The organism is Serratia fonticola (genome assembly GCF_001006005.1).
Lineage (GTDB): Bacteria > Pseudomonadota > Gammaproteobacteria > Enterobacterales > Enterobacteriaceae > Chania > Chania fonticola.
In genome coordinates this window covers 862,900-978,242 of the sequence record NZ_CP011254.1, presented here as the reverse complement: position 1 = coordinate 978,242, position 115,343 = coordinate 862,900, and the positions used below count along the sequence as shown (strand labels likewise).

The following is a 115,343-nucleotide window of genomic DNA, read 5'->3' as shown; positions in this document are numbered from 1 at the left end:
GCTACAGTGCTCACCGTCTACGATCGGTTTGAGGGTGAGCAACGCGGCGATAAACTGGCCCTGGCTTTCAAAGGTGACTTCCACATGCTGTAACGGCTGGCGTTGGCTGATGGCGCGGTTAAGCAAGGCCGGTAACGTCAGCAACTGTGCCAGCGGCTTGCCCTGGCTCTGCTGTTCGTGCAGCTTCAGCATAGCGGCGGCGCGCGGGTTGATATATTGCAGATAGCCCCGGTGATCCCAAGCCAAGACGCCGTCGTCTACGCTGTCCAGTAGCCCGTTGAGCTGATTGAGATGGCGGTTGGATTCGGCCAGCAGGCCGTCGGCGTTCAGGGCATTGCCGATCTCCCGGGCGATCGCCAGGATCAATGAGAGATCGCCCGCATTGCAATCGGCCAGTTGGCAACCCAAAGCCAACATACCGCGCTGGCGGCCGCTATTGTCATGCACCGGTGCGGCACAGAATGACCAGCCATGCAGCGCCTGGCGCACGTGTTCATCGCTATGGATCTGTACCGGATGGCCCTCGGATGCGGCCAGGGAAGGGGCATTGGTGCCGATATCGCCTTCCGCCCAATAAGCACCAGGCGCAAAACCCAGTTCGAGCAGCTGTTCGCCGGTCGTCTTGTCGCCGCATTGCCACAGCGTACAGCCACTTTCGTCGAGGATCAGCAACACGCAGTGGCGCTGTTCCATATATTCCCAGGCATCTTCCAACGCCGCCTGGCCGAGCGTAATGAAATCATCCTTACGCCGACAGATCGAGTCGAAGGTGGTGCCCAGGGCACGGTGTGGGGCTTTCCACACGGCGGGTTGCATCAGGTGGCTGCAGCGTAGCCAGGAGGCATAAATGGCCGGGGAGGGGCGCAGCTGTGGCGGTAACGCGCCTTCGGTGATCAACCGTTGCCAGAGTGAAGCGTTGTCCATCAGATCCCGTTCAGCAGGTAAACCCAAATAGGGAGCGAATCATAACATTAACCCATTTACAGAGGCTGTGAGGCGATGGGCAGAAGCGGGATTATTGGATAAAAAAACGGGGCGCGGCAAATGCCGGGCCCCGTTATTCGGTAGCTCAAAGCTGCTGGTTACGGTCTGGTGGTGCTGGAACCGTCAACATAGGCATCTTGCGCCGCTGTTGGTGGTGCTACCACGTCTGGCGCGGTGGAGATTGGCTTGCCTAGTGCTCCGTTCAGCATCATCAGATCGTTTTCGTTCAGCGTGCCGAGCGCCGATTTGATGTTCAACTGGTTGATCAGGTAAGAATAACGCGCATTGGAAAGCTGTTGCTTGGCGTTATACAGCGTGGTCGTCGCATCTAACACGTCAACGATGGTACGGGTACCCACTTCGTAACCGGCTTCGGTCGCATCCAGAGAACTCTGGGCAGAAACCACCGCTTGTTTATAAGCGCTGATGCTGCTGATAGACGCAGAAACGTTGTTGAAGGAGGAACGCACGGTTTGCACCACGCTGCGGTGGGCGCTTTCCAACTGCTCGCTGGCACCGACGAAGTTGTACTGCGCCTGTTCTACACGCGAGTTGGTTACGCCGCCGTTGTACAGTGGCACGCTAACGCTGATGCCGACCTGGTTCTGGCCATTAATCGAGTCGTTGCCACTAGTCCCGGTGTTAGCTCTGGAACCGCTGTATTTGGAATTGGTGATCCCGGTAGAAGCATTTAAATCAACCGTTGGCATATAGCCGGTTTGCGCCGATTTGATCTGCTCACGGGCCAGATCCTGGCTCAGGCGGGCAGACAGCAGGCTCAGGTTGCGGCTTTCCGCTTCCTTCAACAGGCTGTTGACGGCATCCGGGCGCTTGGTGCTGAACTTGTTGGTATCCAGCGAGGCCAGTTCCGGGTAGAAGGTGCCAGTGATTTGGCGTAACGATTCTACCGCGTTATCCAGGTTGTTACGGGCAGTCACTTCGTTGGCCAGCACGGTATCGTAGTTGGCACGGGCGTTCTGCACGTCGGTAATGGCAACCAAGCCTACGTTAAAACGTTGGGTGGTCTGATCCAAGGTACGGTAAACCGCTTGTTTATTCGCCTGGGTGTAGGACAGGGCATCGATCGCCTGTAGTACGTTGAAATAGGCGGTAGCCGTATCCAGGATCAATTTCTGGGATGAAGTCTGGAAAGTGACATCGGTAATACCGGCGGCCTTTTCCTGCAGCGTCAGCGCGCGCCATTTGGACATATCAAAGATAGTCTGGGTCAGCGCCAGCGAGCCTTGGGTGGTGTTGCTGTCAAGCCCATTGGCATCGCGGAAGCCGTTGTTATAGGTATAACCGGCAGATAAGCCAAGCTGCGGCAGCAACGGGCTGCGTGCTTCGTTGATTTTTTCAAACGCCGCATCACGGTCAGCAGCGGTTTTACGCAGATCTGGGTTACTTTCCCTGGCCTGTTTGTAAACCTGCAACAGGTTCTCTGCCTGGCTCATGGTGCTGAAGCCTGCGAGGCTCAGACCAATAAGAAGGGGGAGCAGTTTCTTCATTTGCATTCCTTGTTGTGCAGCAATATTGCTATGTTAGCGCTGACGATAGACGAATAGTTGCCAATTCTAGCAGAGTCTGCCGAGCGCTGAGGGTGGCTTAATGTGCCATCTCACAGAACTTTTACCTTGGTGTACGCTACGTTTACTGACACTGGGCTATTTGCATCGGCGCTACCTGATATCATGGTTCACAATCTAACACAAAGCGGGTGAAGATAATCCCGCCGTTTCTGTCATCAAATCCCTTTATTTTGCCGGCATAATCACACAGGAGAATTCGTAGATGAACCGCTCGCAACCTTCACCCGTTACTTTCGACAAAAATGATGTAGAAATTATTGCACGAGAGACGCTATACCGTGGTTTTTTTTCACTCGACTTATATCGCTTTCGCCATCGTCTGTTCAACGGTGAGATGAGCGGTGAGGTCACTCGCGAAGTTTTTGAGCGCGGCCATGCGGCGGTGTTGCTACCCTATGATCCCATCAGGGACGAAGTGGTGCTGGTTGAACAACTGCGGATCCCGGCCATTGATAGTTCAGCTTCTCCTTGGCTGCTGGAAATGGTTGCGGGTATGATCGAAACGGGAGAAAGCGTTGAAGACGTATGCCGCCGCGAAGCATTGGAAGAGGCTGGCGTGGTGGTGGGGCGCTGCAAGCCAGTGCTGAGCTATCTGGCCAGCCCTGGTGGCACCAGCGAACGCCTGTCTATTATGGTCGGCGAGGTTGACGCCCTGACGGCCGAAGGGATCCACGGATTGCCCGAAGAGCATGAAGATATCCGTGTCCACGTGGTCAGCCGCGAACAGGCTTACCGCTGGGTTGAAGAAGGCGCGATTGATAATGCCGCATCAGTGATTGCATTGCAGTGGCTGGCGTTGCACCATGAATCGCTTAAAGCAGAATGGGCCAACTAAATGCAAAAGCGCTATACCCCTGACTTCCCCGAAATGATGAGATTGTGTGAAACCAACTTCGCGCAATTGCGGCGTTTGATGCCGCGTAACGACGAAGTCGATGAAACCGTCACTTATCAGGTGAATGGCGCCCACTATCGTCTGACTATTGTTGAATCTACCCGTTACACCACGCTGGTGCAGATTGAGCAGACTGCGCCTGCGGTCAGCTACTGGAGCCTGCCTGCGATGACGGTGAGGCTGTACCACGACGCGATGGTTGCGGAAGTGTGTTCAAGTCAGCAGATCTATCGGTTTAAAGCGCGTTATGATTATCCGAACAAAAAGTTGCATCAACGCGACGAAAAGCATCAAATTAACCAGTTTCTTGCTGATTGGTTGCGCTACTGTTTAGCGCATGGAGCAATGGCGGTTCCGGCTTGTTAGGCAGAATGAGATAACAAAGGACACCATTTGGAAAGCCTGTTTAGACTGCCCGTGGCGAGTGGGGCCAAGGTCAGGATCCTACAAATAACTGATACCCACCTGTTTGCTGGCAAGCATGAGACCTTGCTTGGCATAAATACCTATGCCAGCTATCACGCGGTGCTGGATGCGGTGATCGCGCAGCAGCGTGAGTGCGACCTGATCGTGGCAACCGGCGATCTGGCGCAGGACCATTCCCAGGCGGCATACCGGCACTTTGCCGATGGCATCACCCGTTTGCCCGCGCCCTGTGTCTGGCTGCCGGGGAACCACGATTTTCAGCCTGCGATGGTAGATGCACTGGCCGCTGCCGGTATCTCGCCTTCCAAGCAGGTGCTGCTGGGGGACAACTGGCAGGTGCTATTGCTGGATAGCCAGGTGTTTGGCGTACCGCACGGCGAGCTGAGCGAATACCAGCTGGAGTGGATGGAGCGTTGCCTGGAGGCTTACCCAGAGCGTTATACGCTGCTATTACTGCATCACCATCCGTTGCCTTCCGGCTGCACCTGGCTTGATCAACACAGTTTGCGTAACCCGCATACGCTGGCGGCCATGCTGTGGCGCTATCCGAAAGTGAATACCCTGCTGTGCGGGCATATCCACCAGGAATTGGATCTGGGCTGGCACGGGCGTCGGCTGTTGGCCACGCCGTCCACCTGCGTGCAATTCAAGCCACACTGCACCAATTTTACGATCGACGACGTTTCCCCAGGTTGGCGCTATCTCGACCTGTTGCCGGATGGCCGGGTGGAAACCCAGGTATTCCGGCTGGAAAACGATGACTTCCGCCCCGACATGGATTCGGACGGCTACTGATGCCTTCAACCTTACTTTACCTGCACGGTTTCAACAGCTCGCCGCTTTCGGCCAAGGCCACGGCTTTCAAAGCCTGGCTGGCGGAACATCATCCCCATATCGACATGCTGGTACCGCAGTTGCCGCCTTACCCGGCGGAGGCGGCAGAAATGCTGGAAGATCTGGTGATGGCGCGGGCAGGCCAGACGATGGGCGTGGTAGGCTCTTCGTTGGGCGGCTATTATGCCACCTGGTTATCGCAGTGTTTTGCGTTGCCAGCGGTAGTGGTAAACCCTGCGGTGAAGCCGTATGAGCTGCTGATCGACTATCTGGGGCGCAACGAGAACCCCTACACCGGGCAGCAATATGTGTTAGAGTCACGCCACGTTTATGATCTGAAAGTGATGCAGGTCGATCCCTTGGAGTCGCCGGATTTAATCTGGTTGCTACAGCAAACGGGCGATGAAATTCTCGATTACGGTCAGGCAGTGGCTTATTACACCGCCTGCCGGCAAACGGTGGAGTCGGGCGGAAACCACGCTTTCGTCGGTTTCGAGCACTACTTCCCCCAGATTGTGGATTTTTTAGGGCTATGACGCCGCAGCAACTTCAGCTATCACAGATATACTGAACAGGCAGCGGGCGATTTCGGCACCTTCCCTCAACCACGAAAAAATAATCAACGATGACTCAATCCAGCTATAACGCTGATGCCATTGAAGTACTCAGCGGTCTAGAACCAGTGCGCCGTCGTCCCGGTATGTATACCGACACGACGCGTCCGAACCACCTCGGCCAAGAGGTGATAGATAACAGCGTCGATGAAGCGTTGGCGGGCCATGCCAAGCGTATCGACGTGATCCTGCACGCCGATCAGTCACTGGAAGTGATCGACGACGGCCGCGGCATGCCGGTGGATATCCACCCTGAAGAAGGCGTACCGGCGGTTGAGTTGATCATGTGTCGTCTGCACGCGGGCGGTAAATTCTCCAACAAGAACTACCAGTTCTCTGGCGGCCTGCACGGCGTGGGGATTTCGGTGGTTAACGCCCTGTCCAAACGGGTGGAAGTCAACGTCAAGCGCGACGGTAACGTCTATAGCATTGCTTTTGAGAACGGCGACAAGGTGCAGGATTTGGCGGTGACCGGTAGCTGCGGCAAGCGCAACACCGGTACCAGCATTCACTTCTGGCCTGACGAGCAGTTCTTCGACAGCCCGCGCTTCTCGGTTTCCCGCCTGTCGCACCTGCTGAAAGCCAAAGCGGTGCTGTGCCCCGGCGTTGAAATCTACTTTATCGACAAGCTGAACAATACCGAGCAGCGCTGGTGCTACCAGGACGGCCTGACCGACTACCTGATGGAAGCGGTGAACGGCCTGATCACCCTGCCGGAAAAGGCGTTTGTCGGCAATTTTGCCGGTGATACCGAAGCGGTGGACTGGGCGTTGCTGTGGCTGCCGGAGGGCGGGGAACTGCTGACGGAGAGCTACGTCAACCTGATCCCCACCATGCAGGGCGGGACGCACGTCAACGGCCTGCGCCAAGGGCTGCTGGATGCGATGCGCGAGTTCTGTGAATTCCGCAATATCCTGCCGCGCGGCGTGAAGCTGTCTGCGGAAGATATCTGGGACCGCTGTGCCTACGTGCTGTCGGTGAAAATGCAGGATCCGCAATTCGCGGGCCAGACCAAAGAGCGGCTCTCTTCCCGTCAGTGCGCGGCGTTTGTTTCCGGCGTGGTGAAAGATGCCTTCAGCCTGTGGCTGAATCAGAACGTCCAGGCGGCCGAGCAACTGGCCGAACTGGCAATCTCCAGCGCTCAACGTCGCCTGCGTGCGGCGAAGAAGGTGGTGCGTAAGAAGCTGACCAGCGGGCCTGCGTTACCGGGCAAGCTGGCGGACTGCACCTCGCAGGATCTGAGCATGACCGAACTGTTCCTGGTGGAAGGGGACTCGGCGGGCGGCTCGGCCAAGCAGGCGCGCGATCGCGAATATCAGGCGATCATGCCGCTGAAGGGCAAGATCCTCAACACCTGGGAAGTGTCCTCAGACGAAGTGTTGGCCTCGCAGGAAGTGCATGATATCTCCGTGGCGATCGGCATCGATCCCGACAGCGAAGATCTCAGCCAACTGCGCTACGGCAAAATCTGTATCCTGGCGGATGCGGACTCCGACGGCCTGCACATCGCCACGCTGCTGTGTGCGCTGTTTGTCCGCCACTTCCGTTCGCTGGTAAAGGGTGGCCATGTGCACGTTGCGATGCCACCGCTATACCGTATCGACCTGGGCAAAGAAGTTTATTACGCCCTCGACGAGGAAGAGAAAGCCGGCGTGCTGGAGCAGTTGAAGCGTAAGAAGGGCAAGCCGAACGTACAGCGCTTTAAAGGGCTGGGTGAGATGAACCCGCTGCAACTGCGTGAAACGACGCTCGATCCCAACACTCGCCGTCTGGTGCAGTTGACCATCGATGACGAGAATACCGATCAGACCATGGCCATTATGGACATGCTGTTGGCGAAGAAGCGTTCGGAAGACCGCCGCAACTGGCTGCAAGACAAGGGCGACACCGCCGAGCTTTCAGTCTGATGCCTGTGGGGCCGCAACCGCGGCCCCAAGTTTTTACACTGTGCCATCCCTGGCGCACTGCGTGCTGCGCCCGATAACCCAGGGCGGAATGCATGAAAATCACCCTCGAAGAACTCTTGGCTTATACCTCCGTGGTCGACAGCGGTTCAATCACTGCCGCCGCCGAGCAGCTTGGCCAAACCACCTCTGGCATCAGCCGGGCGCTGAGCCGTCTGGAAAAAAAACTCGATACCACTTTATTGCGCCGCACCACACGTCGTCTGGAATTGACCGAAGAGGGGCAGAGCTTTCTGGCCCATGCGCGGGAAATTATCAACTCGGTGGAACATGCTGAGGAGCAGATGGCGCTACGTCGTCTGAACCCCGCAGGCAGGCTACGGGTCAACGCTGCCGCGCCCTTTATGGAACATGTGATCGTGCCGCTGGTTGCCGGTTTCCGCCAACGTTTCCCACAGATTGAGCTGGAGCTGAACACCGATAACCTGATTATCGATCTGCTGGAGAAACGCACCGATATCGCCATTCGTATTGGCGCATTGCGAGACTCCACTATTCACGCTCGCCTGCTGGGGGCGAGCCGGTTACGCATCCTTGCCAGCCCAGATTATATTGCCCGCTTTGGAGCACCGCCGAGTGTCGAAGAGCTAAACCACCATAGCCTGCTGGGCTTTACGCAGCCCGAGTCGCTCAACCTGTGGCCGTTGCGCCATCGACAGGCGGAGCGCTTTGCCATTACCCCAACGCTATCGGCCTCAAGCGGCGAAACGCTGCGGCAACTGGCGCTACGCGGGGAAGGGATAGCCCAATTGGCCGATTTTATGACGCGGGAAGATCAGCGGGAAGGGCGTCTGGTTCAGCTGCTGGCGGCCGAAACGTTGGATGTCCGCCAGCCGATTAACGCGGTGTATTATCGCAATGCCCAGTTGGCCGCGCGGATCACCTGTTTTCTGGACTATGTCAGCGCGCATATCACCGATGCACAGAGCCTGTAGAGCGGAGATGTCTGTTGCCCTCACCCCAGCCCTCTCCCACAGGGAGAGGGGGCTAGTACAGCGTCGTCTTCAGGGGCAGAAGTAGGGTTGAAGCAGAGGAAGTGTGCTGTAATCAAGTTGTGGCACGGACTATCCCCTTGTATGTTTAAGGTACTTTAATTACCCGCCCAAAGGCGGGTAGACTTTAACCGAGTTGTACCTGACGCTACAGCCCGATTCCCCTCAGGGACCACAAGCCCGTGGGAGAGCTTATGGCGTGGCGTCAGTTTTCCTGTTAACCCGAACAGCTGCCAGGGCGGCATCAGCCAGCCCGTATCTTACAAGGCCGGGAGACTTGAAATGACTGAACATGCAACCGTCGGTATCGACATTGCCAAAGACACTTTTGACGTATACATCGACCCAACTCGTCAGCTTCTGCATCTGGATAACACACCGGAGGGCCATCAGCAGCTGCTGAGTTCGCTCTCTGCCATCACCGTCAAGCTTGTCGTGATGGAGGCGACAGGTCGATATCACTCATTACTGGCCGCTACGCTTGAGTTGGCTGGGTTGCCTGTAGCCGTGGTCAATCCACGCCAGGTGAAGAACTTCGCTCGTGCGCTAGGGACCCTGTACAAAACCGACCCGAATGATGCGCGTATCATCTGCGAGTTTGGCCGGAGAATGGAGCCCGAAGCCCGCCCCACACCGGACGAACAGACGCAGCGTCTAGCCGGGATGGTGACCCGCCGTCGCCAACTGGTCGATAACAGGACCATGGAGATAAACCGCTATAAAAGCTGCGATGACGTGGTGGTCTCAGCGGGCATCAAGCGGCATATCGACTGGCTGACCGCTGAAATCCGGGATGCAGATGACGATATCGACAAGCAAATAAAAGTGATGCCTCTGTGGCGGGAAAAGGCGACGTTGTTGGAGGAAGTCAAAGGTATCGGGCCGACAACGATGGCGGTGCTTCTTGCGATGTTGCCGGAGCTGGGGAGGCTGAATCGGCACAAAATAAGCGCGTTGGTTGGCGTGTGTCCCTATGCCCATGACAGTGGAAAAATGAAAGGGAAGCGAAGTATCTGGGGAGGGCGAAGCGCGGTGCGTTCAGCGCTATACATGGCGACCTTGTCAGCGGTGCGGTACAACCCGACAATCAGGGAGTTCTACGAGCGCCTGACAGGGCGTGGAAAACCGTTCAAGGTGGCGGTGACCGCCTGCGTGAGAAAGCTGCTAACCATCCTGAATGCGATGCTAAGGGATAATAAAAACTGGGTGACAAATTAATCATCACCCGTTGACTTTAAACACAGCTGCTCTCCCTGTGGGAGAGGGTTAGGGTGAGGGGTTATCCAGCACATAAATGGTCGTGTCCAGCACGCTGTCCTTGATGGTTTCACGGTGCTTGAGCATGTGATCCATCTGCAGGTGCTGTTCCAGATGCGCCTGGCTCTGCCACTTCTCCAACATAAAGATCGAATCCGGCGAACGCTTCTGCCAAGGTGCCTGGGTATCGGCATCGATCATCGGCTGATAGCCGCCACAGCCTTCTTCTGCCAACACCGCTGGCAACAGCTTTTCAATCGCTTTTAAGACGCTTTCACGATGACCCGGTCTGGTTCTGATTTCTGCAATTACGGTGATCATTACGGCCTCACTGGTTAACGGTATGATTTATAAAACCCATCACAGTTAAGCAAACACTTCGCCCAGATGTGCGCGCAAACGTGCGATATCGTTGGCGATATCCGGCTGTTTGATGACGTCATTGCAGATGAAGGTCGGCAGTGCTTCCATCCCCAGGAACTGGTTGGCCTTGTGGAAGTGCAGATAAACGCCGTCTACGCCCACACCGTGGAAGAACTGGTCGGGATCGGTAAAGGCTTCCAACGGGGCATTCCAGGTCAGGCTCAGCATGTAGGTCTTGCCTTGGATCAGCCCGCCGGAACCGTATTTTTTGCTGGCATCGGAACGGGTGCGACCATCGCTGGCATACAGGCTGCCGTGGCCAGCGGTGAACACTTCGTCGAGGTATTTTTTCAGGATCCAGGGCTCGCCCATCCACCAGCCTGGCATCTGGTAAATCACCGTATCGGCCCACAGGTACTTCTGCACTTCGGCTTCGATATCATAGCCGTCATCGACTACGGTGACCTGTACATCGTGCTTGGCATCGCGCAGGAAACTTTCGGCTACGTCGCTCAGGGTCTGGTTCAGCTCACCGTTGGAGTGGCCGAATTGCTTCTTGGCGTTAATAATCAGGATATTACTCATGGATGCTGGGTTCCTGTCAGAATGTAGAATGTGATGGCCGTAAGGCATATCGTTGAAACGGAGTGTAATCCTTCCTGAAGCAGGGAAAAATGCGATCTAGCGCACAACAGTGTTGACTGTGAGTCAAGAAAGGCGGCCACTGATGGCAGAATTTCGCATAAACTGGGGCGATCGCCAGCATCAATGACCAATCCACGCAGCATCTGTGACAGCCACCCCGCAGATGGGTTACTATCGCGGGCAGAATCGACCCTTTGTCGTCTGAGGATATCTGAGTAATGAGCGAACTGACTCATGACGGTGTTGAGCGTCTACCGCTGCACACATTCACTGAAAACGCCTATCTGAACTATTCCATGTACGTCATCATGGATCGGGCGCTGCCGTATATCGGCGATGGTTTAAAGCCGGTACAGCGCCGCATTATCTATGCCATGTCGGAGCTGGGGCTGAGCAACAACGCCAAATTCAAAAAATCCGCCCGTACCGTCGGTGACGTGTTGGGTAAGTATCATCCGCATGGTGATAGCGCCTGTTATGAAGCTATGGTGCTGATGGCGCAACCCTTCTCTTACCGCTACCCGCTGGTAGATGGCCAAGGGAACTGGGGGGCACCGGATGACCCTAAATCTTTCGCCGCGATGCGTTATACAGAATCGCGCCTGTCGAAATATGCCGAAGTGCTGCTGGGCGAGTTGGGCCAGGGCACCACGGACTGGGTGCCCAACTTCGACGGCACCATGCAAGAACCGAAGATGCTGCCTGCACGCCTGCCGAACATCCTGCTCAACGGGACAACCGGTATCGCGGTAGGGATGGCAACGGATATTCCACCGCATAACGTGCGTGAAATTGCCGCCGCGGCGGTAGCCCTGATCGACAAACCAGGCTCATCGCTCGACGATTTGCTGGAGTTTGTGCAGGGGCCGGACTTCCCGACTGAAGCGGAAATTATTACCCCGCGCGAAGAGATCCGCAAAATTTACCAGAATGGCCGTGGCTCGGTACGCATGCGTGCCATCTGGAAGAAAGAAGACGGTAGCGCGGTGATCACCGCCTTACCGCACCAGGTTTCCGGTGCCAAAGTGCTGGAGCAAATCGCCAGCCAGATGCGCGCCAAAAAGCTGCCGATGGTGGAAGACCTGCGCGATGAATCCGACCACGAAAACCCGACCCGTCTGGTGATTGTGCCGCGTTCGAACCGTATCGATCTGGATCAGGTGATGAACCACCTGTTTGCCACCACCGATCTGGAGCGCAGCTACCGCATCAACATGAACATGATCGGTCTGGACAACCGCCCGCAGGTCAAAGGGCTGGTGGAGATCCTTTCCGAATGGCTGGTCTTCCGCCGTGATACGGTGCGCCGCCGCTTGAATTACCGCCTGGAAAAAGTGCTCAAACGGCTGCACATCCTGGAAGGTTTGCTGGTTGCGTTCCTCAATATCGACGAAGTGATCCACATCATTCGCAGCGAAGATGAGCCGAAGCCGGTGTTGATGCAGCGGTTTGGCATCTCTGATACGCAGGCCGAAGCGATCCTCGAGCTGAAGCTGCGCCATTTGGCCAAGCTGGAAGAAGTGAAGATCCGCGGCGAGCAGGATGAGCTGGCAAAAGAGCGCGATCATCTGCAGGCGCTGCTGGCTTCCGAGCGCAAGCTGAACAACCTGATCAAGAAAGAAATCCAGGCCGATGCGCAGGCTTATGGCGACGATCGTCGTTCGCCGTTGACCGAACGTGAAGAAGCCAAAGCCATGAGCGAGCACGATTTTGTGCCTTCAGAGCCGGTGACGATTGTGCTGTCGCAAATGGGCTGGGTGCGTAGCGCCAAGGGCCACGATATCGATCCGAGCGGCCTGAGTTACAAGGCTGGGGATAGCTTCCTTGCCGCCGCACGCGGCAAGACTAACCAGCCGGTGGTGTTCATCGACTCGACTGGCCGCAGCTATGCGCTTGATCCGCTGACGTTGCCTTCGGCACGTGGCCAGGGTGAACCGTTAACCGGTAAGCTGACGCCACCGCCAGGTGCCACCATCGAGCAGGTGCTGATGGCTGCGGACGATCAGAAGCTGCTGATGGCCTCCGATGCTGGCTACGGCTTCGTGTGTACCTTCAACGATCTGGTCGCACGCAACCGCGCCGGTAAGGTGATGATCACCCTGCCGGACAACGCCAAGGCACTGCCGCCGATGGAAATCCACGGCAGCGACGATATGCTGCTGTCAATCAGCACCGCTGGCCGTATGTTGATGTTCCCGGTCGCCGATCTGCCACAGCTGTCGAAGGGCAAGGGCAACAAGATTATCTCGATACCGTCGGCGCAGGCCGCCAGCGGGGAAGATAAACTGGCCTGGCTGTTCGTATTGCCGCCGCAGACCTCGATCACCCTGCACGTGGGCAAGCGCAAGCTGAAACTGCGCCCGGAAGATCTGCAGAAATTCCGCGCCGAGCGTGGCCGTAAAGGCACGTTGTTGCCACGTGGCCTGCAGCGTATCGATCGGGTTGAGGTGGATATGCCAGAGCGCGAATCGTTGGGTGACAGTGAAGAGTAAAGCGGTGATATACCCTGCATGGGTGCAATAAATTGCGCCCATGCGATCTCGGGTATTCCTACTAGGGGCGCTGCACGCTGCGCCCGCTTAGCTGCATGCTTCGCTCGTTCAGGCTTTTTTATCCTGATGTTTTTTAAGTTAGTTAATTTTTCCGGCTATAAATTTATTGTGCCGATCGCTGGCTGGCGGGAAAATAGAGAACTTAGAAGCGCCGCGCGTTCTTCCGCCTGCGCTCCTCATACAAAAAGAAATCTTCCCTGCCGCTCAGCGGCCGGGTTGGCAGTGTGCTAATGAGGTTGTTATGTTATTGATATTACGTGCGATCATTGTCACGGTCTATTGCCTGTTGGTGAGTTTTTTCGGTTCGCTTTACTGCTTGTTCAGCCCGCGTAACCCCCGCCATGTAGCGACCTTTGGCCATCTGTTTGGTCGCCTGTCGACAGTGTTCGGCATCAAGGTTGAACTCCGTAAGCCTGCTAGCGCGGACAATAACGGCAAATGTATTTACATTGCCAACCATCAGAACAACTACGACATGGTGACGGTTTCTAATGCGGTACAGCCACGCACCGTGACCGTGGGCAAAAAAAGCCTGGTGTGGATCCCGTTTTTCGGCCAGCTTTACTGGTTGACCGGTAACCTGCTGATCGACCGGGATAACCGCGCTAAAGCCCATGGCACCATTGCTCAGGTGGTGGATGCCTTCAAGAAACAGGACATCTCGATCTGGATGTTCCCGGAAGGAACCCGCAGCCGTGGCCGTGGTTTACTGCCGTTTAAAACCGGTGCATTCCACGCGGCGATCGCGGCTGGTGTGCCGATTGTACCGATCTGTGTTTCTTCTACCGACAAGATCAAGCTGAACCGTTGGAACAACGGCCATGTGATTGTGGAGATGCTGGAACCTGTCGATACCAGTCATTACAGTAAAGAACAGGTGCGTGAGCTGGCGGCCCATTGCCGCGAGCTGATGAAGGCGAAGATTGACCAGTTGGATGCGGAAGTTGCCCAATTAGACGCCGCCAAAAAATAACAGTATATACCCGTCGTCTTTCAAGCTGCAGCGTTGTTATCTGCACTTGCTCACCCCAGTCACTTACCCAAAAGTAAGCTCCTGGGGATGAGCAAGCTTGTCGCCTAGCTGCAGCTTGAAATTCATAGGGTATAGGGTTAGATATTTTCATACGGCCTCATGCCGTTTATGCCCCGCTTTAGCGGGGCTTTGCACAAGGTTCAGCTTTGTTTTCATGGAGAAGATATGTCACTCAGTCGACGTCAGTTTATTCAAGCATCGGGCTTGGCGCTATGCGCGGGAACGGTGCCGCTGAGGGCTGAAGCGAGCGGGATGCCAACTCCGTTACCGATCCCGCCACTGCTGGAATCCCGCCGTGGCCAGCCGCTGTTTTTAACCCTACAACGTGCCCATTGGGCCTTTATGGACAACCGTAAAGCGTCCGTCTGGGGGGTTAACGGCATGTATCTGGGGCCGACGGTGCGGGTCTACAACGGTGACGACGTCAAACTGATCTACAGCAACCGCCTGCCCGAGCCGGTATCGATGACCATCAGCGGGTTGCAGGTGCCAGGTACCCTGATGGGCGGGGCACCGCGCATGATGTCGCCCAACGTTGACTGGTCGCCGGTGATCCCTATTCGTCAGGCGGCGGCCATCTGCTGGTATCACGCCAACACGCCGAACCGCATGGCACCGCACGTCTACAACGGCCTGGCTGGCCTATGGCTGGTCGAGGATGAAGTCAGTAAAAACCTGCCGTTGCCGAACCATTACGGCGTCGATGATTTCCCGCTGATTATTCAGGACAAGCGCCTGGATAACTTCGGTACGCCGGAATACGATCCTCCGGCGCAGGGGGGCTTTATTGGCGATACGCTGTTGGTCAACGGCGTGCAGAACCCGTTTATCGAAGTCTCACGTGGCTGGGTTCGCCTGCGCCTGCTGAACGCCTCAAACTCACGGCGCTATTCGTTGCAACTGAGTGATGGGCGGCCGATCAACGTGATCGCCAGCGATCAAGGGTTCCTGCCTGCACCGGTCGCGGTACAGCAACTTTCTCTGGCTCCAGGTGAGCGCCGCGAAGTGCTGATCGACATGTCGCAGGGGGCTGAAGTGACCCTAACCGCCGGTGAAGCGGCAGGGATCATGGATCGTTTGCGCGGTCTGTTTGAACCTTCCAGCATGCTGGTTTCCACCCAGGTACTGACGTTGAAACCGACGGGCCTGTTGCCGTTGGTCACCGACAATCTGCCGATGCGCCTGCTGGCGGATCAACTGCTGGATGGTAACGTCAGCCGCTCGCGTGAATTCCGTCTGGGAGACAAGATGGCCGGCATCAACGGGGCCATCTGGGATATGAACCGCATCGACGTACAAACGATGCAGGGCACCTGGGAGCGTTGGACCATTCATGCCGATACGCCGCAGGCGTTCCACATTCAGGGCGTGCAGTTCCTGGTGAAACGCGTCAATGGCGCACAGCCGATGGCGGAAGATCGCGGCTGGAAGGATACCGTCTGGGTCGACGGCGACGTGGAGCTGCTGGTGTACTTCAACCAGGTTTCCTCGGAGCACTTCCCGTTCCTGTTCTACAGCCAGACGCTGGAAATGGCCGATCGCGGTTCGACCGGCCAGTTTGTGGTTCAGGCTTCCGCTTAAACAGCCCCGGGCGTTCGCAGCATTTTCAGGAACGCCTTCACCACCGGTGTGGCACTTTCGGCGTGGTAGATCGCATACAGATCCGCCGAAGGGGCCGCCTGCAACGGGCAGAAACGCACGCCGGGCCACGGTATGCGCCCATAGCTGTCCGGCAGTAGCGTGATGCCAAAGCCTTCCGCCACCAGCGCCATCAAGGTCTGCGGTTCATTGACCTGATGGACGATATCTGGCGCAAAGCCATGCTGCAGACACAGGTTGTGCAGATACAGCCCCAGGCTGGCCTCGTTGGGCGGCAGCACGATAAATTTGTCATGCTCCAGAGCTTGTAGTGGGATTTCTTCCCCCGTAGCCAGTGGATGCCCCGTCGGCAGCACCACCGAGATCTTCTCCCGCGCTAATAATTGACAGGCCAGCCCCGGCAGCGCCTGTTGTTTTGCCTCACGCCAGACCCCGATATCGATATGTCGCTTCTGCAATGAGACGATCTGCTGGCTGGGAGTTTGTTCATTCAACGTCCAGGTGACCTTCTCTTCCTGCCCGGTAAAGCGTTTCAGTGCCGGGATCAAACCGCCCCAGACCGACGTGCCTACCATGCCAATCACCATATGGCCGGCCTCGCCACGGCCCAGTTGCTGCACCTGATTGAGCGCATTGCCCGCCTGATCCAGCAATGTTTCGACGTTATGGAACAGAGTGCGGCCAGCCTGCGTCAGCGCCATGGAGCGGGTGGTGCGTTTGAATAGCTCCACCCCCAGCTGGCTTTCCAGCTCTTTGATATGTTTGCTGAGCGGCGGTTGGGACATGTTCAGCCGCTGTGCGGCCTGGGTAAAGTTCATCTCCTCTGCCACCACGCGGAAATAGTGCAGCAGGCGAAAGTTGATCCGGCTAGGGTCGGGTAGTGGCTTTTTCATGTTTGTTCGGGCCTCCCGATGCAGGGTATTTATAGGTAAACAGAATAAATCAGCGGGCAACAATGTATTGGTCGCCACCCGCTGTCGCTCTCTACTATGGGGATTAACCCCCTACAGAAGAGAATACTATGTTTAATCAAGACGATGCTTTTTCTTGTGCCGAAGTGCTGCGGACCAGACTACCAGGCTTTCAACCTCGTGCAGCACTGATTCTGGGATCGGGGCTGGGGGCGCTGGCAGACGTAATGACCGACGCCGTAACCATCGACTATACCGAATTACCAGGTTTCCCGGTGAGCGGCGTAGTGGGCCACGCAGGGCAATTGGTGGCGGGCTGGCTGGAAGGCGTGCCGGTGCTGTGCATGAAAGGGCGCGGGCATTTCTATGAGGGCCGTGGCATGCAGGTGATGACCACTGCCGTGCGCACCTTCAAACTGCTGGGCTGTGAATTCCTGTTGGCGACCAATGCCGCTGGTTCACTGCGTAAATCGGTAGCTCCGGGTAGCCTGGTGGCGCTGACCGACCACATCAACTTTATGCCGGAATCCCCGCTGGTGGGGGCTAACGACGAGCGTTTTGGTCCACGCTTCTTCAGCCTGGCTAACGCCTATGATCGTGACTTGCGTGCGCAACTGGCGGCGGTAGCGGCCAAGGCCGGTATCCCACTGGCAGAAGGGGTATTTGCCGCCTACACCGGCCCGAACTTTGAAACCCCGGCCGAGATCCGCATGATGCAGACGCTGGGCTGTGACGTGGTGGGGATGTCGATCGTGCCCGAAGTGCTTTCGGCCCGGCACTGCGGCCTGAAAGTGCTGGTGGTCTCGGCGATGACCAACTATGCCGAAGGGTTATCCGATACGCCGCTTTCCCATGAGCAGACGCTGAGCTGCGCTGCGCTGGCGGCAGACGACTTTATGCGCCTGATCCGAGAGTTCTTCAAAACGCTGTAATTCTTATTTCCATCCGACTACCCCGCGGCAAGCCCTACCTTGCCGCGTAAATCACAACAATAGGTGATGGTAATGGCAATAAAAACACGATTGAAGGTGATGATCTTTCTCCAGTTCTTTATCTGGGGCGCCTGGTTGGTAACGTTGGGATCCTACATGATCAACACCTTGCACTTCAGCGGGGCGCAGGTAGGCATGGTGTACAGTTCGAAAGGGATCGCCGCGCTGATCATGCCAAGCCTGGCAGGGATCATTGCCGATCGCTGGATCAAGGCCAACCGTCTGTATGGCCTGTGTCATCTGCTGGGGGCGGTGGCGTTGTACTACGCCGCACAGGTCGATCAGCCGATGGTGATGTTCTGGGTCATGCTGTTCAACGCGATGGTCTATATGCCCACCATGGCGCTGTCCAACGCCATTTCTTACTTCTGTCTGGAAAAGCACGGTTTTGATACGGTCAAGGATTTCCCGCCGGTGCGGGTTTATGGCACCGTGGGCTTTATTCTGGCGATGTGGCTAATTAGCTTTAGCCGCATTGAATTGAGCAATATGCAGCTGTATCTGGCTTCCGCGGTATCGCTGCTATTGGCAGTCTACTCCCTGACGTTGCCAAATTGCCCGACCAACAAGGTGAAACGCTCGCAAAGCTGGGTCAGCATGTTGGGGTTGGATGCGTTCGTGCTGTTCAAGCAAAAGCGCATGGCGGTGTTCTTCCTGTTTGCCATGTTGCTGGGGGCGGCGCTGCAAATCACCAATACCTTCGGCAACCCGTTCCTGCACGATTTCTCTCTTAACCCGCTGTATCAGGACAGCCTCAGCGTACGCTATCCTTCGGTGCTGCTCTCCCTGTCGCAAATCTCTGAGGTGTTTTTCATCCTCACCATCCCGTTCTTCCTGCGTAGATACGGCATCAAGCAGGTGATGCTGATCAGCATGGCGGCCTGGACGCTGCGTTTCCTGTTCCTGGCCTACGGAACGCCTGCCGGGTTCGGCTTCCTGCTGCTTCTGCTTTCAATGATCGTTTACGGCTGTGCGTTTGATTTCTTCAATATTTCTGGCGCCATCTTTGTGGAAAAGGAAACCGACCACCGCATCCGTGCCAGCGCTCAGGGGCTGTTTATGACCATGGTTAACGGTGCAGGGGCTTACGTTGGAGCCATCGCCAGCGGCGAGGTTGTGGACTTCTTCACCCATAACGGGGTGAAAGATTGGCAGAGTATCTGGCTGGTGTTTGCCGCCTATACGCTGGTGCTGGGGGTGATTTTTGCCCTGTCTTTCAACTACCAACATCGGCCGGAAGAGATGAACGGCGATCTGCAGAAGGCGCATTAAAGGCAGATTGATGAAAAAGATAAACGGGCGCAGCATGCTGCGCCCGCTTACACCATCAGCTAAACGGAAACACTATTGTGGTGCTCCTACAGGGTGAGTCTTCAGGCAGGAAAACGCTGTTGCAGCTGTTGCCAGTCTGGTGCTCCGGCGGCACCACGGCTGGCTACCACGCAGGCGGCCACGCGGTTGGCAAGATCGACGGCTTGTACCAGCGGCAGGCCAGCGGAAAGCCCGGCTAGCACACCCGCGCAGTGGGCATCTCCCGCGCCGATGGTATCGACGACGTCAACCGGGTAAACGGGCACATGCTGCGGTTCATTGCGGCCATCACAGACCCAGGCACCGTCACGATCCAACCGGCAGATCAGAGTAATGTTATGCGCTGTGGCATAACGTTGTGCGGCGCTGACTGCGTCGCCTTCCCCACACAAGATCGCGACTTCGTCACGATTGAGGGTCAGCAAGGTGTGGCTGTCGCTAAGCATGGCGAAAAACTCTTCACCCAGTTGACCGACGCGCGGGCCGGGATCCAGCAGCCGCCACTGATCGAACGGCAGGCGGGTAAGCCAGTCTCGCAGTGCTTCACCGGGTTCCCCCACCAGTTCATAGCCGTTGGCATACACCACCGTTTCCGGCGTTAGCGGCAGGGTGGTGAGTTGCGCCTTATTCCAATGGGCTTCACAACCGGTCACGGTAACAAAAGTACGTTCACCGTTGGGCTCCACCAACGCCAGACACCAACCGTTGTCCAACTGGCCATGGCGTAACAGCACCGGCAGATCCAGCTCCTGCATGGCGGCTTCGATGGCTGTTCCCCAGTCTCCGTTGCCGACCGGCATACCGTTAATCACGGGGACATCCAGGCGGCGTAGCGCCCGTGCTACGTTGAAGGCGCAACCGCCAATCTGTCGCTCTTGTGGCTGCGCTTCGATATCTTCACCGCTGGCTGGCAGCTTTGGTAGCGTGAGAACTACGTCACCTACGGCACCGCCTACCACCAGAATGGGTTTTACTGCGACAAATTCACTCATTGATGTCCTTTGTTACTTGCCAGATAGAGGCCATAGGCAATCAGGCTGACCAGGAAGGAAACGAACAGCCCCAGGCTGGAATCAGCGAACAGGCCTTTAGCCAATGGGCCATCGATAAAGCCGGTTTTGGTCACCAGCAGCCCACACAAGGCGCCGAGGAACCAGCAGAATAACGGCACCTTACGCACGCCGCGGTTCTGGCCGTTCAGGCCGTACAGGGCATTACCGTCGTAACCATGATGACGGCGCACTTTAGCATAATCGAGAATGAAAATGGCTTCCCAGGCGGCAAGGAAGACCCCGCAGAACACCAGGAACGAGATGAATGGCCCCATAAAGTCGCCAGAGATAAACAGCACATAGATGGCGATGCCAAGGATCACTACGGCGTCAATGGAGACGGCCAGCGACTGTTTCACCTTCACGCCAAGCGTTAGCAGGTTAAGGCTGGCGGAGTAGAGGCTGAGCACGGCAATAGTGACGATACCGGCGGTTGCGGCTAACAGGTAAGGGATGGCCATCCACTTTGGCAGCACCGAGCCGATTAACGCAATCGGGTTGGCGGCGCTGGCCAGATCCGGCAGCTGTACCGAAAGCAGAATGCCGGTGAACATCAGCAGGATCAGGGGCAGGCAGGCACCGCCCACCACGGCGGCAAAGATGCTTTTATCTGAAGATTCTGGGCTTTGATAACGGCTGTAATCGGCCCCGGCGATGGCCCAACTGATGCCGGTACCGGCGGCGATCACCGAAACGGCGGGCAGGAACCCGGTCAACCAACTGCCGGAAGGCAGTGACAGCACTTTGCCCCATTCGGTGGTGAAGACGATATACAGCACCACAATCAGCGTCATGGTGCCGAATATCCGGCTGAACCAGCTCTGCATCCAGACTACCGTGTTCTGGCCCAGCAGGCTGACTACGATGGTCAAGCCACCAAACAGCAACAGGCTGATAGCGGTTAGGGAGTGGCTTTCACCCAAGCCTATGGCCTGGAACAGCGCCGCCAGAGTGAGCGTGCCGGTAATGACGTTCACCGCTTCCCAGCCCATCAGGTTGATCCAACTGAAGGTGGTGGGGGCGATGTTGCCCTTCAGGCCAAAAATCACCCGCGATAAGGTCAAAGTAGAGGTACGGCCACGTTTCCCGGCGAAGCTGGTGTAACCGACCAAAGCAAAGCTGGCTACACCGACCAATGCGGCCAGGATTGACTGGATAAAGGACAGGCCGAACGCGACAATAATTGCCCCGTACACCACGCCGAGAATGCCGATGTTGGCGGCAGACCATATCCAGAACAGCTCGAGCGGTTTACCGGTCTGCTCCGCATCCGGTACGCGATCGATCCCGGTACTTTCTACTTTCCATGTCTCACTGCGGTTGATTTCACTCATGGTGCGATTTATTCCTGTTTTCGCAGCCTGAGGAGAGCGGCCGCGTAGGGCTCAAAATCTATTTTATTGGCGCTATTGATCGTGGCGATCCACTCCGTCGGGAAAGCAGCCACGCCGCGTAAGGCTCCGCAGATTGCCGTTGCCATGGCGCCAATGGTATCGGTATCTCCACCCAGATTGGCGGCCAGGATCGCACAACGTTGCGGATCGGTGTCTGCCAGTTCAACCAGTGCCAACGCCATCGGGATTGACTCGATAGTGTCCATCCCGGCACCGACGGTGTGGTAAAGCTCCGCCAATGCTTCACTATCCTGCCGATGGCTCAGGCTAGCGGTGAACTCCAGCGCCCAAACCAGACGGCGGCTGAGCGAAGGGCTGAAGGTGGTGATGTGTTGCTGTTGCACCTGCTCAACACGTGCGGGCAGTTCTTGCTTGATGGTGGCCCAATCAGCGCCTTCGATAGCCCGGCTAACGGCCCAGGCAATGGCAAAAGCGCCGGCCACGGCGATATCCGACTTGTGGGTCGGGCTGCAAGACTGCCGTACTGCTTCAATAAATGCTGGCAAATCGCCACTTGGCAGCAGGCAACCTAACGGAGCTACACGCATGGCGGCTCCATTGGTCACGCCGTTAGCGGCGATCTCTGCCACCGGCGTACCGGCGCGAAACGCCAACAGCGCGGCTTTGGAGCTGGGGCCGAGGATATTTTTCTCAAAGGCTCCGATCCGTTCTGCCCACAGCATGATGTGGTGAGCAATACGTTCCGGCTCGACCCGGCCCTCGGCGGCCAACAGCGCATCCATCAAGGCCACTGCCTGCTGGGTGTCATCCGTGTATTCTCCGGCGATAAAGCCGTTGGCTGCGATATTTTCTGCCGGGCCAGGCAGGAAGTGGGTGATCCAACCAAAATAATCACTAACCTGTTGTAATGGCCACAGTTCTGACGGCATCCCCATCGCATCGCCCACGGCTTGCCCATAGAGCGCCCCGAGTATGGCGTGGTGAGGATTTTTTATATTTTTCATTTTTATGGGTGTTCCCTGGTGTTGGTGCATACCGATGTAAAACATCAGTACGGCTAATGTTAACCGCAAAATGGATCCAATTGAAGTCCAATGTGTGAAAAATGTGATTCCAATCTAAGTCCAATGCAAACGCGTATGATGTCATTACCCTGAATGTGACAAATATGGTAAAAACGAGGCGGTTGAGGAATGCGAACAAATCAGAGGTGGGTCCGATGAATGATTTTATTGCCTGGCTGCGTCAGCAGTTTTCACAGGCAGCGGCGGCACCACGTTACATCCAACTGGCGAATACCTTGGAAATTGCCATCAAGCAGCGTGTGCTGGGCGTTGGCGATTTTTTACCGCCGGAACGAGTGTTGGCTGAGGCATTGGATTTGTCGCGCGTTACGGTCAGTAAGGCGATGAAATTGCTGGAAGAACAAGCGCTGGTCTCACGCCAACAGGGTATTGGTACTCGAGTGGCCATGCACATCGGCTATTCCCTCAATCAGGATAACGGCTTTACCGCGCAGGTTTTGCGCAGTGGCAGCAGCGTCAGTAACCAATGGCTGTTGCGTTCCTGCATAAAGGCACCCAGCGAGGTAGCCAAGGCGCTGGAGTTGGCAAGCGGCAGTATCGTGGTCAAGCTACGCCGTCTGCGGTTGATGGATGGCAATCCGGTATCGTTGGAAACCACCTATATCCCGACCCGTTTTTTGCCCAATCCCGAAGAGCTGGAACACTCGCTGTATGCCCTATGGAAGTCGCGAGGTATTGTGCCAGAGGGCAGGCATTTTTTATTGAAGGCGGTTGCCAGCAGTGACGAAAACGCCAGCTTGCTCAATGTACAAAGCGGCACACCGCTGTTACGCATTGTCCAGACCAGCCGCAACGCCCAGGGCGAAGTGCTGGAGTTCAGCGAAACGCTGTGCCGCAGTGATGTGTACGAGTTCGAGGTCAAAAGCTGAGTAATCTGAGAAATAACCATGCTCTTTTGGCGGTGAGTGCGTATAATCGCCGCCCGGCGATAAATTAACCTGCACAAGAGCACCCGAATGAGCACTACCAGCCTGATCCAACCCGAACGTGAATTGTTCTCCTACGAGCCTTATTGGGCCGAATGTTTTGGCCCCGCGCCGTTTTTACCGATGTCGCGTGAGGAGATGGACCAATTAGGCTGGGATAGCTGCGATGTGATTGTGATCAGCGGGGACGCTTACGTCGATCACCCAAGCTTTGGCATGGCGATTGTGGGCCGCATGCTGGAGGCTCAGGGCTTCCGCGTGGGGATCATTGCCCAGCCGGACTGGAGCAACAAAGAAGACTTTATGCGTTTGGGCAAACCGAACCTGTTCTTCGGCGTGACCGCCGGCAATATGGATTCGATGATCAACCGCTATACCGCCGATCGTAAGCTGCGTCATGACGATGCCTACACCGCCGGTAACGTGGGTGGCAAACGCCCGGATCGCGCCACCCTGGTCTATAGCCAACGCTGTAGAGAAGCCTATAAAGATGTGCCCGTCATCCTGGGCGGTATCGAAGCCAGCCTGCGCCGCATTGCCCATTATGATTACTGGTCGGATACCGTGCGCCGCTCGGTGCTGGTGGATTCCAAGGCCGATATGCTGATCTACGGCAACGGCGAACGCCCGCTGGTGGAGTTGGCGCATCGCCTGGCGGCGGGTGAAAAAATTCAGGATATCCACGATATCCGTAACACCGCAGTGATGCGTAAAGGGGCCATGCCGGGCTGGAGCGGGGTGGATTCCACTCGCCTGGACAAGCCGGGCCGCATCGAGCCAATCCCTAATCCTTACGGTGAAGATTTGCCCTGTGCCGACGGCAGCACGCCAGAGCCAGAAGCCAAGCCCGTCACCGTGCGTGCCGCCAAGCCCAAGCCGTGGGAAAAAACCTACGTGCTGCTGCCTTCCTTCGAGAAAGTGAAGGCGGACAAGGTGCTGTATGCCCACACTTCACGCATCTTGCACCATGAAACCAACCCTGGCTGCGCCCGCGCCTTGATGCAAAAACATGGCGACCGCTACGTGTGGATCAACCCACCGGCGATCCCACTCACCACGCCGGAAATGGACAGCGTGTTTGCCCTGCCCTACCAGCGTGTGCCGCACCCATCCTATGGCGAAGATCGCATCCCGGCCTACGATATGATCCGCTTCTCGGTGAATATTATGCGCGGCTGCTACGGCGGCTGTTCATTCTGTTCGATCACCGAGCATGAAGGGCGCATCATCCAGAGCCGTTCGGAAGACTCGATCGTGCGTGAAATCGAAGAGATCCGTGACAAGGTGCCAGGTTTTACCGGGGTGATCTCCGATCTGGGTGGGCCAACAGCCAACATGTATATGCTGCGCTGCACCAACCCGCGTGCCGAGCAAACCTGCCGCCGTGCCTCCTGCGTGTATCCGGAAATCTGTACCTATATGGATACCAACCATGAGCCGACCATCAAGCTCTACCGCCGCGCCCGTGAGCTGGAAGGGATCAAGAAGATCCTGATCGCCTCCGGGGTGCGTTACGATCTGGCGGTTGAAGATCCGCGTTATATCAAGGAACTGGCGACCCATCACGTGGGTGGCTATCTGAAGATCGCGCCAGAGCATACCGAAACCGGGCCATTATCCAAGATGATGAAGCCGGGGATGGGCAGCTACGATCGCTTCAAGCAGTTGTTCGATCAGTATTCCAAGCAGGCAGGTAAAGAGCAGTACCTGATCCCTTATTTCATCTCCTCGCATCCGGGCACCCGCGATGAAGACATGGTGAATCTGGCCCTGTGGCTGAAGAAAAACCGTTTCCGTCTCGATCAGGTACAGAACTTCTACCCGTCGCCAATGGCGAACTCCACCACCATGTATTACAGCGGCAAGAACCCGTTGGGTAAGGTGGGGTATAAGAGCGAAGATGTGTTTATTCCGAAGGGCGATCGCCAGCGCCGCCTGCATAAGGCATTGTTGCGCTATCACGATCCGCTTAACTGGCCGCTGATCCGTACGGCGTTGGAAGAGATGGGGATGAAGCACCTGATTGGTGGCCGTCGCGAATGCCTGGTGCCAGCACCGAGCATCGACGAACAGCGCGAGGCCAAGCGCCTACAGCGGCATACCCGCCCGGCGTTGACCAAGCACACGGACATTACCCGCCAGCGCACACCGTCCAACAAGCCACCGCGCAAGCCTATCCGTAACGGTAAGGCCTGATAGAGCAGGGAGCCCAAGTGGCTCCCTTTCTTTTATCCCCTAGAGGGGATATTCCATAAATTATCCCTTGGCGAGGATATTATTTTGTTATCCCTTTCAGGGATGACGCTATGGAGCTAGCTATTGCCAGGCTACAAACTGTTATACGCGGCCTCGACCTTCAGCATATAACGCGGTGCCTGCGGTGAGGGATGGTACTGGCGCACATGCCAGTGAAAGGCCTCGGGTGACAGGTTGTTGATCATTCTGATGGCTTTTTTGCGATCGCTGGAGAAGGTACGTAGCAAGGCTCCTGCGCCGTTGGCATAGGCCACTTCAGTGGCATAGCGGCGAGTCACCGGATCGTCAATCCACTTCAGTTGCTGCTGTTGCAGTGCGCCGATATAGGCCGCCCCCAGATCGATATTGGTTTCTGGATCCAACAGATCGTCATCATCCGGGCAGCCGCGTTTGCCTTTAAAGCGGTAAGCATCACAACCGGCGGTATTCGCCTTGAGCTGCATCAGACCGATCGCATTGGAAGGGCTGACAGCTTTAGGGTTAAAGCCAGACTCTACCTGAATAATAGCGGCGATCAGTTTTTCATCGACATCATACTCGTCGGCCGCGTCTTCGATTTCATCGTCATAGGCATGAGGATCGTGGCTGGTGCGCTGGTGCTTACTGGAACAGCCTGCCAATACCAACAGCATTAACAACATGGCCAGGCGCGGCAAAGATGAGAAAGAGAGGGTCATGAAACTCCAAGCTACTGTGAACGGATTGCTGCGCCATATCATAGCGCCAGCGCCCGATAAGATCTTGGGTTAAAAGCCAATTAACGCGAGAAGCTACCAACAATAAAGCAACGGGGCCGACAGTGCGGCCCCGCCAAGCTTACAGTGAATCTGGATCCGGCCCCAGGCGGTTGCCGATATCCAGTTGGGTGATGTCGCCCAGTTCGTCCTTATCCAGTTTGAAATCAAACACCTCAAAGTTTTCGCGAATGCGCGCGGGCGTAACCGATTTCGGGATCACGATCAGGCCGCTGTCCAGATGCCAGCGCACGACGATCTGTGCTGGCGTCTTGTTGTACTTCTCCGCCAGCTTCTTGATCAGAGGCTGATCGAAGACGCCTTCACCCCCTTGCGCCAATGGGCTCCAGGATTCGGTGGCGATGTGATGAGTCGCGTTCCAGGCGCGCAACTGGCGCTGTTGCAACAGCGGGTGCAATTCGATCTGGTTGATCACCGGTGCGACGCTGGTTTCATCCAGCAGGCGCTGCAGATGTGGCGTGTGGAAGTTACAGACGCCGATGCTTTTCACCAGCCCTTGCTCACGCAGTTTAATCAAGCCGCGCCAGGCTTCGACATACTGATCCTGTGCCGGTTTCGGCCAGTGGATCAGGTAGAGATCGACGTAATCCAGCTTCAGCTTTTTCAGGCTGGTTTCCAGCGCCGCCTGCGGATCGCCCTGATCGTCGTTCCACAGCTTGGTGGTGATAAACAGCTCTTCACGTGGGATCGCGGTGGCTTGCAGCGCGGCACCCACCCCTTCCTCGTTTTTGTAAATCGCGGCGGTATCGATGGAGCGATAGCCGACTTCCAGCGCTTTGGTGACGGCCAGCGTGGTTTCTTCAATGCTGGCTTGCCATACGCCGAGTCCCAACTGCGGCATCAGATTACCATCGTGGAGTTTGATGATGGGTTGCATGCGCTATCTCCTTATGACTGCTTTCAGGCCAAGGCCTGCTTACATGAATTTTAGTTCGCCACCTCAGCGCTTGCCGAGTTTGCGACCTCAAGCGTGCATATCCAGTACGATACGGTAACGGGCCTTGCCCGCCTCCAGATGCGCGATGGCATCGTTGACCTTGCTCAGAGGGAAATGCTCCACCTGTGGCTCTATGCCGTGCCGGGCGCAGAACGCCAGCATATCGGCCAGGCGTGAAGGGGCACCGGTAGGTGAAGCGGAAAGCTCGGCCTGTTTGCTGATAAACGAGAACACCTGAACCGGCACCGGGTCTGGGATCGCGCCAACGAAGTGCAGGCGGCCTTTCGGGGCCAAGGTGCCGATAAAGGCGTCCCAATCTAAAGAGGCGCTGGCGGTGACCAGAATAAAGTCGAGCTGATTGGCGATGGCCTGCAACGCTGCGCTGTCATTGCTGGCTACCACGCGGTGTGCACCTAGCGAAAGCGCTTCGTCACGTTTGCTGTTGGACGAGGTGAAGGCGGTGACTTCACAGCCCCAGGCATGCATAAAGCGGATCGCCATGTGGCCCAGGCCGCCGATACCGACCACGCCAATGCGCTGTGTCGGGCGGACATCGTATTGCAATAGTGGGTTGAACACCGTGATCCCGCCGCAGAACAGCGGCCCAGCGCTGGTCACGTCAACGCCTTCCGGCAGTGGGATTGCCCAGGCCCAGTGGCTGCGGATGCGATCGGCAAAACCGCCGTGGCGACCAATAATGGTAGGTTGTACCTCGTTGCACAGATGCTGATCGCCGGACATACAGGGGTGGCAGTGCATACAGCTGCCGCGATTCCAACCAACGCCCACCACCTGGCCAATCTTCAGCCCTTTGTTCTGCGCATGGGCGCCCAGCTTGGTGACTTTGCCCACCACCTCATGGCCGGGCACGAACGGGTAGTGGGTCATGCCCCATTCATTATTGAGCATGGAGAGATCGGAGTGGCAGACGCCACAGTAATCGATAGCAACTTCAATTTCATCGTCGCCTAATGCACCTGCGTCGAAGGTAAAAGGTTCAAGCGGCTGTCCCTTGCCGGGCGCGGCCCAGGCACGAATGCTATTGTCAGATGCGGAGCTGGATTGGTTCGCCATAAAATTCTCCCATGAGTTAACGAGACGATGTTATGCGATGCGATCGAAAGCGCGGATAAGGCGCACAACCGTGCCCGATGATCGGTCGGGCACGGTAAGTAGAAACTAAAGCCTAGCAGGAAACTGTGATGTTGCGATGAAATCGTGCGCTAGCAATTAACGTGCCGCTTGATAAATGCGTTGGCTGACTTCCAGCGTAATATCCTGATGTTCGCCCAATGCAGTCATCCCGTGCTGGTGCAATTTGTCGATCAGCGCAGGGATGGAGCTACCGTCGAGTTGATAATCAGACAGATGGGTTGGCACGCCCATTTGTTCAAAGAAGGCACGGGTGGCGGCAATCGCGCCGTCGATACGGCTTTCTTCGGAACCCTCACGCAGACCCCAGACGCGATCGGCGTACTGCAGCAGTTTTTCGCGTTTCTGGGCTTTTTTCTCTACCAGCAAGGCAGGTAGGACGACGGCCAGGGTTTGCGCATGATCCAGGCCGTGCATGGCGGTCAGCTCATGGCCGAGCATATGCGTTGCCCAGTCCTGCGGCACACCGGCACCGATCAGGCCGTTCAGCGCCATGGTGGCACTCCACATCACGTTGGCACGTACCGCATAGTTTTCCGGTTCGGCCAGCGCACGTGGGCCATCCTCCAGCAGCGTTAACAGCAGGCCTTCGGCAAAGCGATCCTGCACCTTGGCATCGACCGGGTAAGTCAGGTATTGCTCAATGGTGTGGACAAAGGCATCCACTACGCCGTTGGCGATTTGGCGCGGTGGCAGTGAATAGGTCACCACCGGATCGAGCACGGCGAACAGAGGCTGCACCAGCGGAGAGAAGAAGTGTTGTTTGTCGCCGCTGCTTTTACGGGTGATCACCGCGCCGCTGTTGGACTCGGAGCCGGTCGCTGGCAAGGTCAGCACACAGCCCATCGGTATCGCGCTGACGATCTCGCTGCCCACGGTTTTCAGGATATGCCAAGGATCGCGATCGGCCAGGTAGTCGGCCGCTGCCGCGATAAATTTGGTGCCATCAACTACTGAGCCGCCGCCGACCGCCAGCAGGAAGTCGATCTTTTCTGCCCGCACGACTTCCACCGCTTTCATCAGCGTTTCATAGGTCGGGTTAGGCTCGATACCGGAGAACTCCTGCACGTTGCGGCCAGCCAGCGCGGCATAGACCTGATCCAGCACGCCGTTGTTCTTCACGCTGCCACCGCCGTAGGTGATCAGGATGCGGGCGTCTGCCGGGATTTGTTTGCCTAATTCGGCAATCTGGTCTTTACCGAACAGGATTTTGGTTGGGGTGTGGAGGATGAAATTTTGCATTATCGTATTCTCTTTTGTATACCCGTCGTCTTTCAAGCTGCAGCGTTGTTACCTGCACTTAGCTATTCGGCCCATCCGTGGACCTCACCCCTTCGGGGCCGCTGTGTACAGCGTTCAAATCTGTTCCCGACAGATTTGTCACCCCAGTCACTTACTAAAAGTAAGCTCCTGGGGCTGAGATAGCTTGTCGCCTAGCTGCAGCTTGAAATCCATAGGGTATGGCTATAAAGGAAGCGCCAACGGCGCAAAATAACTGGAGTCTATTGTCGGTAACCTGGCCCGATCGCACAATGCACATTCCTGCCGGTGTCTTGCCTATTTCTACACTACACTGTAGAAAAGGCATCTTTATGGTTATTATCCGTGTCGAATTATTCAGGCGACTAGAGGGGCTTGCTGATGGACAACGTTGAACTACGTAGCCGTATGGCGCGCCAGGCGATGCGCTTTGCCGCTGCCAAAGGCTATAGCCCAACGCCCGTACCTATGGTGAAGGTGCTGTATTCCGACGAGTATTACCCGCGTCAGCCGGTGATGTATGAGCCAGGCATTGTCATCATCTTTCAGGGCCACAAGGTGGGCTACTGTGGCAGCAAGGTGTTTCAGTACGATCCGCGCAACTACCTGTTGATGACGGTATCGCTGCCGTTTGAGTGTGAAACCTTTGCCAGCCCGGAACAGCCGCTGGTGGGGCTGGCGGTCAATATCGACACCCAGATGCTACAGGATCTGCTGATCGATATCGGTGATGACGATTATCTGATGCAACCCAGGGGGGAAAGTTGCGGCGTTAACCTCTCAGTGCTTAGCGATGAAATGCTGTGCGCCACCGAACGCCTGTTGGACGTGATGGAGAAACCGCTGGATGCTCGGGTGCTGGGGCCACAGATCGTGCGTGAGCTGCTTTATTACGTGCTGCGTGGCAGTTGCGGTGCTTCGTTGCAGGAACTGGTTAACCGGCATACCCATTTCAGCCAGATCGCCAAGGCGTTACGGCGGATTGAGAATCAGTATGCCGAGAACCTCAACGTCGAGCAGTTGGCGTACGAAGTGAACATGAGCGTGTCGGCGTTTCACCATAACTTCAAGGCGGTGACCAACACCTCGCCGCTGCAGTATGTGAAGTCGTATCGCCTGCACAAGGCGCGTTTGCTGATGGTGCATGACGGCCTGAAGGCCAGCACGGCGGCGATCCGCGTGGGCTACGAGAGCGCTTCGCAGTTCAGCCGCGAGTTTAAGCGACTGTTTGGCATTACGCCGAGCGATGAAATCGCCCGGCTGCGGGACAACAGCGCCATCATGCAGGGTTAGCGCGTCAGTACGATTTTGCCGAACGGACCGCGATCGAGGTGATCGAGCGCCGCGGGTAGCTGATCGAAACGGTAACGCTGGTCGATGACAGGTTTGATGCCGTTGGCGTCGACGGCGCGTACCAGATCTTCCAATGCGCGGCGATGGCCGACAGCAATCCCCTGGATCTGTGGCGACTTCAGCAACAACAGGCCTGCGGGGATGGCGATCTCCGCGCCTTCCAACATGCCGATCACGGAAATACGCCCGTGGATCGCCACTGCGCGCAGGGAGTTAATCAGATTGCTGCCACCCACGGTTTCGACAATATGATCGATACCGCGATCCTGCGTCAGTTGATAGATCGACTCCACCCAATCCCCTTGCAGGCGGTGAATGCCGTGATCGGCCCCTAACGCCTTGGCTCGTAGTAGCTTCTCTTCGCTGCCGGAAGTGATAAAGACCTCTGCTCCGTGGGCTTTGGCAATTTGTAGCGCGAACAAGGCAACGCCACCGGTGCCTTGCACCAATACCGATTCCCCGGCACGCAAATGGCCGCGTTCTACCAAGGCGAACCAGGCCGTCAGTCCGGCGCAGGGTAGGGTACTGGCTTGGGCATCGTCCAAACTGTTAGGTGACGCGCTCAGCCAGGTTTCATCGACCACTACGTATTCCGCCAGCATTCCCTGATAAGTACCGCCTGCCGTACGATAAGGCGGGGTGCGGGCATCACCGTCAGGTTTTCCGTCGATCCAGTCTGGGCTAAAGGTAGAGATCACCCGATCGCCAGGGCGAAAACGCGTGCTGCCGCTTCCCACCGCGTCTACCACCCCAGCCATATCCGAGGCAGGGGTAAACGGCAGCGGCAGATCCAACGGCATGGTGCCTTCTATCACCATCTTATCGCGGTAGTTCAGCGCCACGGCGTTCACTTTCACCCGTACCTGATGTGGGCCGGGTTCTGGAATGGCGCTCTCGGTTAATTGCAGATGCTCACGCCCTACGGCGTTCATCGTCCAACGTTGCATGGTATCGGCCATGTGGTGCTCCTGATGGGTTGAAGATATTCACAGATAATAACGTTGATTTAAAATCACCAGTGGCGATAATTTTTCCCATGATTGTTTCCTGAAAGGCTACAAAAAATGAACGACCGATTAAGCGGCATCTCGGTATTGGTCAGCGTGGTGGAGGCGGGCAGCTTTGCGCTGGCGGCCAACAGGCTGCATCTTTCCCGTTCGGCGGTGGGTAAAACTATCGCCCGGCTGGAACAACGGCTGGGCGTGCGGTTGTTTCACCGCACCACCCGCAGCCTGAATCTGACTGACGACGGCGCGCTGTTCTATGAGCGTTGTTTACGGGCGTTGGAGGAGATCCGCGTTGCAGAGAACCTGCTGGAAAGCGGTAAGCGGCAGGTCAGTGGCCGGTTGCGGGTCTCGATGCCGGTGCTGATTGGCCGCCTGTGTATCGCGCCGGTGCTTACCTTGTTGGCGCGTGAGCATCCAGGATTGGAACTCGATCTGTCATTCAGCGATCGGGTGGTGGATGTGGCTGAGGAGGGATTCGATCTAGCGGTGCGTAACGGCCCATTGCCGGACAGCGCCGGGCTGGTGGCTAGAAGGCTAGGGGATAACCGCATGACCCTATGTGCCTCGCCGGATTATCTGGCTCGCTGTGGTATGCCGAGGAGCGTTGAGGAACTGCCCCAGCACGATGCTATCGCTTATCGCTACGCCGCAATGATACGTAGCTGGTTGATCCCGCAGGCAGACGGAACAATGCGAGAAGTGATGCCTAAACCCCGTTTGTTGATGGACGATCTGCAGGCGATTGCTGACGCGGCGGTGGCCGGGTTTGGCATTGCCTGGCTGCCATGCTGGCTAATCCGTGATGCCTTGCTGGAAGGCCGATTGCAGCAGGTGTTGGGAGAAATCCCGGGGAAAGACTTTGAAGTGCATGCCGTCTGGCCGCTGACGCCGCATTTACCCTTGAAAGTGCGGCTGGCGGTGGATGCGCTGGTCAGCCACCTGCCCGCGAGGATGGCGCTATAGCCGCGCCTTTCGGCTCAGCAAGAAGAACGCGGCGCCAGCTGAGATAATAGTAAAGAGCGTGAGTATCAACATTAGGGTACTAAAACCCTTCTGGTATACGGCAAGTACCAGCGCAGGGTCTAGGTTTTGAGAGAGGCTCATATCCCCCATGACCAAACGTTGGACCAATTCGCCATTATCACTCTGCGGTTGCAGGCGAAGGAGGTTGCTGTTGACCAGAGTAGTGAGCATGGCAATGGAGATTGCAAGTGCGATACCTTCTCCAGCGACACGAGTGGTGTTAAAAATTCCAGCCGCCATGCCCGCTTGTTCTTTAGGTACCACGCTTACCGCTAGTCCATCCATCAGCCCCCAGGGAAAACCTGTTCCGATACCGATGATTAGCATGGCCAAGATCAACTGCCGGTGATCGCCGATGGGCACTTGGCTGAGCATGTACAGCCCTGTGGCTGCCAGCAGAAAACCGACGCCAGAGAGGGTTCCAGCAGTGATCCAACGGGTTAACCAAGCGGCCAGTAACGGCACCACCAGCATCGGCGCCGAAAGTGCCAGCATGACCAGGCCGCTTTGTATGGGGGAAATACCTTCAACGCCGGTCAGCCTGAATGGCAGCAGCACTATCAGAACGATGTAGCAATAGCAGGTTCCTAAAGGAAGTATCTGGACACCGATGAAACGTGGATGCCTGAGCAGGCTGAGTTCGAGCATCGGCTCCTTTGAGCGTAGCTCAATAACCACGAACGCTATCAGGCAAGTCAGCGCGCTGATAAGTATGCCCACGATCAACGATGAACCCCACCCAGCTTGTGGGGCGAGGATGATCCCGGTAGTGAAAAGCACGAGCATCGCTGAAAAACTCGCCAAACCGGGAAGATCCAGCTTTTGAGACTGCGGATTCTTGCTTTCGTGCATCTGTGAAACGGCGGCGATCAGCGCTGTTGCGGCGAGTATTGCGGTGGTAATGAAGATCGAGCGCCAGCCGAACTGTTCAATCAGCGCACCAGCAATCATTGGGCCAAATGCCAGGCCGAGGCCGAAGGTCGCTCCCAGCAGGCTAAAGGCTCGGGTTCTGTCATGCCCTTCGAACTCTTGCGCCAGAGCGGCCGAACCGCTAGCGAGTGCTGCTGCGGCGGCTATCCCCTGAATTGCCCGCAATATATCCAGCCAGACAATGCTGGTGGCACTGGCCAGAAGTAAGCTGACGATGACGAATAGCATAAGACCCAAGGTGAATAAGCGTTTACGGCCGTAAATGTCCGAAAGCGTTCCGGCGGCCATGAGTAGGCTACCGAAACTCAACATGAACGCGTTGGTTACCCAGGCTTGGGCAGGTGGGCCGGCGTTGAAAACCTTGCTGATGGTTGGGGTGGCGACGGCACCCCCGGTGAAGCTCAGCGGTAATACCAGAGCGGCTAGGCAAATCGCGCCTAGAACGTAGTAACGGCCTTTGGAATTGTTACCCATTGCGTAATCCCTCATTTTTGTAGCAATCTGGGAAACTAAATCTATAGAGGTCGCAATGTTGAATAAATGGGTTAAAACTCCACTTATAATGAACAAAAAGGTCTTAATCCTATGGAGAGTCTCACCAGCATCCTCTCGTTCGTGAAAACCGCAGAATCGTTGAGCTTTGTCTCTGCCGCACGTGCCATAGGCATTTCCGCAACGGCGGTAGGAAAGAATGTTGCGAGGCTTGAAGGGTCTCTGAACGTTCGCCTGTTTCAGCGTAGTACCCGCAAGGTTAGTCTCACTGTTGAAGGGGAAATGTTCTACCAACGATGCCGGAAAATCCTTGATGACTTGCAGGACGCTGAGGCCATGCTGTCGCATTCAGTTCAAGCGCCCCGAGGTCGTTTGCGGGTCAGTTTGCCCACCATCGGGTACCGCTTTCTGTTACCAATGATGCCTGACTTTCGCAAAGCCTACCCAGAAGTTGAGTTAGAGTTGGATTTCAACGATCAACTCGTTGATCTTATCGATGATGGGTTTGATGTGGTGATACGAAGCGGTGATCTTGTGGATTCGCGGCTGATGTCGCGTAGGCTTGGGCCTTTCCGTTTTGTTCTTTGTGCCGCCCCTGGTTATCTGAAACGTAAAGGACGACCTGAGAAGTTGCTCGATCTGGAGTTGCATGATTGCCTTCGTTACCGTTTTGTCACGAGAGGTAAAATCATGGACTGGACATTAACGGCAGATCCGGAAATAACCCAGTTGCGCCTAAACTCATCCCTGACGTTGAATAACATGGAGGCAATGCTGATGGCAACCATTGACGGGCATGGCATTGCTTACATGCCTGATTTTTTAGTCAAGGAGGCGTTGGCCGTGGGCGATCTTGAAACGTTGTTAGATACTTACACCAAGGATCAGGGGGGCTTTTGGGCGCTCTGGCCCTCCAGTCGGCATCTATCACCAAAGATTCGAGTATTTGTGGATTTTATCTGCGACCAACTTTTTAAACAGGGATAAGAGGCATCACGATATGGGTTACTGTGGCGGTGGGTAAAACCGCCACCTGACTCAGGATGCGCGTTTTTTACGCCAAACGACCAGCATCACGCCCAGCAGTCCAACGACCAACAGCACCATCGGCAGGATCATCAGCCCGGCCATCACCTGATCTTCGTGGCGTTTCACCAGCGGGATTTGGCTAAAGGCATAGCCCAGCGTGACTACCGAGCCTACCCACAGCAAGCCGCTGAGCCAGTTAAAGATTTGAAAACGGGCGCTATTGAGGCCCGAGATACCGGCCATGGTAGGCAACAGGGTGCGTACAAATGCCAGGAAACGGCCAATCAGTAAAGCGACCAGGCCGTGGCGGTTAAACAGCATGTGCGCGCGCTGGTGGTATTGCGCCGGTAGCTGTAGCAACCAGCCTTTCACCACCGAGGTATGGCCAAGCCATCGCCCTTGCAGATAGCTGAGCCAACAGCCAAGGCTGGCGGCGACCGTCAGAATAATCAGCGTGGGGATAAAGTTCATCACGCCTTTGGCGATCAAGGCACCGGCCAACAGCAGTAAGCTATCTCCGGGCAGGAAGGAAGCGGGCAACAAACCGTTTTCCAAAAACAAGGTGGTAAAAAGGACGGCATAAACCACCCAAATCACGCTGGGATCGGCAAGTGCAGTAAAGTCTTGCGTCCACAGTGCGTGAACAATCTCTCTTAATACATCCATTCTTTATCCTGGGGTGCCTGGGCTGACTTTCTATAGGCTACCGTGCTGTTATAGCCGTGCTCACCGGTAAAAATAGGCCACACACGGTGGTGAGGCCCTAGAGCACTATATAGTGTACCGCTATTAGCTTAAGCGGACATTAAACAGAGCATAGAAAATGTGGCAAAGGCCGTAAAACTCGGAAAAAGTACAGGTGACCGTGGGTATGGCCAAGTAAAAACGCGGTAAAACCTCGCGCCTTACTGTGTGATTTTATTCTAGCCACTCTTCATCAACCGGGCCTTACGTAGGGGCGCTGCATGCTGCGCCCGCAGACGTTTTCCCGCAGTGATGGCGTGAGATATTCACTCCGTTTGTGGCCAGTTGGGGTATAAATCAGCAGTTTGAGTGATGATTTTGTTAGCGTTATGGGTAGGCAATGTTATGCCAAACGACGCGCAAACCCTGACAGTGACTGGGGTTGTATCATTTTTTGCTCCTCGATGCGTAATTCTTCAAATAATAATGATAACTACTATCAATCCCTGATTGGTTTGATATGATCGCACGCTGAATTCTTCCTTAAATGTTGAAATGGGTGGAGGCACAGCGTGAAAACGGCTGGCAAAATGACAAATCAAAGTGCTCAGGGCGCAGGCCGTGGGCAATGGGGCGCATTGGGGCGCAGTGTGATCGCCTCACTGGTATTGGTGGTGGGGTTGGCGGGCAACGCTCAGGCGGCACCGGCCACTGCACCAGCAGTCGCTGAAAGCGTTGCCGCGGCAACGACACCGGCCACACCAACAGCGGTAACCCCAGTGGCGGGTACTCCGGAAAATATCACTCCGGTTAATCCTGAACCGACCATCCAACCGCCAGAAACGCGTGGTATGGACCTTTCCGTCTGGGGCATGTATCAGCACGCCGATATCGTGGTGAAAATCGTGATGATTGGCCTGGTGCTGGCGTCTATCGTCACCTGGACCATTCTGTTTGCCAAAGGCAGTGAGCTGTTTCGTTCCAAGCGCCGTCTGCGCCGTGAGCAGTTGGCGCTGGCTGACGTGCGTTCGCTGGACGATGCCTCCGAATTGGCGCAAAGCTTCTCGCAAGAGAGCATCAGTGCGGTGCTGCTGCAAGACGCGCAGAACGAACTGGAGCTGTCGGCGGCCTCTAACGACAACTACGGCATTAAAGAGCGTACCGGTTTCCGTCTGGAACGCCGCGTAGCGGCCTATGGGCGTCAACTGGGGCGCGGCAATGGCTTCCTGGCTACCATTGGCGCCATTTCACCGTTTGTCGGCCTGTTCGGCACCGTATGGGGCATCATGAACAGCTTTATCGGCATTGCCCATTCGCAAACCACTAACCTGGCGGTCGTTGCCCCGGGGATTGCGGAAGCCTTGCTGGCCACCGCGCTCGGTTTGGTTGCGGCCATCCCGGCGGTAGTGATCTACAACATCTTTGCTCGTGTCATCGGCGGCCACCGTGCTCAGGTGGGCGATGTGGCGGCACAGGTGCTGCTGCTGTTGGGCCGCGATCTGGATCTGGCGGCCTCGGCCGATGCCAAACGTTCGCAGCATGCGCACCAACTGCGGGTGGGGTGAGTTATGGCGATGCGCTTAAATGAAGATCTGGACGACAGCGGCGAACTGCATGAAATCAACGTGACGCCGTTTATCGACGTCATGCTGGTGCTGTTGATCATCTTTATGGTGGCTGCGCCGCTGGCAACGGTAGATATTCGTGTTGATCTGCCCGCTTCTTCCGCTAAACCGCAGCCGCGTCCGGAAAAACCGGTGTTCCTGTCGGTGAAGGCAGACAAGCAGCTGTATGTCGGTGATGAACCGGTGACGGCGGAACAGCTGACGTCGGTGCTGGATCAACGCACGCAGTCTAATAAAGAAACCACCATCTTCTTCCAGGCGGACAAGACCGTAGATTATGAAACGCTGATGAGCGTGATGGATACGCTACGCAAATCCGGCTACCTGAAAGTGGGGCTGGTGGGAATGGAAGGCGTGGCCAAGTAATCTGATACCCAGCCATTTCCTCTTCTTCGGGTTGCCTGACTCGAAGAAGAGGGTGTTACTACCTAGTTACCACCCGCGAAGTTTGCCCCCCCCCGAATACCAACGATACTTCTGACAACCTCAGCTGACTTAACCTATTGGTTATCATGTCGCGTCCCTATGGTCGAACCAATCTGGCTTACATAGTGCGGTCTTACAACTATAACCTTCTGTATTTAAATAATAATTACTGATACCCCCTATTGATCACACTTTTCCCAGGAATATGGAGAAATTGTGAATTTACGCTTTCCTGCGTTTAAATAGAAATGGTTATCATTACAATTCTCAATTACAAAAATAGTTACAAATATTATTATCTACTTTAAATAAAAGGGATTATTTCGATGTTTATACCGAAAAAAAACAGACTGCGACCTGGTGTGATCCTGCTGGCGGGGCTTTTCAGTAGCGGTGGGATGGCGGCAGAGGAGGTGCCAACAGAGGACAGCGAGACCATGGTGGTGCGTGCCACCGCGGCGGAGGAACTGAAACAACAGCCCGGGGTTTCGATTATCACCGCCGAGGATATACGCAAAACGCCACCGGTTAACGACCTCTCCGACATCATCCGCAGAATGCCCGGCGTAAACCTCACCGGCAACAGCGCCAGCGGTAGCCGAGGTAATAATCGGCAGATTGATATACGAGGAATGGGGCCGGAAAACACCTTGATCCTGATCGACGGTGTCCCGGCAACCTCACGTGATTCAGTGCGTTATAGCTGGCGTGGCGAAAGGGATACCCGTGGCGATACCAACTGGGTGCCCGCAGAAATGGTTGAACGTATTGAGGTGTTACGTGGCCCGGCTGCAGCCCGCTATGGCTCGGGGGCAGCAGGCGGGGTAGTTAATATCATTACCAAACGCCCAACCAAAGATTGGCATGGCACGCTTTCGCTGTTTACCAACCAGCCCGAAAACAGCAAGGAAGGGGCGACCAACCGCGCCAACTTCAGTTTAAGCGGCCCGCTGGTCAGTGATGTGCTGACCATGCGCCTGTTCGGTAACCTCAATAAAACCGATGCCGATGCCTATGACATCAACACCCAGCAGAATGGTTCCTATGCCGCAGGGCGTGAAGGCGTCAGAAACAAAGATATCAATGCGTCACTCTCCTGGAAAATAGACCCGCAGCAGATCCTCGACTTTGACTATGCCTACAGCCGCCAAGGCAATATCTACGCGGGCGATACGCAGTACAGCAATGGCAATCTCAGCCCTGGCGGTCTGGTGGCTTCGCTGTACGGCCAGGAAACTAACCGCCTGTATCGCCAGAGTTACGGCATTACCCATAATGGCATCTGGGATTGGGGCCAATCCCGGCTGAATTTTAACTATGAGAAAACCAACAATACCCGTCTGGCGGAGGGCACAACTGGCCGCATTGAGGGGATGATCAACGACGATACTTACAACACCAGCCGGTTGGAGAATTATCGCACCGGCGGTGAGCTGAATATCCCGCTGGATCTGCTGTTTGAGCAGAACGTCACGCTGGGTGCCGAGTGGAACCGTGAAAAGCTTAACGATCCGGCATCCATGCAGATGACCGACTCCAGTGGCATCATCATCGGCGGCGTCTCTGGCGATCCCTCCGAGCGCAGCGCTAAAAATAGCGCCGACATCAGTTCACTGTATTTTGAGGATAACATCGAGCCGCTGCCGGGAACCTTTGTGATCCCTGGGCTGCGCTTCGACTATCACAATAAATATGGCGCTAACTGGAGCCCAAGCCTGAACCTTTCGCAGGAGCTTGGCGAGTATTTCAAACTGAAGGCGGGTATTGCCCGAGCCTTTAAAGCGCCAAACCTGTACCAGTCCAGCGAAGGTTATCTGTTATCCACCCGTGGTAACGGGTGCCCGAAGGACATAGTTTCAGGTAGCTGCTATCTGCTGGGGAATAACGATCTGGATCCGGAAACCAGCGTTAACAAAGAGATCGGCCTGGAATTTACCTGGGCGGGTTACGATGCGGGTATTACCTATTTCCGCAACGACTATAAAAACAAGATCGTGGCGGGCACCGAGATTGTTGGCTATGCCTCTAACGGTTACAACATCTTGCGTTGGGAAAACGGCGGTAAAGCGCTGGTCGAAGGGTTGGAGGGCAACCTGGTGGTGCCGTTGGTTGAGGATATGCTCACCTGGCGCACTAACGCGACCTATATGATCACCTCTGAAAACAAGGATACCGGTAATCCTCTGTCGGTGATCCCCAAGTACACGGTGAATACCCTGCTGGATTATCAGGTCACCGATAAGCTCTCCACCAACCTGAATTGGACGATGTATGGTCGGCAAAAGCCGCGCGAATATGCGGAGATCCGTAACGAAGCCGGCACGCTTGCCACTCAGGAAGTCGGGGCTTATTCGGTGGTGGGCATTGGCGTCAATTACGATCTGATGAAGGATCTGAGCCTGAAAACCGGCGTCACCAACCTGTTCGACAAACAGATCTACCGTGAAAACGAAGGGGCTTCGACCTACAACGAACCGGGCCGGGCCTATTACGCGGGCCTGACCCTGTCGTTCTAATCGCGGCTGGTATTACGTATCCCCTCTGGCGAGGGGATATCATTAGCCGCGAGCATGTGCCGCAGCGCGGGTGATTTGCTCATCGGAAGGGCGCACACCGGTGTACAACACAAACTGCTCCAAAGCCTGTAAAGCGATCACTTCGGCACCGGTCACCACCTGCAAACCTTGTTCACGGGCATAGCGGATCAGCGGGGTTTCTGCCGGTAAGGCCACCACGTCGAAGGCGATTTTCGCCGCCTTAATAGTGGCCGGTTCAAAGGCCAACTGCTCGGCTTCGCTACCGCCCGCCATGCCGATCGGCGTGACGTTAATCACCATCTCAACCTGCAAATCGCCTACTTCTGACTGCCACTGATAACCATATTGCGCCGCCAGTGCCTGGCCCGCCTGTGGGTTGCGAGCAATGATATGGCCGTTCTTGAACCCGGCATCGCGCAGGGCTGCGGTGACCGCCTTAGCCATACCGCCGCTGCCACGCAGAGCAAACGAGGTGGCCGGGGGGATCTGGTATTTCGCCAGCAGTTTGGCGATGGCGATATAGTCGGTGTTATAGGCCCGCAGGAAGCCGTCGTCGTTGACGATGGTATTGACTGACTCAATAGCCGTGGCCGACGCATCCAGCTCATCAAGGAACGGAATACAGCTCTCCTTGAACGGCATGGAAACCGCACAGCCGCGAATACCCAAAGCGCGCACGCCGCCGACCGCTGCCTGAATGTCTTTGGTGGTGAACGCCTTATAGATGAAGTTCAGATCCAGTTCCTGATACAGATAGTTGTGGAAACGGGTGCCGAAATTGCCTGGCCGACCGGCCAGCGACATACACAGCTGCGTATCTTTGTTGATTTCACGACTCATGACGTGCCCTTAGCTCATTGGGAGAAATGTCCCCACTGGCGGACAAGCACCCGGTGGGGATAATCAGTTTACCTTACGCCAAAAGTCGCGTTATCAAGTACAAAATATTGCCCCCCTTCATCCCATTTTCGGGTAGACCCCAGGTCCGATAGGCAGCCCCAGCATGTACCACACCACCAGCAGCAGAGTCCAGACGGCGAAGAACACCAGCGGATAGGGCATGATCAGCACGTAGTAGGTGCCGAGTTTGGCGTCTTTCAGGTAGCGTTGCAGAAAGCCAAGGAATAGCGGCAGGAATGGCGACATCGGTGCCAGCGGCAGCACGGATGAGTCTGCGATGCGGAAAATCATCTGGGCGAAGGCCGGGTGAAAGCCCAACAGCATAAACATCGGCACGAAGATCGGGGCCAGGATCGACCAGATGGCGGAACCGCTGGCAATAAACATGCACAGGAAGGCGGACAGGAACATCAGGCCGAGGAACGCCGGTGCACCGCTCATTCCGGCCGCCTCCAGCAGATCCGTCAGGCCGATGGCCATGAACTTGCCCATGTTGCTCCAGTTGAAGAACGCCACAAACTGCGACAGCGGGAACACCATGACGATAAAGCCCGCCATGTTCTTCATCGGCTCGACCAGCTGGTTGGGAATATCGTCCGGGCGGCGGATGCTCTTGGTGACGACGCCGTAAGTGATGGCGACGGTGAAGAAGAACAGGATGATGATCGGCACTATGCCTTTAATAAAGGGCGAGGGGATCACCGAACCGGTTTGCGGATCGCGCAGTGGGGCACCCTCTGGCACTACCAGTGCGGCCATCACGGCGATAAACACCAGTGCGGAGATCCCGCTCATTATCAGGCCACGGTTTTGTAATGGAGTTAGTTTCTCGAGCTTGTCTTCGGCGGTGCCTTGCCATTTTGGTAGCCGGGGCTCGATAAATTTATCTGTTAACAACGCGCCAGTGATGGTTAGTACGATCACCGAGGTGGCCATAAAGTACCAGTTATCGATCACGCTGACGTGGATTGCGCCGTCAACCGCTTTCGCCGCTTCGGTACTGATGCCGGAAAGCAGCACATCGGTGGTGACAATCAGCAGGTTGGCGGTAAAACCCGAGCCGACACCGGCGATCGCCGCCAGTAGCCCGGCAATGGGGTTACGCCCGACGGCCAGGAAGATCAACGCCCCCAGCGGCGGCATCACTACCAGCGCGGCATCGGAAGAGATATGGCTGAAGAAAGCGATAAACAGCACCATATAGCTGGCGTAGCCGGCGCTGACGTGTGAGGCCATTTTGTACATCAGCGCCTGTAACAGGCCGACCTTTTCCGCCAGACCGGCACCGATCACCAGCGCCAGGATCGCCCCCAATGGTGCAAATCCGCTGAAGTTGTGAATGATATTGGGGAGGATCCATTGTATTCCCTCCACGCTCAGCAGATTTTTTACCTGGATCATTTCCCCGGTGGCCGGGTTTTTCACCACCAGGCCCAACCAGGAAATGAGCGCGGTGGCGAGCATTAACACCACGATCAAATAAACGAATAACAGGAAGGGATTGGGGATTTTATTACCGATACGTTCTACCCAGTAAAAAATACGCCCGGGGCTTTTATTGGCGGATGATGCTATCTCACTCATGATATTACCCTCTTGTCCGTCATCAGATTTTTATAGTTTTATGGGTCGCTATGGAGTCCTGGCTCGGAACGGGAGCCAGAACGGTCGGGATTTACTTCAATGGGGAAGGTTTCACCCCCGCAGGGATGGGGCATTGATATGGCTGTTCGGCGCGTTGCTGGCGGAATTCCTCGCGGCAGGCGTTCAGCAAGGCGTTATCGCTCAGTAAGGCGACGGCGCTAGCGGCCATCACTTTACCGGCCAGGCACATGCCCTTATGGGCTATTGAGGTGCGGCCCTGGGCGACCAACTGCCAGGTATGCAACGGCGTCCCCAGAGCAAAGCAGGGGCTGAAGCACTGGGCCGTTGGCGTGACCCAACTGACGTCGCCGACGTCGGTAGAGCCGTACAGGATTTCTTGTGACTCCACGTAGGGAGCGACTTCGTCCATCAACACCTTATCGCCCAACTGCCGTACCCATTCCTGCCCAGCCACTCCACCAGTACGTGAAATGTTCAGCTTGGCATTACGCAGGTCGTCTTTACTGAGCGTTTGGCGGATCTCCGTGGCAAAACGCCGCTCTTCGTCGCTGTAATCCGGCAAGCCGAAATCGCACACGTACTGATACATCGCCTGTTCCAGGCGGCGATTGGGGACGTAGTTGGAGCAGGCTTTTTCAAAGTGCACCGTCATCTGAGTATCAGTCATCAGCGCTGCGCCTTTGGCCACGTTGACCAGGCGCTGGTAAATATCCTGCACCTGATCGAGCTGCGGAGCGCGCACCAGGTACAACACTTCGGCATCGGCCTGCACCACGTTGGGGGAACTGCCGCCGGTATTGGTGACCGCATAATGCAGCCGGGCTTCCTGCACGATATGTTCACGCAGAAAGTTGGCTCCGGTGTTCATCAGCGTCACGGCATCCAGCGCGCTGCGGCCGAGATGCGGCGAGTTGGCCGCGTGGGCGGCGACGCCCTTGAAGCGGAACGCGGCCTGAATATTGGCCAGGCTGCTGGTATTGAACATGCCGCTGAAGCCTTCCGGGTGCCAGGTGAGGGCGGCATCCACATCGGCGAACAGCCCTTCACGCACCATAAAGGTTTTACCAGAGCCGCCTTCTTCCCCTGGGCAGCCGTAAAAGCGTATCGTGCCGGTTAACTGTTGCTGTTCCATCCAGGCTTTAACCGCAAAGGCCCCGGCCAGTGCGGCGGTGCCGAGCAGGTTATGCCCACAGCCGTGACCATTGCCGTTTTCCACCAGCGGAGACGGGGTGGCACAGCCCGCATGCTGGCTCAGACCGGCCAATGCATCGTATTCACCCAATAAGGCGATCACCGGATGGCCGCTACCGAAGCTGGCGATAAACGCCGTTTCAATGCCGCCAACGCCGCGTTCAACCGTAAAACCCTCTTGTTCCAAGGCGTTTGCCAGTAGCTCGGCTGAGTGGATTTCGGTAAAGCGGGTTTCCGGGTGATCCCAGATCTCATCGCTTAAGGCACTGAAATGGGCCTGATGACTATCGATGTAATGGTGGATAAAAGAGACCAGTTCCGGCTGTTTCATGCTTTGCTCCCAAAAGTCGGTAGGTTCAGCGCCAGGGTAGCCAGCGTTTTTACCGCCACCGTCAGTACCTGCTCGTCAAAATCAAATTTCTCGTTGTGATGCCCGGCGCCGAGTTCGCAGCCGAAGATCACATAAGAAGCTTGGCCGCCGTGAGATTTCACCCGTTCCATCATGTAGGTGGCATCCTCAGAGCCTGCCGCCTGCTCGCGGCGATCCACCACTGAACCAAGCTCGCTGATGCTGAGTGCCTGGCGATGGATGTAATCCACCCAAGGTTGCGTCGGCTGGCTGCTTTGCGCCGCGCCCATCAGGGTGATGTCGTATTCCACCCCCTGCATGGTGGCGGCTCCTTGGATGACGTTGAGCGCTTGTTGATAGACAAACTCGTTGATCTCATTGGTGGCGCCGCGTGTCTCTACCTTCATAAAGGCGCTGTCTGCGATGACGTTACGGCCGGTGCCTGCCTGCAACACGCCAACGTTGATACGGGAGCTGCCTTCACTGTGGCGGGGGATAGCATATAGCCCAACGCTGGCCTGAGCTGCCGCCAGCAGGGCATTGCGGCCATCCTCCGGTTTGGCACCGGCATGGGAAGCCACGCCACGGAAAGTGACGTCCAGCTTGGTGGTAGCCATAAAGCTGTCGCTGCCGCACACCAGTTCCCCGGCCGGTACGCCGGTGCCGATATGCACGGCGGTAAAGAAATCGACGTCATCGACCACGCCGGCTTCCACCATCGATTTGGCTCCACGGGTGCCTTCCTCGGCCGGTTGGAAGATCAGCTTGATGCGGCCATGCAGCTGTGGCTCCAGGCTCTTGAACACGCGCGCCAACCCTAGGCCGATTGTGGTATGCCCATCGTGCCCGCAGGCGTGCATCATGCCGCTATTGCAGGAGGCGAAGCCTTCACGGAATGGCAGATGGTCGGGATGTAGCAGTTCATTGAGATCGAGCGCGTCCATATCGACGCGAAAGGCGATGGTGGGGCCAGGGCGGCCGGTATCCAGCGTGGCGACAATGCCGGTAAAACCGCCGGAAAAGAAGGGCAGCCATTTCGCCAGGGCACCTTGTTCGATGGCGCGTTGTTCTTGCGCCGCCAGGATTTGTGCAGAGGGTAGCCCCATGCGGGCTTCGGCGTTGATTACCTCGCGGCCGAGCTGCAACTGATAACCTAATCGATCCAACTCTTCCGCTACCAGCGAAGCGGTACGAAATTCAAGCCAGCCGGATTCGGCATAGTGGTGGAAGTCACGGCGCCAGGCTTGCAGTTGCGGGTACAGTTCGGTCACCAACGTTGAAAGCGGAGTGTTCATAGCAATTTTCCATTAGTTATCACGCCTTGAATAAAATTCAGGCAGCAGTGAAGGTCAGGCAATTAAATTAAAATTGAATATTTACGTAATTAGTTACTAAAAAGCCGTGAATGGCGCTTATTGAGCGCGATACTGCGTTTAAATAAGCGAAATGATGATTGGGTTATTTATTATGTTTTTTTCGAATGTACACAATGGTATCGGGTTAAATAAGATGCCAATATCTTGCTACTGATAAACAACGGTTATCGCCAATCGCCTATGCCAGCCTCGATAAAATTGCACCAGTTACGCGCCTTTGTGGAAGTCAGCCGCCAGGGCAGTATCCGCGCCGCCAGCCGTACCTGTAACCTTTCCCAGCCTGCGTTGACCAAGTCAATTCAAGAACTGGAGGAGGTGCTCGGCGCCAAGCTGTTTGTCCGCCGCAGCAAAGGGGTGGTCTTAACCGACTGCGGTGATAACTTTTTTCAGCATGCCAGCCTGATCCTCGAGGAACTGCGGGTGGCGCAGGAGGATATTCAGCAGCGGTTGGGGCTAGCGGGCGGCTCGGTCAATATCGGTGTCGGTGGCAGCGTTGCCCGCACTGTAATGCCGAAAGTGATTACCCAGTTTCACCGCGAATATCCCAATGTGAAGGTGCGCATCGTGGAGGGACAACTGGTCTCGATGATCCCGGAGTTACGCCAGGGGGAGCTGGATTTTACCATTAATACCTACTACCCCAGCAGCATGGACAATGAGTTGAGCTTTGAGCGGCTGATGGAAAGAGAATACAAGGTGGTGGTACGCAAAGGACACCCTTGTGAGAACGCCCGCACGCTCAAGGAGCTGCAACATTGCGATTGGACTATGCCAACCCCCAATGGCAGCTACTACCGTCTGCTACATGAACTGTTTGGTGATATGGGGATGGCACCGGCGATCAGCGTCACCTGCGAAACCTTTATGGCCTGCACCAGCCTGGTGGCGCAGAGTGACTTTGTCAGCATTCTGTCGGTTGATGTGATTTCCGATCCTATCCTTGGCCGCCATCTGGTCGCGTTGGAATTGGACGAAGCATTACCACAAGCTACCTTCTACCTGATCCAACGCAAGGATACGACGCTCACGCCGATGGGCGCCTACCTGGCCCGCCTGTTCAGGCAGCATTGCCGGTAGCAGTCTATCCGTGGTGCCGTTAGCTGCGAATACAGACGATCAGGGGATTAGTAAACCCTTTGATAATAATGGCGTTTTTTTCTAACCCCTTGATCTTTGAGTAAAACCCGATGCCCGGAGTTTGCGGTAACACTCTGTTCTGCCAAAGGTCTTCTGGCGTATTATCCACGGGGTGGCTTTCTGTACGGGTAAAGACGACTTCGTTCACGTTTTCCAGCTCCGACGGGTTGATGGTAAAGTAGACCGTCCTTCTCAGGATATAGTTATTGCCCTTATTCTTGATTGAGCCGGAAAATTTCATGATCCCATCATGGGTCGACCTAAATATGACGTCAACATGGGTGTTGACTTCAACTTTATCAGTTTCATAGAGTTTGAGTTGCGCGAACAACTGAGCATTACAATGAAACGGTTTACGGGACTGCACCTGATAAATATAAAAAAGGGTTGCACATAAAATAATAATCAACAGCAGGGCTACGACGATCTTTTTCATGTTATTACTCTATTGTTTTGTAATTTAAACAATTTTTATAGCTGGTGGCATCAATTTTACTGCAGGCAGCGAGCAGCCGCACTCTGAGGCGGTCGTTATTAGGGTGTGCCTCTGCATAAAAAACATCCAGCTCCTCCCGTGAACAGTCTATGCCTTCCGCTGCTATCTCCTTGACGATTTTAGCCGCCAAATCATTATTTGGCTTGTCGTCGTTTAAGTTATAGATACTGCATTTTTCATGCGTCACCACGAAGTTCACGCTCTCTTTTTGGTTGTGTCTCAGCATTGTCGTGCCGGTTACCGTGGTCAGTAACAGTAAAAGAGCAAGTATGTAGATCATCATCTTGTGTTTTTTTAACGATAAATAGATAGATTGATGTTCTCCTTGCTCGGTCATTGTCGGCGGTAGGGTTTCTGATGAGGTGTGAGACTCTTCAGTGACAGGAACCCTGGAGACCGGTGCTTCTTCTGTGATCCCCTGCTCCGATTTTTGTATCGGATGGATTTCCGCATCCATTCTAAAACCGACGCGGGGAACGGTGGAAATTATATCCTTACTCACGCCGAGATTAGTGAAGGCTTTGCGTAGCTCACTAATATGGTTATTCAGGCTGGCATTAGACGGTGAAAAGCCATAGTCCGCCCAGACATTTTTTAGCAGGTCATCGCGAGCAAGGTTAACTCTATTGTTGTTGATCAACTCACTGAGTAACCGGGTTGCTGGCTTTGATAATTCAACAGATTGCTGAATGTCGTTTTTAACCGTCAATACTCTATTGTCAGGATCAAAGATAATATTAAGGTTTATTATATATTTCATGGCGATAACCGAGCATCCTTGGTGTTAGTGTTGAACTGCGTCCAGTGATAAGAATAGTCTTAATGGCTTGACTGTGCGTAGGAATTTAGTTGTAACCCGCTACCGTAGTCAACCCTGATTTGAACTATTTTTTCAGCAATAATAACTAGTTGAATTCAAGACAGTATTACCTACTCGCTTATCGGTTTTTTTTTACCCAAATCAACATTAAATATATTAAAAGCGATAATTTTTAGTCATTAATTCTAATTTTTGTCTATTAAGTAGGTTATTTTGCTTGTTCATTATCTAGCCATTAAGATTTATCGCAACGCCAAACCAACTGGCGAAAGCGTTTAAAGAGTGTGCGTCACGGTGAAATCGGTAACGAGCCAAATGCCAAGAACAAAGTGACTGTGCCCTTCAATGGGAACGTCGCTGCCGTCGCAGACCCTTGGATATTGGAGGCTAGTCTCGTCATTGAGCATGCTAGCGCTCCTATTAAGCTGATTGAGCCAACCACCATCCAAAAGCTGCAAAAGGCATAAGACCCTGAGCTTCAGTGCCTATCTGCAGGGTGATGGTGCGTTTGCCACTGTTACCAAAGGTAAAACTCAAAGCGGTTGCGGGCTTCACTTTAGCTGGCCAGTCATCGGCTACGTCATTATAGGCATAACCTATATTGGGTATTCGCATCCCATGTTTGGGGGCGATAGCGTCAAGGATGATTTGCCCTATAAATGAAACCCATATTATCGCCGTGTTTTTTGCCGATTTATAAGGAACTAAAATGACACCACATATTGTTATCACTATTCAGGATAGCAACCGTTATTTTGCTCTGGGCATTCAACATATTTTGCAGGACTATTTTCTGGCTAAAGGCTGTACATGGAGTTTTGTGCCGGTTGCGCCTGGAATAGCGATCGACCTGATGATTTGTGTCAACCCCTTTGGCTGGTCGTCACGGTTCAATTCTCGCCGGGAAAATTCGCAGAACCGGCGGCTTGGGACGATTATCATAAATGATACGGCTGCTGCGAATAAAATACGTCAGCATGAACTGGCGCTATTAGGTCGCAAGGAACGGCCTGATGCCGTGGTGCGTCTGGTTGAGGAGATGTTTGAGCAGGCAAGTCAGTCGTCTTTGACAGACGATACGGTAAGTGTGTGTCGGCATTTGCATCTGACCCCGCGTGAGCGTGACGTTCTGCAAGGGATCTCACAGGAATTAAGACCTGACGAGATCGCGAGCAAACTTTCGCTTAACGTCAAGACAGTCAGCACCCATAAACTTACGGCGATGCGCAAGCTGGGCTTCAAGCGTAATGGCGAGTTATATTACTGGCTGCTGCAAGGTGGCCTGTGGTTGGGAAATAGCACGCGATAAACCAAATACAGCTGCCAGCGGCGCAAGCGCTGGGAGATCAAAGCCTTTTGTTGAGCCCTGTGGCCGTTTAGGTGAGGATTGGGCTCGCATAATTCCTAATTATGCCGGTTGGTTTTTGCCGTATTGTTTTTTCTCAATGCTTACGACACTATCTCAGGCAAAATTCACTCGGGATGAGAGTGAGCACTGGAGATAAGTAAGGATATCGATGAAAAAACTCATAGTAGCCGCGGTGGTCTCAACCCTCGCTGGTACCAGCCAGTTCTCACTGGCCTCTTCCGATGAAACTGGCTGCCGCTGGAGCGACTATTGCGCAATGGGCGGTGTGCCTTACCTGGCCGCTGATAATGATACCCGCGTCAATCTACTGATGCTGGCAGCGGGGATGCGTAATTTACCCGTGGCGTTGTCGTCATTGCCGCAGGATATCAGCCGCAGTAGAGGCTACCAGTTTGGCGTATTCCCTGGTGAAGCAGCGCCTGTAACCGATCAGACCACCACACCAGGCCAGACAGCCGTGCCGCAGGAAGACCCACTCGATGCGCTAGCATTAAGCCTGGGCATTAAACCTTCGGGGTTAACCGGCTTTTCAGCCGAATATGAAGGCCGCTGGATCTCTAATAATCCGCTGTCACTCAGCCAATTTTTCCAGACCCTGTTGGACGACCAGCAGTTAGATCAGGCCGAACGCGATTTACTGGCGTTGCGCCGGGCCAAAATTTACCGGGGTGAAGCGCAGCCGGAGCAATTTTTACCGCTGATGGCCAACTATGCCGCAGGGTCTCATGCGGCGGCGTTCAGAGATTACCTCACCAGTGCGGAACAGTTTTATCAGGGGCAATTTGCCGATGCGGATACCGGGTTCCAACGGTTAAAAGAGTCGGATCAACCATGGGTGGCTGAAACGGCCGCTTATATGCTGTTCCGCGTGGCCCTGAACCAGATCACTGAAAATGCCACGGATCAGTACGGTATGTTCGATCCGCAGCGGGCTAATAAAGACGCAGGCGCTCAGGCATTGCAACGTGCGCAGGACTATCTGGCCGCTTACCCCAAAGGTGAATATGTGGCTTCCGTGCAGGGATTACAGCGCCGGGTGAATTGGTATCTGTCCGACTGGCCACGATTGGCACAGCTGTATGAAAGCGAGATAACCTCTGCCACCGATATCAATACGCTTGGCGCGATGATTGATGAAGGGGACCAAATTCTGCTGAGCCGCAACATTCCTTATGACAGCGCAGAACAGCCTTTCGTCAGCAGTGCCGATGCCCCGTTGTTGACCTTTACCCAAACCATGAAGTGGCTGCGTAAATACAATCTCGATAACCAGTCGATGCCGAAAGTGAGCGATGAGATGCTGCAGGGGTACAAACCGATGTTTGCTGCCGCCAATCAGTTGCCGCTCTGGGAATATATGCATAATGCCTGGCTGTTCTATCAGCAAAAGGATTATGCCGCGGTCACCAAGGCGATCCAGCCTGCGGCACAGCTGGCAGCGAACGATCTCATCGCGTTCAGCCAACAGATCCTCTACGGCGATGCTCTGGTGATGCAGGAAAATTGGCAGGGTGCCGAAGCCCATTGGCGTCATCTGCTTGGCATGAAGCTTGCCCCTTATCAGCAACAGTATCTGCAGCAGATGTTGACCACCGCCCTGGTGCAGGAAAATAAAACTGCCGCTATTTTTGCCCCTGACAGCCCAATCAATAGCCTGCGTTATCGCTCCGTGGTGCTCAAAAGCCTGGCCAACAAAGCGTTGCTGCAACAGCAAGCCGCTGGCGCACCCAATGACGAAGAAAAGACCATCGCTCTGCATACGCTGCTGTTTAAGGATTTGATGGTAGGCGACTACCAGGGGTTTATTGACGACAGCCAACTGAAAAAAAATATCAAGCAGACGCCTGACCCACAGGTATTTGGCGATGTCGCACTCAGCGTTTTCGATTGGGATGGCAGTCGGACCGAGCCTGGCTATTTCTGTGCTTCTTTAGACGCTAACGTTGCCGTATTGGCGAAGAACAAGACCGATGCGCACGCCATGAACTGTGTGGCAGAGTTCTTGCGTACCACCTTTGCCGATATCAGCACCGAAGCGGAAATGGGGGGTAATGAACAGCTGGATGACCTGGCTGGGGCCGAACTGGGTAAAGATAAAGCGCACGGCAGATTGAAATATTATCAGCAAGTGATCGCCGATCCCAGGGCCGAACCTGAAGATAAAACTTATGCGCTGTACCGGGCGGTGATGTGCTTCTCACCTTCCGGCTACAACAGCTGCGATCGGCAGGAGATCTCGCAAAAAACTCGCCAACGTTGGTTTAACCTGTTGAAGAGCCAGTATAAAGGTAACCAATGGGAACAAAAGCTCAAATACTATTGGTGATGCGGTTATTGCTGCTGCTGTGGTTGCCGGTCTTTGCAACCGCCGCAGCGGCGGATAATGCAGCTGGCCGGTATGTAAATGCGCATAATTACCGCGCATTCTGGCTTTGGTCCGGCGTTTGGCCGCAGCCTGCGTTGCAGCAGGCCGATCTGCTCTATCTCCATCAGGGTGAAATCGTGAACGGCCGCCAGGGTGCTCGTTTTCTGAAGTTAGGGCTGCCGTTGAGCAAGCTTCAGGCGCCCGCCGTCTGGATCACCGTACGTGTTGCAACTCTGGACATGTCTGACGAGGTATTGGCTTCGGCGGTGCGTCTGCCTGCCCGTTGGGCAGCGGCAGGCAATCGGGTGGTAGGGCTACAGATCGACTTTGACGCGGCAACCTATCAACTGGATAAGTACGCGGAGTTTCTCGACAAGCTGCGCGGTCGATTACCCAAAGAATATGCTTTGGGCGTGACCGGCCTGCTCGATTGGGCAAAGACCGGTAACGTCAGCCAGTTAAATGCGTTGCCAATCGATGAGTTGGTGATCCAAACCTATCAGGGGCGGCGCACGGTCACGGAGTATGAACGCTATCTCCCCGCGCTGCTTAAGCTACAAATCCCCTTCAAAATCGGTCTGGTGCAGCAGGGCGACTGGAACTCCGAGTGGCAACGGCGGCTGGCCACATCGCCTTATTATCGCGGTGAGGTGGTTTTTTTGTTGAATACCACTAGGAAAACATCCTTAGGAGATAACAATGGTTAACTTTACGTTCAGTCAGGCCAAAACCCAGTTTAAACAAATGATGGCTACAGCCCAGCGTGAACCAATTTGTATCACTCAAAACGGTCAACCCTCCGTAGTGGTCATGCCTGTTGAGGACTATAATGCGTTTGCAGAGTTTAAGTTACAAAACCTGCGCGCCAAGCTTGAGCACTCTATAAATCAAGCCAAGCTAGGAAAGTTACATGAGGGAGAGTGGGTATTTGACGAACTGATAAACGATATATGATGGGTTAGTAGCCTACTCCAACCGACCATTATATGTAGGGGCGCTGCATGCTGCGCCCGACCAAACCCCGTTCCAGCCTTTAACTCCACCACTAAACACTGACTAAACAGCCGGGGATTTTACCCGTGTTTAGTAATGCCATGGCGCTGGGCTTGATAGCTTTCACAAAAGCATCACGCAACCACGGCGCGGCCGGTAAAGTCGCTTGATTGAGTCATATCTCCGCTATAAATTGATCTGCATCGTTTCACTAAAACGATACAGATTATGTCAAAGGTTCTATTTAACGTATTGATTGTGCGGTGATTTAACGGATTGTCGTCCATAACGTCACCGATTAACGTCAGCACCGGAGGGGGGAGCGAAAACATGGCCAATATTCGTGATGTCGCGCATCTCGCCGGTGTTTCCGTGAGCAGCGTTTCCAACGTGTTAAATGGGCGCAGCAATCAAATGCGCCCGGAAACCCGGCTGCGTATCGAACAGGTGATGCGCGAATTGAACTATCAGCCCAACAGAGTGGCGCAGCAGTTGAAAACCGGGCATGCCCGGATGATCGGTCTGCTGGTTCCCTCGATCGTCAACCCCAGCTTTTCTGCCCTGGCTCGCGAGGTTGACCTGGCGGCTAAAGAACACCGCTACCGGGTGCTGTTGGGCAACACCTATCGGCAAGAAGATGAAGAGCGCACCTTTATCGAAGATATGTTCGCCCATGGGGTGCGCGGCATTATCGTTGCGGCGAGTGATATCCGTAAGACCCATTTTGCACAGGCTGCCGAAATGGGAATGATGATCGTCAACTACGATAACCGGATGGCGGGGAGCTTCACCGCTGATGTCCGGTTATTCGACAGCGTCTCAATGGACAACGTAGAGGCCGGTCGGCTGGCGGCTCAACACCTGATCGAGCGCGGTTGTCGCAATATCGTCTTTGCCACCGAGTCCAGTCTGACCATGAGCCGCAGCCATAAGATTGAAGGGTTTCTCACCGTGGTGCGTAATCATCGCCTGCCCGCTCAGCAGCGGGTGATAGAAGGCAAAGCCAGCGGAGAGTATGGCGATACCGAGATGGCCGAACTAGGCTTTACCCTCGCCGCTCAGGTACTTGCTCTTTCTCCGCGCCCGGATGGCGTGGTGGCTATCAACGATGCTCTGGGTATCGGCCTGTTGGCGGGGCTGCGGGAAGCTGGAGTGGCGGTGCCTGGTGAGATATCGGTGGTGGGCATCGACAATATTCCGCTCTCGGGGCTGGTGTGGCCCGCACTGACCTCCGTCATGCCACCGCTTGCCGAGATGGCCCAGGTGATGGTGGAGCGCTTATTGCAACGCGTGGGGGATCCTACATTAATCCCTGAAGAGTTTATTTTCCCGCCGACGTTAGTCAGCCGCCAGTCGGTAATAACTATTACGCCATAACTCGAATAGCGTAACGAGAACGATTAAATAGCATTATTTATTATCAGGTAAATATACCTGTATCCATCAGGCATGCCTGTAGCAGATTATTATTCCGATTAACAACGTTGGAAGTATTCTATTATGCAAAAAAGAACGCCTCAGGAAATTGAACGCAGTGCCATTAGGAAAATGACGCTGAATATTGTCCCGTTAATGATCTTATTATACTTTCTGGCTTTTTTGGATCGTAATAATATGGCCTATGCGGCAATTGCTCTGGAAGATAGCCTGGGGTTAACCGCCTCGGCCTTTGGCTTTGCCTCTGGGATATTCTTTATCGGCTATTTTATGTTTGAAATCCCCAGTAATGCGGGAACCATCAAGTTTGGGCCGCGTATCTGGTTTGCCAGGATCCTTATCACCTGGGGAATATTTGCCGTGTTGATGGGTTTTGTCCGCACGCCGATGGAGTTGTATATCTGTAGATTTATGCTGGGAGTCTGTGAGGCGGGTTTTTTCCCCTCGGTTGTCTATTACTTCACGGTGTTTTTCCCGGAGAAGTACCGCACCAAAATCCTCGGCATGTTTATCATCGTACAGCCGTTGTCGAACGCTATCGGTTCACCGATTTCTGGGCTGATCCTTAACATCGAACATGGCTGGTTTGGCCTGGAGCCCTGGCAGTGGCTGTTTATCCTCGAAGGCATTCCACCGGTGATTATTGGCCTGTTTATCCCTTTTATTATCAAGAACTCACCGAAAGATGTGGGCTATCTCGATGTGGAAGAGAAAGCCTGGCTGATGGACAACGCCACGCGTAGCAAATCGGGTTCCAAGGTCAAGCTGTCTGATTTTATGCAGGGCATAAAAAATAAAAAGTATCTGTTATACGCCATGTTGAATTTTGGCATGGTGTGCGGGATCTACGGTTTCGGGATGTGGCTGCCTTCCATTATCACAGCTATCTCTGGTGATGATATTTTCCACGTAAGCCTGATTGCTTTTATTCCCTATGGCTTGGCCGCTCTGCTGGTTTATCCGTGGAGCCTATGGGCCAGTAAAAGCAAAAAAATCGGCGTGTTTGCCGGTATCAGCATGATTGTCGCCGCCTTTGGCCTGATAGGTGCCGTGGTGTTTTTTAACTACAACGTATTTATTGCGTTGATGTTCCTGAGCGTTGCTGCGATAGGTATCTATACCTCGGTTCCTTCATTCCTTTCCATGCCCGCCAATATTTCTACCGGGGCGGCGGCAGCGGCCGGACTGGCGGTGGTGAGCTGTATCGGTAATATCGGGGGCTTTGTCGCGCCTTATGTGGTCGGGTTATTAAAGGACGTTACTAACAGTAATACTTCGGGGCTGATTTTCCTGTCACTGTGTTTATTGGTTACCGGATTGATCTGCATTTTTTACTGCGCCAAACAGCGTGAAGGCGTTATTCGCTCATAACTGGTGTTATCTACAAATAATCGAGAGGCAATAAAATGGGAAATCTAACGGGTAAGAAAGTGTTTATCACCGGAGCCGAGCAGGGGATTGGCAAAGCTACCGCAGAACAGTTGATTAACGCCGGGTGTGACATCTACATCCACTATTTCAGCGGCGAAGAGGGGCCAAAGGAACTGGCTGAGCTAGCCCATTCACGCGGTCAACGCGCCGCCTATGGTTATGCTGATTTAACCGATACCGCAGATACTCAGCGATGTGTCGCTGCCGCCGCCGAGTTTTTGGGGGGGATAGACATACTGATCAATAACGTGGGCGGCATTATCGCCCGTAAATGGCTCGGTGAGATCGACCGCCAATTCTGGCAGACGGTGATTGATGTCAATATGACGACCATGCTGAACGTCACGCAAAGCGCGCTACCTTACTTAAAAAGCGCCAAGGACGGAGCCAGCGTCGTCAATCTGGCCTCACTGGCTGGCCGTGCCGGCGGGCATTCTGGTTCACTGGTTTACTCCATGGCCAAAGGGGCGGTATTAACCTGGACTCGTTCCCTGGCTGCGGAACTGGGTGAATATGGCATCAGGGTCAACGCCGTAGCGCCGGGGCTTATTCTTGGCACTCGCTTCCATAACCTGCATACCAGCAAAGAATCTGCCGATGAAACCATCCACGGCATCCCCCTTGGCCGCGCGGGGAGCCCGGAAGACGTTGCTCGGGTGATTAAATTCCTCGCCTCGGAATATGACGGCTTCGTCTCTGGTGCCACCATCGACATTAACGGCGGTATTTACCGTATGTGATCCTACCCAACCCCAAAAAGGAGAGGGAGCTGGTACGAAGCTGTGGCCAGGTATGGGAAGCAATCTGTAACACCCACAACCGGGCTCAAACGTAGGGGCGCTGCATGCTGCGCCCACTTGCCTTCACTACGGGAAAACTATGATCAAAGCCGATATTATTCATCCGCAACTGTTGGGCGCCCTGGCGCTGTGCGGGCATAAAACCCAGATCCTCATCGCCGATGGTAACTATTCGTTCGTCACCAACTCGTCGAAAGAGGCCACCATTGTCTATCTGAACCTGGCCCCAGGAATGATCGCCAGCAGCGTGATATTAGATAAAGTGCTCAAGCACATTAACGTGGAACACGCCTCAATGATGGCCTGGCCGCAGGACTTCACCAACACCATCGCTACCGAATATCAGCAACTGCTGCCTGACGGTTGCCCCATCAATTACCTTAACCGCGAGGCTTTCTATCATGCGGCAAAATCACAGGAGACATTACTGGTGATCGCCAGCGGTGAGATGCGGCGCTTTGCCAACCTGCTGCTGACCGTGGCACCGGTTTCGCTGGCTGATTGAATGCGGGTTATCTTTGCGGGAGGGGGCCTCTGTTGGCTACTGACAGAAACTGTCAACAGTGCAGGTTACTCTTGGTTTTTGCGGGTAGGAAAATCCTGAAAATTGCCCCCATAACTGACAAGGACACTCCGATGATACGTGCTATTACTCTCCTGACTGAAAACTTTTCCGATTGGGAAACCGCTCTGATCAACTCGACGGGGCGTGGGTACTACGGTTTTGACTGCCGTTTTGCTACTCCTGGCGCAGCCCAGGTCACCTCTTCAGGTGGCATGCTGGTTTCCCCTCATCTGGCAATAGAAGCCATTCAGCCTGATGAAGTCGATCTGCTGATTGTCTGCGGGGGCACTATCTGGCAAACCGCACAGGCACCGGATATCACCGCCTTGGTTGCCGCGGCTTATCAAAGTAACGCTATCGTCGCGGGGATTTGCGATGGTACTCGCGCTTTAGCGCAGGCGGGCGTGCTTGATGCGGTCCGCCATACTTCTAATTCGGCAGAAAACCTGTTGAGCCTGAACTATGGTGGTGCGCAATACTATCAGGATGTGCCTTATGCCATCGCCGATCGGCGCGTTATCACGGCACCGGGTACCGCGCCGGTCAGCTTTATGGCCGCCATCCTGAGCACGTTGGGTCTGGGGGATGAAAACCTCAATGCCTACCTTACGATGCATGCTGCGGAGCACCGCAAGCCAGGCTAAACCACGATTATAATTTGCCTCCGAGGGCCACCTCACGTGGAGACCGGCTCCCTCTGGCCGAGGGGGTCTGCCTGCTTGTGCGTGGACAAGGCAGCGTAAGGGCGGTCTTTTCTCTGCCGTCCCACTAATTGTGCCGGAGAGATGAGGTTGGTTTCTGCCAGCAACGTTGGTGGCTGCGGCAAGCGCGGTTGACTGATTGACGACCGTTCGTTCAGATAGTTTCCTCCCCCCTGCAGCAGCCACTGATACAGCTCCTGATTGCATCTGAAATTGAGCTTGCGCATGGCGTTCTGCTTATGGGCATTGGCGGTTTTATTGCTGATTTGCAAATAGTTGCCGGTATCCTGCCCATTCATTCCCATGTGTATACAGCGCAACACCTCCTCTTCCCGCGACGTCAACGGAGACATACATGTGCAATCGTGGCTTGATGCTATTAGCGATGCGAAGGGCGAAAACAGCACACTATCCAACCGCTCGTATAATGAGGATAACGGCTGGTGGCGGTACAGCGCCCTGGTATGGCATTGTTCGCAATGCACCCTTGGCTTGAGCTGGTTTTTGTTGCGCCCCTGCTCAGTGATAAAGAACACCATCGGGTGATTTTTCCGTTGATGCAAGCGGTAATGCCATGGGTAGCTAGTGACCAGATCGCCCAGGAAAATGATGTCGATATCGCTGCCAACCTGTGTTTCCTCAAGCAGACGGATGTCCTGCTGACGGGCCTGAAAATAGGCTTGCAGCCCCAAGCCCAGACCATAGGTAAAATAACGGTCAGCATCGATTATCATGATGGACAGAGGTTGTTTCATGGCATGAGTTCCTTTCAACCTGCGTGTCTGCCTTACGTGGAACACCGTGGCAGACACGGGATAGATAAATGTCAGTAGAAAAAAATCAAACACAAGTCAGAAGGGGGAAGGCGTATTTAGCCTTCCGCCGCAACGGGCTGCGCTTCCCTTTTTTCATGATGTTTAGGTGATGGCGATGGCTCAGCAATATACCAGCGTAAACTGTTATTGAGAGCGCCAGAGGTAACATAAGCTTTTTTGTTTTCAACTAATCGCAGCAGATAGTAACGAGCAAGGTATATTGTCGTCTCGGAGTATTCTGCGATTTCCCTTGTCTTGGGCCATTGAACTTGCGGGGGAACGCCTGTGTGATGAATGTCGCGCTTGCAAAGGGTTTGTAGAGCAATAAAAACATTATTTAGCTGCTTTTCCCTTTCTTTATTGGTGCGATAAGACATGTCACTACCTCCTTTTAATGCGTCTTGATGGGTGCTATTCGAAATGGAATAATCCTATGCTGCTGGCTTTTGTTGCTAACTTTTCTAGGTGATCACAGGGGAATACTGTCAGAATCATAACCCCCATTTCTTCCTTATGAGGCGTCAGTTTACCATTCTAAGCTATCATGGACTATTGTTTCGTGAAAACCAAATTTACGATCAATGAGTTCGCAAATATCGCGTTTCGCAGCATAAAATACTAAGTAATTCGTTTTTGCGACCGTAGTCGTCGCAATAAGAATATTCTTGCATATAAATAAGGTTTTTATGGCGAAATTGCTCTGTTTGGAAAACAACACTTTCAAAAATTATAGGTATTTGCAATAATTTTTTGGCGACAGGAGATGAGGTTGTCCGATGGAAGGGTCTGAGAATTATCTTATCATAAATACCCGGGTCAATGAAAAAATTGGTGTGTGGCTGCTTTATGGTTGAAATTCTATCTATTCAGGGCTGTCGTATAAAGTTGTATTTTAATAATTCGCTTTATTCATCGGATGAAGCGCCGGAAGAGTCTTGTCTTTTCTGGTGAGCTGCCCCTTCGCAAATAAAGGGGAAGGAAAGGGATGCCTTCTTTTATACCAAATGAAAGGATGCTGCCGGGTATATCAATGACCGTCAAATAAAACAGCGTTGTTCTGATAGGCACCGTTTTAATTGTGTCGGGCTAGGTATGTCTGGATTTCTCGTTAAATTAACGTTTTAAGGATAAAGAAAACATGAAACTGACTAACATTGCGCTGGCTACGGTTCTGTCTCTGGGTATGGTCTCTCTGGCAAATGCTGATGCGGGTTCGGGCAAGGTAAATTTCGAAGGTAAAATCATTGATGCACCTTGCTCTATCGCTCCAGAAAGCCTTGATCAGACCAAGAGCTTTGGCCAGGTGGCGAATGTGGCTCTGGTGAACGGCGGTAAATCCAGCGTTCTGAACTTTGATATCAAACTGCAAGGTTGCGATATCTCTAGCAAGAACAAGGTACAGGTCACCTTCGCTGGTCCAAATGGCGGCGCAACTGGCACCACCAACACCCTGCTGGCCATCACTGGCGTGGCAAAAGGTGCAAGCATCGCGATGTTTGATGGTTCTAACCAACCGATCACCCTGGGTACTGCGACTACCGTCCAGAACCTGATCGCTGGTAACAACACTCTGAGCTTCTCTGCCTATCTGCAAGGGCATGCCGGTACCACGTTGGCGGATATCGAGGAAGGTGACTTCACCTCGACCACTAACTTTACCCTGGCTTACAACTAATAGTCGGTGTGACTGCATGCGGTTTCCGCATGCAGTTTTTGCTGTTCTTGTGGATTACGGGAGCCAGGGATGTCGGTGAATAGTTTTACGGCTACCTCGTTGTTTTTACTGGTGGGTGCGATGACTGCACTGCCGGTTTGGGGGGGCAGCCAGCTCAGCATGAACGGGGCGATAGTCGCCACCGCCTGTGATATTGACACCACCAGCCGAGACCAGACCGTTGATATGGGCACGCTGCCCTTTGATCGGATTGTTAATGACAGTCAGGCGTTGTCGCGGCCATTCAGTATCCGGCTGGTGAACTGCACGCTTAAGCACAGCAACAATAACATTCTGGGCAAGCAGCACTTTCGCGTCACGTTTGACGGCCGCAATGAGGATGGGCACTTCGGTGTTGAGGGGGAGGCACGCGGCGTAGCGCTGGTGCTGACCGATGCGTTGGGGAATGAGGCCGTTCCAGGTAAGGAGTTGCCGCCGCAGACGCCGGTGTTGCAGGGCAAAGAAATGCTGCTGAATTACAGCGCACGCATGGTCGCCAACAACCAGCCGTTGCAGACGGGCACCTATAGCGCACAGGTGCGCTACCAACTGGAATATCACTGAGCTGCAGGCTGACATGATAACGGATAGTCAGCACGCCTAGACAGATTGACTTCCCCGGCAGGGTATTCCCTTTAATAACAACCATAACGCCCGGGAAAGTTTTAACGCATAAAGGTCAATGGATGATGAGCACCCCACTTGTAGGAGTACAGGTTCCGCGCACCCGCTTGTTGCCGCTGTTGATTGCGCTGGCACTGGTGAATGGCCAGGTTTCTGCCGCAAAACCCATCGAATTCAATACCGACGTGCTCGATGTTCAGGAGCGCGGCAATATCGATTTGGGACGTTTTTCCCGCAGTGGTTACGTGATGCCGGGTGAATACAGCCTGCTGATTAACGTCAACCAGCAAGAACTGCCTGAACAGACGATCCCATTTTATCCCACGGACAACGATCCAAACGTGACCGAAGCCTGTTTGTCTGCCGCTCTGGTGGAACAAATGGGGCTGAAAGAGGAATTTACCCGAGATCTGGCCTGGTGGCACAACGGGCAATGCCTGGTGATCGGTAGCCTCGAGGGGATGACGGCGCGCCCCGAGCTGGGCAGCAACACCCTCTATCTCAGCGTTCCGCAGGCTTACCTGGAATACAGCTCTCCCGATTGGGATCCTCCTGCACGCTGGGATAACGGTATTCCCGGGCTGCTGCTGGATTACAACCTCAATGCTCAGAGCCAACGTCAGGATCAAAACGACGGTGTCGAGAAAGGCTATAACCTGAGCGGCAACGGGGTGGTGGGCGCCAATGCGGGAAGCTGGCGGCTGCGTGCCAGTTGGCAGACACAGATTGATCATCAAACCGGCTCAGGGCAGTCCAGCCAGCGCAACTTTGAGTGGACACAGTATACCGCCTACCGGGCGATCGCGCGGCTCCGTGCCAAATTGACTGTGGGTGAAGACTTCCTCAACTCCGACATTTTCGACAGCTTCCGCTACACCGGGCTAAGCCTGGTAAGCGACGACGCAATGCTGCCACCGAACCTACGTGGTTATGCGCCAGAGGTGAGTGGCGTGGCACGTACCAACGCCCGTGTGGTGGTCAGCCAGCAGGGGCGAGTGTTGTATGAATCCCTGGTGCCCGCTGGCCCGTTCCGTATTCAGGATCTGAGCAACGCGGTATCGGGGCTGATGGACGTGCGGATCGAAGAGCAGGACGGCAGCGTCCAGGCGTTCACTATCAGTACGGCGAGCATTCCTTACCTGACCCGCCCGGGAATGGTGCGCTACAAGCTGGCGAGTGGGCGGCCAACAGACTGGCGGCACCGTACGCAAGGGCCGCTATTCGGTAGCGGTGAATTCTCTTGGGGCGTCAGCAATGGTTGGTCACTGTTCGGCGGTGGCGTGGTGGCCGGTGACGAGTACAACGCGTTGGCGGTGGGGATTGGCCGTGACCTGATGGCGTTTGGCGCACTGTCGTTTGACGTGACGCAGTCGCGGGCCAATTTGCCTCAGGGGGACACCCTGAGCGGTGGCTCTTATCGCCTGCGCTATTCGAAGAACTTTGACCAGATTGGTGGTCAGGTGACCTTTGCCGGTTACCGCTTCTCTGAACGCAGCTTTATGACCATGGGGGAATTCCTGGAGGTACGTAACCTCGGAACCCGCAGCCAGAGCAGCAAAGAGATGTACACGGTGTCCTACAGCCAGCAATTCCGCGAGATAGGGCTGACGGCCAACCTGAACTATGACCACCAGACCTATTGGGATCGGGACGCCAACGATCGCTACAGCCTGTCGCTGATGCGCTACATGGATATTGGCCGCTTCAAGAACCTCAGCCTGTCGATGACCGGCTACCGCAATCAGTACAACGGGCAGAATGACGACGGGGTGTTCCTGTCACTGTCGCTGCCGTGGGGCAACAGCGGTTCGGTGAGCTACAGCGGTACGCTGGATCGTAATGACAATACCCACCGGGTCAGCTACTCAGACCGGGTCGGCGATCGCGGCAGCTATCAGGTGAGCAGCGGCTGGAACCGCAAAGGGCCATTGGCCAGTGGTTTCTATAGCCACGAGGCGGATTGGGCAAAGATTAACGCTACAGCCAGTGCTCAATCCGGGAGCTACAGCACGGTGGGGTTGGCATTGCAGGGTGGGGTAACGGCGACTGCGGAAGGTGCAGCAATGCACCGGGTCTCTATCCCGGGAGGCACCCGTTTGCTGGTCGACACCGATGGTGTAGCCAATATCCCGATCCGTAACTACGGTGCCCCAGTGCGCACCAACCGCTACGGCAAAGCCGTGGTGGCTGACATGAACAGCTATTACCGCAACCGGGTGAATATCGATCTGGATAAGTTGCCGGATAACGCCGAAGCGATGAAGTCGGTGGTGCAGGCCACGCTGACGGAAGGCGCGATAGGTTATCGCCGGTTTGACGTGATAGCGGGTGAGAAGGCCATGGCGGTGATCCGTCTGGCAGACGGCACGATGCCGCCGTTCGGGGCGACGGTGCAGAACCTGAAAAAACGCGATGTGGGGATCGTCAGCGACGCCGGCAGCGTGTACCTGAGTGGTATTGAGCGCGGTGAAACGATGACGGTTCACTGGGATGAACAGGCGCAGTGTGAACTGACATTACCGGCGGTATTGCCAGCGAACGGCATGGCTGAACTCTTGCTGCCTTGCCGGGCGATAACCGCGAAAAAAGACACCACAGACCTGGCTGCAATACAGAAAAAGGCTGAGACAATACAATGAGATACGAAATGACGAAAACCAATACGGGGATGGCGCTGGTCGCCGCAACCTTACTGTGCGCGCTGACCACGCAGGCCCAGGCGGCGATCGCGCTGGATCGTACCCGGATCATCTTTCCTGGCGGCGATAAGTCGGTCAGCCTGAGCGTCAACAATGACAACCCGCAATTGCCGTATCTGGCGCAGGGCTGGATAGAGGATACCAAAGGCAACAAGGTGACCAGTCCGTTAACGGTACTGCCGCCGGTACAGCGTATCGAACCGGGTGCCAAGAGCCAGGTGAAGGTACAGGCGTTACCGGTGTTGAGCCAACTGCCACAGGATCGGGAAACGTTGTTCTACTTCAACCTGCGTGAAATCCCGCCGAAGAGTGACAAGGCTAACACCTTGCAACTGGCGTTGCAGACGCGCATCAAACTGTTCTATCGGCCAAAAGCGTTGGTGAAAACGGTCACCGAGATGGCGACGCCGTGGCAAGACCAACTGACGTTGACCAAGCAGGGCGATAAGTATGTGGTGAACAACCCGACACCGTACTACGTGACGCTGGTGGATGCGGGCAGCAGAAAGGGCGTCAGCGCAACGGGTTTTGAACCGCTGATGCTGGAGCCGAAAAGCAGTGCTCCTTTAGGTATCAGCGCGTCGGTATTAGGGGGATCGCCAGTGCTGACCTACGTCAACGATTATGGCGGCCGCCCAGTGCTGACGTTCCGTTGCGGCGGATCGGACTGCCAGGTGGAACCGGCGAAGAAAAGTTAATTGAAACCGGTCGTGCCAGGTTACAGGGAGAGGGCGCGGGGTCAGGTCTGCAAGGAGAGAACGTATGCAACAATATTATCCTGTTCCTGGTAAGCATCGCCGGGGGAGCATGAGATCGAGGGCCTCAGGCTGTTGTCTTGCCGGGGCGCTATTCGGTGTCTTGCTGACCAGCGTTCCGGTCAGCGCGATGCCGGTGAATATCAGGGGAACCGTTATACTGCCACCGCCCTGTACGATTAATAATAATCAAACTATTCGGGTGGACTTTGGCGATGAGGTGATGACTACCCGGATTGATGGCGTCAACTATAAGCAGACCATTGCCTATAGCCTGAATTGTGACATCCAGAAATCCAACGATCTGAAAATGAGCATTCAGGGCGGCACGGCGGGCTTTGGGACCGGATATTTGAGCACCAATAAAAGCGATTTGGGTATCGCTTTGTACTATGGGACACAACGGTTAAATATCAATACCTGGTTTAACTACACCTATCCCAATCAGCCGGTGCTGTATGCGGTGCCGGTGAAGCGTAGCGGGGCCACCTTGACGGGGGGCGAGTTTACCGCCTCCGCCACGTTATTAATTGATTACCAGTAAGGGAGCATAAGACATGCGAATTCTACTGTTATCCCTACTGGCTGCGGGTATAAGTGGCCTTGTCTCTACTGCATTTGCCGCAGGGGGCGATATGGAGTTTCGAGGAACGCTGCTCGAGCCACCGCCTTGTAGCATTAACAGCGGTAATAATATCACCGTTGATTTTGGCCTTAAGGTCGGTGTCAAAAAAGTGGATGGCGTTAACTATATGCAGGACATTAATTATGATCTGGTTTGTGAGCCAAATACCCATAGCTGGGCGTTGAAATTGAAGCTTACAGGTAACCCTATCTCTTTTGATAACGCCGCGGTGCAAACCAATATTAACGGGCTGGGGATTAAAATTCTGCGTGACGGTCAACCCTTTGTTCTTGGAAGTGAAATAACCATCACGCCCACCAGTAAACCCCATCTTAAAGCCGTGCCAGTACAGCAGGTGGGCATAGTTTTAACGGAAGGCGCGTTTGAAGCAACGGCAACGCTGCAGGCTGATTATCAATAACAGGGAGAAACCATCATGCGATTTTCGGCACTGTTAATATCCCTGACTATAGGGCTTGGCAGTTTATCCAACGTATCCCAGGCGGTTGATAATGTACGCTTTAGAGGCGCTCTGGTGGCTGACCCTTGCACATTGCGAGTCACGGATGAAAATATCAATATCGATTTTGGCTCGATCGTTGAGAAATATCTTTATCTCAACACCCGTACGCTAGGGGTGCCATTGGTATTACACCTCGATGATTGCGACCTTAGCCTGGGAAATATGGTGAAGTTGACCTTTTCCGGCACGGAAAATAGCAGGTTGAACGGTTTACTGGCGATATCTGGGGCGAGCCAAACCAGCGGTATTGGCATCGGTATTGAAACGCAACAGGGAAATAAGGTCGCGATCAATACCGGCAGTTATAACCAAGGGCTGATCTCGGGCAATAATACCATCAGCCTGCGGACCTATGTGCAGGGTGAACCCGATGCGATTAGCCAAAAAACCATTAACCCTGGCGACTTTACCGCCAGCGCGACGTTTTTATTGGAATACGAGTAGCCCGTAATACGGCTTACCCTGAAATCGACGGCGTGACTAATGAGTCCGCGGTAGATAAGGGATGATCACAGGGGCAGTTATGAAAGCCATTAAAGCGATACTTTTGGCTGTCACGTTGCTGACAGCGTATAGCGCCAATAGCGCGATTTACTCTTATATTACCCGCAGTGAGGGGACACCTGAGAACGCCAGATATTGGTGGACTATTGAATACTGGGACACCGTTGATGCGACACCAAATCCGTGTTACGGGTGGGGGCAATGTACGGTATTTATTGGCCACCGGCACAGTGATGGGGGAGAAGCAGGCCCTGGTGTTTCTGATGGTATGGAATATCTGGATGGCATCCAGACTTTGCGCACGGTAGGCGATGTGGGCGCGGCTTTTCAGCGTAAGTATTCGCTACCGCGCAGTGGAACCCAGGATCACGTTGGCCCAGCAGTGACGCAGGAATGCGTTGGGATGTACTTTAAAACGACCACCGGGACCACAGATGCAGGTGGCAGCAGAATGATGCCCAGTAGCTTATGCGGGATCGTACCACCGCCGGTGGGTAAATGTGAATTTACCGAAACCAGCATTGAACTGACCCATGGTCAGGTTCAACTTAGGGATATTGAAGGGCATCAGGCGCGGCAGACAGGTTATATCCGTTGCACGCAAACAATGGACGTTATGGTTTACCTTGCAGGGTCGGCTGGTAACGGGATGGTTAACCTGAGAAGCGACGGTAGCCTGCAAACCCGCTTGACCATTGGTGGGGTGAGTGGCTCTACCGGGGTCAGGATCCATGCTTTAGCAGCGACCAAGATGCCGCTGGAGTTTATGTCTACGCTGACTAAAGTGGGGACCGTTGAAGCCGGTGATTTCTTTGGTTCGGCTACCGCAATACTGACTATGCCTTAGTTACTGATATCGGGCGCAGCCTGCGGCTGAGGTTGCTTTAACCGCATGCTGCGCCCGTTTAATCCAATCATCAGGTTTTTCGCACCGTAAACTCCAGCGCCACGCCAATGAGCGTCATGTTTTTTACCGACTGAGCCTCGGTGACCGGGATGAGGCTTCCCTGAAACTTAACCTTCTTCAGCGGTCCATTGATCACCAATTTGGCCCGCAGGTTGGGTAGAGACTGGGGGCAAATGGGGTAAATGACCCGCCCTTTGATAGCAACCGGGATCTTCCGCAGGTCAATTCGTTGCAAAACGCCAATCGAAGCATACAGCACCGCCACCGGCGTTATGGATACCAGCGGCCGCGGTGTCACGCTGATAAAATCCAGTAATAGCTCTGGTTTGAGGTAATGCAGGCCGTCATGAGGTACGGTGACGCCGGTGATCTCTGGCATCGCGAGAGTATTAGGCGAAGAGGATAAGTCTGTCATCGGATCAGCCTTTGTCTGGAGTTGCCGCATGAGCGTTAGTTTGCTCTCACTGAACATCCCCTCTACCAAACCTCCTTTTTTGTCTCTCAAGCAAGGGCGGATGCCAGATAATTTGAAAAACGGGATTCAGCTCACTCTTATTCCCCTCTAAAGGGGCTTCCGCCTAAACTCAAATGCTTGGTTGGGGTCTGCATCGTGCTGGCATCAATGGTGCCAATAGATGACGCTATTAATAATCTCTCTGAATAAATAAATTGATATTTAATCATGGAGTCTTATATTTAACTAGGATGTATCTTGTTTTATATTAAGTAATAACTTAGATGTTAGGAATTCAAGACAATAAATGTAGGATTATTTGCATATTTAAGGGAAGATTCCATTTGAACTATCAGGTAAATTAATCAATAATAGTTGTCATTCAAAATTTCAATCAGTTTTATTATCACTCATGTCAATTTAAACGTATTTGTCCACTACAGGTTCGGCACACGATTAGGGGCGGCGGCTTTGCTATCCTGCCTGCGCCATTGTACCTTGATAAAAGCCATTCATTAATTAGGGATAAATGGTTTTATTTATAACTTAAGCGTTATGAAAGGGATGGTAGTTATAAGTGATATCAATAATAAGCTCTCTGCACATATTGGCCTTGGTGGGGGGTATTATGGATTCACGTGATGGTTTAATTCGATGGCGGCTTTGCGGCTGGGAATTGGCAGGAATAGACGAAATAGCTAGGGAAAAATATCCATATGTTAAAAGGACGAACAAAACGTAGGCTGCTAGGAGGAGGCGCTTTAGTGGCGATTGCCATGCTGGCCTATTGGCATTTCAGCCAGCCGCTACCTGCGGAGTTTAAAACGGTTAAGGTTACCCAGCGTGACTTTCAACAGAACGTTTTGGCGACCGGCCAACTGGATGCGGTACGTAAGGTTGATGTGGGAGCTCAGGTCAGCGGACAGCTAGAGAGCCTGAAGGTCGAGATTGGCGATAAGGTGCAAAAAGGCCAACTGCTCGGCGTGATCGATCCCCAACAGGCACGAAACAGCATTCGCGAAGGCGAGGCCACGCTACAGCAGCTGCAAGCCCAGCTGCAACAGGCGCAGGCGGAGCAGCAACTGGCAGAGGTCACCTTGCAGCGTAACCGCGAGCTGGCCAAGGTGCAGGCGTTATCGCGCCAGGATCTGGATAAATTAACCACCGATCTGGCGGTGAAAAAGGCGCAGGTGGCAAACACCCGGGCGCAGATCGCCAAAAATCAGGCCAGCCTGGATACCGCCAAGATCAATCTGGCCTATACCCGTATCGAAGCGCCGATGGACGGTGATGTGGTGCAGATCACCACCTTTCAGGGCCAAACGGTGATCGCCGCACAGCAGGCACCCAACATTCTGACGTTGGCAGACATGAGTACCATGCTGGTGAAGGCTCAGGTTTCCGAGGCGGACGTGATCCACCTCAAGCCGGGGTTGAAAGCCTGGTTTACCGTGCTGGGCGATCCGAACACACGCTTTGAGGGCGTGCTGAAAGACATCCAACCCACCCCAGAGAAGGTCAATAACGCCATCTTTTATTACGCGCGTTTCGAAGTGCCCAATCCGCAGGGATTGCTGCGCCTGCAAATGACCGCGCAGGTGCATATTCAGCTGGCTGGCGCCAGCGATGCGCTGGTTATTCCGCTGGTAGCGTTAGGGGAGCAGATCGCCGATAACCGTTACCACGTTGCGGTGCTGCAACATGGCCAGAAACAGCTGCGGGAGGTGACGATCGGCATGCGTAACAACCTGGATGTGCAAATTGTCAGTGGATTGACAGCCGGTGAAGAGGTGATTGTCAGCCGCGGCGGCGTGGAGGACAGCTGATGGCCGCACTGTTGGAACTGAGTAATATCCGGCGTAGTTATCAATCCGGCGATCAAACCCTGGAGGTATTGAAAAGCGTCAGCCTGCGGATAGATGCCGGTGAGATGGTGGCGATTATCGGGGCTTCCGGCTCCGGTAAATCGACGCTGATGAACATTCTCGGCTGTCTGGACAAACCCAACAGCGGCATTTACCGCGTGGCCGGGCAGGACGTGGCCACGCTCAATGGCGATGCATTGGCTCAGCTGCGGCGCGAACATTTCGGCTTTATCTTCCAGCGTTATCATTTGCTGCCACATTTGAGTGCGGCGCATAACGTGGAGGTGCCTGCCGTTTACGCTGGGATGAATAACTCGGCCCGGCATGCCAGGGCGGCGGCCTTGCTGCAACGCCTGGGGTTAGGGGAACGTATCGCCTATCGGCCAAGCCAGCTGTCCGGTGGGCAGCAGCAGCGTGTCAGCATTGCGCGGGCATTGATGAACGGTGGCCAGGTGATCCTGGCGGATGAACCAACCGGTGCGCTCGATAGCCACTCAGGTAAAGAGGTGATGACGATCCTCAAGCAGCTGTGCGAGCAGGGACACACCGTGATCATCGTTACCCACGATCCGGCGGTAGCGCAGCAGGCCGAGCGGATTATCGAAATCCACGATGGCGAAATCATTGGCGACTCTCGGCCACAGGCGCAGGGCAAGCCACAGGCCAAATCGTTGGAACTGGCCACGCCAGCCCCGTCCTGGCAGCAGATGGCCGACCGTTTCCGGGAGGCGCTGTCGATGGCCTGGTGGGCGATGGCGGCCAACAAGATGCGCACCTTATTGACCATGCTGGGGATCGTCATCGGCATTGCCTCGGTGATCTCGATCCTGGTGATAGGGGATGCAGTCCAACAGCAGGTGTTGGCCGAGATCAAATCCATCGGCACCAACACCGTGGACGTCTATCCCGGTAAGGATTTTGGTGACGATGACCCAACCCTCCGCCAGGCGTTGAAATATGACGATCTGAGCGCATTGGATGCACAACCTTATATCAGCGCGCTTTCTCCCATGACTCGCAGCAGCATGCGTCTGCGCTTTGGCAATATCGATGTGGCGGCTAATGTGGCGGGCGTCAGCGAGCAGTTTTTCCGGGTGTACGGCATGGAGTTTTCCCAGGGAACGGCTATTGATGTCAGGCAGGTAGAGTCCCAGACGCAGACGGTGGTGATCGATACCAACACCCAGCGCCGTCTGTTCCCGCAACAAAAAAACGTGCTGGGTGAGGTGATCCTGATTGGCAATATGCCTGCGACCGTGGTGGGGGTGGCGAAGGAAAAGCAAACCATGTTTGGCAGCAGCAAGATGCTCAGCGTCTGGGTGCCTTATACCACGATGGCCAATCGCCTGATGGGCAACGACTACTTCGATTCGATCACCGTGCGTATCCGCGATGGCTATAACAGCCAAGAGGCAGAACAGCAACTGACGCGGCTGTTGACGCTGCGCCACGGCAAGAAAGACTTCTTTACCTACAACATGGATAGCCTGGTGCAAACGGCGGAGAAAACCACCCGTACGCTGCAACTGTTCCTGATCCTGGTGGCGGTGATTTCGTTGGTGGTGGGGGGTATTGGGGTGATGAATATTATGCTGGTATCGGTAACAGAAAGAACGCGAGAAATCGGCATCCGCATGGCCGTAGGCGCTCGTTCCGGCGACGTTCTGCAACAGTTCCTGATAGAGGCGGTGCTGGTCTGCCTGGTGGGAGGGATTTTAGGGATCGTGCTGTCGTTCACCATCGGCTTACTGGTGCAGTTGGCAATGCCGGGCTGGCAGATCAACTTCCCGCCGGTGGCTCTGCTGAGTGCGTTCCTGTGTTCTACCGGTATTGGTGTCGTGTTTGGTTATCTGCCTGCGCGCAGCGCTGCGAGGTTGGATCCGATTGACGCATTGGCACGGGAATAATCAGCCAAACCCTAATTTCACCCTGATCCGCGAGTACTGCTGAACCCTCGGCACAATAACGTTCAGGTGATACCTATTGCTGTGAGTCGATGCTCACGGTGTTGGCCGTGCTATGGCTCAAGCCAGCCCAAATATTTATAAATAAAATATCTCAAGGAGTAAAATAATTATGGCGAATAATATGGAAAGAATAACGCTCACCCCCTACCAGACAATTTTTTATTATGAGTGGCTACAGGACCCCGATCGCAGTGATTACAATATTGTGATCGACAATACTATTGTTGGCGAAATAGACAAAAAAAAGTATAACGATAGTTTTGAACAAATGCTTAACGAGCATTTTATTACCCGTCATAACATTGATGACGGACCTGAGGGAGCCTTTTGGGTACCGAGAGAGCCCGTTTTCAATTTAGTCACCTATCACGACACCCCGTTAACCGATGAAGAAATTTATGCGTTAGTTTCTGCCCCCTTTGACTTAAGAAATGGTCCACTGGTACGGATACATTTGATTTCTCTTGGGGCAGAGCGATACCGTACATTGTTTATTTTTCACCATATTGTTGTCGATGGCATCAGTACCGAAGAGATCTGGGACAAATGGCGTAAACGCTATAATGGCATCGACTATCAGGTGCCATCGCTGCAGGAACAGGGGGTTATGCACCAGCAGCTTTGCCATAATTTCGCCACGCTTCTGCAAGAAAAAGGCGAACAAATGCGTGAGTTTTGGCGCGAGCGTCTGGGCGATCTTGAAGGCGTTGATTTACGCTTTTTACAAACGGGCCGCCAGCTTACAACCGCTGCAACCCGGCGTCAGATCGGCGAGTTACTGTTTGGTTTTGATGAAGATATCAGCCGACGTGTAAAGCTGTTACTGCGTAAGTATAAGTTGACCACTTACCTGTTCGGGCAAATGGTCATGGCCCTGCTGTTACACAAAATGTCAGGGCAAAAATCCGTTGCGCTCGCTTACCCGGTGGCGATCTCTGAAGGTAAGGATCTGTTGTATGGCGCGCATATCAATACCTTGGCCATCGATTATCGCTTTGCGGATGATGCGACGATCCGTAGCGTTATTGCCAGTGTTCATCGTTATTACAAATCATTAAAACAGACAAAAGCCAAATATTTACCTGTCCATGAGATCCTGGCTTGTGGCGAGGCCACCGGCGTACTGGATGTCGCTTTTGCCCAAACTTTCCTGCGCGATCATCAGACCCATTTTAGCGGCGTCGTGGATGAGTCGGCCAATCACGACTTTCATATCGACCTGGTGAATGAACTGCTGTTTGAACAGGAGGTGTTAGCGAGTGGTATCAACTATCGCGTCAGGTTTGATAGCAACGTCCTTGATGCCGCATTGGTTGAGAATTTTATTGAGCTCTATAAAGATCTGTTTATTAATACGCTCGATAAGCTGCTGGCGGGTGAAGTAGACACGCCAATAAATTCCATCACGCTGATTGCGCAGCTGCCACACCACACCCAGCATGTATGCGCTGGCGCTAAAGTCCCTCAACATTCGATTGTCGAACAGTTTGAGCGTATGGCCGCGACTTACCCAGCCCGCAACGCCGTTGTTTGTGGCAATCAAACACTTTCCTATCAACAGCTTAATCAGCAGGCCAACCGTCTGGCTGATTACCTAAGGTGTGAACTGCGGATTAAGAGTGGCGATTTCGTCGCCCTGTGTCTTGAAAAGTCGGCAGCAATGCCCGTATGTATTCTTGCCGTACTCAAAACTGGTGCCGCCTATGTTCCGCTTAACCCTGGCGAGGCCGGGAACAGGTTAAGTTTTATTCTGCAGGACACACAAGCTAAAGCCATCTTGGGCGATAGCGCCAGCGTGAGCTATTTGAATGAGATTGCAGAGCTGCCGCAGGTGCCGATTATTGCCGTTGATAACCTACAGTTTCAGCGCGATCTGGTTGCTCAGCAGCAGTCAGAGAACCTTGATATCGCTATAGATCTGAAGCAGTTAGCCTATATTATTTATACCAGCGGCACGACAGGTAAGCCAAAAGGCGTCATGATCGAACACGCGGGCTTAATCAATCTGGCTCGGGTTCAGGGCGAAGCGTTTGGCCTGGCACCTAGCGAGGCGTCGGTAAAGCAATGTCTTTGGTATGCCGCCTATGTTTTTGATGCTCATGTCTCTGAGCTCTTTACGGCGATTGCCAATGGCCATGTGATACATATTTTGCTGGAAGATAAGCGCAAGGATTTTGACGCGTTAGCGGCATATATTGCCGATGCCAGCATTGATATTGCCACCATTCCCCCGGCGTTATTGGATAAAAACTCCCTGTTAGCGCTCTCTACTTTGGTTGTTGCCGGTGAACCTTGTAATCGTGAGATTATGCAACGTTATCGTGCGCAGGGAACCACGGTCATCAATGCCTATGGCCCGACGGAAAGCAGCGTCTGTGCGACGTTGCACTATTACGAAAATGGCGATAGCAACCTCAATATCGGCCTGCCGCTGCTGAATCTTGATGTGCATGTTTTAGATGAACACCTGGCACCTGTCCCCGTCGGTGTGATCGGTGAGCTTTATATCAGTGGCGTTGGCCTGGCCCGGGGTTATCTGAATGATCCGCAGCAGACCGAGCGCGCCTTTATCGCCAACCCCTTCCAGAGCGACGAGCAAAAGCAGCGTAATGAAGCGGCACGGCTGTATAAAACCGGCGATCTTGTCCGCCGCTTGGCCGACGGTCACATTGAGTATGTCGGCAGGCGAGACTCCCAGCTGAAGATCCGCGGTTTCAGAATTGAATTAAGCGAAATTGAAATGCAGCTGGTGCAAATTCCGCAGATTATCCAATCGGCGGTCATTGCACATAAGCTCCCGACGGGAGCGCTGTCGTTAGTTGCCTACTATGTTGCGGATGTTGCCGTGGACAAAGAGCAGATCATTGGGCACCTGGCGGATGCTTTGCCTGACTATATGATCCCGCTGGCCTATGTTCATTTAACGGCGTTCCCGATGACGGTTAACGGTAAATTAAACCGTAAGGCATTACCGCTGCCCGATCTGAGCGGGCAGGATGACTATGTCGCTCCTGCCGATGAGATGGAAAGGGCACTATGCCAGATCTATGGTGAGATATTAGGCCAGGCGCCGGGTCAGGTCGGTGTTAATGACGATTTCTTTAAGCTGGGCGGCGACAGTATCAGCGCCATTCAGATGGTGAGAATGATCCGTCAAAGGCTAAAGGGGACGGCCAGCGTCAAAGAGATTTTCGACTGCAAAACCGTTCGTTTACTGGCCCGGAATATCGTGCTGGATAGCGATGAACATTACATCAAACATCTCTCCGAGTCAGGGATGTTGAGCGGCCCTGCACAGTTGCTGCCGATCCAGCAGTGGTTCTTCGATCGTGTCGATCAGGGGACTTTTGCCGCTTATCAGCACTGGAACCAATCCTTTGTGCTGGATGTTCCCCCGTTGGATATTGGCATACTCAACAAGAGCCTGGCGCTGTTATTTGCCTATCATGATGCCCTGAGACTGGTCTTTACGCGTGACGGTAATGGGGGTTACAGCCAGCACTACCAATCAGACGTCGGCGAAATACCGCTGTCGGTTATTGATGACCCCGTGGATGCCGAGCAACAAATCGCGCTCTTTGATCGGTGGCAAAGTGAGTTTGATATCTTTGGCGGCAAGCTGTGCCATATTGGCTATATAACAAGCGAAAATGCGCCGCGGGCCAAGCTGCACTTTGCTTTCCATCACCTGATTATGGATGCGGTAAGTTGGCATATCATCAAACAGGATCTGGAAAGGATTTATCGCGCGCTGGAAGCAAATGCGGCGAGCATTAGCGATCCCGTTGAGATTTTAGGTGATAAACCCACCAGTTATCGTCAGTGGGCTGCCCAGGTACAGGATTATGCCAACCATCAGGGAGCCAATGAGGAAACGCTTTATTGGCGTACTGTTATTGGCGGCCTGGGTGACTATCGCCAACGGATAGCGCCGCTTTTCACCTCGCCATCGTTGAGCCAACGCGAGTTATCGTTAAACAAAACCTTAACGCAGCATCTGTTGGGTGGGGTACATCATGTGTTCAATACCCAGGTTAACGATCTTCTGTTAGCCAGCTTTGTTGAGATCCTCAATGAGTTTACCGGGCTGCATACCCAGTACCTGACGCTGGAAGGCCATGGCCGAGAAGCGCTCGATATCAGCGTCGATATCAACCGTACGGTAGGTTGGTTGACCACTATGTACCCGGTCCGCTTGAGCAGCGAGGGGGACTGGCGTCAACGGATCGTGACCGTCAAAGAGACCGTTGGCGGGATCCCGCGCCGGGGCGTTGGATTTGCGCCGTTGATGGGGTATGACGCCGACCAACTGCCACCGGTTAGCTTTAACTATTTAGGGCGCTTTGATGAGGTGCAGCAGGAGGGATGGTGCTTCAGCCCGACAAACAGCGGGCAAACCGTTGCGCATGAGAATGGCGAAGCGCATCTGCTCAGCGTCAACTGTGGTGTCGTTGGCGGGGAACTGAGAATACGCCTCTCCGGTTACCTGACGGATGACGTATTGCAACACCTGGCGAGCCGTTACCAGGGGGCGATTGCCGGCGTTATTGAGCGCTTGCTGGCGGAAAGCCGCACCTATCTGACCGCGCGAGACATTGACGGGGTAATACCGCAAGCAACACTTGACGCTCTGCAGCGTGATACCGAGCTGGAGTCGGTTTATCTGGCCAATAGTTTGCAGGAAGGCTTTATTTACCACGCGTTATCGCAGGGTGAAGTCGACGATGCCTACCATACCCAGATGTTCTGGGACTATGACAATGCGCTGGATATCGACTGTCTGAAGCAGGCGTGGTTGCAGGCGCAACAGCATTATCCAACGCTCCGTCTGCGGTTTGATTGGGATGAAGAGTTGGTACAGATTGTTGATGCCCATGCCGCTCTGAACTGGCATTTCTTTGATCTCAGCGGAAAAAGCGAGCAGCAACAGCAAGCCTTCTTCTCTGATTTATCTGCCCAGGATCGAGCAAGGCCTTATGACTTGTCGATCAGCGGGATCTTCCGTGTCTATGTGGTCAAAAATGCAGATGAACGTTACCGCTGCATTTTCAGCTGCCACCACGCCATCATGGATGGCTGGAGTAACCCGCTGCTGATTGAAGCGGTGCATAAATTCTATCTGGCGTTGTTGCGTGGTGACACATTGCCGCAGGCATGTGACCACGGTTTCCACCAGGTTCAGCGCTATATACAGTCGCACAAAAGCGAGCATTTACCCTACTGGCGAGACTATCTGGCAGCACAGGATGAACCCGAAGATTTAAATATCTTGCTGTGCGGGCAGGCGAAGCACGTTCAGTTAAATGAATATAAGCACATTAAAACGTCGAAAACACAGCAGTTGATGTTTGATGAGCCGTGTTACCAACAGCTGAAATCGTTCACCGCCGAGAACGCGATAACCCTTAATGCGCTATTGCAATATTGCTGGCATAAAGTGCTCAGTATTTATTCTGGCAATGCGGCCAGCATCGTTGGCACGGTGGTTTCAGGCCGTAACCTGCCCGTGGATGGCATTGATCAAACGGTAGGATTATTGATCAACACACTGCCGCTGATCGTCGATCATCAGGCTTCTGTGTCGGTCCTCACGGCTATTCAAAACCTGCAGGACGCGATCAACGAGGCGAATACCCGCAGCCATGTCAATCTGGCTCAGCTACAACCGGCAGGAAAACGCCTGTTTAACTCTTTGTTTGTCTATGAAAACTACCCGATGCCCAGTGGGGATATCGATAGCGATTTACGGCTACGTTTTGCCAGCGCTAACGAGAAACAAGATTATCCGTTGGTAGTGACCGTGCTGGAACAGCAGCACCTGGCATTGAGCCTGCACTATGCCGGTGAACTGTTTGACGACGTGCTGATCGAACAGCTGCTGAACACGATGAGAACGTTGGTAGAAAATATTGTTCAGGGTGCCTCTCAGTCTCAAACCGAGTTGCCTTATCTACAGGCAGCGCAGTATCAAACGATGATCCACCAGTGGAATGATACCCGCAGGCCCTACGAGCAGGATAAAACCCTCGCCGCGCTGTTTGAAGCTCGCGTGGCCGCTTCACCAGACAGCGTCGCCGTAGAATTTAACGACGTGGTGTTAACGTACGCACAGTTAAATCAACAGGCGAACCAGCTAGCGCATTATTTGCAGCAATGTTGCCAGCTGCGCGCCAACGATCTCGTGGGTCTCTATCTTGAGCGCAGTGAGCAGTTGGTCATTGCTATTCTGGCCATACTGAAAGCGGGCGCGGCCTATGTGCCGATGGATCCGGATTCCCCCGATGAGCGCAATGGCTATATTATCGCGGATGCCAAGGTAAAAGCGGTGCTTTGCCAACGGCAGGCTTTGCAAAGGGTAGACCTGATGGCACCCGGCGCCATGCTTATCCCTCTTGACGCACCAGATACCACTGCGCGTTTGGCGCGCTGTGCAACAGATAACCCATGCAGCAATACCGGCCCCGAAGATCTGGCGTATGTCATTTATACCAGTGGCACGACGGGATACCCTAAAGGGACGTTGATAGAGCAACGCTGTGTGAACCGGCTGGTGATTAATCCCAACTATGTTGAGATCGGTGAACAGGATCGCATTCTTGGTATTTCAGGCTATCAGTTTGATGCCTCCATTTATGACATCTTTGGCGCGTTGTTAAATGGCGCCGCGTTGGTGATTGCCGATAAGCCAAATATCCTGGATTTAGACCGTCTCTCTCAGCTGATTGTCGATCGTCAGATCAGCAATTTCTTTGCCACGACCGCCTTCTTTAATACGCTGGTGGATGCTGAACTGCCTGGGTTGCAGCGGTTGAACTACCTGCTGTTCGGCGGTGAGCAGGTGTCCGTTAACCACGTTAATCGTTTTAGAACGCTTTACCCTCAGGTCAAGTTGGTACATGTTTACGGGCCGACGGAAACGACAACCTACGCTACGGCCTATTTGACCAACACGGCGACGCAGGCGTTTGATTACACTGTTCCCATCGGTCAGCCAATCAGTAATACCCAGCTGTATATACTCGACGAACAGCTGCGCCCCGTCCCACAGGGGGCCATCGGTGAGCTGTATATCGGTGGCGCTGGCGTTGGGCGCGGCTATCTGAATAATCCGCAGGCGACAGCGGACGCGTTTATTGCCAATCCGTTCCGCAGTGACGCCGAACGCAGCCGTGGTGAAAACGCCCGCCTTTATAAAACCGGGGATCAAGGCCGTTATCTGCCGGACGGTAACATCGAATACCTGGGCCGCAATGACTTCCAGGTTAAAATCCGTGGCTTCCGTATTGAGCTGGGGGAAATCGAAGCTCGGCTGATCGACCATCCTGCCATCCAGCAGGCACTGGTCCTGGCGAGCACTAACCCGGCGGGGCATACCCATCTGACGGCGTACTACGTCGCGCAGGACCCCTTGGAGCAAGATGTGTTGCGCGCCCATCTGCAACAGGTTCTGCCGGACTACATGGTGCCGTCTGCCCTGGTTCACCTGCTATCGCTACCGATGACCGTCAACGGCAAGGTCGATCGCGCGGCCTTGCCGGTCCCCACGTTTGAAGCGCAGGCAGACCGGGTAGCACCAGAGACGGCGACCGAGCAGCAACTGGCCGAGATCTTCGCCGAACTGCTCGCCATCCCGCAGGACAGCCTCAGCGTGCTGGACGATTTCTATCGCCTGGGGGGCAACAGTATCCTGGCGATCAAGCTGGTGGGCCGTTTGACCCGCGCGTTAGAAAAAAGCGTGCACGTCTCTGACCTGTTCCGCCTGAGATCCATCCGGGCGCTGGCGGCATTTATTGACGGCGAAGCGCAAGGCTGCCAGGTCATCCAGGCACCGTCGATCGCCCGGCCTGAGGAACAGCGACTGTCGTTTGCCCAGGAGCGCCTGTGGTTTATCGACCGTTATGAAGAAGGCAGCAACGCCTACAACGTCCCACTTACGCTCAAGCTGCAGGCCGGTACCGATCCGCAGAAAGTGGCCCAGGCCCTGATGAAGGTGATCGCGCGTCATGAAGCGCTGCGCACCCTGATCCTGTGTGACGACGACGGGCAGGGGTATCAATATATCCTGCCAGCAGAGACCTTCTCACTGACCGTACCGCACGAAATATGCGACAGCGTGCAAGCGCTGCATGCGCGGCTGCACGAGCATCAGCACCGGGTATTTGACCTGGCGCAGGAGTGCCCAATTGCAGCCAGCAGTTATACGCTGGCGGGAGCCCACTACTTCAGCATCGTTATTCACCACATTGCGTTTGATGGCTGGTCGGTAGATCTGCTGCTAAAAGAGTTGCTGCACTATTACCGCGTGTTCACCGGAGAGGCCAGCAATGAACTCCCGGCACCGCCGGTGCAGTACCGGGAATTTGCGCTGTGGCAGCGCCAACACCTGCAGGGGGCCACGCTGGACAAGCAACTGGCCTACTGGCACGGGCAACTGGCGGACCATGAACCGCTCAACCTGCCGACGGACCATGTACGTCCACTGCAATTGGATTACCGCGGCGACGATATCACCTTCCAGCTGGATGCGGAGACCAGTGCCGAGCTGCGGGCGTTGGCCGCCTCGTTGAACGTCAGCCTGTACACGGTACTGCTGAGCGGTTATTACCTGCTGCTGGGCGTTTACAGTAACCAGCAGGATATCGTGTTGGGGACGCCGATAGCGGGCAGGCATTACCCGGGGGTGGAAGACACCATGGGCCTGTTTGTCAATACGCTGGTCCTGAGAAGGCAGATAGACGTCAGCCAAACGGTCAGAGAATTTATTGGCGAAACGGGCCAACAGGTCAGTGAAGCGCATACCCATCAGGATCTGCCTTTCGAAAAGCTGGTTGAAGCCCTGAAGACGGAGAAAGACAGTTCAAGGCACCCGATATTCCAGGTGATGTTCAGTCTCCAATCGTTTGGTGCCACAGGACGTACGGAAGGAGAAAGCCTGTTTGAGCAGTATGACGCGCAAGAAGGGGCATATCGGGCAGCGAAGTTCGATTTGACCGTGATGCTGGACGACAGCGAAGAGGCGATCGGTGGCGTCTTCAACTATGCGACGGCGCTGTTCAACGGGCAAACGATGCAGAACTACATTGCGACCTATCGGCATATCCTGCGCCAACTGGGTACGCTGTGCAGTCAGGGGCGTTCCCTTGCGGAGCTCCAGTACCTGGATACGGCGCAATACGAGCAAATCATCTGCCAGGGGAACCGCACCGAATGCGACTACCCACGGGAGATGACGATCCACGAAATGTTCGAGGCGCAGGTAGCAAGGACCCCAGAGAATATCGCTCTGGTGTTTGAGGGGGTGAGCCTGACCTATCGGCAGTTGAATGAACGTGCCAACCGGTTGGCGGCTTATTTGAGAGCGCAGTTTGTTTTACAACCGGACGATCTGATCGGGCTTTGCCTGGAAAGATCGGAGCGCATGATCGTGAGTATCCTGGCGGTATTGAAAGCCGGTGCGGCCTATGTACCGCTTAGCCCCGATATGCCCGCGGAGAGAATGCTCTGGACGATAGAAAATATTCATTCCCGCGTTATTCTGACGGAGTTGGGCACGCAAGAGGCGCTGGCCAAGCTGATTGATCCACAGAAGACGGCGCTGCTGTGCGTGGACGATCCTGAGTTGATAGCGCGGGCTGCCAGCCACCAGGTGGTTAATGTGGCAACCCAAACCAAACCTGACAATCTGATTTATGTCATCTATACCAGCGGGACGACGGGAACCCCTAAAGGGGTGATGATTGAGCATCATTCTGTCGCCAATCTTGTGGAGGCGCAGCGGAGTATCTTTGGCACTGAGATCTGCCAGGCCGGAGAGACGACAAAAAGTTACCTCTTCTATTCAAATTATACCTTTGACGCGCATGTCCTGGATGTGTTCAGCCCGTTGCTGACCGGCCATTGCTTACATGTCTTGTCTAAAGAGATACGTTTGAATTTCGCGGCGCTGGCTGCCTACATTAAACAACATGCCATTGATATCGGCTTTGTGCCTCCTGCGCTGCTCAATAACAATGAAACACTGGGGCTTTCCACGCTAATCCTGGGAGGGGAGGTGGCCAGTAGCAGCGTGATGGAGCGCTATAGCGCTCAGGGGGTAAAAGTAGTTAACTGTTATGGCCCAACGGAAACCACGGTCTTTGTCACCAGGAACGTTTACCAAACGGGCGATAGCAATACCATCATTGGCCGGCCAATAGGCAATGCTGACGCTTATATTCTGGACGGTTGTCTACGGCCGCTCCCTGCGGGTGCCGTGGGTGAACTCTATATTAGTGGTGACTGTGTAGGTCGTGGCTATTTAAATAATCCTGAGGCGACTCATCAGGCGTTTATCGTCAATCCATTGCAAAGTGATGAAGATAAAGCTCGAGGACGTCACGATCGGCTGTATAAAACGGGCGATTTAGTCCGTTACCTGAACGACGGTAAGATTGACTATATTGGGCGTAATGATGCCCAGGTGAAGATCCGTGGCTTCAGGATCGAATTGGCCGAAATCGAAAGTTGTCTGACCCAATATCCACAGATTGAACAGGTTGTGGTACTGGCACTGGAGCATGACTCGGGGCAAAAGTACCTGGTGGCCTATTATGTTGCGCCAGACGCATTGCCAGCAGATGTGCTGTCTGAGCATCTGCAACAGCGTTTACCTGCCTATATGATCCCTACGGCGTTTGTTCATTTAACGGCATTGCCGATGAACATGAACAATAAGTTGGATCGTAAAGCCTTACCTCTGCCGATATTAACGGATGAGGCGAACTACGTGGCCCCAGCCAACGAGAGTGAAATGCTGATCTGCCGCGTATTTGCGGAGGTATTACAGCTTAAGGATTATGCGGTGGGGGTCACCGATGACTTCTTCCGTTTAGGCGGGGACAGTATCAGCAGTATCCAACTGGCGAACAAACTCAAAAAGTTATCTGGCCACCATCTCACGGTGAAAGACATCTTTGCCCACAGAACGGCCAAGGCATTGAGCACTTACCTGCTGCAACGTCAGGGTGACAATTTGCCGGTTATCCAGTCAGAGGCGGGCATGCTGGCGGATGACCTCCCCTTGGCGCCGATCCAGCGCTGGTTCTTCCAGGCCGTAGAGTCAGGGAAATTGCCTGATGCTGGGCATTGGAACCAGGCATTTATGGTTAAAGTGCCCACGTTAAACGTTGAGCTACTGCGTTTGAGCGTGGCGAAACTGGTTGAATACCATGATATTTTGCGGGCCGTTTACCCGAAAGATGCCGCTGCCGGCCACTACCGTCAAACGATAGCGACGTTGCCATTTGATGCGATCAATCAACAGGACTTCACAGCCGTTCAGCTCGATGCGCAGTTGACGGCCTGGCAGAACCGTTTTTGCCTGGCAGAAGGGCCACTGTTCCATATCGGTTATATTGCAGGCTACGCTGACGAGACTGCGCGTATCCATGTGGCGGTACACCATCTCAATATTGATGCGGTCAGCTGGCGTATTATTAACCAAGACTTACGCACGCTTTACCAGTTCTTTGCTGCACAAGGCGATAACCTGGATGCGACGGTTGATGCGCAAACTATCCTGGGCCAGAAAGGCACGAGTTACCGCCAATGGGTCAACTCACTGCAAAACTACCCAGCCGTTGCCGTGAACAACCATAGGGATGAGAGGCATTACTGGGATAACCTGACCACGGAGTTGGACGGCTGGCACCAGCGTTTGGACGCCCATCGCGTGGGGACGCTCAATCGTACGATGATAAGCTTGTCGCCAGAGCACACCGGTTGCCTGTTGCGAGACCTTCATCATGTTTATCACACCGAGGTGAACGATATTCTGCTGACCGTACTGGCGGATGCGTTGTCGCAGGTGGTTGGCGGTGACAGCCAGTATGTCCTGCTGGAAGGGCATGGCCGAGAGGCGATGTTTGACGATGTGGATATCAACAATACCGTCGGTTGGTTTACCTGCATGTATCCGGTCAATCTGCGTATTGAGCAGCGTGACCTTGTACGCAATTTACCGCTGATTAAAGACAGGCTACGAACCCCTCCTCACCATGGCTTGGGCTATGGCGTGCTGGTTGGCTATGATGCGCAGGCATTGCCCGCCGTGACCTTCAACTACCTTGGCCAGTTCGATGGCGATGAACGAGATGGCGAGTGGGCGTTTGTTCAGGAATCTACGGGGTCGGCATTATCAGCGAATAACCGCACAACGGACTTCTTAGCGCTGAACGGCGGTGTGCTCAATGGCCAATTACAATTCCTGGTCGAAGGGGATCTCAGCCCGGAACAGCTCGAACTGTTTGCCACGACTTATCGCCAGCGGTTAATCCAGTTGATCGACGAGCTTAAGCGGTCATCTCGCTCTTATCTCACCGAGTCTGATGTTAAGGGTGTGGTCTCCGGTGAATTGTTAGCGCGCCTCCAGCAGGATGAAGAGGTTGCGGCGATTTATCCGGCTAACAGCCTGCAACAAGGATTTATTTATCATTACGTCCTGCAAGGCGATATCGACAACGCCTACCGTACGCAAATGGTCTGGCACTATCGCAATGCGTTGGATGTCGAGCTGTTAAAACGGGCGTGGCAATGCAGCCAGGCGAAATATCCGGCGCTGCGGCTAAGATTCTGCTGGCAGGAAGAGTTTGTGCAGATTGTCGATAAGCAAGGCACCTTTGGTTGGCAGTTTATCGATATCAGTGAGCAGGACGAACGTGCACGAGCAAGCACCGTGGCTGAACTCATCGAGCAGGATCAGCAGACCCATTTCGATTTGTCTGCTAGCGGGTTATTCCGGCTGTATATCGTTAAGTGCGCGGACGATCACTATATTTGTCTGTTTAATAACCATCACGCGATTCTGGACGGCTGGAGCCTGCCGATCTTGCTCAATGACGTGCACCAAAATTATCTGGCCCTGCAACAGGGAAGCGCGCCGGAGCAAGCCGCAGATCAAAGCTATCTGGAGGCACAGGCATTGCTACAGACGGTTAGCCAGGAAACCGAGCAGTTCTGGCAAAACTATCTGAGTGGCCTGGAGGTGCAAGAGAATCTCACTGGCCTGCTAAAGCCGGAGATGAAACACGTCAATTTAAGTGAATATAAACACCTGCAAGATCCCCAGACGGTATCGACCGCATTGGCTGGTGAGCTTTACCACGGGCTGAAGGCGCTCTCGCGGCAGCATGGCGTGACGTTGAATGCGCTGATGCAGTATTGCTGGCACCAGCAGCTCAGTCTTTATAGCCATGCGGACGTGACGATTGTGGGCATGACGGTGTCTGGCCGTAATCTGCCGGTAGATGAGATAGAGCGATCTGTAGGGTTATATATCAATACGTTGCCTGTGGTTCTGGCGCACACCGATGAGGCGATCATCGATAACGTCAAACGCCTGCAGGCTCATATTAATGACATCAATAGCTACAGCAATATCAGCCTGATCACGCTGCAAAAGGCGGGGGTACGTCTGTTCAACTCGCTATTCGTGTTTGAAAACTATCCGGTGCCTGCCGAGAACGCCGAGAGCCCATTCAAACTTGAGTTTGAGGACAGTGATGAAAAACTGGACTACCCGTTGGGCATCATGGTGTATGAACAGGATGGGCGGATTGAGTTCAAGATCAACTATGCGGGCGAGCTGTTCAGCCGCTCGGCCATTGAGGGCGTGCTGCAAGGAATACGGCTCACCGTACAGCAGTTGATCGCGGACCCGGCCATTGCTCCCCAGAAGTTATCGCTGCTGACGCAGGACGACTATACGCAGCTGGTAGCAAACCAGCCGCGGGTTCAGGTTGCCGTGGAGCGACATAAACGGGTCGGTCAGATGTTTGAAGAGCAGGCAGCCAGAACGCCGGATGCTTTGGCGTTGGTGTATCAGGATACGCGGTTGACGTATCGCGAGTTAAATCAGCGGGTGAACCAGTTGGCGGCTTACCTGCAGGCGAACTTTGCGATACAGCCAGACAGCGCGATTGCCCTCTATTTTGATAAGTCGACCCATATGGTCATTGCCATGCTGGCCGTGCTCAAGGCCGGGGCGGCCTATGTCCCGATTAGCCCTCAGGCACCGTTGGAGCGCTTGAGCCTGCTGGTTGACGACGTTAAACCGGTGCTGATCCTGACGCAGCAGCATTATGGTGCACGCATCGCTGGCTGTGGTTTCCCTGTGCTGGATATTGATAACCCGCAACTGGCCAACAGGCTGGCGCAGATCGATGACAGCAACGTGCAGTCACGCACCCAGCCAGACGATTTGGCTTATATCATCTATACCAGCGGCACCACTGGCCGGCCAAAAGGGGTGATGATTGAACATCACTCGTTAATCAACCTGGCGCAAGGGCAGTCAGACCTGCTAGGTATGCCTACGGGCTATGAGCAGGCTGCCAGGCTAAACACGCTGTGGTATTCGGAATATGTTTTCGATGCCCATGCGCTGGATGTCTTCTGTGCCTTGTTGAATGGCCATTGCCTGCATATTCTGGCAGAACACCAACGTCTCGACTTTATCGCGCTCTCTGCCTATATCAGGGATCACGCCATCGAGTTTGCCTTTATTCCTCCGGCGTTACTGGCGCAGAATGAACTCCTGGAGCTGTCCACGCTGGTTGTTGGTGGGGAGTGTCTCGATGCGGCGATGATTGACCGCTACTGTGAGGCCGGAGTCCGGTTGATCAACGGTTACGGGCCTAGCGAAACCACCGTTTGGGCGACGGCGCGGATCTATCAACCTGGCGATGCCAATACCAATATCGGCAAGGCGATCAACAACGTTTGTGTTTATCTGCTGGATCGCCATCTGCGCCCCGTCCCACAAGGGGCGATTGGTGAGCTGTATATCGGTGGCGCTGGCGTTGGGCGCGGCTATCTGAATAACCCGCAGGCGACAGCGGACGCGTTTATTGCCAATCCGTTCCGCAGTGATGCCGAACGTAGCCGTGGTGAAAACGCCCGCCTTTACAAAACCGGGGACCGGGGCCGTTACCTGCCGGACGGTAACATCGAATACCTGGGCCGCAATGACTTCCAGGTTAAAATCCGTGGCTTCCGTATTGAACCGGGGGAGATCGAAGCCCGGTTGAACGACCATCCTGCCATCCAGCAGGCACTGGTCCTGGCGAGCACGAACCCGGCGGGGCATACCCATCTGACGGCGTACTACGTCGCACAGGAGCCCTTGGAACAGGAGATGTTGCGCGACCATCTGCAACAGGTTCTGCCGGACTACATGGTACCGTCGGCCCTGGTTCACCTGCTATCGCTTCCGATGACCGTCAACGGCAAGGTCGATCGTGCCGCCTTGCCGGTCCCGACGTTTGAGGCGCAGGCAGATCGGGTAGCACCGGAGACGGCGACCGAGCAGCAACTGGCTGGGGTCTTCGCCGAACTGCTCGCCATCCCGCAGGACAGTCTCAGCGTGCTGGACGACTTCTATCGCCTGGGGGGCAACAGCATTCTGGCGATCAAGCTGGTGGGCCGTTTGACCCGCGCGTTAGAAAAAAGCGTGCACGTCTCTGACCTGTTCCGCCTGAGATCCATCCGGGCGCTGGCGGCATTTATTGACGGCGAAGCGCAAGGCTGCCAGGTCATCCAGGCACCGTCGATCGCCCGGCCTGAGGAGCAGCGGCTGTCGTTTGCCCAGGAGCGCCTGTGGTTTATCGACCGTTATGAAGAAGGCAGCAACGCCTACAACATCCCACTTACGCTCAAGCTGCAGGCCGGTACCGATCCGCAGAAAGTGGCCCAGGCGCTGATTAAGGTGGTTGACCGGCACGAAGTGCTGCGCACCCTGATCCTGTGTGACGACGACGGGCAGGGGTATCAACATATTCTGCCAGCAGAGACATTCTCACTGAGCATATCGCACGAAACATGTGACAGCGTACAAGCGTTGCATACACGGCTGCACGAGCATCAGCACCGGGTGTTTGACCTGGCGCAGGAATGCCCGATTGTGGCCCAGTGCTATACGCTGGCGGGAGCAGACTACTTCAGCATCGTCATTCACCACATCGCGTTTGACGGCTGGTCGGTAGATCTGCTGTTAAAAGAGTTACTGCACTATTACCGCGTGTTCACCGGAGAGGCCAGCAATGAACCCCCGGCACCGGCGGTGCAGTACCGGGAATTTGCGCTGTGGCAGCGCCAACACCTGCAAGGGGCCACGCTGGACAAGCAACTGGCCTACTGGCATGGGCAACTGGCGGACCATGAACCGCTCAACCTGCCGACGGACCATGTGCGCCCACTGCAATTGGATTACCGCGGCGACGATATCACCTTCCAACTGGATGCGGCGACCAGTGCCGAACTGCGGGCATTGGCCGCCTCGTTGAACGTCAGCCTGTACACGGTACTGCTGAGCGGTTATTACCTGCTGCTGGGCGTTTACAGTAACCAGCAGGATATCGTGTTGGGGACGCCGATAGCGGGCAGGCATTACCCGGGGGTGGAAGACACCATGGGGCTGTTCGTCAATACGCTGGTCCTGAGAAGGCAGATAGACGTCAGCCAAACGGTCAGAGAATTTATTGGCGAAACGGGGCAGCAGGTCAGTGAAGCGCATACCCACCAGGATCTGCCTTTCGAGAAGCTGGTTGAAGTGCTGAAAACGGAGAAAGACAGTTCAAGGCACCCGATATTCCAGGTGATGTTCAGTCTCCAATCGTTTGGCGCAGCGGGACGCACCGAAGGAGAAAGCCTGTTTGAGCAGTATGACGCGCAAGAAGGGGCGTATCGGGCGGCGAAGTTCGATTTGACCGTGATGCTGGATGACAGTGAAGAGGCGATCGGTGGCGTCTTCAACTATGCGACGGCCCTGTTCAACGGGCAAACGATGCAGAACTACATTGCGACCTACCAGCATATCCTGCGCCAACTGGGTACGCTGTGCAGCCAGGGGCGTTCCCTCGCTGAGCTTCAGTACCTGGATTCGGCGCAATACGAGCAAATCATTTTCCAAGGGAACCGCACCGAATGCGACTACCCACGGGAGATGACGATCCACGGGATGTTCGAGGCGCAGGTAGCAAGGACTCCAGAGAATATCGCTCTGGTGTTTGAGGGCGTGAGCCTGACCTATCGGCAGCTGAATGAACGGGCTAACCGCTTGTCGGTTTACTTGAGAGAACGCTTTGCTGTCCGCACTGGCGATCTGGTGGCGCTGTGTTTAAACCGCTCTGAGCATATGCAGGTCGCGATACTGGCCATTCTCAAGGCGGGGGGCGCTTACGTTCCACTGGATCCGCTGGCACCGGATGACCGGGTCAGTTACATGTTGGACAACGCCGGTATCGATATCATCTTGACGGCACATCCTGGCGACGAGAAAGCCGCAGCGCTAGCAGCAACCGGCAGAACCGTTATCGATGTCGCCGATCGGGAAACGTCATCCGATATTGCCCGCTACCCAGGTGAAAACCAGCCTTCATCGGTGCGGTCTAGCGATTTGGCTTACATCATCTATACCAGCGGCACCACGGGCAATCCTAAAGGCGTCATGCTAGAGCATCACAGCGTGATCAACCGTATTGTCTGGATGCACAAGCAATATCCGATCACGGCGCAGGATCGTATCTTGCAAAAGACCAACTACACCTTCGATGTTTCAGTGTGGGAGCTGTTCTGGGCTAACTGGTACGGGGCCTGTATCGTTTTTGCCTCGCAGGAGGCCTATAAAGATAATGTCTATCTGGCAGAACTGATTGAACAGCAACAGGTAACGACGCTCCATTTCGTCCCTTCAATGCTGTCGGCATTCCTTGAAACCCTGGAAGGGCAGAGTGCGTTGCAGGCCAAACTGGGCAGCCTTAACTACCTGTTTTGCAGCGGAGAGGCGTTAAACGTGGGGGAAGTCAGAAAATGCCAGCGCTTACTGCCGCATTGCCAGATCCACAATCTGTATGGCCCAACGGAAGCGACGGTGGATGTGCTGTTCTACGACTGTAACGCACGCTCCATCAAGGATGTGTTAATCGGTAAGCCGATCGACAATACTTCCGCCTACGTGCTGAATGCACAACTGCAACCCATTCCACCGGGGGCAATTGGCGAGTTATTCATTGGTGGCGTCGGTGTCGCTAGAGGTTACATGAATAATAAGCTATTGACGGATAAGGCTTTCCTAAACAATCCATTCCAGAGCAGTGAGGAGAAGGGACGGGGTTACAATGGCCGGATGTATAAAACCGGCGATGTGGTTCGCTATTTAGCCGATGGCAATATCCAATATCTGGGCCGCAATGACTTCCAGGTTAAAGTGCGTGGTTACCGTATTGAGCTGGGCGAAATCGAAACGCGCCTGGCCAGTTATCCGGACGTTAATCATGCGGTGGTGATCGCCAGTGAGCGTGGCAGCAACGATAAATATCTGGTGGCTTATTATGTTGCCGCGCAGGAAATTTCCACCGAAAAGCTATGCGCTCATCTGCGGGAAACCCTGCCAGATTATATGGTGCCTAGCGTATTTGTTCATTTGACGGCGCTGCCGGTGACCTCCAACGGTAAGTTGAACAGAAGGTTGTTACCTGAGCCGCAAATAACCCATTCCGTGACCTATGTGGCACCGGAAAACAAGGTTGAAAAAACGCTGTGTGAGTTACTCGCCGATACGCTGCAAGTTTCCTTTGAGGCAATCAGCATGGAGGATAACTTCTTTGCGCTGGGCGGCAACAGCATCCTGGCGATGAGGTTGAACAACCGGATTAACCAGGTGCTGAGGGTTAAAATACGTCTGCTTGATATTATCAATGCGCGCACCCTCAGCGAGTTATCGCAAGCCATTGCACAGGCTCAAGGGAAGTCATTTGAGGTGATCGTGCCATTTAATACGGTAACGCAAAAACCACAGATGTTTATGGTTCACCCTGGGATGGGGAACTGTTCGGTCTACCAATCCTTGGCCAATAGGCTGAGTGAGCGTTACTGCTGTTATGGGGTTGATTCATATAACTTCTATCATGAGCAGAAGATCGAGCGGCTTGATGAGTTGGCGCGTTATTATCTGGAGCATATCGATCGCATTCTTGATGTCAGCCAACCGGTCACCTTATTAGGCTGGTCGTTGGGCGGGAAGATTGCACTGGAGATCGCGGCCTATTTAGAAGCGCGTGGGGTTAAGGAGATCACGGTCTATCTGCTGGATACCTGGTTGTTAAGTGAAGATCATTATCAGCGCAATGAGTCATCCTTTAACCTGGACTCTATGATGGAGCGGTTACAAATCCCACATTATTTAAGACATAATGTCGAATCGGTTGTCGTAAGCGATAAGGTGTTGAATATACAGCCACTATCTGCCGTATTAAAACAGACTCAGATCGTGTTGTTTAAGGCGATGGAGGAGATCGGTTATGAGGAGTATCAACAATACCGGTTTAACAACATTGATGCTGGTGTTGAAAACATTGCCCAACTACAGCTGTTTGAAATAGCAGCCAGTCACTTTACCTTGCTAGAAAAGGAGGATGAGTTGATTAGCCACATCCGCTAATTTATTTTTTGGCGCTGGGCAGGGGTTCTATTACCTGCCCAGCATGCTGTCGATGAAGGGCTAAACAACATGACCAATTATATCTACTGCTCTCGTATTGACGAGCTAAGCAGCGAACTGCTTTATTCGCAGCGGGATTATCTTGATAAAGACCAACGGATCCTCTTCGATCGGTTTAGATTTGATGACGACAAACGTCGGTCATTATTAGGGAGAATGCTGCTACGTTATGCATTAAAAAAACATGTTGGGTATCAGGGAAGTCATTTTCCCAAGCTGCACTATAACCGCTATGGCAAACCTGCGGTGATGGGGATGAAAGGGGCTTTTAATCTTTCCCATGCGGGGGACTGGGCCGTGTGTGCCTATACCACGCAGGGGGATATCGGCGTTGATGTGGAAAAAAGAGTCCCCATTGACATACATGACTACCAGGAAGTGCTCACCCCTGAGGAGTTTACACAACTTGTTCAGGGGGGAAACGTTGATTTCTTTCGTCTGTGGTCATTGAAAGAAGCCATCATAAAAGCGGATGGCCGGGGTTTTGCTTTATCTCCGACCACGTTTACCTTACCTCACCCTTTTGCCAATGGCTTAACCGTCGACGTGGCTGAAAAACGTTGGTACTTGTACTCACAGGACATTGGGGAGGAATACGTATTATCCAGCGCCTCAACATCCTATGAAACCGCACTGTTTTCGTTAGCCTTTGACACTTTGTTGGCCTGATTTAATTGCTGCCGTTCTCTGCCAAAGCCATACGCGATATGGCTGGTCGCTCAGCTCTGGCAGACAAAGGCGCTGTCCTTGTCCAACAAATAAGGGCGCAAATAGGCAACCGTGCTGCACATCGGCAAGATATCTGCTGACAGCGTTATCCCCAACGTTTCGACCAGGTATTTTCTACGCTGCTGCATCCGCTGCCATAGCTGTGGATACTGCCGTTGGATCTCCAACTTCAGCTGTTCATCCGCCAGTAGCACGGTGCTCTCGGCAGAAACGCCACCAAAGTTGGGCACTGAAGGAATGATATCAATCTGCAGGATCATGCCGCTCAACAGCTTTTGCTGAGAGCCTTGATAAATAGGCGAAGACATCCACTCTTCTTCAGCGGTCAGGTGCCCTGGGCACAGTGACCAACCGTACTTTGAGCGTGGTAAGACCGCTTCCACGTGATCAAACAGCTCGCCGCCACGCATGCCAACGCTAATCACTTCAAGCCAGTGCGCATAAGCAGAGAAGTAGGGCTTGGCGACCGCATCCAGATAGTTTTTTGCCTCTGTTGATAACTCACCATTAGCATTTACCGCATAACCCGCCCGGCTGGAGGCACCGCCGCGATAGCCTACGGTTAACGAGATCGTATCACCGTACTTCACGGTGTTGTCGGTTGGGAACAGGTTACCCTTGATAAAGCGTGGGCCGCTGGCAGCAATGGTGACGATACTCGGGTGTTGGCCAAAGCGTACCAGGCAATCCCCTAACTGCTGCTCTGTGACGCCTGGGGCCAGCTTATTCATCGCATCCAGAATGCAATCGGAGGCTAATGCGGCACCATATTCGTAGTGGGCAACCTCGTTGGCATTATTGACCGTTCTGACCCCGTGCTCGCCGATAAACAAGTCGGTCTCATTGGATAAGCAGGCTTCATCACCGACAATGTTGCGGAGGGTATCGACAATAAATGACGGGAGGTCGTAGATTTTCTTGTCGATCTCTGGCCCGTTGGTAAACATCTTCCAGCCAACCAGGCCGGTGCGGGCATTTTCCCGAATGCCGGCTTCAACCAGCAGTTCCTTAATCGACTTATCGCTTCTACCGGGTTGATTTGGCAATGAAAATTGAGATAAATGTACCGCCTTGGTCTGGATCCGGGCTTTGCTGACCTTATTGAGATTCTCGTTCCCTAGCACCAGCGTCATTTCGCCATCGGCGTTGATCACCAACAAGGCTTCTTCAAAGCGGGTGAAAAAGCCGACCAGATATTCAAAATTGCCACCGTGCTCGACATCACAGTAAATCACCAGTTGATCAAGCCCACGCTGCTTCATCCTGCTGAGGATGTTGGTTTTTCTTTGTTGGATGGTTTCGTCCGTTAGTGCAACGGGCACGCCAGTGCAGTCCTTTTGTGGCTCTGGGATGGTTTTTAAGCTTACTTGCTGGTTTTTCATCTGACCCTCTTTTGCTAAGTGGGAGTTCGTACAGCCTGTTGATCAGGCCATAACATCGTAAATATAGTTGAGACTTATCTCGCAGTGTTAAACAGCTAAAAATCAGCTTAACGTTAATTTGATCACAGTTTCTACTTTTATAGATTTGATTTCTTGCATTCATTTATCAAACTGATAGCGTATTGGACTGTAAATTAGGATTGTTACTGTTTAACAGGCAAAACCTAAACCTCTGGTGGTGTTGGCTATTAGCTAGCACGCCGCCAGAGGTTTAGGTTTTTTTTTGCCTGAAAATCAGTTGATACAACAAGCAGGTAACAGAGGGCATTCCGGTAACGGATAAAGAAGGCAACGATGAAAATATGAATAACTAGCGAAAGAGTTATGGATGGAGATAGGGGCCATCTACGGAAGGCCAATAATGATACAAACTAAAACCATTGAGGAAATAACCATGAAACGGTTTACGCTATTACTTACTTTGTTGTCTTCACTTATTTTAAGTCCGCTTTTGGCTTACGCTGAAACAGCAGGTGATAATACAGTCACCATTTATGTCACCCGCCATGGGAAAACCATGTTTAATACCGTACATCGGGTTCAGGGTTGGGCAGATACCCCGTTGACTACCGCAGGTGTTACGGTTGCTGAACAACTTGGCAAGGGCCTAAAAGATATTGAATTTAAAAAGGTATATGCCAGCGATCTGGGGCGAGCGCGTCAAACTGCGCGTATCATATTAGCCGCAAAAGGGCAGCAGTTGAACATCGTTGAAAGCGAGAAACTGCGTGAGTTCTGCTTCGGCATTTATGAAGGCGATCTCGATGCCAATATGTGGGGAGCAATCGCCACCAAGCTTGGCTATGAGTCGGAAAAAGCGCTATTCGGTGATTTTGCCAAAGGGAAATTGCCATTTGACAAGATGTTCGGCGGTGTAGCTCTGGTTGATACCAGCGGTGAAGCTGAAACGTTTGCCACCGTCAAAGCACGTATGCAATCAGAGCTAAAAACTATTGCTGAGGAAACGGCAGTTCAAGGTGGCGGTAACATACTTCTGGTTTCACATGGAGCAGCTATTCTGGCCATGGTAGCAGATATGGCCTCTACGCCCATTGTCGCGCCACTGTCTAATGCTAGCGTTACGCGGATTACTTATAAAAACGGTGAATTTACCGTGGGTAAACTGGGCGATATGAGCTATGTAGAAAAAGGTACAAAGCTCTGATTGGGCGGTGAGCTAAAGGAAATATAAGCTTCTGGGTAGGCCTTGGCTTCGAGTGGCTGTTTGTGGACAACGATTTTCTAGGATGTTCCCATCAGCACTGTCAAGCAATAGCGGCGATGCAGGAACGGATGGCCTGAATATCAGGGGGGCCGTTCCATCATGTTGGCCCGTGCAAAAAAAGACTGGGTGGGTCCATAGGAAGTTGATAAGTGGGTTGGGATTGGGAGCGTAAAATGCGGTTAGAATCGTTTAGGTTGTGGGTGTGGAACTAAAAATCGTTAATCTTTCCCCTACTCAATTCTAGGCGAGCTGCTTTGACATGCGATAATTGTGAATAGGGACATTGTTTATACTGAAGTCGTTACGGTTATCAATGTGAAAACCTTGACGTTCAAATAGATAACGCGCCGATTCGCTTGCTTCGACAAACAATAGCACCATCCCCTTTTTTCGGGCCGCAGCCTCTAAAGCTTGGTAAACGGCAGTGCCCACTCCGGTACCCACCCAGTCTGGATGGGTGTAGAGATGATCGATGTGTCCGTTTAATTCCAGGTCACCGTATCCGATTATCTGGCCTGAATCATCTTCGGCAACAAAAATGATGCGATCTTGAGCCTTTTGTAAATACGTCTCTGGCGCTGGTTTTGCTGGGCTCCAAACCATAACTTGTTCATGGCTATAGTCTTTGATAGCAGCTTTATGCACTGACGTATGAAAAATTGTGGCAAGTGCGGTGGCATCGGATTTTTTAAAGGGGCGGATTTTCACAACTTATAACCTCCACGCTTAACATGAAATACCATTCAATCATACTTTTAATACTATTTCACTGTGAGTGTATCATGACACTCATTATACGGTGTTGAATAGTAAAAGCATAGATGAAGGGATGCCCTTGGCAAGGTTACGCCAACCATCTTTGTAAGCATTCCTAATGCCAAGGGAATAGTGTAGTCTCGTTAGTCATTAACGATGTCGTTTTCACATTAAATAAAAATTACTAAATCTAAAAATCAACCCTGCCACTCGCCACTTCAATATGGTTGAGTAAAGTAGCTACGCCAGTGTTATCATGGCTTTTCGTGTTGGAGCATTAAATAGAAACATCATTTTCTGTCGTTCTGCTTCCACGTCAGCTTTGAGTAAGTTGTTATTTAGACAGAGGCCATATCGATACATGGTGATTATTGCATCGTTTGGACAACCTACTGCCTGAAGGGTCTCTCGTAGTTTAAAGACCAGTTGGTTGTATTTGTTTTCATGGGTCGAATTATTATCCCCCCACAAGTATCTCATTATGTCATTTTTATAATTGACATTGCCAATTAAACATAAAAGCAAGTTTCTTTGCTTGGTTGTCAACCTAATCTTTTTGTTTGTCGATTTTAAACAAAAAAGATCATCATTCAACATTATATTGTCATTTTCGAACTTGCTATAATTTTTAATTAAAGTGTTCATGGAACTCTTAATCTTATATTTTAAAATTTACCTATATGCAATTCCCGGCGTATGAGATGGTTTGTTGAATATAAAAAGGAAGCCGCTACCCAACCACCACTCAACGATAATTAGGATAATTCTTGCTTGGTGCAGTTAGCTATCTATAAGAATAAATACGGGTTTTATATTTTTTTATTCTAAAATTTCGTTGTTTGATAGGTTTTTATTCTGATTTGGTAGGGCGTGGGTAGGAGGCGTTATGGGGGGAAGGATTAATATCTGCATTCAGTAATAGACCCCCCCTCTATTGGAGGGGGGGAAGAGGCTTGGTTTAATTATTTTCTGTTGTGCACATCAGGATGGGCCTTAGCGGCGTGGTGATAATATAATCGTTACTGTTGGTCTTGGAGATTTTTATTTTTATCACCTCGTCGGTGAGTACTTTGGCAATTCGGGACTCACTTACATCTCTAGGGCCAAGGGTGAGTGAGTAAAAATCACCTTCTTCAGTATAGGTAAAGTTGATGGTTTCACTTTGAGTAACAAGTTGTTTTTCATCTTCGCAGGTTGAGGATCCGGATATAATAATGTATCCTGTGCCATCTTCCTTCATTGCAAAGAAAAAATTAGAGGAGCTTCTTCTCGTGCATGGCAAGAAATCGGCTTCATCCCAAACATACACCTGTGCCCTGCAATTAAAACTCATGGGGATTGTTTCATAACTATAGAGTCTAATTACTGATGATATCAAGGCAATCACCAGGGCTGTTGCCATGATAACGAGATAGGTACGTTTTTTCATTTAAAACTGTGCTCTTTATAGTTAATACATTGCGCCGAGCTATTGAAAGGGCAATAAGTTATTATCTGATTAATAGTGTCGCGACCCATGGCATCCTTAATCTCGCTATAGAAAAAATAGACATTAGATTTTAATTGATGACAACTGATTTTTTTCTTTTTCAAAAAATCTTCAAGACGGGTTTTAATATACTCTTTGCTCAAGGATTTTGTATCGTTATCGGTCACATAAAATCGACATTGTTCGACACTAAGGACCTCTTCACGAAAAGAGGAAAGCTTCATGTGTTCATAAAAATTTGGGAATCCGATAATGATTAAGATTAAAACAAGAAATGCTGTTATTGTAAAAAAGGGAATGGGTTGAGAATCATTTCGGGGTGATGATGGCGTTAAAGATTTTGGCTTTATTGATATTAACTCATTCTGCGATGAACTTGTTTCCCCAGCTCGGGCGAGCGAGGTGACAGAGTTTGCAGTGAACATCAATCCTTTTTTGGGTATGGTTTTAATAATGTCGTCACAACCGCATTTGGCCAGTGATTTTCTTAAAATTGAAATGTGGTTATTCAAGTTGTTATTAGAGGAGTCTAGCCCTTGGTTTTCCCACACTTCCTTTAGCAGATGATGTCTGGTGAGCAACTGGTTATTGTTATTAACAAATTGAAGTAAAATGCTGTTATTAACCCTAGTTAAAGTGAGGGTATCTGAGTGGTGCTCTGGCGAATAGAGAGTGGCCGATAGCGGGTCATACTTTAAATGTTCATTGATTACGTAGATCATCGGGCTCTCACTTTCGCAGGATTTTGGTCTTTTGGATCGGTAACACTTTAACTTCCATTCAAAGGAATAGGAATATTATTGTATTTGAGTTTTTAAAACATTCAACTCATTAGGTTTTATCAATGATAGTAGTGCGGTTATTGTTGAAGGAAAGACGGTTTAGTGGTTGCCCCCTTGCTCTCTCATTTTGGTTATAGGATGATGTTTTTTAAAATGAAAATGGTAGTGGTGAAATGAACTTATGTTCTCCTGATAACGGAGAAGTATAGTAAGAAAAATCCCATAGCGAGCACATTGCTAAAAAAATCTAAATTATCCTAAGCAGTTAGACGTAACGGGTTACCTTCAACGGAGTAACCGATAGGGCGCTTTTCTGAGCCGTATTGGCGATAATGTAGGGGAGTACAGCCTACCTCTGCAGCGACTAATGTACTCGGTTTACCGTCAAGTAGCGGATGTGGTTAATGACCCATCGCAGCCACGGTTCAGGAGCGACGCCCGCAGGCAACGGCCATCATTATGCTACAGGTGCATTCCATCAGCAGGGGGATCGGCTGGCAATTCGCATTGGTTCATGAAAATGTCTCTTCTTGGTTATTTAGGCCGCCATTGCGCAGCCAATAGAACAGTTCAGAATTACGTTGAAGCCCCAGCTTACCCATGGCATTACGTTTGTGTGCACTGATGGTTTTGGGGCTCAAGGAGAGAAAGCGTGCGACCTGGCTGAGGCACATACCATGCTGAATGGTCGACAAAACCTGCTTTTCCCGCAGAGTTAGGGCTTTGCCACAACACGGACAGTCGGGGCGATCGGATGTCTGAGCGCCAAACTCCCACACTCGCTCCACTTCTAGCAGCATTTCCTCACAATCAATATCTCGGTGGATCAAACCTTGTACGTATAGGCATGCTGGTTGCATACGGTGATAGGTGTTGGCTGAGTCTTGTATGGCGATCACTTTCGATTTTGTAAGTGTTTGGTGATACTGACAAAATTGTACGCCGTGTTGTGTGTCGACGTTCTGAAAAATGAGGTCGGCACTATAGCCGCGATGATCGTTGATAAAAAACCGAGGCGTCAGTCCTTGGTTGGTGAAGTATTGGCGCAACACCGCTTCCAGACCTTTGGCAAAATAATGGTTGGTATCAGATATCATGATGGTCAGAGTAGGGATCATTGCTTACTTCCATTGGTGTGTGAAAGGGGAGTCGAAGAACATAGAAGATTCCACCAGTTCGAGTAATAAACAGCGGGCCTTATAAATACTGATGCCATGCCGAACAGTTGTTTTCCGTGGGTTTAGCCACCCCACGGATAAAGAAAATACCAAGGGGGACCCGTTTGGCGGATGAGGTAATTTGAACAGTAAATTCAAAAGGTTTCGCTGCCTATCGCGCAGAGCGATTGGCATTAAAAAGGAATGAAGAGACATTTCTCTATTGCTCCAACTTTCTGGCCAACAACTACCGGTACTTCATAAGAATGCCCTTAATAATAGAGGGGTATCCCATAATAGTCTGGTGCATCCTTTAGCTGCCTGTGTATGTCTTATTCTTTAATGCTTGCACAGAGGCAACCTCTCATGCCTCTGGTTATCATACGGATTTTTCTGATTTTTAGAAGTTTAATATCGCAAAATCAATAAATTCAGAGTAATTATCCTTTTTATTTTAATGTTGTGGTTTATTGTACTTTTGGGTGTTTAAAAAAAATAATAGCAGCGAAGGGTTATTGCGTTTTTTAATCAATCTATATTTCAGGGGTTTTCTGCGTGCGTTTTTTTTGTAATGATTATTGCGACGAAGAAGAGGTTGGAATACTCACTAATAGGATTGAAGTGGGTTTTTCTTTTTAATATTGTCTTGTTAATCATTTGTATGCTATTAACCGACGATACGTCTCATCGCGTAGTAATGTATTTTCAATACACTCAAAACAAGGAAATAGATCACATGTTTATGAAGAAAACGCTGCTGGCTGCCGTTATTGCTTTGGGCTCTGTCTCTGTGGCGCAAGCCGGTGAACTGGGTCATGGTAAAGTCACCTTCAACGGCTCTATTATTGATGCGCCATGCTCAATTTCAGCCAAGTCCATCGACCAGACCGTTGAGTTAGGCCAGATTTCAAATGTTGCTCTGAAAGATGGTGGCAAAACAGAACCGCATCATTTCTCTATCGATCTGGAGAGCTGCGATTTAGGTACTACTCCTGAGGCCAAAAACAAAGTAGTGATCACCTTCTCTGGCGCAGAATCTACCGCGCAACAGGGTCTGTTGGCTATCTCTGGGACTGCAAAAGGCGCCAGCGTGGCTATCGCCCAGGGTAATGGCGAATTGATTAAATTGGGTACGGCAACCAAAGAACAGGTATTGCAGAACGGGTCAAATAGCCTGAAATTCGCAGCTTATGTACAAGGTGACGGCACTGCTGCTACGATTACTGAAGGTAGTTTCCAGGCCTCAGCTGATTTTACCCTCGCTTATAACTAAGCCCATTTTTTAATTTCTCCGATATTTGTGCACATGCATGCGGGTTCCCCGCATGCATTTTTCAGGCGCCGGTGCAATGAAGGGCATATCTCGAAGAGTATTAAAAATGCGAAATTTTTAGTGTTTCCCTGCCTGTTGTCCTCATTTCTCGTGTCTGCCCAGACGGTGGATGCCCTCATCGACTGGGGACGGGTCAACATGCAAGGAGCCATTATCGTTAGCGACTGAACCATTGCAGTCGCCAGCGTGGCGCTGCAGATTATCGACACCGTGGGAAATATCGCACTTCCAAGCAAGGCATTACTGATCATGGCAATTACTCCTGGTGAGTGGCAATTAAATTGCACCCTGCGGCTGATTGCCAATCGTCACGCACTCAAGTCGGGAGATTATTTTTCCGCTATCCGGTTCAAGCTGGATTATTTCTGATGTTGGATACGGTAGACCGCCGTTGAAATATAAAAATCATATTAACAGGGCAAGGATATGGAATTCTCCCCGGCTGGGAAAATAGCCCGTCTTCACGTGCTGACGTTTTGTGTGTCTTTGGCTTTGGGAAGCCTGATGACGGTGGTCCACGCCGCCGGTGATATCGAATTCAACACCGATGTGTTGGATATTAACGATCGCAAGAATATCGATCTGAGTCAGTTTTCCCGGGGCGGCTACATCATGCCTGGGATCTACGACATGGTGGTGCACGTCAACAAGAACGATTTGCCGGAGCGGCAGGTGCCGTTTTATGCGCCGGAGAATGACCCGAATGGCAGCCGTGCCTGCATCAGTCCTGCACTCGCTACCGAGTTGGGGTTCAAGGACAGCGTACTCAAGGATCTGACTTGGTGGCACCATGGTGAGTGCCTGGATGAGAGCACTGTGCAAGGCATGGAGGCGCGGGGGGATCTGTCGACGTCGTCGCTGTACCTGAATATTCCCCAGGCCTTTCTGGAGTACACCGACGAGAACTGGGATCCGCCGTCGCGCTGGGAAGAGGGGATCCCGGGGCTGTTGTTAGATTACAACGTCAACGCCCGCTCACAGCATCAGCAGCACGAGGGCACTAACTCGTACAACGTCAGCGGCAACGGTACGGCCGGCGCTAACCTGGGATCATGGCGCCTGCGGGCAGACTGGCAGGGCAACTCCAATCACCAAACCGGGTCTGGAGGTTACAGCGAGAACCGGCTGGAATGGAGCCGCTATTACGCCTACCGTGCCGTACCAACGCTGCAGTCTAAGTTGACGCTGGGGGAGAGCTCACTGGATTCCGGCATGTTCGACAGCTTCAGTTTTACCGGGATGAGCCTGGTATCGGACGACAACATGCTGCCGCCGAACCTGCGCGGCTACGCCCCGGAAGTCACGGGAGTGGCGAAGACCAACGCCAAAGTGATTATCCGTCAACAGGGGCGGGTGCTCTATGAGAGTTCGGTGGCGGCGGGGCCGTTTCGTATTCAGGACCTCAACGATGCGGTGTCGGGTGAATTGAACGTGAGGGTAGAAGAGCAAGATGGTTCCGTGCAGGAGTTCACCGTGAACACCGCCAGCATTCCGTATCTGACCCGGCCGGGTTTGGTACGTTTCAAGCTGGCGGCGGGCAGGCCGTCGGACTCGCAACATCATTCACAGGGGCCACTGTTTGGCACCGGTGAGTTCTCTTGGGGGGTGAGCAACGGTTGGTCACTGTATGGCGGTGTACTAGCAGGCGGCGATTACAACGCACTCTCGATGGGGCTTGGTCGTGACCTTATGGTGTTCGGTGCCCTGTCGTTCGACGCGACTCAATCGCGCGCGCGCCTGCCACAGGAAGCGAGCACGCTCAGTGGCGGGTCGTACCGGTTGAGCTATTCAAAGAGCTTCGACGAGTACGACAGCCAGGTGACCTTTGCCGGTTATCGCTTCTCGGAGCAGAACTTCATGAGTATGAGTGAGTATCTGGACGCAAGGAACTACGGTACCCGTACCGGGAACGGCAAGGAGATGTATACCATCACTTTTAATAAGCAGTTCCGCGATTGGGGCCTGAGCAGCTACATCAACTACAGCCACCAAACCTACTGGGATCGGCCAGCCAACGACAGGTACAGCCTGACGTTGTCGCGCTATTTTGACCTCGGTCGGCTCCGTAACCTGAGCGTGTCGCTATCGGCGTACCGTAACACCTATAACGGCACCAATGACGACGGGGGGTATCTGTCGCTGTCGATGCCGTGGGGTGACAACGGCTCGATAAGTTACAACGCTACGGTAAACCGCAGCGACACCACGCAAGGGATGAGCTACTACGACCGAATTGACGATCGCAGTAACTATTCACTGAGCGCCGGTGCCTCCCGCAGTGGTAGCAGCGCCAGCGGGTATTACAACAGGGAAGGGGACGCAGCCCGGATCAGCGCCAACGCCAGCTATCAGGACGGACGTTACAGTGCGGTGGGATTGAGTAGCCAGGGTGGAATAACGTTGACTACTGAAGGCGGCGCGTTGCACCGCATCGGGGTGGCGGGCGGTACGCGGATGCTGATTGACACCGAGGGGGTAGCTGGCGTGCCGGTACGCGGCTATGGACGGGTCAGTAAGACCAATGCATGGGGTAAGGCGGTGATCGGTGACGTAAACAGTTATTACCGCAACCGGGCAAGCATCGATTTGAACCAACTGGGTGACAACGCCGAGGCCACGACATCAGTGGTGCAGGCGACACTGACCGAAGGGGCGATAGGTTACCGTACGTTTGAGGTCATTGCTGGCGAGAAGGCGATGGCGGTTATCAAACTGGCCGACGGCAGCGAGCCGCCGTTTGGTGCGACGGTGCTGAACGCGCGCAAACAGGAGACAGGTCTGGTCAACGATGGCGGCAGCGTTTACCTGAGCGGCATCAACGCTGGTGAAGCCATGACGGTGAACTGGAACGGAGCAGCGCAGTGCGAGGTGCAGATGCCGACGCCGTTGCCGGCGGACATGTTGATGAACACGTTGTTGCTGCCATGCCACCCGGTAAACGGCCGGGCCGAGGGAGACGATAAATCGTCAGCGTCGGTATCACCGATCAACAAATAAAGAGGGGATGCTGGCTTAACCGGAGACGGTGAGCGCCCTTCCTCTGAAAGAAACGAATACGACAGAGAGAAATGAAAATGAACGACCAAATGAATGTATCAAACCTTCAACGAACTCCCAGCCTGACCGCGCGGGTACTGAGCATGGTGCTGTTAGGCGCGGTGGCTACACCTTCGGTACAGGCGGCGATAGCACTGGACCGTACTCGGGTAGTTTTTGACGGTGGCCAGAACTCGGTGAGCCTGAATGTCAGCAACCAGAACAAGCAACTGCCGTACCTGGCGCAGGGTTGGATTGAGGACGAACAGGGCAACAAAATTCAGAGCCCGCTGACCGTGCTGCCACCGGTACAGCGTATTGAGCCAGGCAAGCAGAGCCAGGTGAAAATCCAGGCGTTGCCGACGGCGAAGTTGCTCAAGCAGGACCGGGAAACGCTGTACTACTTCAATCTGCGGGAAATTCCGCCTAAGAGCAGCAAACCGAACACGCTGCAAATTGCGCTCCAGACGCGCATCAAGCTGTTCTACCGTCCGGCGGCGATCGCGATGGACAAGAATAACACGCCACCGCAGGAGCAACTGACGCTTACGAAGCAGGGGAACCAATACGTAGTCAACAACCCGACCGCCTACTACGTCACGATAGTGGATGCGGGCAATAACAAAAGCGCCGGCGTGAAGGGTTTCGAGCCGATGATGGTACCGCCGAAGGGCAGCCTGTCGCTAACGGTGAGCGCTGAGGCGGTAGGTAATAGCCCGGTGCTGACTTACGTCAACGATTACGGTGGTCGGCCGCAGCTCAGCTTCCGCTGTAACGGCAGCACCTGCACGGTGGTGCCGGAGAAGCAAGCGTAATAAACCGGCGGAGCGGCAAGGGAGATGAAAATATGACGAACAAAGCAGGCAAGCATATGCCACGCGGGTGGGGAGCGGGTGACTTGAAATACTACGGCACACTATGCGGACTAGCCCTGATGGCACCACTGACGCTGGGCATGATGCTATGGTTGCTGCCAGCGGCCCAGGCGGCGGCGGACAACGCGGACGTGGAAGGGGCCAATGGTTCGTTGTATGTGCACGGAGCGCTGACCGAGAGTGCCTGTCGGCTGGCCGAACTGATCGCGGGCCGCTATCGGGCCGTGATGGATTTTCATCTGAGTTATGACTGAGGCAGCCATGAACGGAACATTGCGATACCGGAAGGTTTCCTGCCTGCTGTGTGGGGTGCTGGTCACGCTGCCGCTGATGGCGGGGGCGGCCAATACGGCCACGATCACCGTGAAAGTGACGGTGCTGGCACCGCCGCCGTGCACCGTCAACAACAATAGTGTGATAGAGGTACCGTTCGGTAACGTGATGACCACACATGTGGATGGCACCAGCTATCGGGTACCGGTGAACTACACGCTGTCATGTCCCGAAGGAGCGCCGAATGCCATGAAACTCCAGGTGCAGGGCAATGGTGCGAGTTTTGACAGCACGCTGCTACAGACCAGTAAGGACGGCCTGGGCATTGAACTGCAACAGGGGAATACCAAGCGGGCCATCAACAGCTGGCTGACCTTCACTTACCCGTACAAGCCTGATTTGTGGGCAGTGCCAGTTAAACAACCTGGAGTCACACTCACTGGGGGCCAATTCAGGGCGGGCGCGACGATGAAGGTCGATTACCAGTGACAAGGGAGCGAAGTATGAATCGAACCAGTGCGTTGAAGGTATTGCTGACCAGTTTGCTGTGGGTTGTCATGGCGGTACAAGCCAAGGATAACGAGGCAGATATGGTGTTCTCCGGAACGTTAATAACGCCGCCACCGTGCACCATCAACGACAATAATCGCGTTGACGTGGACTTTGGCGAGCGGGTAGGCATAAACAAGGTGGATGGTACTCACTACCGCCAGCCCATGAACTACCAGATTAGTTGTGAAAAGGGCAGCGGCGGAAACTGGCTCCTCAGCCTGAGCCTGATCGGCACTGCGACAGGTTTTGATAAGAATGCCCTGCAGACGAACCAGTCAGACCTGGGGATCCGGGTTTACCAGAACGACGAGCCGTTTATGCCAGGAAGCAGCCTTGCAATCAGCCTGGACAACAAACCACGATTAGAAGCGGTACCGGTGAAACGAGCCGGGGCGACGCTGACGGAAGGCACGTTCGAGGCCTGGGCAACGCTGCAGGCGGACTACCAGTAAGGAATGAAAAGATGTGCATGATGAGACAGCCGCCCAAGGGTGAGGCATTCGCTGGCGCAATGTTGCTGGCGCTACTGGTTGGGGGCCCGGCGGCGGCACAGCAAAACGTTCACCTGTATGGCGCTCTGGTGGCAGAACCTTGTGTTATCCCGCCGGGAGAAGAAAACATTCCGTTGGATTTTGGGACGGTTATAGACAAATACCTGTATCTGAACACCCGAACGTTGGGACAGAGCTTTCGTATTCACCTGGCAGAGTGCGACCTGAGCCTTGGGAAAACGGTGAAGGTGACGTTTTTGGGGTCAGAGAACCTGGCGTTGCCGGGGTTGCTGGCGCTGGATGCGGGCAGTCAGGCTAAAGGCATTGCGATAGGGCTGGAGACGGCGGGAGCGAAATTGCTGCCGGTGAATAAGGCGAGCGGAGCCTACCCGCTGCGGGCAGGCGATAACCTTATTGCTCTTAAGGCCTATGTGCAGGGCGAGCCCCAGGCGCTTGGCAATAAAACGATAGGGCGTGGGCCGTTTACCGCCACGGCGACGTTCAACCTGGAATATGAATAAGGGGCCTGTCTCACGCGAGGGCGACAGGGATATCCCGTGGGACGAGGCAATACTCTAAGCCCGCTCATTGGCCGCAGGGAGGACCTCTTTTATGCCCGCTATAGGGACGACTTTATTATTTTCACCCAAACGCGATGGCATTTACGCAAGGCAATTAAACGTCTGCATGAATTTTTTGACCTGGGCGGTTTTGAGGCACATCCGGATAAAACCCAGCTTGGTCGGATTGAGCGGGGTTTTGACTGGCTGGGGGTGTGATATGCCCCCGAAGGGCCCCGGATAGCGCCGAGGGCAATCGAGAACCATCGGGAACGTATCGCGCGGCTTTATGAGCAAGCCCGGTATCGGAAGCTGTCAAAGACAGAGACCGAGCTGCGGGTGCGGGAATATGAGGCCCGGTGGATAACATGGGCAAAGCACCTTCTACAAAACGTGGGGTAATTGCCTGCTTTTTTTAACAAATAAAAACCAGGATTGTCGATGTATAAAGTGTTTATCTTGTGTCTTTACCTAACTGGCGGCATGGCGGCAGCCTCCGTGACGGTCTTATATCCTTTCGCGGTGAATCCACATATCGTTAGTTGCGGGGACCCCGAGTGCACCCGTGATATTCACGCCGCCATCGACGGAGTGGAGTTACGGCCGGTGCCCGTGCTCTACCCACCGTATCCAAAGACATCCTGGCCCAATTCCTACAAACAACTGGAAATAGTCGGGGTCCGCTGTTCATATGTCCTTGGCGATACTGGGCAGGTCGTCCCCGCTCGATGCAAATTCGGTGTCGGCGAAGGATATGCACCCCAACTTGTCCGGCAAACGTGCGCACTTCGATCCGAGCTCGTGGTCTGGGATCTCGACAAAAACGCCAACACCTGTACGTTAAAGACGCGGGACTGGATCATTCCCGCGCTGCCGAAAACTGAGCGGCCAGTGGTCTGCCTGGTGTTCGCTACCATCGAAACCTATATGTCAGGTATCGTGCGAACGCCCGGCGGTGATGTCACTCCCGACCAACTCGTTGCGGCCGGGGCGAACGGCTGCGTCGTGGTAGCGAAGCCGCCTGTCCCGTGTGAGATCAATCTTCCGGCTGAAATAGATCATGGGACTATAGGGGTCAACGGTGAACGCGCGGCCACGGTGGTAGGGACCGTTCGATGCGGGTTCTATCCCCAGTACCTGGTCGGTAATGTGAAGAATGGTCCGACGACGATACAAATGGGCCCAGGGGTAACCAGCACCATCTCGCTGGGTGCCGGGGGGGATGAGCGGACGGTGCAGGTGACCTCGACCTTGCGCGTTATCAATGGGGCACCTGGGGTACATCAGGGAGCGGTGGTTATCCAAGTCAGGCCCTACTGAAATAGGGTTTGGAAGCCGATAGGCGGGAACACCGACGGCCCTAAGGGGAATTTGGCGGTGGGCGGGGGTTCGGCGGGATTGATGTTGGTGAGGGTGACACGGTGGGGATAGGGTCGAGTCTGCCTGACCCGCTCCGCCACACGGTAAATGTCCTATAGCTTGTAACGGGAATGGTGCGTATGTAGGGGGCTGGGAATACTGGCGACCCTACAAATAGGTCATACTCATTCATCCTGCGTAGTAGTGACCACCGGTCCAGCGCACCCGATACGTGGCATAGCCCCTGGGGGTCACTGTAATGTGGTGGTTAATAGATAGGTTTGCTCCGCCTGGCGCACTGAGTTCTTGATTATGGGATAGCACTTGTTATGCAACGTCTGGTTGAACATGGTAGTTGCACCTGGTCGCTCCCCTTACCCTACACGATTTCCATTATTAGAATAGAGCATCCGCCGATAGACTCCCTCTCGCCCCCCAACACCGACCGGGCAGTCATCGAAATATCAGATCCTTCAGCACTATAGATCAAGGCCTTTTGTCCCCATCCGCGGCCAAAATCGAACTCGACACGTGTCTTTATGTCACCGTTTAGCGGGATAGATCCCCCGCTGACATAAACCCGAAGGCTTGTCGGTTGATCGCAAGAGACGTGGATCGCTTGAGTCAATGTGCCGTAGTCACCCTGTGCGGGAACAGCTCCCCAGTCGAATTCGATCACGTTTTGTGTTAAGCGACAATACGACACCTTGGGCGGGGTATCAGCACAGTTTGAGGCCCGAGTATGGGGTTGCATTTCAGCCCTATCGCTGGCGTAAATGGCGGGGTCTATGCAGAAGGTAGGAACGTTTCCTTCGTATGACGGGAGAAAGTCAGTGAGTTTAATAAAAAGTAAGCCCTGCTCTCTTAGCCGGCGGGCTACTTCTCCCATGGTAGGAACTCCGGATGCAATAGCTCTCCGACGCCAAGCATTATCCGTATCCAAGCTTACATATCCCCATCTTCCATTTCCTTGCCAGAATTTTTTAGCAACGAATCCGGCGAAATAACAATTAATGTTTTTATAGCAAGGGTGGGGTGAGGGATCATCTTCGTTGGCTGCGACGATCTGACCAGTAAACAGACCATTGGCCCGGTCGGGTTGCGCTGTGATGTTAACTTGGAAGGTATTAGAAGACAATGATACAGTCTGGCTTATTATGGTTAATATTACCAGTAAGAAAGTTTTCAGGATATTACTGGTCTTCAAGTGTATATTGTACATTGTTGTTTTATCGATTTTTTATGATCACTTTAATTCTGCCATGGCAGAACAAAAAAATATACCGCTGGTTGTCTACAGAGATGACAAACAAAGAAGCGATGCTGTTATTTCTCCCTAGGTGTTTAGCATTGCAACTGCCTGTGTATGAGATGATTGGAAAAAATAAAAACTCATTTATCCGATCACCACTTGGCGATGACTAAGGTAATTACCATGGCTACTACTTTGCTGCATATAACTTAAAATATGGGCTATATATGTTTTTATTCTAAATTATCTTAATATATAGATTTTTATGCTAATGTTTCTGGGCTGAATTAGAAGTAGGGGCCAGGAATAAATATAACCTTCGCCATCGAAACACTCGAAAAAGGAGGTTGTTGGTGTAGATGGGACGATGAGTTGTGGTGAAACTCACGCGATCGCCATCCTTGGGGGGAATGCTCTTAACCTTGTGTCCGGAGTGACCAGCCCCTCAGCGCGACACCGCTGGCTTTCATCTCCTCACACCTTCCGATCGCTCAGAGCAAAAAGCTATTAAAAAACATAGTGCAGCATATAAAAATATACATCCAGTATTCATGGTTATATATATCACGATATGCGCGGAGGAAATTATCATGCTAGTGGCGAGATGTGATTAGCATTTTCAACATCTATTAATACAGTAAGCCACAAGGAGAATGATGCTGTGAATAATATAAGTAGGGAGAGCGATACTTCGGTTATCAGCGGCAGCGATGCTGATGATGTACTGCGCGGCAGCGGTATCTTTGAGGGCGGGAAAGGCAACGACACTATCTATGCCGAGGAGTTCGGGTCGGAAGACACCCTGCGCTTTAACCTCGGCGACGGGCAGGACACCATCATCAGTGATGACTGGGATCAGGTGCAGGACACCGTGCAGTTCGGCAAGGGGATCACCCAGGAGATGGTCGGCTTTGTCCGCAGCGTCGACGACCTGATCGTGACGGTGGGGGATAACGGCGATCAGATGACCTTCCGCGGCTTCTTCGCTGAAAGAGACAGGCAGACCTTTACCCGCTTCGAGTTTGCCGACGGTTCCGTCTGGAGAAATATCCGTGCAACCGAGCAGTGGAAAAGTATCGACTTTGCCCCGGTCACTCGCGGCACCGATGCGGATGATAGACTGCGCGGCAGCGGCATCATTGAGGGCGGAAAGGGTAACGACACCCTCTATGCCGATGAATGGGGTTCAAAAGACACCCTGCGCTTTAACCTCGGCGACGGCCAGGACACCATCTACAGTTATGACTTGATAGATAGCGGCGTGCAGGACATCGTGCAGTTCGGTAAGGGGATCACCCAGGAGATGGTCGGCTTTGCCCGCAGCGGGGACAACCTGGTCGTGATGGTGGGGGATAGCGGCGACCAGATGACCTTCCGCGACTTCTTTGCGGATACAAGCAGCCAGACCTTTACCCGCTTCGAGTTTACCGACGGCTCCGCCTGGAGCAATATTCAGGAAACCGCTCGTTGGAAGAGCACCGACTTCACCCCGGCTATTCGCGGTACCGACGGCAATGACGTGCTGCGCGGCGGCGGGATCTTTGAGGGGGGCAAGGGCAATGACACCATCTTTGCCCAGGAACTTAACTCAAAAGATACCCTGCGCTTTAATCTGGGCGATGGCCAGGACACGATTTACAGCCGTGACTTGCTATATAGCGGCGTGCAGGACACCGTGCAATTCGGTAAGGGGATCACCCAGGAGATGATCGATTTTGTCCGCGCCGAAAATGGCGATCTGCTGGTTAAAGTCGGTAACCAGGGCGACCAGATGACCTTCCGTAATTTCTTCGCGGATAAAAACAGCCAGACCTTTACCCGCTTTGAATTTGCCGACGGCTCCGCCTGGAGCAATATCCGCGAGACCGCGCAATGGAACCAGCGCGGGACCGATGGCGATGACAACCTGCTTGCTGCCAGCGGCCTTATTGAGGGTGGAAAGGGTAACGACACCCTCTATGTCGAGGGGCAGGGCAAAAAAGACACTCTGCGCTTTAACCTCGGCGACGGCCAGGACACCATCTTCAGTGATGACGCACGGCGGGTGCAGGACAGCGTGCAGTTTGGCAAGGGGATCACCCACGACATGATCGGCTTTACTCGCAGCAAATACGATCTGATCGTGACGGTGGGTGATAAGGGTGACCAGATGACCTTCCGCGGCTTTTTCACCAATTCCAGCCGCCAGACCTTTACCCGCTTTGAGTTTGCCGACAAGTCCGTCTGGGGCAATATCAAAGAGAGTAAAACCTGGAAAGAGAGCATAGACAAGCCTGCATACAGTGCCAATGACATGCCGCGCCCTGCTAGCAGTTTCGGTCTGGAGTCGTCCGTGGCCAACCAGGCGAACAGCCTGCTGACGGCCATGGCAACATTCGCCCCTCAGGAGGGTGGGATCGGCTTCCTACCCGAGAATAACGCTCAGTCAGCACCGATACTGTCTGCCAGCAGTGTCTCATAACAGATCATAAAACCTGACTTAACTCCGGCATACAACTACGTTGTGTGCCGTTTTCTTTTGTTTATTTTTGGATATATTTATATGGACAGCCAGGCTGATAACACCAGGCAAGCTGATGAGATCCCCCCTAAAGAACAGCCTGATACTGGACTGATGGGGTTGGCATTACTGGCACAATTTCATGGTGTTTTTGTCGATATTCCCCAGTTGATACATCAGTACGGTGAGGGGGCTGGCTATTTCAACGAAACCACACTACTGCTTTGTGCCAAGTCCCTCAACGTGAAAGCCAGAATAGTGAAGCAGCCTCTGGCACGTATTGCGATGGCTAACCTGCCCGCGCTGGCGTTATCCAAAAACGGTTCGCACTTTATTGTCGGCAAGGTAGAAGATGAACGTGTTCTGATCCAGGATCTGGTCGCGCAAAAAACCAAAGTGCTGAGCATGGAGGAATTCTCCGCACGGTATGATGGCCGCCTGTTGGTGATGACCTCGCGCGCCTCTATTGCCCAGGCCCTGAATAAATTCGATTTTACCTGGTTTATTCCCGCCATGGTTAAATACCGCAAGTTACTGCTCGAAGTGCTGGCGGTTTCCCTGGTCCTGCAGATATTTGCGTTAATCACCCCGCTTTTTTTCCAGGTGGTGATGGATAAGGTGCTGGTAAACCGCAGCTTTACTACGCTGAATGTGATTGCCGCTGGCCTATTGATTGTCACCCTGTTTGATGTCGGTCTCTCGGCATTACGTAATTATGTGTTCTCTCATACCACCAGTAGAATTGACGTGGAGCTGGGCGCCAAGCTCTTCAGGCATATGCTGAATTTGCCCATTGCTTATTTTGAGGCTCGAAGGGTGGGCGAAACCGTTGCCAGGGTGCGCGAGCTGGAAAACATTCGCAACTTCCTGACTGGTCAGGCGCTGACCACCATCCTCGATATGCTCTTTTCGGCGATCTTTATTATCGTCATGCTGTTTTACAGTGGCTGGCTGACGCTTATTGTTCTGGTTTCCCTGCCTTGCTACGCCATCTGGTCTGCCAGCATTACGCCGCTACTGCGCCACCGACTCAACGAGAAATTTGCCCGCAGCGCAGATAACCAGTCCTTTTTGGTGGAATCGGTCGGAGGCATGGGGACCATCAAAGCCATGGCCGTCGAACCGCATATGGCGCGCAAGTGGGATAATCAGCTAGCCGCCTATGTTAATGCCAGTTTCAAAGTGACCCGCCTGGCCAACATTGGTCAACACGGCGTGCAGCTAATCCAGAAACTGGTCGTGGTCGCGACGCTCTGGGGCGGTGCGCAATTGGTGATTGGTGGGTATTTGTCGGTGGGGCAGTTGATCGCCTTTAACATGCTGGCCGGCCAGGTCGCCGCGCCGGTCATTCGCCTGGCACAGCTTTGGCAAGATTTTCAGCAGGTAGGCATCTCCGTTGAACGCCTGGGTGATGTGCTCAACAGTAAAACCGAAATTCCCGCCAGTAAGATGGTACTCCCGCCCATTAAGGGCGATATCCACTTTGAAGATGTCGTCTTCCGCTATCACCTTGATGGCCCGGCTATCCTCAAAAACCTGACGTTGCAAATCAAGTCTGGGGAAACTATTGGTATTGTTGGCCGCTCCGGTTCAGGTAAGAGTACGCTGACCAAGCTCGTCCAGCGGCTTTATGTGCCCGAGCAGGGGCGTGTTTCCATCGATGGCTATGATCTCGCCCTGACCGATCCGGCCTGGCTGCGTCGGCAGATTGGCGTGGTGCTGCAGGAAAACCTGCTGTTCAACGGCTCGCTTCGCGACAACATCGCGCTGACCGATCCGGGCATGGCCCTTGAGAGGGTCATCAACGCAGCAAAACTGGCGGGCGCGCATGATTTTATTACGGAACTGCCCGAAGGCTACGACAGCCAGGTTGGAGAGCAGGGGGGCAATCTTTCCGGTGGACAACGCCAGCGTATTGCTATCGCCAGGGCGCTGGTTACCGACCCACGCATTCTTATTTTTGACGAGGCTACCAGTGCACTCGACTATGAGTCCGAGCGGGCCATCATGCAAAACATGCACGCAATCTGCCAGAATCGCACCGTCATTATCATCGCCCACCGCCTTTCCACGGTTCGCCATGCCGATCGTATTGTGGCAATGGACAAAGGAAAAATTGTAGAGATTGGTCAGCATGACGAATTATTAGCAAGGCCAGAGGGCTATTACGCCCATCTGCACAGTTTGCAGCAAGGATGATGGGTAATGAAACTTTTGCTTGAGGGTTTACGTCATTTTATTCAGCGCTATAAACAGACCTTCCGCGAGGTTTGGAAAGTCCGCCTGCAATTGGATCCTCCTGCTCGTACCGCAGACGAGCTTGCTTTCCGGCCTGCGCATCTTGAGCTGATTGAAACACCTGTCTCCCCTTTGCCACGTTGGAGCATGCGCGCCATCATGCTGTTTGTCTTCATCGCGTTAGCCTGGTCCGTCGTTGGCCATATGGACGTGGTGGCCGTAGCCAGTGGTAAAACTATCACCTCTGGCCGCACGCGCATTATCCAACCCCTCGAACCCTCTATTGTTAAAGCTATTCACGCCAGGGACGGCCAACACGTCAAGCAGGGCCAGGTGCTGGTTGAACTGGACGCCACCACCGCCAGTGCAGAGTTGCAAAGAATACAGGAGGCGCTAAATACCGCACGGATGTCACTGGCCAGATACACTGCATTACTCAGTGCCGTACGGCGGAAGTTGAAATCAGAGAGCACACCGAGGAAAACGGGGAACAATCACATCCCCCGTTTGTTAGCCTCCTCCCAGCAACAGTTGAGAGATGAAGGACCCATTATCAATGCCCCGTCCGATATTCCTGCAACGCAAAAACAGACAGAGCAGGCTTTGTTGATCTCGCAATATCAGGCGTTTATTTCGCAGGTCGATAAGCAGAAACTGCTCATTCAACAAAAAAGTGATGAAATAGGGACCTTGAAAAGTCAGATAACCAAAGCGACTAGTATGCTGGCTCTGGCGGAGGCGAAAACTGCAGATTATCGCAGGCTTTACGACAAGAAGTTTGCCTCTAAACATGAATGGTTAGCGCAGGAACAGGAGAAAGTGTCATTACAGAACGATCTCTTCATTCAACGTAACCGGCTGCAAGAATTATCCAGCGCCATTGAGGTGCAAAAACAAGAACTGAGCAGTATAGAGGCGCAGTTTATCAATAATGCCACCGAGAAACTTAACCAGGCGCGAGATAGTACCGCCCAATACGAGCAGGAGATTGCCAAAAACCAAAAGCGCAAAGATATTCTGAGGCTGACGTCCCCCGTCAGCGGCACGGTCCAGCAGTTGGCTATTCACAGTGTAGGAGGCGTGGTCACTGAAGCACAACCGCTCTTAGCGGTTGTCCCCGATAATGAAGAGGTCGAAGTGGAAGTGATGATCGGCAATCTGGATATTGGCTTTATTAAAAAGGGACAGGTCGCTGCAATCAAAATTGCTTCATTTCCCTACACGCGTTATGGCTATCTTGAAGGTGTTGTCACGACCGTGTCACATGATGCCGTGCAGGACGAAAAACGCGGCCTACTGTTTCCTGCCACTATCCTGATGAAGCAAAGCTTTATCCTTATTGATGGTGTCAGGGTGAACTTGACGCCGGGTATGGAAGTCACTGCCGAAATAAAAACACGGCAGCGCAGAGTCATCGACTACTTCCTCAGCCCGCTCAGGCAGTACACTAGCGAAGCGATGCGTGAGCGCTAATCATAATCTCCTCTGGCCTTGCTGGAGGTAAAATAACTCGCTTATAAAATGATGAAGGATTTCCCCTTCCCGTACTTTTTTCGGCGTAAGCAGGATTATGCCTTTATTTTTGCCAAGCGATAGGTCATCTCTTTTGCGACACCGGGATCGTCGGAGTGAGAGAGCTTGTTGATTAGCTCAATCGCTTCCGGGGTATGGATACTGGCAAGCGCATGGCTAAACCATTTTGTAATGGTTTCATTCTCAGAGCACCTGTATTCAAGATCCGTACCCTTCAACCTCTCCTGCGAAACGATGAACAAATTCAGAAGCAGAATAGTGTCTTCATCTTTACTGTAAAGACACATATAAGTGTTATTTTTGTATAGATAGGTTTCCCTCTGATTTTGACTTCATTATAAAATCCCCCTTAGGTATGACTACATTTTGTATTGAGCATAAGATTGTTCTCTTAG

The 115,343-nt window shown here is 53.5% G+C and carries 86 protein-coding genes and 1 pseudogene (1 of these 87 running past the window's edge); 56 read left to right on the top strand and 31 right to left on the bottom strand.

The genetic code is table 11. The features are described 5' to 3' along the window. Positions 1-924, bottom strand: partial view of a dihydroxyacetone kinase operon transcriptional regulator DhaR gene (gene dhaR, locus WN53_RS04210; protein WP_024483031.1) — the start only. Its footprint begins 1,026 nt before the window's first position; only the first 924 of its 1,950 coding nucleotides appear in the window; its start codon is at positions 922-924; the stop codon falls past the left edge of the window. 158 nt (positions 925-1,082) lie between these two features. Continuing rightward, on the bottom strand, positions 1,083-2,492 hold the full coding sequence (tolC, locus tag WN53_RS04205; protein ID WP_046808021.1) for an outer membrane channel protein TolC: 1,410 nt from the start codon (positions 2,490-2,492) through the stop codon (positions 1,083-1,085). Between the two features lie 283 nt (positions 2,493-2,775). Here tolC and nudF point away from each other — a divergent pair, with 283 nt between their 5' ends. The 7 genes from nudF to WN53_RS04170 all read left to right on the top strand — a co-directional run bounded on the left by nudF (position 2,776) and on the right by WN53_RS04170 (position 9,516). After that, positions 2,776-3,408: an ADP-ribose diphosphatase gene (gene nudF / locus WN53_RS04200; RefSeq protein WP_021179513.1), complete on the top strand. Its 633-nt coding sequence runs from the start codon at positions 2,776-2,778 to the stop codon at positions 3,406-3,408. Continuing rightward, a complete protein-coding gene (locus WN53_RS04195) occupies positions 3,409-3,834 on the top strand; it encodes a DUF1249 family protein (RefSeq protein ID WP_021179514.1) in 426 nt (141 codons plus the stop codon). Between the two features lie 27 nt (positions 3,835-3,861). Next, a complete protein-coding gene (gene cpdA, locus WN53_RS04190; RefSeq protein ID WP_024483030.1) occupies positions 3,862-4,689 on the top strand; it encodes a 3',5'-cyclic-AMP phosphodiesterase in 828 nt (275 codons plus the stop codon). After that, positions 4,689-5,264, top strand: a complete 576-nt coding sequence (yqiA, locus tag WN53_RS04185; RefSeq protein ID WP_024483029.1) for an esterase YqiA — start codon at positions 4,689-4,691, stop codon at positions 5,262-5,264. The genes cpdA and yqiA overlap by 1 nt, the downstream gene beginning before the upstream one ends. An 89-nt stretch (positions 5,265-5,353) precedes the next feature. Continuing rightward, positions 5,354-7,249 (top strand): DNA topoisomerase IV subunit B, encoded by a 1,896-nt coding sequence (parE, locus tag WN53_RS04180; protein WP_021179517.1) that lies wholly within the window; start codon positions 5,354-5,356, stop codon positions 7,247-7,249. Positions 7,250-7,341: 92 nt separating this feature from the next. Next, positions 7,342-8,241, top strand: coding sequence for a LysR family transcriptional regulator (locus tag WN53_RS04175; protein ID WP_024483028.1), 900 nt, complete (start codon positions 7,342-7,344; stop codon positions 8,239-8,241). A 339-nt stretch (positions 8,242-8,580) separates the two neighbouring features. Beyond that, positions 8,581-9,516, top strand: coding sequence for an IS110 family RNA-guided transposase (locus WN53_RS04170; RefSeq protein WP_024483027.1), 936 nt, complete (start codon positions 8,581-8,583; stop codon positions 9,514-9,516). A gap of 48 nt (positions 9,517-9,564) precedes the next feature. Here WN53_RS04170 and WN53_RS04165 read toward each other — a convergent pair whose 3' ends face one another. Together WN53_RS04165 and WN53_RS04160 are read right to left on the bottom strand one after the other, a co-directional pair. Then, positions 9,565-9,876: a putative quinol monooxygenase gene (locus tag WN53_RS04165; protein WP_024483026.1), complete on the bottom strand. Its 312-nt coding sequence runs from the start codon at positions 9,874-9,876 to the stop codon at positions 9,565-9,567. Positions 9,877-9,921: 45 nt separating this feature from the next. Further along, positions 9,922-10,503 carry an NAD(P)H-dependent oxidoreductase gene (locus tag WN53_RS04160; protein WP_024483025.1) on the bottom strand — a complete coding sequence of 194 codons (582 nt, stop codon included), beginning with the start codon at positions 10,501-10,503 and terminating at the stop codon, positions 9,922-9,924. A 278-nt stretch (positions 10,504-10,781) separates the two neighbouring features. Between WN53_RS04160 and parC the strand changes: the two genes are divergently transcribed. From parC to ftsP, 3 genes are all read left to right on the top strand, one after another. Further along, positions 10,782-13,055, top strand: a complete 2,274-nt coding sequence (parC, locus tag WN53_RS04155) for a DNA topoisomerase IV subunit A (RefSeq protein WP_024483024.1) — start codon at positions 10,782-10,784, stop codon at positions 13,053-13,055. A 301-nt stretch (positions 13,056-13,356) separates the two neighbouring features. After that, the gene (locus WN53_RS04150) at positions 13,357-14,088 is read left to right on the top strand and encodes a 1-acylglycerol-3-phosphate O-acyltransferase (RefSeq protein WP_046808020.1); all 732 of its coding nucleotides are present in this window, start codon (positions 13,357-13,359) and stop codon (positions 14,086-14,088) included. A 225-nt stretch (positions 14,089-14,313) separates the two neighbouring features. Continuing rightward, entirely contained in the window at positions 14,314-15,729 is a 1,416-nt protein-coding gene (gene ftsP / locus WN53_RS04145) for a cell division protein FtsP (RefSeq protein ID WP_024483022.1), read from the top strand. On the opposite strand, the gene WN53_RS04140 is transcribed toward ftsP, so the two are convergent. Then, positions 15,726-16,640: a LysR family transcriptional regulator gene (locus WN53_RS04140; RefSeq protein ID WP_037411332.1), complete on the bottom strand. Its 915-nt coding sequence runs from the start codon at positions 16,638-16,640 to the stop codon at positions 15,726-15,728. The genes ftsP and WN53_RS04140 overlap by 4 nt on opposite strands. 128 nt (positions 16,641-16,768) lie before the next feature. Here WN53_RS04140 and xapA point away from each other — a divergent pair, with 128 nt between their 5' ends. Then, a complete protein-coding gene (gene xapA / locus WN53_RS04135) occupies positions 16,769-17,590 on the top strand; it encodes a xanthosine phosphorylase (protein ID WP_024483020.1) in 822 nt (273 codons plus the stop codon). A gap of 72 nt (positions 17,591-17,662) precedes the next feature. After that, positions 17,663-18,922 (top strand): nucleoside permease, encoded by a 1,260-nt coding sequence (locus tag WN53_RS04130; protein WP_024483019.1) that lies wholly within the window; start codon positions 17,663-17,665, stop codon positions 18,920-18,922. 101 nt (positions 18,923-19,023) lie between these two features. Here the strand turns inward: WN53_RS04130 and WN53_RS04125 are convergent, their stop codons facing one another. Genes WN53_RS04125 through WN53_RS04115 form a run of 3 tightly spaced genes read right to left on the bottom strand, consistent with a single transcriptional unit; the run spans position 19,024 to position 22,372 of the window. Continuing rightward, entirely contained in the window at positions 19,024-19,953 is a 930-nt protein-coding gene (locus WN53_RS04125) for a PfkB family carbohydrate kinase (protein WP_024483018.1), read from the bottom strand. Continuing rightward, positions 19,950-21,347 carry a purine-cytosine permease family protein gene (locus WN53_RS04120; RefSeq protein ID WP_024483017.1) on the bottom strand — a complete coding sequence of 466 codons (1,398 nt, stop codon included), beginning with the start codon at positions 21,345-21,347 and terminating at the stop codon, positions 19,950-19,952. Before WN53_RS04120 ends, WN53_RS04125 begins: the two co-directional genes overlap by 4 nt. Before the next feature lie 8 nt (positions 21,348-21,355). Further along, on the bottom strand, positions 21,356-22,372 hold the full coding sequence (locus tag WN53_RS04115; RefSeq protein WP_024483016.1) for an ADP-ribosylglycohydrolase family protein: 1,017 nt from the start codon (positions 22,370-22,372) through the stop codon (positions 21,356-21,358). A 215-nt stretch (positions 22,373-22,587) separates the two neighbouring features. Here WN53_RS04115 and WN53_RS04110 point away from each other — a divergent pair, with 215 nt between their 5' ends. Both WN53_RS04110 and WN53_RS04105 read left to right on the top strand, forming a co-directional pair. Further along, positions 22,588-23,322: a GntR family transcriptional regulator gene (locus WN53_RS04110; RefSeq protein ID WP_024483015.1), complete on the top strand. Its 735-nt coding sequence runs from the start codon at positions 22,588-22,590 to the stop codon at positions 23,320-23,322. 87 nt (positions 23,323-23,409) lie between these two features. After that, positions 23,410-25,575, top strand: a complete 2,166-nt coding sequence (locus tag WN53_RS04105) for a YgiQ family radical SAM protein (protein ID WP_046808019.1) — start codon at positions 23,410-23,412, stop codon at positions 25,573-25,575. Positions 25,576-25,706: 131 nt separating this feature from the next. Here WN53_RS04105 and WN53_RS04100 read toward each other — a convergent pair whose 3' ends face one another. From WN53_RS04100 to yqhD, 4 genes are all read right to left on the bottom strand, one after another. Further along, positions 25,707-26,312 (bottom strand): transglycosylase SLT domain-containing protein, encoded by a 606-nt coding sequence (locus WN53_RS04100; protein ID WP_024483014.1) that lies wholly within the window; start codon positions 26,310-26,312, stop codon positions 25,707-25,709. 139 nt (positions 26,313-26,451) lie between these two features. Further along, complete coding sequence (dkgA, locus tag WN53_RS04095) at positions 26,452-27,267, bottom strand: 2,5-didehydrogluconate reductase DkgA (RefSeq protein WP_024483013.1); 816 nt, start codon at positions 27,265-27,267, stop codon at positions 26,452-26,454. Positions 27,268-27,354: 87 nt separating this feature from the next. Further along, on the bottom strand, positions 27,355-28,401 hold the full coding sequence (gene ahr / locus WN53_RS04090; protein ID WP_024483012.1) for an NADPH-dependent aldehyde reductase Ahr: 1,047 nt from the start codon (positions 28,399-28,401) through the stop codon (positions 27,355-27,357). Positions 28,402-28,557: 156 nt separating this feature from the next. Continuing rightward, positions 28,558-29,721, bottom strand: a complete 1,164-nt coding sequence (yqhD, locus tag WN53_RS04085; protein WP_024483011.1) for an alcohol dehydrogenase — start codon at positions 29,719-29,721, stop codon at positions 28,558-28,560. A 426-nt stretch (positions 29,722-30,147) separates the two neighbouring features. Here yqhD and WN53_RS04080 point away from each other — a divergent pair, with 426 nt between their 5' ends. Beyond that, a complete protein-coding gene (locus WN53_RS04080) occupies positions 30,148-31,032 on the top strand; it encodes an AraC family transcriptional regulator (RefSeq protein ID WP_235166928.1) in 885 nt (294 codons plus the stop codon). On the opposite strand, the gene WN53_RS04075 is transcribed toward WN53_RS04080, so the two are convergent. Then, positions 31,029-32,051: a zinc-dependent alcohol dehydrogenase family protein gene (locus tag WN53_RS04075; protein ID WP_024483009.1), complete on the bottom strand. Its 1,023-nt coding sequence runs from the start codon at positions 32,049-32,051 to the stop codon at positions 31,029-31,031. The two genes, WN53_RS04080 and WN53_RS04075, sit on opposite strands and share 4 nt — an antisense overlap. A 105-nt stretch (positions 32,052-32,156) precedes the next feature. On the opposite strand from WN53_RS04075, the gene WN53_RS04070 reads away from it, so the two are divergent. Next, a complete protein-coding gene (locus WN53_RS04070) occupies positions 32,157-33,062 on the top strand; it encodes a LysR family transcriptional regulator (RefSeq protein WP_037411329.1) in 906 nt (301 codons plus the stop codon). Here WN53_RS04070 and WN53_RS04065 read toward each other — a convergent pair. Further along, entirely contained in the window at positions 33,057-34,526 is a 1,470-nt protein-coding gene (locus tag WN53_RS04065; protein ID WP_024483008.1) for an MFS transporter, read from the bottom strand. The two genes, WN53_RS04070 and WN53_RS04065, sit on opposite strands and share 6 nt — an antisense overlap. A gap of 111 nt (positions 34,527-34,637) precedes the next feature. Between WN53_RS04065 and WN53_RS04060 the strand changes: the two genes are divergently transcribed. Beyond that, positions 34,638-35,531 carry a LysR family transcriptional regulator gene (locus WN53_RS04060; protein WP_024483007.1) on the top strand — a complete coding sequence of 298 codons (894 nt, stop codon included), beginning with the start codon at positions 34,638-34,640 and terminating at the stop codon, positions 35,529-35,531. Between the two features lie 51 nt (positions 35,532-35,582). On the opposite strand, the gene WN53_RS04055 is transcribed toward WN53_RS04060, so the two are convergent. Further along, complete coding sequence (locus WN53_RS04055; RefSeq protein ID WP_021806837.1) at positions 35,583-36,239, bottom strand: DedA family protein; 657 nt, start codon at positions 36,237-36,239, stop codon at positions 35,583-35,585. Between the two features lie 590 nt (positions 36,240-36,829). On the opposite strand from WN53_RS04055, the gene exbB reads away from it, so the two are divergent. The 3 genes from exbB to WN53_RS04040 all read left to right on the top strand — a co-directional run bounded on the left by exbB (position 36,830) and on the right by WN53_RS04040 (position 40,824). Then, positions 36,830-37,822, top strand: coding sequence for a tol-pal system-associated acyl-CoA thioesterase (gene exbB / locus WN53_RS04050; RefSeq protein ID WP_080660646.1), 993 nt, complete (start codon positions 36,830-36,832; stop codon positions 37,820-37,822). 3 nt (positions 37,823-37,825) lie between these two features. Further along, entirely contained in the window at positions 37,826-38,248 is a 423-nt protein-coding gene (exbD, locus tag WN53_RS04045) for a TonB system transport protein ExbD (protein ID WP_024483005.1), read from the top strand. Positions 38,249-38,634: 386 nt separating this feature from the next. Next, the gene (locus WN53_RS04040; RefSeq protein ID WP_024483004.1) at positions 38,635-40,824 is read left to right on the top strand and encodes a TonB-dependent siderophore receptor; all 2,190 of its coding nucleotides are present in this window, start codon (positions 38,635-38,637) and stop codon (positions 40,822-40,824) included. 42 nt (positions 40,825-40,866) lie between these two features. Here the strand turns inward: WN53_RS04040 and WN53_RS04035 are convergent, their stop codons facing one another. The 4 genes from WN53_RS04035 to WN53_RS04020 all read right to left on the bottom strand — a co-directional run bounded on the left by WN53_RS04035 (position 40,867) and on the right by WN53_RS04020 (position 46,185). Next, the gene (locus WN53_RS04035; protein ID WP_024483003.1) at positions 40,867-41,685 is read right to left on the bottom strand and encodes a shikimate 5-dehydrogenase; all 819 of its coding nucleotides are present in this window, start codon (positions 41,683-41,685) and stop codon (positions 40,867-40,869) included. 117 nt (positions 41,686-41,802) lie between these two features. After that, on the bottom strand, positions 41,803-43,329 hold the full coding sequence (gene abgT / locus WN53_RS04030) for a p-aminobenzoyl-glutamate transporter (protein WP_024483002.1): 1,527 nt from the start codon (positions 43,327-43,329) through the stop codon (positions 41,803-41,805). A gap of 91 nt (positions 43,330-43,420) precedes the next feature. Continuing rightward, entirely contained in the window at positions 43,421-44,872 is a 1,452-nt protein-coding gene (locus tag WN53_RS04025) for a M20 family metallopeptidase (protein ID WP_024483001.1), read from the bottom strand. Further along, positions 44,869-46,185: a M20 family metallo-hydrolase gene (locus tag WN53_RS04020; protein ID WP_024483000.1), complete on the bottom strand. Its 1,317-nt coding sequence runs from the start codon at positions 46,183-46,185 to the stop codon at positions 44,869-44,871. Before WN53_RS04020 ends, WN53_RS04025 begins: the two co-directional genes overlap by 4 nt. A gap of 261 nt (positions 46,186-46,446) precedes the next feature. On the opposite strand from WN53_RS04020, the gene WN53_RS04015 reads away from it, so the two are divergent. Continuing rightward, positions 46,447-47,343 carry a LysR family transcriptional regulator gene (locus WN53_RS04015; RefSeq protein ID WP_024482999.1) on the top strand — a complete coding sequence of 299 codons (897 nt, stop codon included), beginning with the start codon at positions 46,447-46,449 and terminating at the stop codon, positions 47,341-47,343. Positions 47,344-47,362: 19 nt separating this feature from the next. Here WN53_RS04015 and WN53_RS04010 read toward each other — a convergent pair whose 3' ends face one another. Continuing rightward, complete coding sequence (locus WN53_RS04010) at positions 47,363-47,839, bottom strand: hypothetical protein (protein ID WP_024482998.1); 477 nt, start codon at positions 47,837-47,839, stop codon at positions 47,363-47,365. 4 nt (positions 47,840-47,843) lie between these two features. Beyond that, the gene (locus tag WN53_RS04005; RefSeq protein WP_024482997.1) at positions 47,844-48,659 is read right to left on the bottom strand and encodes a winged helix-turn-helix domain-containing protein; all 816 of its coding nucleotides are present in this window, start codon (positions 48,657-48,659) and stop codon (positions 47,844-47,846) included. 769 nt (positions 48,660-49,428) lie between these two features. Between WN53_RS04005 and WN53_RS26760 the strand changes: the two genes are divergently transcribed. The 9 genes from WN53_RS26760 (at position 49,429) to WN53_RS03955 (ending at position 58,323) form a co-directional block, all read left to right on the top strand. Next, complete coding sequence (locus tag WN53_RS26760; protein WP_024482995.1) at positions 49,429-50,028, top strand: response regulator transcription factor; 600 nt, start codon at positions 49,429-49,431, stop codon at positions 50,026-50,028. Positions 50,029-50,236: 208 nt separating this feature from the next. Further along, positions 50,237-52,414, top strand: coding sequence for a PA5441 family protein (locus WN53_RS03990; protein ID WP_046808017.1), 2,178 nt, complete (start codon positions 50,237-50,239; stop codon positions 52,412-52,414). Next, positions 52,384-53,160, top strand: coding sequence for a DUF3142 domain-containing protein (locus tag WN53_RS03985; protein ID WP_024482994.1), 777 nt, complete (start codon positions 52,384-52,386; stop codon positions 53,158-53,160). The genes WN53_RS03990 and WN53_RS03985 overlap by 31 nt, the downstream gene beginning before the upstream one ends. After that, positions 53,153-53,407, top strand: a complete 255-nt coding sequence (locus WN53_RS03980) for a type II toxin-antitoxin system Phd/YefM family antitoxin (protein WP_024482993.1) — start codon at positions 53,153-53,155, stop codon at positions 53,405-53,407. Before WN53_RS03985 ends, WN53_RS03980 begins: the two co-directional genes overlap by 8 nt. 369 nt (positions 53,408-53,776) lie before the next feature. Further along, positions 53,777-54,823 (top strand): LacI family DNA-binding transcriptional regulator, encoded by a 1,047-nt coding sequence (locus WN53_RS03975; protein ID WP_024482992.1) that lies wholly within the window; start codon positions 53,777-53,779, stop codon positions 54,821-54,823. 123 nt (positions 54,824-54,946) lie between these two features. Next, a complete protein-coding gene (locus WN53_RS03970) occupies positions 54,947-56,254 on the top strand; it encodes an MFS transporter (RefSeq protein ID WP_046808016.1) in 1,308 nt (435 codons plus the stop codon). A 35-nt stretch (positions 56,255-56,289) separates the two neighbouring features. Next, on the top strand, positions 56,290-57,054 hold the full coding sequence (locus tag WN53_RS03965) for an SDR family NAD(P)-dependent oxidoreductase (RefSeq protein ID WP_024482991.1): 765 nt from the start codon (positions 56,290-56,292) through the stop codon (positions 57,052-57,054). Positions 57,055-57,193: 139 nt separating this feature from the next. Next, positions 57,194-57,619: an RbsD/FucU domain-containing protein gene (locus tag WN53_RS03960; protein WP_024482990.1), complete on the top strand. Its 426-nt coding sequence runs from the start codon at positions 57,194-57,196 to the stop codon at positions 57,617-57,619. A 131-nt stretch (positions 57,620-57,750) separates the two neighbouring features. Beyond that, a complete protein-coding gene (locus tag WN53_RS03955; RefSeq protein WP_024482989.1) occupies positions 57,751-58,323 on the top strand; it encodes a type 1 glutamine amidotransferase family protein in 573 nt (190 codons plus the stop codon). 32 nt (positions 58,324-58,355) lie between these two features. On the opposite strand, the gene WN53_RS26755 is transcribed toward WN53_RS03955, so the two are convergent. After that, positions 58,356-59,135 carry a helix-turn-helix domain-containing protein gene (locus WN53_RS26755; RefSeq protein ID WP_024482988.1) on the bottom strand — a complete coding sequence of 260 codons (780 nt, stop codon included), beginning with the start codon at positions 59,133-59,135 and terminating at the stop codon, positions 58,356-58,358. Positions 59,136-59,251: 116 nt separating this feature from the next. Continuing rightward, on the bottom strand, positions 59,252-59,572 hold the full coding sequence (locus tag WN53_RS03945) for a FaeA/PapI family transcriptional regulator (RefSeq protein ID WP_024482987.1): 321 nt from the start codon (positions 59,570-59,572) through the stop codon (positions 59,252-59,254). 761 nt (positions 59,573-60,333) lie between these two features. Here WN53_RS03945 and WN53_RS03940 point away from each other — a divergent pair. From WN53_RS03940 to WN53_RS26750, 8 genes are all read left to right on the top strand, one after another. Continuing rightward, positions 60,334-60,870, top strand: coding sequence for a fimbrial protein (locus WN53_RS03940; RefSeq protein ID WP_024482986.1), 537 nt, complete (start codon positions 60,334-60,336; stop codon positions 60,868-60,870). 69 nt (positions 60,871-60,939) lie between these two features. Beyond that, on the top strand, positions 60,940-61,473 hold the full coding sequence (locus tag WN53_RS03935) for a fimbrial protein (protein WP_024482985.1): 534 nt from the start codon (positions 60,940-60,942) through the stop codon (positions 61,471-61,473). 122 nt (positions 61,474-61,595) lie between these two features. After that, positions 61,596-64,172: an outer membrane usher protein gene (locus WN53_RS03930; protein WP_024482984.1), complete on the top strand. Its 2,577-nt coding sequence runs from the start codon at positions 61,596-61,598 to the stop codon at positions 64,170-64,172. 8 nt (positions 64,173-64,180) lie between these two features. Next, positions 64,181-64,930 carry a fimbria/pilus periplasmic chaperone gene (locus tag WN53_RS03925; RefSeq protein ID WP_024482983.1) on the top strand — a complete coding sequence of 250 codons (750 nt, stop codon included), beginning with the start codon at positions 64,181-64,183 and terminating at the stop codon, positions 64,928-64,930. 64 nt (positions 64,931-64,994) lie between these two features. Further along, positions 64,995-65,531, top strand: a complete 537-nt coding sequence (locus tag WN53_RS03920; RefSeq protein ID WP_235166924.1) for a fimbrial protein — start codon at positions 64,995-64,997, stop codon at positions 65,529-65,531. Between the two features lie 13 nt (positions 65,532-65,544). After that, the gene (locus WN53_RS03915; RefSeq protein ID WP_024482981.1) at positions 65,545-66,033 is read left to right on the top strand and encodes a fimbrial protein; all 489 of its coding nucleotides are present in this window, start codon (positions 65,545-65,547) and stop codon (positions 66,031-66,033) included. 114 nt (positions 66,034-66,147) lie between these two features. Next, positions 66,148-66,579, top strand: a complete 432-nt coding sequence (locus WN53_RS03910; protein ID WP_238393646.1) for a fimbrial protein — start codon at positions 66,148-66,150, stop codon at positions 66,577-66,579. Positions 66,580-66,658: 79 nt separating this feature from the next. Further along, positions 66,659-67,486 carry an MrpH family fimbial adhesin gene (locus tag WN53_RS26750; RefSeq protein ID WP_024482979.1) on the top strand — a complete coding sequence of 276 codons (828 nt, stop codon included), beginning with the start codon at positions 66,659-66,661 and terminating at the stop codon, positions 67,484-67,486. Positions 67,487-67,556: 70 nt separating this feature from the next. On the opposite strand, the gene WN53_RS03900 is transcribed toward WN53_RS26750, so the two are convergent. Next, a complete protein-coding gene (locus WN53_RS03900; protein ID WP_024482978.1) occupies positions 67,557-67,961 on the bottom strand; it encodes a hypothetical protein in 405 nt (134 codons plus the stop codon). Between the two features lie 815 nt (positions 67,962-68,776). On the opposite strand from WN53_RS03900, the gene macA reads away from it, so the two are divergent. The 4 genes from macA to WN53_RS03880 all read left to right on the top strand — a co-directional run bounded on the left by macA (position 68,777) and on the right by WN53_RS03880 (position 92,035). Next, positions 68,777-69,826, top strand: coding sequence for a macrolide transporter subunit MacA (macA, locus tag WN53_RS03895; protein ID WP_235166927.1), 1,050 nt, complete (start codon positions 68,777-68,779; stop codon positions 69,824-69,826). Further along, entirely contained in the window at positions 69,826-71,772 is a 1,947-nt protein-coding gene (macB, locus tag WN53_RS03890) for a macrolide ABC transporter ATP-binding protein/permease MacB (protein WP_024482976.1), read from the top strand. Before macA ends, macB begins: the two co-directional genes overlap by 1 nt. Before the next feature lie 169 nt (positions 71,773-71,941). Next, positions 71,942-91,306, top strand: coding sequence for a non-ribosomal peptide synthetase (locus tag WN53_RS03885; RefSeq protein WP_046808015.1), 19,365 nt, complete (start codon positions 71,942-71,944; stop codon positions 91,304-91,306). A gap of 69 nt (positions 91,307-91,375) precedes the next feature. Beyond that, positions 91,376-92,035: a 4'-phosphopantetheinyl transferase family protein gene (locus tag WN53_RS03880; RefSeq protein ID WP_024485515.1), complete on the top strand. Its 660-nt coding sequence runs from the start codon at positions 91,376-91,378 to the stop codon at positions 92,033-92,035. Positions 92,036-92,085: 50 nt separating this feature from the next. Here WN53_RS03880 and WN53_RS03875 read toward each other — a convergent pair whose 3' ends face one another. Then, positions 92,086-93,477, bottom strand: coding sequence for a M24 family metallopeptidase (locus WN53_RS03875; RefSeq protein WP_024485516.1), 1,392 nt, complete (start codon positions 93,475-93,477; stop codon positions 92,086-92,088). 421 nt (positions 93,478-93,898) lie between these two features. On the opposite strand from WN53_RS03875, the gene WN53_RS03870 reads away from it, so the two are divergent. Next, the gene (locus WN53_RS03870; protein ID WP_218918946.1) at positions 93,899-94,702 is read left to right on the top strand and encodes a histidine phosphatase family protein; all 804 of its coding nucleotides are present in this window, start codon (positions 93,899-93,901) and stop codon (positions 94,700-94,702) included. A 300-nt stretch (positions 94,703-95,002) separates the two neighbouring features. On the opposite strand, the gene WN53_RS03865 is transcribed toward WN53_RS03870, so the two are convergent. The 5 genes from WN53_RS03865 to WN53_RS26735 all read right to left on the bottom strand — a co-directional run bounded on the left by WN53_RS03865 (position 95,003) and on the right by WN53_RS26735 (position 98,907). Continuing rightward, positions 95,003-95,470, bottom strand: coding sequence for a GNAT family N-acetyltransferase (locus WN53_RS03865; protein ID WP_046808014.1), 468 nt, complete (start codon positions 95,468-95,470; stop codon positions 95,003-95,005). 288 nt (positions 95,471-95,758) lie between these two features. After that, positions 95,759-96,115 carry a winged helix-turn-helix domain-containing protein gene (locus WN53_RS29110; RefSeq protein ID WP_390901729.1) on the bottom strand — a complete coding sequence of 119 codons (357 nt, stop codon included), beginning with the start codon at positions 96,113-96,115 and terminating at the stop codon, positions 95,759-95,761. Between the two features lie 361 nt (positions 96,116-96,476). Next, positions 96,477-96,947: a hypothetical protein gene (locus WN53_RS03855; RefSeq protein ID WP_024485519.1), complete on the bottom strand. Its 471-nt coding sequence runs from the start codon at positions 96,945-96,947 to the stop codon at positions 96,477-96,479. After that, on the bottom strand, positions 96,944-97,729 hold the full coding sequence (locus WN53_RS26740) for a winged helix-turn-helix domain-containing protein (protein WP_052754306.1): 786 nt from the start codon (positions 97,727-97,729) through the stop codon (positions 96,944-96,946). The genes WN53_RS03855 and WN53_RS26740 overlap by 4 nt, the downstream gene beginning before the upstream one ends. 572 nt (positions 97,730-98,301) lie before the next feature. After that, positions 98,302-98,907 carry a helix-turn-helix transcriptional regulator gene (locus tag WN53_RS26735; protein WP_024485520.1) on the bottom strand — a complete coding sequence of 202 codons (606 nt, stop codon included), beginning with the start codon at positions 98,905-98,907 and terminating at the stop codon, positions 98,302-98,304. A 775-nt stretch (positions 98,908-99,682) separates the two neighbouring features. Between WN53_RS26735 and WN53_RS03840 the strand changes: the two genes are divergently transcribed. The 10 genes and pseudogenes from WN53_RS03840 (at position 99,683) to WN53_RS03795 (ending at position 107,386) form a co-directional block, all read left to right on the top strand. Next, positions 99,683-100,219 (top strand): fimbrial protein, encoded by a 537-nt coding sequence (locus WN53_RS03840; RefSeq protein WP_024485521.1) that lies wholly within the window; start codon positions 99,683-99,685, stop codon positions 100,217-100,219. A 246-nt stretch (positions 100,220-100,465) separates the two neighbouring features. Further along, on the top strand, positions 100,466-100,648 hold the full coding sequence (locus tag WN53_RS28910) for a hypothetical protein (RefSeq protein WP_235166988.1): 183 nt from the start codon (positions 100,466-100,468) through the stop codon (positions 100,646-100,648). 57 nt (positions 100,649-100,705) lie between these two features. Further along, on the top strand, positions 100,706-103,276 hold the full coding sequence (locus tag WN53_RS03830; RefSeq protein ID WP_024485523.1) for an outer membrane usher protein: 2,571 nt from the start codon (positions 100,706-100,708) through the stop codon (positions 103,274-103,276). Between the two features lie 143 nt (positions 103,277-103,419). Continuing rightward, a complete protein-coding gene (locus tag WN53_RS03825) occupies positions 103,420-104,130 on the top strand; it encodes a fimbria/pilus periplasmic chaperone (protein WP_024485524.1) in 711 nt (236 codons plus the stop codon). A 56-nt stretch (positions 104,131-104,186) separates the two neighbouring features. Continuing rightward, positions 104,187-104,384 (top strand): annotated as a pseudogene (locus tag WN53_RS03820) (fimbrial protein); the annotation flags it as partial. 67 nt (positions 104,385-104,451) lie between these two features. Next, entirely contained in the window at positions 104,452-104,952 is a 501-nt protein-coding gene (locus WN53_RS03815) for a fimbrial protein (RefSeq protein WP_051346345.1), read from the top strand. Between the two features lie 14 nt (positions 104,953-104,966). After that, positions 104,967-105,467 carry a fimbrial protein gene (locus WN53_RS03810; RefSeq protein ID WP_024485527.1) on the top strand — a complete coding sequence of 167 codons (501 nt, stop codon included), beginning with the start codon at positions 104,967-104,969 and terminating at the stop codon, positions 105,465-105,467. A 17-nt stretch (positions 105,468-105,484) separates the two neighbouring features. Then, entirely contained in the window at positions 105,485-106,027 is a 543-nt protein-coding gene (locus WN53_RS03805) for a fimbrial protein (RefSeq protein ID WP_235166989.1), read from the top strand. A 36-nt stretch (positions 106,028-106,063) separates the two neighbouring features. Next, positions 106,064-106,285 (top strand): reverse transcriptase domain-containing protein, encoded by a 222-nt coding sequence (locus WN53_RS28905; protein ID WP_024485529.1) that lies wholly within the window; start codon positions 106,064-106,066, stop codon positions 106,283-106,285. 222 nt (positions 106,286-106,507) lie between these two features. After that, entirely contained in the window at positions 106,508-107,386 is an 879-nt protein-coding gene (locus WN53_RS03795) for a hypothetical protein (RefSeq protein ID WP_024485530.1), read from the top strand. 418 nt (positions 107,387-107,804) lie between these two features. Here WN53_RS03795 and WN53_RS28565 read toward each other — a convergent pair whose 3' ends face one another. Continuing rightward, entirely contained in the window at positions 107,805-108,647 is an 843-nt protein-coding gene (locus tag WN53_RS28565) for a hypothetical protein (protein ID WP_152526612.1), read from the bottom strand. A gap of 691 nt (positions 108,648-109,338) precedes the next feature. Between WN53_RS28565 and WN53_RS03780 the strand changes: the two genes are divergently transcribed. The 3 genes from WN53_RS03780 to WN53_RS03770 all read left to right on the top strand — a co-directional run bounded on the left by WN53_RS03780 (position 109,339) and on the right by WN53_RS03770 (position 114,888). Further along, positions 109,339-111,138, top strand: a complete 1,800-nt coding sequence (locus tag WN53_RS03780) for a calcium-binding protein (RefSeq protein ID WP_024485533.1) — start codon at positions 109,339-109,341, stop codon at positions 111,136-111,138. 153 nt (positions 111,139-111,291) lie between these two features. After that, complete coding sequence (locus tag WN53_RS03775) at positions 111,292-113,376, top strand: type I secretion system permease/ATPase (RefSeq protein WP_235166990.1); 2,085 nt, start codon at positions 111,292-111,294, stop codon at positions 113,374-113,376. Positions 113,377-113,382: 6 nt separating this feature from the next. Then, positions 113,383-114,888 carry an HlyD family type I secretion periplasmic adaptor subunit gene (locus tag WN53_RS03770; RefSeq protein ID WP_024485535.1) on the top strand — a complete coding sequence of 502 codons (1,506 nt, stop codon included), beginning with the start codon at positions 113,383-113,385 and terminating at the stop codon, positions 114,886-114,888. Positions 114,889-115,343 lie beyond the last annotated feature (455 nt).

What these genes read in the sequence shown, in the direction of transcription:
- parE (WP_021179517.1), top strand. Translation starts at nt 5,354, where the DNA reads ATGACTCAATCCAGCTATAACGCTGATGCCATTGAAGTACTCAGCGGT.
- parC (WP_024483024.1), top strand. Translation starts at nt 10,782, where the DNA reads ATGAGCGAACTGACTCATGACGGTGTTGAGCGTCTACCGCTGCACACA.
- WN53_RS04125 (WP_024483018.1), bottom strand. Translation starts at nt 19,953, where the DNA reads ATGAGTGAATTTGTCGCAGTAAAACCCATTCTGGTGGTAGGCGGTGCC.
- WN53_RS04110 (WP_024483015.1), top strand. Translation starts at nt 22,588, where the DNA reads ATGAATGATTTTATTGCCTGGCTGCGTCAGCAGTTTTCACAGGCAGCG.
- WN53_RS04100 (WP_024483014.1), bottom strand. Translation starts at nt 26,312, where the DNA reads ATGACCCTCTCTTTCTCATCTTTGCCGCGCCTGGCCATGTTGTTAATG.
- WN53_RS04020 (WP_024483000.1), bottom strand. Translation starts at nt 46,185, where the DNA reads ATGAACACTCCGCTTTCAACGTTGGTGACCGAACTGTACCCGCAACTG.
- WN53_RS03960 (WP_024482990.1), top strand. Translation starts at nt 57,194, where the DNA reads ATGATCAAAGCCGATATTATTCATCCGCAACTGTTGGGCGCCCTGGCG.
- WN53_RS04005 (WP_024482997.1), bottom strand. Translation starts at nt 48,659, where the DNA reads ATGAAATATATAATAAACCTTAATATTATCTTTGATCCTGACAATAGA.
- WN53_RS29110 (WP_390901729.1), bottom strand. Translation starts at nt 96,115, where the DNA reads ATGTTGAATGATGATCTTTTTTGTTTAAAATCGACAAACAAAAAGATT.
- WN53_RS03885 (WP_046808015.1), top strand. Translation starts at nt 71,942, where the DNA reads ATGGCGAATAATATGGAAAGAATAACGCTCACCCCCTACCAGACAATT.
- abgT (WP_024483002.1), bottom strand. Translation starts at nt 43,329, where the DNA reads ATGAGTGAGATAGCATCATCCGCCAATAAAAGCCCCGGGCGTATTTTT.
- WN53_RS04070 (WP_037411329.1), top strand. Translation starts at nt 32,157, where the DNA reads ATGAACGACCGATTAAGCGGCATCTCGGTATTGGTCAGCGTGGTGGAG.
- WN53_RS04115 (WP_024483016.1), bottom strand. Translation starts at nt 22,372, where the DNA reads ATGAAAAATATAAAAAATCCTCACCACGCCATACTCGGGGCGCTCTAT.
- WN53_RS03870 (WP_218918946.1), top strand. Translation starts at nt 93,899, where the DNA reads ATGATACAAACTAAAACCATTGAGGAAATAACCATGAAACGGTTTACG.
- WN53_RS04075 (WP_024483009.1), bottom strand. Translation starts at nt 32,051, where the DNA reads ATGGCCGATACCATGCAACGTTGGACGATGAACGCCGTAGGGCGTGAG.
- WN53_RS26760 (WP_024482995.1), top strand. Translation starts at nt 49,429, where the DNA reads ATGACACCACATATTGTTATCACTATTCAGGATAGCAACCGTTATTTT.
- WN53_RS03920 (WP_235166924.1), top strand. Translation starts at nt 64,995, where the DNA reads ATGCAACAATATTATCCTGTTCCTGGTAAGCATCGCCGGGGGAGCATG.
- yqhD (WP_024483011.1), bottom strand. Translation starts at nt 29,721, where the DNA reads ATGCAAAATTTCATCCTCCACACCCCAACCAAAATCCTGTTCGGTAAA.
- WN53_RS03940 (WP_024482986.1), top strand. Translation starts at nt 60,334, where the DNA reads ATGAAACTGACTAACATTGCGCTGGCTACGGTTCTGTCTCTGGGTATG.
- WN53_RS04175 (WP_024483028.1), top strand. Translation starts at nt 7,342, where the DNA reads ATGAAAATCACCCTCGAAGAACTCTTGGCTTATACCTCCGTGGTCGAC.
- WN53_RS04150 (WP_046808020.1), top strand. Translation starts at nt 13,357, where the DNA reads ATGTTATTGATATTACGTGCGATCATTGTCACGGTCTATTGCCTGTTG.
- WN53_RS03770 (WP_024485535.1), top strand. Translation starts at nt 113,383, where the DNA reads ATGAAACTTTTGCTTGAGGGTTTACGTCATTTTATTCAGCGCTATAAA.
- WN53_RS03880 (WP_024485515.1), top strand. Translation starts at nt 91,376, where the DNA reads ATGACCAATTATATCTACTGCTCTCGTATTGACGAGCTAAGCAGCGAA.
- WN53_RS03810 (WP_024485527.1), top strand. Translation starts at nt 104,967, where the DNA reads ATGAATCGAACCAGTGCGTTGAAGGTATTGCTGACCAGTTTGCTGTGG.
- WN53_RS03975 (WP_024482992.1), top strand. Translation starts at nt 53,777, where the DNA reads ATGGCCAATATTCGTGATGTCGCGCATCTCGCCGGTGTTTCCGTGAGC.
- WN53_RS03970 (WP_046808016.1), top strand. Translation starts at nt 54,947, where the DNA reads ATGCAAAAAAGAACGCCTCAGGAAATTGAACGCAGTGCCATTAGGAAA.
- xapA (WP_024483020.1), top strand. Translation starts at nt 16,769, where the DNA reads ATGTTTAATCAAGACGATGCTTTTTCTTGTGCCGAAGTGCTGCGGACC.
- WN53_RS03830 (WP_024485523.1), top strand. Translation starts at nt 100,706, where the DNA reads ATGGAATTCTCCCCGGCTGGGAAAATAGCCCGTCTTCACGTGCTGACG.
- exbD (WP_024483005.1), top strand. Translation starts at nt 37,826, where the DNA reads ATGGCGATGCGCTTAAATGAAGATCTGGACGACAGCGGCGAACTGCAT.
- WN53_RS04160 (WP_024483025.1), bottom strand. Translation starts at nt 10,503, where the DNA reads ATGAGTAATATCCTGATTATTAACGCCAAGAAGCAATTCGGCCACTCC.
- yqiA (WP_024483029.1), top strand. Translation starts at nt 4,689, where the DNA reads ATGCCTTCAACCTTACTTTACCTGCACGGTTTCAACAGCTCGCCGCTT.
- WN53_RS04140 (WP_037411332.1), bottom strand. Translation starts at nt 16,640, where the DNA reads ATGAAAAAGCCACTACCCGACCCTAGCCGGATCAACTTTCGCCTGCTG.
- WN53_RS04130 (WP_024483019.1), top strand. Translation starts at nt 17,663, where the DNA reads ATGGCAATAAAAACACGATTGAAGGTGATGATCTTTCTCCAGTTCTTT.
- WN53_RS04170 (WP_024483027.1), top strand. Translation starts at nt 8,581, where the DNA reads ATGACTGAACATGCAACCGTCGGTATCGACATTGCCAAAGACACTTTT.
- WN53_RS03990 (WP_046808017.1), top strand. Translation starts at nt 50,237, where the DNA reads ATGAAAAAACTCATAGTAGCCGCGGTGGTCTCAACCCTCGCTGGTACC.
- WN53_RS04025 (WP_024483001.1), bottom strand. Translation starts at nt 44,872, where the DNA reads ATGAAACAGCCGGAACTGGTCTCTTTTATCCACCATTACATCGATAGT.
- WN53_RS04195 (WP_021179514.1), top strand. Translation starts at nt 3,409, where the DNA reads ATGCAAAAGCGCTATACCCCTGACTTCCCCGAAATGATGAGATTGTGT.
- dkgA (WP_024483013.1), bottom strand. Translation starts at nt 27,267, where the DNA reads ATGCAACCCATCATCAAACTCCACGATGGTAATCTGATGCCGCAGTTG.
- WN53_RS26740 (WP_052754306.1), bottom strand. Translation starts at nt 97,729, where the DNA reads ATGATCTACGTAATCAATGAACATTTAAAGTATGACCCGCTATCGGCC.
- WN53_RS04055 (WP_021806837.1), bottom strand. Translation starts at nt 36,239, where the DNA reads ATGGATGTATTAAGAGAGATTGTTCACGCACTGTGGACGCAAGACTTT.
- WN53_RS04120 (WP_024483017.1), bottom strand. Translation starts at nt 21,347, where the DNA reads ATGAGTGAAATCAACCGCAGTGAGACATGGAAAGTAGAAAGTACCGGG.
- macA (WP_235166927.1), top strand. Translation starts at nt 68,777, where the DNA reads ATGCTGGCCTATTGGCATTTCAGCCAGCCGCTACCTGCGGAGTTTAAA.
- WN53_RS03815 (WP_051346345.1), top strand. Translation starts at nt 104,452, where the DNA reads ATGAACGGAACATTGCGATACCGGAAGGTTTCCTGCCTGCTGTGTGGG.
- WN53_RS03805 (WP_235166989.1), top strand. Translation starts at nt 105,485, where the DNA reads ATGATGAGACAGCCGCCCAAGGGTGAGGCATTCGCTGGCGCAATGTTG.
- WN53_RS26750 (WP_024482979.1), top strand. Translation starts at nt 66,659, where the DNA reads ATGAAAGCCATTAAAGCGATACTTTTGGCTGTCACGTTGCTGACAGCG.
- WN53_RS04010 (WP_024482998.1), bottom strand. Translation starts at nt 47,839, where the DNA reads ATGAAAAAGATCGTCGTAGCCCTGCTGTTGATTATTATTTTATGTGCA.
- nudF (WP_021179513.1), top strand. Translation starts at nt 2,776, where the DNA reads ATGAACCGCTCGCAACCTTCACCCGTTACTTTCGACAAAAATGATGTA.
- WN53_RS04060 (WP_024483007.1), top strand. Translation starts at nt 34,638, where the DNA reads ATGGAGAGTCTCACCAGCATCCTCTCGTTCGTGAAAACCGCAGAATCG.
- WN53_RS28565 (WP_152526612.1), bottom strand. Translation starts at nt 108,647, where the DNA reads ATGTACAATATACACTTGAAGACCAGTAATATCCTGAAAACTTTCTTA.
- macB (WP_024482976.1), top strand. Translation starts at nt 69,826, where the DNA reads ATGGCCGCACTGTTGGAACTGAGTAATATCCGGCGTAGTTATCAATCC.
- WN53_RS26755 (WP_024482988.1), bottom strand. Translation starts at nt 59,135, where the DNA reads ATGAAACAACCTCTGTCCATCATGATAATCGATGCTGACCGTTATTTT.
- WN53_RS03855 (WP_024485519.1), bottom strand. Translation starts at nt 96,947, where the DNA reads ATGAAAAAACGTACCTATCTCGTTATCATGGCAACAGCCCTGGTGATT.
- WN53_RS04065 (WP_024483008.1), bottom strand. Translation starts at nt 34,526, where the DNA reads ATGGGTAACAATTCCAAAGGCCGTTACTACGTTCTAGGCGCGATTTGC.
- WN53_RS03930 (WP_024482984.1), top strand. Translation starts at nt 61,596, where the DNA reads ATGATGAGCACCCCACTTGTAGGAGTACAGGTTCCGCGCACCCGCTTG.
- WN53_RS03875 (WP_024485516.1), bottom strand. Translation starts at nt 93,477, where the DNA reads ATGAAAAACCAGCAAGTAAGCTTAAAAACCATCCCAGAGCCACAAAAG.
- WN53_RS04015 (WP_024482999.1), top strand. Translation starts at nt 46,447, where the DNA reads ATGCCAGCCTCGATAAAATTGCACCAGTTACGCGCCTTTGTGGAAGTC.
- WN53_RS04105 (WP_046808019.1), top strand. Translation starts at nt 23,410, where the DNA reads ATGAGCACTACCAGCCTGATCCAACCCGAACGTGAATTGTTCTCCTAC.
- WN53_RS03795 (WP_024485530.1), top strand. Translation starts at nt 106,508, where the DNA reads ATGTATAAAGTGTTTATCTTGTGTCTTTACCTAACTGGCGGCATGGCG.
- WN53_RS04080 (WP_235166928.1), top strand. Translation starts at nt 30,148, where the DNA reads ATGGCGCGCCAGGCGATGCGCTTTGCCGCTGCCAAAGGCTATAGCCCA.
- WN53_RS04165 (WP_024483026.1), bottom strand. Translation starts at nt 9,876, where the DNA reads ATGATCACCGTAATTGCAGAAATCAGAACCAGACCGGGTCATCGTGAA.
- WN53_RS03925 (WP_024482983.1), top strand. Translation starts at nt 64,181, where the DNA reads ATGACGAAAACCAATACGGGGATGGCGCTGGTCGCCGCAACCTTACTG.
- WN53_RS03840 (WP_024485521.1), top strand. Translation starts at nt 99,683, where the DNA reads ATGTTTATGAAGAAAACGCTGCTGGCTGCCGTTATTGCTTTGGGCTCT.
- WN53_RS04035 (WP_024483003.1), bottom strand. Translation starts at nt 41,685, where the DNA reads ATGAGTCGTGAAATCAACAAAGATACGCAGCTGTGTATGTCGCTGGCC.
- WN53_RS04040 (WP_024483004.1), top strand. Translation starts at nt 38,635, where the DNA reads ATGTTTATACCGAAAAAAAACAGACTGCGACCTGGTGTGATCCTGCTG.
- tolC (WP_046808021.1), bottom strand. Translation starts at nt 2,492, where the DNA reads ATGAAGAAACTGCTCCCCCTTCTTATTGGTCTGAGCCTCGCAGGCTTC.
- ftsP (WP_024483022.1), top strand. Translation starts at nt 14,314, where the DNA reads ATGTCACTCAGTCGACGTCAGTTTATTCAAGCATCGGGCTTGGCGCTA.
- WN53_RS03945 (WP_024482987.1), bottom strand. Translation starts at nt 59,572, where the DNA reads ATGTCTTATCGCACCAATAAAGAAAGGGAAAAGCAGCTAAATAATGTT.
- WN53_RS26735 (WP_024485520.1), bottom strand. Translation starts at nt 98,907, where the DNA reads ATGATCCCTACTCTGACCATCATGATATCTGATACCAACCATTATTTT.
- WN53_RS03825 (WP_024485524.1), top strand. Translation starts at nt 103,420, where the DNA reads ATGGTGCTGTTAGGCGCGGTGGCTACACCTTCGGTACAGGCGGCGATA.
- WN53_RS03955 (WP_024482989.1), top strand. Translation starts at nt 57,751, where the DNA reads ATGATACGTGCTATTACTCTCCTGACTGAAAACTTTTCCGATTGGGAA.
- WN53_RS03775 (WP_235166990.1), top strand. Translation starts at nt 111,292, where the DNA reads ATGGGGTTGGCATTACTGGCACAATTTCATGGTGTTTTTGTCGATATT.
- WN53_RS03915 (WP_024482981.1), top strand. Translation starts at nt 65,545, where the DNA reads ATGCGAATTCTACTGTTATCCCTACTGGCTGCGGGTATAAGTGGCCTT.
- ahr (WP_024483012.1), bottom strand. Translation starts at nt 28,401, where the DNA reads ATGGCGAACCAATCCAGCTCCGCATCTGACAATAGCATTCGTGCCTGG.
- WN53_RS03935 (WP_024482985.1), top strand. Translation starts at nt 60,940, where the DNA reads ATGTCGGTGAATAGTTTTACGGCTACCTCGTTGTTTTTACTGGTGGGT.
- WN53_RS03980 (WP_024482993.1), top strand. Translation starts at nt 53,153, where the DNA reads ATGGTTAACTTTACGTTCAGTCAGGCCAAAACCCAGTTTAAACAAATG.
- WN53_RS03965 (WP_024482991.1), top strand. Translation starts at nt 56,290, where the DNA reads ATGGGAAATCTAACGGGTAAGAAAGTGTTTATCACCGGAGCCGAGCAG.
- WN53_RS03900 (WP_024482978.1), bottom strand. Translation starts at nt 67,961, where the DNA reads ATGACAGACTTATCCTCTTCGCCTAATACTCTCGCGATGCCAGAGATC.
- WN53_RS03985 (WP_024482994.1), top strand. Translation starts at nt 52,384, where the DNA reads ATGGGAACAAAAGCTCAAATACTATTGGTGATGCGGTTATTGCTGCTG.